Origin of the sequence: Chondromyces apiculatus DSM 436, assembly GCF_000601485.1 — a bacterium.
In the GTDB taxonomy this organism is placed as follows: Bacteria; Myxococcota_A; Polyangia; order Polyangiales; family Polyangiaceae; genus Chondromyces; species Chondromyces apiculatus.
In genome coordinates this window covers 1-115,343 of the sequence record NZ_ASRX01000026.1, presented here as the reverse complement: position 1 = coordinate 115,343, position 115,343 = coordinate 1, and the positions used below count along the sequence as shown (strand labels likewise).

Below are 115,343 nucleotides of genomic sequence, written 5' to 3'. Positions count from 1 at the left end.
TCGGGGACGGGGGGATCGGTCCACGCGAAGATCTGCTTGGCGTCGATGGGGGACATGTTCACGCAGCCGCCGCTCTTCGGCTCGCCCCAGCCGTCGTGCCAGTAGGCGCCGTGGAGTGCGTGGGGGCCGCTGAAGTTCAGCACGTACTGCACCTCGGAGTGCACGATGAGATCGTTGGTGCTCGACACCATGGTGGCCGTGCGGAACTTGCCGTCGACGCGGAAGGTGCCGGTGGGGGTCGCGGCGGTCTCGATGGCGGGCACGCCCTCGGTGGGGATGCCGCCGCGCCCGGGGGAGATCATCGTCGCGAACACGGGCGTCGTCTCCTCGTAGGCGATCATCCAGCCACCGAGCACGCTCACCTCCAGCCATTTGCGCGGAGGGGATCCTGGCTCGGCGGGCTTGGTGAAGGGGATCTTCTGCGCTGCCTCGGGCACTGCCGCGTCGCTCTCCAGGAGCCACACGCCGGCTTCCTTCGTCTCCAGGTAGCGCTCCTTGCCTTCGCCTTCGGCGCGGCCGGTGAGGCCCACCCAGGACAGGCGCGCGAGATCCTTGCCGGTCGGCTCGAACGTGCCTGCGTCGGTGCGGCGGTAGGTCGGGCGGTCCTTCTTGCGGATGAAGGCGAGGGGCAAGGACACCCCGTCGCGCAGCCACACGCCCTGGAACGCCGAGCGCGGGTAGGGCTTCATCCGGTCGAGGGGGACGATGGCCTGGTCCGAGGTGAGCGCCCAGGAGCGGCCGTCGGCGTCGAAGGTCCGCGTGTAGGCGATGGTCGAGCCCTGCACCACGCGCGGGCGGGACTCGCGGACCAGGCCTCCGAAGGAGAACAGCTCGGGCTGGGGCAGGCCCGTGGGCTGCAGCGCGACGCCGACGAGGTGCTTGTCGATGGCGCGGATCTCCTCGTCGCTCTTCGCGGCGCGTGCCTGCGCGACCTTCTCCAGGTGCGCGGCGTGATCCCACTCCTTGCGGCGCTGCTCCTCCCGGGTGGGCAGCGTCGGGTAGCGCTGCGCGTCGATCGACTCCGCGTACTGGTAGGGCCAGGGCGAGTCGATCTTCGGCGCGTCGCGGCGGAGCGCGGCCACGGCAGGATCGTCGGGGTCGACGCTGGCCCCGGCGCCGGCGCACACGTAGCCGACCGGCTCCACGGCGTACCAGGCATCGCAGCCGGAGCCCTGGACGCGCGCGGCTTCCAGGCTGCCGCCGCGTACCCGCACCGAACCGCCGAGGCCGAGGTACCCGAGCCAGCCCTTGCTCGGGCGGGGCGCCGCGTTGATCCAGGCGAAGCGGGCCTTGGAGTAGATGCGGGGGCCGCCTGCCGTGTCCGGGGGAGCAGCCTCTCCGGAGCCTCCCGCGTGGATGGCGTGGGCGGCGTGGGCGCCCGGCGTGCCGGCGGTGTCGGGGAGGGTGGCGCTCGCGGGGAGCACCCCGCCGGGGGCGGGGACTGCGGCGGTGGCCGGTGCGGACGTGGTCTGCGCGGTGGGTGTGGTGGGCGCGGTGGGCGTGGTGGGCGCGGCGGCCGCGGTGCGGGGCTCGGTGGCTACCGGCGTCGTCGGGGCGGCGGCTGCGCGCGGGGGGGGCTCCAGGGAGACCGCTGGCTCCGAGCAGCCCGTGATGAGAGCGCCGGAGGTGGCGAAAGCGGCCAGGACGAGAACGCCCGTGGGGCGCAGCGACACGAGCAAAGGGGATGGCGTGGACATGATCGTCGAGGGCTGCGACGACTCTAGTGGTGTCGCCGCGCAGCGGACAAGCATCCGCGCGCATCCCGGCGCATCCCTCTTCCCGCCGTCGGCGCCGGTGCTGGCGAGCCTGGAGAGAGAGGCCGTATTTGACGGCTGGCACACTTGCGCCCTATGCTCCGCGAGGTTTTCCGCGTGGGCCCCACGCGGTTGTTGCGCCGGTAGCTCCGGCCGCGCTCGGACTTCCTGGTCTCCGCATGGAGGTGCGCCGCCCATGAACGCCCATCGTCGTACCTTGCTGCGGCTCGCCCTCCTCTCGACGCTGCCCCTGGCGCTGTTTGCGGCCACGTTCTCCTCGTGTGCAGAGGGGACCACCATCCCGGAGAGCCCCAGCGGTGGGACGGGCGCCGGGCCCGACGCGGGCGGCATTCCACCCGGGCAGGTGGGCGGCACCTGCGACGACGACACCGACTGCAGCGAGGGCACCTGCACTCAGATCGGCAACTCCAAGTACTGCTCGGTGCCGTGTCCGCCGGCGTGCCCCACGGGGACGTACTGCGCGATCATCGAGGGAGACTCGCTCTGCGTGCCCGACCTCGGGCAGCAGTGCCTGCAGTGCAACGCGCTGATCGACTGCAAGAGCCCCTCGGATGCGTGTCTCGCCTCGCCGCTCGGCGACAAGTTCTGCGCCCAGGACTGCACGACCCTCGGGACGTGCCCCTCCGGCTTCTCGTGCGTGGAGTCGAGCCTCTACAACTCGGGGCAGTGGCCCGCGACGAGCAGCACGGGCGGTGCGGGCGGTGCGGGTGGTGCGGGTGGTGCGGGCGGCGCTGGAGGGAGCGGCGGCACTGCCGGCGCGGGCGGTGCGCCCCAGCCGCCGCCGCCCTCGGGCGTGCCCTACAAGTTCTGCGTACCCGACGAGGGCCTGTCGTGCGCTTGTAGCGAGGGGCGCGATGGCGTGACCCACACCTGCTACGTGGAGAACGCCTTCGGGAAGTGCGCCGGCACCGAGACGTGCAGCGGCGCGGACGGCGCCTGGGCGGGCTGCGATGCGAAGACGCCCGCGGCCGACATCTGCAACGGCCTCGACGACGACTGCGACGAGGAGGTCGACAACGCCGACATCCTGCAGCTCTGCGGGAACCCGCCCCCGAACGGCGGTTACCGCTGCGAGGCGGGGACCTGCGTGCTCGACGCGTGCGCGCCTGGCTACACCCAGTATCCCGCAGGGCAAGCGTCGGACGGGTGCACCTGCCCCGTGGAGGCCCAGGAGCCCAACAACTCCTGCGCGGACGCCAAGCACGCGGGCTCGGTCTCCGACACCGCGCCCGGCTCGTTGCTCATCACCGGCTCTCTCTCCAGCGACACCGACGTGGACTTCTGGCAGGTGGACACGGTCGACACCGCCCAGGTGAACACCAACACCTACCACGTGAGCATCGACTTCGTGGCGCCCACGCCGAACAACGAGTTCGTGGTCGACGTGATCCGCGGCGCGGCTTGCGTGGACACGCCGACCGGGCCCTCGACGGCGATCACCTCCTACGACTGGTGCGTGGACGGCAACTACGGCAACCAGGGCGAGATCGCCTGCGGTCCCACGGCAGCGGTCCACTGCGGGAGCCACTCGTCCACGTACTTCCTGCGTGTCTACCGGAGGCCCGGGGCGACGGGTTCCTGCGCTGCCTACCGGATCTCGGTCTCCGCGGCCGGCGGCGACCCCTGCGACTTTACGCAGAAGTGCCAGTGACCTAGAGGGGGAGCGCCTCCCCATGCAGATCGAGCCTACCGAGACGCAGCTCCTCGTCGCCCGCACCGCCCGTGACTACGCCGAGCGGGTGATCCGCCCCGCCGCCGCCGACCTGGATCGCGAGGGGCGCTTCCCGTCGGAGATCCTCCGTGGCCTCGCCGATCTCGGGTTGATGGGGGTGAACGTGCCCGGGGCGCTCGGCGGCGCCGAGGCGGGGGCCGTGGCGTACGCGCTGGCGATGATGGAGGTCGCCCGGGCGTGCGCGTCGACGGCCGTCACCATGTCGGTCACCAACATGGTCGCCGAGGTCATCACCAGCTTCGGGACCGAGGCCCAGCGGGAGCGGTACGTGCCGCGCATCTGCTCCGGCGCGTACGAGGCAGGGTCGTTCGCGCTGAGCGAGCCCGAGGCGGGCAGCGATCCCGGGGGGATGCGCACGACGGCCGAGAAGGTGCCAGGCGGCTGGGTCCTCCGCGGCGAGAAGCAGTGGATCACCAGCGGCGACCACGCCGGGGTGCTCATCGTCTGGGCGCGCACGGGCGGCCCGGGGACGCGCGGGATCTCCGCGTTCCTGGTGGAGGGCGGCACGCCGGGCCTCCGCTGTGGCCGCCACGAGGACAAGCTCGGCCTGCGCGCGTCGACCACCGTGCCGCTGACCTTCGAGGACTGCCGCATCCCCGAGGACGCGCTGCTCGGCGAGCGCGAAGGCGGCTTCCGCATCGCGATGATGGCCCTCGACGGCGGCCGGATCGGCATCGCCTCCCAGGCCGTGGGCATCGCCACCGGCGCCCTGGAGGAGGCCACCGAGTACGCGAAGCAGCGCCGTCAGTTCGGGCGATCCATCGCCGACTTCCCCGGCATCCAGAACCAGCTCGTGGAGTCCCGGGTGGAGCTCGACGCCGCGCGGCTCCTGGCGCTGCGCGCGGCGTCCCTCAAGGAGGCAGGGCGCCCCTTCAGCGTGGAGGCGGCCATGGCCAAGCTCTTCGCCAGCGAGTCGGCGAACCGCATCTGCAACCGGTGCGTGCAGATCCACGGCGGCTACGGCTACGTGCGCGACTTCGCCGCGGAGCGCCACCTGCGCGACGTGCGGGTCACCACCATCTACGAGGGGACCAGCGAGATCCAGAGGACGGTCATCGCCCGCAGCGCCTTGCGGTGACGCGGTGACGCGGTGACGCGGTGACGCGGTGACGGGCTGGGCGGGCTAGAGGCGGCTAGAGGCGGCTAGAGGCGGCTAGAGGCGGCTAGAGGCGTGAGAGCACCACGACGGCGAGGACGATGAGGCCGATGAACACGGCGGCTCCCATCACGAGCCTCCCGAGGCGCGGCCGGAGCCACTTCCAGAGGAAGACACGGAGGACCTTCCAGAGAAGGACGATGATCTCGCGGATGATCTTGCGCACGCCCCGAGGGTAGCAAAGGTCAGGGCAGGTCACCAGGCAAGGTCCGGGACCCGCTCCCCCCAGGCGCTGCTCCGCGAGAGCCGCTCAGCAGGCGCCGCGGCAGCCGTCGACGCTGTGGAACCAGAGGTGGCCCGCGTCCTCGCAGGAGCCTGAGCTGTCGAGCTTCAGGGTGCAGCAGCGCTTCGCGCCAGGGCCGCACATCTGCTCCACCGGTCCGGTCCGGACACAGCACACGCCGCCGTCGTGTTCTTCCGGGACGTCCACCGTGGGCGTCTGCGGGGCCGACGGTGGATCCGGCGGCTTGGGCATCTCCGGGATCTCGGGGTCGGGGATGTTCGGGAGCTGCGGGATCTCGGGGAAGGTTGGCGGAGGGGGCAGGTTGACCCCGGTCGCCATGGCGATCCAGTTGCAGCCGAGCGGCCCACCCGCGACGAGCACGAGGAGGGCCAGGAACGAGAGGGCGGAGAGGTGTCTCGCCAGCTTCACGCCTTCCTGAGTCGCACGGGGGCGCGCGGGGGGCAAGAAGGCGGCGCAGATCCCGGGAGAGCTACCGCATTGCCGGGACGAGGAGTCGCTGAACCTCATCGATGAAATGACGCAGGCCAGCACCCTCGCCGTGCTCGTTCAGGACCTCCGGAGGCGCCTCCCGCCAGCACCGCTCTTCCCTGGCGCTGTCGCCTGAGGTCAGCGCCTCAAGGGCGCGCTTGGGGCTTCTCTTGGCCGTTTCCTCCCTGGCGTTCAGCGCGTGGGGCTCCCTGTTCGGGTAAACACCCAGGCTCTTTCTCTCCGCTTCGAGGCGCTGTTTTTCCTCGTCGGTGTCCGGGATGAACCCTGCGAGCGTCCAGGCCTCGATCATGAAGTGCGCGACGCCGAGGACCACGACGAAGGGCCACTGGCCATCCTCGCGCGCTTGCTCCAGCCCTTTGCGCCGCTCCTCAGCGCGCCCATCGCTGTCTCGCACGAGGACCACCGCGCGGGGTGGGTCCGGCATCGCGGTGAACAGCCGGAGGGCCAGCACGGCGCGCTGGGCGTCGTCCTCGCCGGGCTCGCCTGCGAAATGGCCATGGCGCCTCGGGACGCGACCACGCGCCGCACGCGCCACGTCCCTCCAGGCCAGGTAGCGGGTCCCTTCGATGGCGCCGCTCCACGTCCTGAAGCCGTCGAGGTACTCGGGAGTCTCACCCAGGTAGTCGAACGCCTCGCGAAGGAAGCGGTCGATGAGTCCGGGAACCGCCCGCGCGTCGGAGGGTCCTTCCAGGACAGCCCCGAGCCGGACGCCCTGGAGGGTGCTCATCCGACCTTCTCTCGGGCCGCCCGCTCGAGCAGCCAGTCCTCACCCACGAAGCTCCATAGCTCCCCCGTCTTCGCGATGTCCCGCCAGCGGGCGAGGTCTGGATGCTCGGACAGCCCGGCGCAGGCCGTCGAGCCGTCGGGCTTGATCGCGGTGAGGAGCACTTGCTCTGGATCCAGGTGGTCGAGGAGGTAGGGAGAGTGGCTGGTGGCGATGATCTGGAGGTCGGGGCGCGCCTCGAGGATGCGCCCGATCTGAAGCACCAGCGCTCCCTGTGCCCGGGGATGCAGCGCCTGATCGATGTCATCGAGGAGCAGCAATCGCGGCCTGGGCTCGGCGAGCAGCGCCGTCAGGAGCCCGATGGCGAGGAGCGTTCCTTCGCTCGCGAGGGGCGCCAGCACGTCGGGCGCACCCTTGAAGTCGAGCACGAGCTGGTGTCCGGGGAACCGCCGCTCCACCTGCCGCTCGAAGGAGGACCCCTGGTCCGCCGGGATCTGCTGCAGCTCGGAGCGGTACACCGTCGCCGAGCGCATCCTGATCCGCTCCAGGGAGGGGACGACCTGACGCGCTGCGCTCTGGATGTCCTGGAAGGTGTCCGGATCACGGAGCGCCAGGTCGGCGAGCACCGAGGCCAGCCCTTCACCCGTGAAGTCGAGGCGCGGCGCCTTTTCAGGCTGCTCGTTGTAGGAGGGCGCGGAGAGCTTCAGGGGATCGAGGCGGAGCTTGCGGGTGGAGCCCAGGGCGCGCGCCAGCTCCCTCAGGGGGCGTTGCGGAGGCGCGTTGCGTGTCGCGGGTGTGTGCTCGCCGATGCTCTTCTCTCCTGCCCACTCACGCTCAACCGTGGCCGTCCACGTGTCCTTGTCGCATTCGGTCTCGGACGTCGCCCACGCAGACGCTTCGGGTTCGTTTTCGGGGATGGACACGCGGATGGCGACCCGCATCTCGTGTCCATCGAGGCTCCCGCCGAGCTCCAGGCTCGTATCGTCGCTTGTTCCCCGGCTCCTCAGGTTTCCGGGCGACCAGTTTCCGCGGAGCACCTGACCGAGCTGCCGGTACGTGCTCTGGGCAAGGTAGTGCAGCCCGTCCAGGATGCTCGTCTTGCCCGAGCCGTTCGCGCCCACGATCACGGTGAACCGCTCGAACGTGCAGCTCACTGCGCGCAGTGATTTGAAGTTCGAGAATGCGGCACGCTCGATCATGGTCGTGGTCAGCCGTGGTGCGACGCCTGGGCCGCGCGGGTGCGCTTCCGGGCCTGCACCTCGGGGGACTCGGCGATGGCCATGCCCACCAGGCGGGCGCCTTCCAGGAAGTGCTTGATGCCCGAGCGCACCAGCTCCGCGCTCGGCTCGCCCACCTCGGGGTAGCCGCGGCCCTCGGCGTCGGTCGGCATCTTGCCCCAGTTCGCGAAGAGCCGGCCCCAGTCGCTCTCCAGCACGGGCGCCATCTTCTCGCGGGCGTAGCGCGGGTACCAGAACAGGTCGTGGTAGGTCACCGAGGCCACGTAGGCCCAGGGGGCGAGCCAGGTCTTGAGCGACCACTCCACGGGCTTCTTGAGCGGGCCCCAGTAGATGCGGTGCTGGTTGCGGGAGGCGAAGGTCATCTCCTTGAAGGGGCCGTCGAAGTTCCAGTTCTCCTTCGCTGCGTCGACGTCGCCGACGATCTCGATGTCGCGCACGTCGCCGCAGCCGAGGCCGAGCTCGTGGGCGAGGCGCACGAACTTCACGTCGGCGAGCGGGTCGAAGCCCATCAGCTTCGCGGCCACGGCGTCGATGGCCACCTGGTCGGCGGAGGCCAGGATCACGTTCTTCACGTGCGGCACCATGCAGCGGGGGCCCGGGCCGTCGCCCGCGAAGGTCCCGTCCATCACCGCGAAGACACCGCGGTGGATCTTCTTCTGGATCATCAGCAGATCGACGAGGGTCTCGTGGATGACCGGGTGGGTCCAGTGGCGGTGCTCGTTCAGGAGGCCGCCGAAGGCGTTCTTCATCGCGCCCGTGGTGGTGGTGAAGATGTGGGTCTTCACCGTGGGCAGGTGGATGATGTTCTCGCCGATGAAGCGCTTCGGGATGGAGAAGCCCTTCGGGTAGACCTCGTTGAGGCAGAGGAACTTCTTGGTCAGGTCGCCCACGGCGTCCTGGATGTGGATCCACTCCTCGCCCTCGTAGAGGTGCACGTTTCGGAGGCCGTGGGCCTGCACCACGTCGAGCTGCTTGTTCTCGCGCTCGCCGAGGTGGGCGTCGATGACCACGGTGCGGTTGTGGCAGGCGTGAATGAGATCGTCCGGGTAGCCATCCTTCTTCATCGCCCGGATGACGCCCTCGAGCTGCCAGGGGGTGGTCGAGGAGCTGGGGTAGAAGAAGTGCCAGGAGATGTTCACCTTGAGGCCAGTGTCCGCGTCCTTCGCGATCACGTCCTGGTAGCCAGCCAGGTTCATGACGCGGTGGTAGTCCTCAAGGACTGTCGCAGGGGACGTGCGGACGATGGCGACCTTCGACTTCGGCATGGGGACCCCTTTAGCGCGGATCTCCGCCCGGCGCCCAGGGCAAGTCGGTGGGCTGCCGGTGGGTTGCCCGTGGAGAGCGCGTGCAGATGCGGGGGAGGCGCACGCGATGCACGACCGCAGAGGGGCGGGAGAGGCGGGCGCTGCACGACCGCAGCGGCGCGCGAACGGCTGCGCGGGTGGCGGTTGCAGCGGTGGGGAGGTGAAGAGGGGGAAGCGGGGCGAGGCGGGAGGATCCGGGCCTCGCCCGGCAGGAAGCGTCAGGGCTGGCGAACGACCATCACGGTGCCGTTGCAAGCACCCGTGCCCACGACGGACGTGGCGGTGCCGAGGAAGCCGGCCGCGAAGACGTAGGAGACGCCCTGCGTGAGGTTGTACCGCTTGACCGAGCTGAGGCTACCGGCCCCGTTGATGACCGAGGTCGCGTTGGCGTTAACCGTGATGTACCCGAACGTCCCGGCGTTCTGGGAGACCAGGATGTCGAGGAAGGCGTAGTCGACGTCTGCGTCGGGGGCGACCAGGGCGCTCATGCTGATGATCGCGACCTCGTTGGCCGTGGTCGGGGTGTACGCCGTGGTCCGGCACTGGGTCGGCACGGTGTACGCCGCATTGCCGATGCTCTGACCGCTCCAGTCGCCGTCGAAGTCACGGAGGGCGAGCACCGACGAGGGACCCACAGGGCCGGTGGGGCCTGCAGGGCCTGCAGCGCCGGTCGCGCCCGCGGGGCCCGCAGGACCCATGGCGCCGGCAGCGCCCGTGGGGCCCGCAGGACCGGCGGCACCCGTTGCGCCAGCCGCGCCCGTTGCGCCAGTCGCTCCCGCAGCGCCGGTCGCCCCCGTGGGACCTGCCGGACCCGCCGCGCCGACGGGGCCCGTCGCACCCATCGCGCCCGCAGGACCCGTTGCGCCCGCGGGGCCCGCAGGGCCCGCAGGACCTGCAGGGCCGGCAGCGCCTGTCGGACCGATGGGACCCGCAGGGCCCATCGGACCCATCGGGCCCATGGGTCCCTCGGGGCCGGTGGGGCCGGTTCCGGTGCCCGTGCCATCCGCGCCGGTGGGGCCGGTGGCACCCGTCTCGCCCGCGGGACCCTCGGGGCCCTCGGGGCCTTCGGGGCCTTCGGGGCCGGTGGGGCCCGTCTCGCCTGCGGGGCCCTGTTCGCCATCGGCACCCGGGGCGCCTGGGGCACCCTGGGCGCCTTCTTCACCGGCGCAGCCGAGGAGGGTGGTGGCCATCACCAGGGGGATGCAGCAGAGCGCTCGAAGCATGCGCGTGTCCTTTCTCAGTCGAAATGGAAGCCAGCAGCGCTGGCGCGTCGCATGGACGGCCGAGGGCCAGCCAGGACGCTGCTATCACGATGGGTCGCAGGCGAGGAGAGGGATTGATGAGGCTGCCGGTGATTGCGATCCCGCGACAGCGGAACACGGCTCTCGGTGGAATATCTCCCTGGAGAACGGGCCGATCTTGAGCCACGCGAGGCCCTTGGGGGCAATAGCGAGGTCAATGGCGGCACCTGGGTGATTGCTGCCGACTGCCGTCGGTGGTGGGCTGCCCCACCGCAATGGCTCAGAGTGCCGCACCAAACGGGACCGAGCTGGCCGGAGGGGCGTGAGCCCCTGCCGTATGAATCAGTCGATGGCCACGCTCACCTTGGCGTCGTAGCTCCCGGGTGAGGGGAAGGTCACCCCGCGCAGCGCGTCGACCACGCAGGTGGCCGCGGATTCGGCGCGATCGTCCGAGCCCGAGACGCCGGCGCTCACCACCTTGCCCTCAGGGTCGACGTAGAGCGTCGCCTTGAGCGCGCCGGTGCCCGCGTCCTTGCGGCAGGTGGTGAGCTGGGGGAGCGCCTCCTGGAAGGGAGCGCCGAGCGCGTCGGACGACCAGCCCACGGGCTGACGCTCGTCGGGGCTCGGCTCGAAGGTGTAGGAGTTCTCCGCGAGCCCCTCGCCGCCCACCGGCTTCGGCCAGGTGGCGCCGCGCAGCGCCTCCACCATGCACGCCTCGGCCTGGCGATCGCCGAGCGTCGAGTCCTTCACGTACACCCAGCGCGCGCTCCCGGACGCGGTGACCCGCGCCGCGAGGCGGACCTCGCCGCCCAGGTAGGGCACGCGCCGGAGGCCTTGCTCGAAGCAGCGGGAGAGCTTCGGCGCCGCCTTCTCGAACACCGCTTGCGTCTCGGCCTCGTCGAGCGCGCCGATCTCGGCGCTCACGCCCATCCCCGATCCGCTTTGCCTCCCGGAGGACGATCCGCTGTCCTGCGTGGGCGCCTCCGGAGGGGGCGTGCTTCCACCGCACGCGGAGAGCGCCGCGAGCGCCGCGAGCGCCGTGAGTGCTGCGAGCGCCGAGAGCAGTCCTCCACGCGCCGTGTGGTTAAGCGACAGACCCATCGAACCTCGCACCTTGGTGATCACAGCATCCCTCCAGCGACGATCCGCCGCTGCTCCTCGGCCGTTCCCTCGTCGATCTCGGTGATCCGCGCGTCCCGCGCGTGCCGGTCCGGCCCGCTGCCTGCGGTCCACCCGGCGGCGCCGAGGATCTGCATCGCCCGCTGCGCCACGCGGCTCGCCATGTCCGCCGCGTAGAGCTTCGCCGCGGCGGCCTCGGCGGCGCACGGTGCGCCTCGATCCCGCAGCGCCGCGGCCCTCAGGGTGAGGAGCCGCGCCGCGTCGATCTCCGTGGTCATGTCGGCGACCAGGAACTGCACGCCCTGGTGCTCGGCGGGCGTCCCCGCGCCGACGCGGCCGCCCAGGGGCGCCTTCGCGAACGCCAGGGCTTCCTCGCAGGCGGCGCGCGCGATGCCGAGCGCTTGCGCGGCGACGCCGATGCGGGAGAGGTCGCGGGCGACCGCGGCAACCCTGGCTCCTCCGCCCTCCTCCCCGAGCACCCTGGACGCCGGCACCGCGACGCCCTCGAACCGGAGCGTGCCCACAGGTACGGCGCGCATCCCGAGCCGCGTCGCGCCAGGCTCCACGGTGACTCCCGGTCCCTCCTGCACCACGAGCGCCGTGGTGTGCCCCGCATCTCCGCCGCTGGCCGCGAGCACGATGGCCTGTGACGCCCCGGGGACCAGCAGCACCTGGTGGGCGATCCCGTCGAGCCGGTAACCGCCGTCTGTGCTCCGCGTCGCCGTCACCTCCGGGGCCCCGCCCGCGCCCAGCCCGTCAGGTGCCCCGCCCGACGCGAACGCTGCGAACGCCCCCAAAGCCCTGCCCGCGGCGGCCTCCGCGAGCAGCTCACCCCGCAGCGCGGGCGCCCCGAAGCGCAGGAGCGGCTCCACGAACAGCGCCCCGTGCGCGCGCACGATGGCCCCGGCGCTCGCGCAGGCGCGGCTCAGCTCCTCCACCACCAGGGCGAAGCCCACCGCATCGAGCTCGGCTCCCCCTTCGGTCCGCGGCGCGGTGGGGGCGAGGAGTCCCTCTCCGGCCAGGAGCCCGATGATCTCCGCGGGATAGCGGTCCGTACGGTCCAGCTCCGCGGCGAGGGGGGCGAGCGCGCGCTCGGCGAGGCCACGCGCAGCGTCCCGTGCGCGCTGCTGGTCCGCGGTGAGGGCAAAGTCCATGCGGTGAGCTGTATACGGCCCCACGCCGTCCAGGAAAAGAGGGCTGGAGGGGGCCACGGTCACGGGGTGAGCCCGTCCCGCTCCAGGGGGCGGTGCGGGTGCGGGTGGGTCCTGAGCCGCACGCATCACTCGCAGGCGCAGACGCCGCCGTGGTGGGAGCAGCAGCCGCGCTTCACGGTGGTGCAGGTGGGCGAGACGGTCCCGTCGCAGCAGCAGACGGTGCCGCTCGGAGGAGGCGCGGGCCGCTGGGGGGACCCGGGGAGGGGCTGGCGGGGGCTCCCCGTGGGCTCCGGGGCGGCGGGAGAAGGGGCCCCGGTGTTGCGCGCTGCGCGGGCGATCCTCTCGCGGCCTGCTTGCAGGCTCCGGGCAGCTTCCTCGACATCCGGGCTCTGCGGATGGGTGGTGATGAAGCGCTCGATCTGCGCGCAGGCCTCCGCGGCCCCGCGCTCGGCGCAGCCGCGCAGATCGAGGACGAGCCACGCCGCGCGCTCCTGCGCAGCCCGCGCCTCGTCCTCCCGATCGCGTTCCCGCTGATGCTCGGCCTGACGCTCGGCGCGCGCCTCGCGCTCCTCCCGGGCCGCGGCGTCGGCGCGCGCCTGATCGCGCCGCTGCGCCTCGGCGTGCCGCGCGGCGTCCAGCGCCCGGTCGCGCATGGTCAATGCCAGGGCCAAATCCGCCTCCGCGTCGCGGCACTGACGCGCGTCGCCGTCGTCCGCGGCGCAGCGCGCGCGGCGCGCCTCCGCCACCTGGACGAGCGGATCGCACGTGGCGAGGTCGCCACACCCGCGGGTCAGGCGCTGGCGGAAGCCGTCACCCCCGTACGGGCCGTACGGAGGCGCTGGCGCGCATCCCGCGCATCCCCAGAGCAGACAGGCGGTGAGGGTGAGCCGCCCGAAGAGGGAAGGACCAGAAAGACCAGGAGGCATCGCGCGCCCCATCGTACGCAGGCCGAGCGCCCCGTCCATGCGCCCCCCTCGCAGGCGCGCCGCCTCCTGCGTGGCCAGCGCGGCCAGCGCGGCCAGCGCGGCCTGCGTGGCCTGCACCGGCCGCCCGGCCCAGCCCCAGCCCGGGAAGCGAGGCTCCCCCCGCAGGACGGCCTGCGTTACCCTCGGCCGATGTCGTCCGGTGGACCTGCGCAGGCGGTGGTGCGCGTGGCAACCAACGAGACCTGCAACCAGAACTGCGGGTTTTGCGTGGCCCGCCGCTCTGCGGAGCGGCCCGGGTTCGCCGCGGCAGCCGCGGTGCTCTCCAGGATCGAGGCGGCAGCGCAGAGCGGCGCCCGGCAGATCGCGCTCACCGGGGGGGAGCCCGTCCTGCGCCGCGATCTGCCCGCCCTCGTCGCCCGGGCGCGGCGCGCGCTCGACGAGGCAGGGGGGCGCCGCACGGACTTCCCGCCGGGCGATCCGCGGGCGCAGCGGACGGAGGTCTTGCTCGAGACGAACGGGGCGCTGATCACCTCCGCGCGCGCTGAAACCCTCAGGCGCGCCGGGCTCGACGTGGCCCGGGTGAACCTGCCCCGGTGGGGGGAGGCGCTCGACGGGATCACCCGCGACGAGGGCGGGTTCGCGCGGGCGCGCGCCGGGCTCGTCGCGCTTGCGGAGGCGGGCATCGCCCTGGAGATCGCGGTGCCCCTGGTGCGCGCCAGCCTGGAGGCAGCGCCGGAACTCCCCGCGGCGCTCGTGGGCGCGTCTCTCTCCGTCCGCGCGCTGGTGCTCTCCGTGCCCGTCGAGGCGCCGGACACCGCGACGCTCGCGTCGCTCGCCGAGGCAGCGGCCGCCGCCGAGGCCGTGGACGCCGCCGGGCGGCGTGTGGGGCTCACCGTCCGCTTCGACCCGGGAAGCATGATCCCCCCCTGCCTCTTTCCGCACCCGGCGCGCGTGGCGCACCTCTATACGCTCACGCCCCGGGGCGCCGACCGCCCGGATTTCGCGCACCTCGCAGCGTGCGACGGCTGCCAGGCGCGCCCCGTCTGCCCTGGTGTTCCCCGCGGGGCGCTCGCCCGGGAGCCCGACCTCGCGCTCCGCCCCATCCGCGACGAGCGCACCCGGCGGCGGCTCACCCTCATCTCCGGGGTGGAGGCGCAGATCCGCCGCGAGCTGTGCACCCGCGACGTGCGCCGCCTCTCCGACGGCACCACCGTCCGCGAGAGCATCGTGCGCATCAACTTCCACTGCAACCAGGTGTGCCGCTTCTGCTTCGTCTCGACGCACCTGCCCGCTGCGCCCGAGGCGCTCGTCGAGGCCGAGATCACCGAGGTCTCCGTGGCGGGCGGGGTGCTCACCCTCTCCGGCGGCGAGCCCACCCTGAACCCGCGCGTCGTCGACTACGTGGCCATGGGCAAGCGGCTCGGCGCCCGCGAGGTGGAGTTGCAGACGAACGCCACGCGCCTCGCCGATCCGGCCCTGACCCAGGCCCTCGTCGGGGCCGGCCTCGACGTGGCGTTCGTGTCCCTGCACGCGGCGCGGGCCGAGGTCTCGGACCGCATCACGGGCGCCCCGGGGACGTTCGTGAAGACCGTGCGCGGCCTCGACGAGCTGGCGAAGACCGAGGTGCTGGTGCGCATCAACTTCGTCTTCTGCGAGCAGAACCAGGAGGAGTTCCCGGCCCTCGTGGCCATGACCGCGGCGCGCTGGCCCAGGGCCGAGATCACCGTCTCGTTCGTGGCGGCGTCGACCGATCTCGTGCCGCTCACGCCGGATCTCCTGCCCCGCTACACCGACGTCATGCCGTACCTCGCGGAGGGCGTGCGCCTCGCGAAGGCGCTCGGCGTCACGCTCACCGGCTTCGAGTCCATGTGCGGCATCCCGCTCTGCCTGGTCCCGGCGGATCTGGCGCCCTACCTGGCGCTGGCCGAGGCGTCCGCAGCGCTCGCCGCCGGGGAGTTCCACAAGCCCGAGACCTCGTGCGGGGTGTGCTCCCTGTCGCCCCGGTGCTTCGGCATCCGGCGCGGGTACGCGCAGCTCTACGGCACGGACGAGCTGCGCCCCCTCCGCGCTCAGCCGGCGTGAGGCTGCTGGTGCGTGGGCCGGTGCGTGGGCCCGTGCGTGGGCCGGTGCGTCGCATAAACCGCGTCGCGCCACGCGAGCACCTCGGGGTGACGCGCGACGAGCTCCGGGCGCGTCCACGCCTCCCGCCCCCCCGGCCCCACGGGCATGTACCGCTCGTCCACCGGGCTCACCCCCTGCAGTGACGCCGCCATGGTGATGTCCGCGTAGGTGAACGCCCCGCCGACCAGGTAGCGCCGGCCATCGGCGAGCACCTTCGCGAAGGCCGCCATGGTCTGGTCGAGCACCGGCCGGTGTGACGCCGCGGCGTCGCGCATGCGGTACTTGTCCACGAAGGCGGAGAGGGCCCGGCGCGCGAGGGGGGCGAGCACCGGCTTCAGGGCCTCCGGCACCCCGGGGGGAAGCGCGTCGAGCGCCGTCTGTGCGTCCTCGATCTGGCCGAGCAACATCACGCCGCGGCCCGTGACGAGGAGCTGCTCGCTCAGCAGGTTCCACGCCGCGATCTCGGCCTCGTGCCCCGCCGGGAACAGCGGCCGCCCCGCGCCGATCGCCTCGGCGTGCCGCGCGATCTGGAACGAGTCGCCGTAGATGTCGCCGCCGTCCTCCAGGACCGGCACGCTCACGCGCCCGGTGGGCTTGCGCAGGAGCCAGCGCAGCCGCAGATCGCCGACGAGCGGCACGTGCTCCACGGCCTCGTAGGCGACGCGGTGATGGTCGAGCGCCCAGCGGGCCTTCTCCGACCAGGGAGAGATGGGCAAGTGATAGAGCCGGGTCAGCATGGGATCGCCAGGGGGTCGTCCAGGGAGTCGGTCACGCGGCCGTGGGGCCAGCCCCGGGTGCCGTCGTGGGGCCAGCCGCAGGGGGGACGGGCACGAACTCGTCCCAGCCATTGCGCTTGAGGTAGTTCTTCCACACGCCCTCGCAGACGCCGTCATAGCGGCAGCGCGCGCACTCGGACCGCTTCGACCGCTCTGCATCGTCGAGATCCTGCCGCGTCAGCAGCACGAGCCCGCGCCCACCTCCCCGCTGCTGGCGTGTCGCCACCTGCTCCTCCGGCATCACCGTGCCGCGATCCGCGAGGTTGTAATGGGCGTGCTTCTCCACGTAGCCGCGATTGAAGTCCTCAATCGCTTCGGTGGTGCAGAGCGGGATGTCGACGAGGAATGCCTGGGGCTGCGCCTCGCCCACCGCGTCGAGGAAGCGCCGGAAGGCCGCTGCGGTCTCGGTGTAGGTCGGGAAGATCTGCTCGAAGTAGGTGTCGGCGCGGCCGTTGGCCTGCATCACGTTGAAGACCACCTGATCGACGCCGTGCTCGCGGAGGAAGCGGTAGATGTCGAGCATGTGCGGCAAATTCCGGTCGGTGAGCACCGTCGAGGTGTGCAGCTCCAGGCCGAAGCGCTTCAGCTTGGCGATGGTGTCGAGGCCGCCCACGGTCTGCTCGTAGCTCTCCGGGGTGCGGGTCAGGCCCTCGTGGAGCTTCTTCGTGTGGCCGTGGATGGAGATGTAGAAGCGGTTCATCCCCGCCTTGGCGAGGAGCGCGGCGTAGGGCAGGTGCGAGAGCCGCCGCCCGTTGGTCATCACGCTGATGCGGCGGTAGCCGAGCTTCTTCGCCATGCCCACCAGATCGGGCAGCTCGGGGCGCGTCGTGGGCTCGCCCGAGGTGAAGCACACCTCCTCGGCGCCGCGGTTCTGTTCGAGGATCCACCGCACCCGCTCGGTGGTCATGGCGGAGTTGTTCTCGTACCGGTCCTCCCGGTCCTCCTCCATGCAGAAGACGCAGTTGTTGTTGCACACCGCGCCGATGGAGACGTGGATCCGCTCCTTCTGGCTGGCGATGCGCTCGATGACGCTCGTCGCAACAGAGGACTCGGCGGGGGCGAGGGCGTCTTGGGTCACGGCGTTCTCCAGGGGCGATGGTGCGGGAGGAGCCTGTCCCAGGTCAACGGCCCGCATCAGGGCTCTCATGGACGGAGCCTCGCGATCTGGTACACCTTGCCAGCATGACGACCTGCAAGGAAGAAGCTCGCCGCTGGGTCCACCGCTACGCCATCGGCGGCGCGGCCTTCGCCGCCCTCCCGATCCGGGGGACCACGACGGGCCTCGCCACGCTCCAGACCCACATGTTGAGCGTCATCGGGAGCATCTACGGTGAGCCCGTGGGGGCCGTGAGCGCGACGGCGCTGGGCGGGAGCTTCTCCGTCCTGGGCCAGGGCCTCAGGTTCGTGACGCAGCGCGCCTCGAAGCTCGTGCCCGGTCCGGCCGGTTTCCTGGTCCGCATCGCGGTGGCCGGTGTCACCGTGGAGGCGCTGGGGCACGCCATCATCGAGCACTACGAGCGAAAATCCCCCGGCAAGACCTTCGTGAAGGTCGACTAGGACCGCGGAAGGACCCGGCCACACCCAGGACCGGGTGACCCGACAGGGCAGCAATCTGTTGTCTTTCCTCAAGAGGTGGTAGTGCGGTCCGCACGCATCACGTGCGCGCCGAGGGTCGACCCGCTGCCGGATGGTTTTCCGCAGACCGAGTCCCACCCCGGGCGCGGGGCACTGAGTTGCCCCGACTGTATCGAAGAGAGGAGAGCGCCGCATGGCCACGGGTAAAGTGAAGTGGTTCAATCAGGAAAAGGGCTTCGGGTTCATCTCGCAGGAGGGTGGGAAGGAAGACGTCTTCTGCCACCACACCGCGATCCAGATGGACGGCTATCGCGTGCTCCAGGAAGGCCAGCCGGTGGAGTTCGAGGTGACCAAGGGGCCCAAGGGCCTGCAGGCCTCGAACGTCCGGCCCCTTTCCACGTGACCAGGGGGCCCAAGGGCCTGAGGGCTTCGAACGTCCGGCCCCTCTAGAACCACGAGCCCTGCACATGCCTGAGCCAGGCGCCTCTGGCGCTTGACCCGCGGCCTGCAGTAGTCGAGAGCCCGGTCCTCGTACGCGAGGAGCGGGCTCTGCGCTTTTCAGCATGACCCTCTTGGCTATGGAGAACGCGTTCGCCGGAGTAGCATCGGGGTCCCGTGAAGGCGCTCATCAAGGTCGGCTATGCGTGCAACGAGAACTGCACGTTCTGCCACACCGCCGACATGCGCCAGATGAACGACTCCACCGAGCGGGTCGACTGGAAGATCGAGCGCGCGCGGCGGCTCGGCTACAGCATGGTGGTGCTCTCGGGCGGTGAGCCCACGATCCGCCCCGAGCTGCTCCGCTGGGCGCGGCGCGTGGCGGCCCTCGGCCTCGACTTCGGTCTGGTCACCAACGGCCTCCTGCTCTCGTACCCCCACGTCGTCGACGAGCTGATCGCCGAGTGCCGGCTGCGCTACGTGTACATGTCGATCCACGGCGGCGCGGCCAAGGTGCACAACTCCGTGGTCCGCGCCGACACCTTCCAGAAGGCCGTCGCCGCCCTGCAGAACCTCGCGGGCCGGGTGCCGGACCTCACCGCCAACTGCGTGGTGACCACGGCCAACGTCAAGCACCTGCGTGGCCTCGTCGACCGGCTCCTGCCCCTCCGGGACCTGTGCCTCAAGTTCTCGATGACCCAGCCCAAGGGGGCCGCAGACCGCGCCTACGACGTGATCTGCCCGGAGGTCGCCGCGTGCGCCGCCGCCGTGAAGGACGCCATCGCGTACGGCATGGAGCGGGCCGAGCCCGGCACCTTGCGCTTCGCGCACGACGGCATCCCCTTCTGCCTCCTGCCGGGGCTCGAGCACCTCTACGACGACCTCAAGACCCACCGCTTCGCCTCGATGATCGAGACCGACGAGGACGACTTCGTGCCGGTGGACGACGTGGCCAAGATCCACACGGAGAAGTGCGAGGACTGCTCGCTCCGCGGGGCCTGCCCGGGCCTCTACCGCGGCTACCACGAGGCGCGCGGCGACGGCGCCCTCCGGCCGGTGCACGATCTCCCTCGCGCGAACTCCTTCCACTTCGTCCCCGAGCGCGACCTCGTCCGCCCCCCCGGCGCCCCTTGCCCGGTCCGCCGCGATGGCGTCAGGCCTTACGACCGCGGGCGCACCCTGTTCCTGCGGCTCAAGGACCGCATGCGCCTCTTCCGCACCGGGACGCGCGACTTTGCGGACGCCGAGCTGCTCGCCACCAAGGAGGGCGCCGGTCAGCTCTACGTGGACATCTCCTCGAAGCTCGCGCCCGACGACTTCGCGAAGGACCTGCGCAAGCTCCGGATCTCGGCCGAGTGCGGCGCCTGCCCGCGCCGCGACGAGTGCACCGGCTGCTGGGAGCCCGTGCGCGAGGACGTCTTCACGCGCGACGACGCCCTGGTCCTCGACCGCCTCCGCGCGCTCCGCGGCCGGGTGCTGGACCTCGGCTGCGGCGAGGGGCCCTACCTCGACGTCCTCGCCGAGCAGGCCCGCGCCGGCGCCATCGACTACGTGGGCCTGGATCCGGACGAGGGGCGGCTCGCGGTGCTCTCGTCCCGCTACCCCTTCGGGCGCTTCATCGCGGCGCCGGCCGAGGCCCTCCCCGACGACGTGGGCGAGGTCGACCACGTCCTCGTCCTCCGGAGCTGGAACCACCTCGTGGACCCGGGCAAGGTCCTCGACCGGGCCCTCGCGCGGCTCCGCCCCGGGGGCTCGCTCCTCGTGGTCGACAACGTGGCCTTCGGCCTGGTCCGCGGCCGCGCCCACGCCGCCCGCGCCGAGGCCGCCCCCGCGAACCGCTTCGAGCACTACCGGAACGATGGCGCCGCCGAAGCCGAGCGACGCCTCGCCGGCCGCCCCCTGCGCCTCGTTTCCCGCCGGGCCGTCGGTCCGGAGACGTCCAACCAGTGGATGCTCTGCTACCAGCGCATCTCTGCCGAGGAAGGCCACCCGTGACCCAAGCCGTCATCGACGCGAGCTTCGCCGACTTCCAGAACGACGCCCTCATCTCCCGCGGCGACGAGGGAGCCCGCAAGGTCGCCCAGCACGAGGAGGCCGCCCACGAGAAGCGCAACTGGGTGCGCCTGTCGTTCGACTGCAACAACCGCTGCACCTTCTGCCTCGACTCCCACGCGCACGACGGGACGATGCGCAAGAACATGGACATCAAGGTCCAGATCATCGAGGGCCGGAAGCGCGGCGCCGACCGGCTCATCCTCTCCGGCGGCGAGCCGACGATGCACCCGAACTTCCTCGACTTCGTGAAGCTCGGCAAGCGCGCCGGCTACCCGAAGGTGCAGACCGTGACCAACGGCCGCATGTTCCGCTACCCGGAGTTCCTCGACACCGCCGCGAAGAACGGCCTCGACGAGATCACCTTCTCCCTGCACGGCCACACCGCGAAGCTCCACGACGCCCTCGTGGGGACACCAGGCGCCTTCGTCGAGGAGGTGGCGGGCCTCAAGGCGGCGCTCGCCTCGGGCCGGTTCATCATCAACGTCGACATCGTCATCAACAAGCAGAACGTCCGCCACCTGCCCGACATGCTGGAGACCTTCATCTCCTGGGGCGTGAAGGAGTTCGACCTGCTCCACGTCATCCCCTTCGGCAACGCCTGGAGCAACGCGCGGCACCACCTGTTCTACGATCTCGACGGCAACCTGGAGTACCTGCAGCGCGCCTTCGCCTACGCGCGCCGCCCCGACCTCCACATCTGGCTGAACCGCTTCCCCCCGCCCTACACCGAGGGCTTCGAGGAGCTGATCCAGGACCCCTACAAGCTCAACGACGAGGTGCGCGGCCGCCGCGAGGAGTACGACCGCTACCTCTCCCTCGGCCAGAAGCTCGACTGCCGCGAGCCCGAGCGCTGCCAGCAGTGCTACCTGCGGAGCCTCTGCGACTCGCTCGACGACGTCATCGCCACGCGGCAGGCGGAGCAGGTCGACGTGCTCCGCCTCGCGGGCGAGCCTCCCCGGGCCGGCAAGCTGCCCGAGGCGCCCCTCGCCCGCCTCGTGGGCCAGGACCTCGACGAGGCGCAGCGCCTCGCGGGCGCGACGGCGGCACCCTCCATCGTCCTGGAGCTCGACGAGTACCGGGGCATCGAGGAGGCGCTCACCCCCGAGGGAACACTGTTCGGCAAGAGGCTCACCCGCTGCGACACCGCGCGCCCGGAGGCCCTCCCGCACCTGCTCTCCCTGCCGGCCGCGATCGAGATCGGCGTGTTCCTGACCCAGGAGACGGCGCCCGCGATCAAGGCCCTCGCCCCCGAGGCGCTCCGGCGGGTGGTGGTGGTGCAGCCGAACTACGACCGGGTGACCGACGCCCTGGAGCGCGATGTCGACCTGCCCGCCTTCTGCGCCGACCTACCGGCCGAGGTGCCCGTGGAGAACATCCCCCGCTGCCTCGCCGGGCGGAAGCCGCGCCGCTCGCTGCGCGTGCTCGACACGGCGATGCTCGGCCAGGACGCGCGCATCGACATGCACCGCTACACCCAGCGCTACGTGGCCGACGGCTACATGACGAAGGCGCTGCGCTGCCGGACCTGCGTGGAGGACGCGCGCTGCCCCGGGGTGCACATCAACTGGGTGCGCGCGCACTCGTACGCGCCGCTCACGCCGATCGTGGCGGAAGAAGCAGTGGAGATGGCAGCGGCAGCGACGCCGTGACGGGAGGCATGCGCGCCTTGCGCAGAGCCGCTGCGCCCTGAGACGCGGGGACCGAATGCGCTGGCGTTCACCGAACGTCAGCGATTATCTCGATCCATCCAACGATGCGCATCCAAGAGATCTCCCTGATCAACTTCCGCGCGTTCAAGGAGTTCAAGCTCAAGCTCGACCCGCAGCTCACCGTGCTCATTGGCCGTAACGGGGCTGGCAAGTCGACCGTCCTCGAAGGGCTGGCGGTGGCGCTGGGGGCCTGGTTGAGCGGGTTCAGCGCCATCGCGGAGGATCAGCCCATCCCTCGCACTGCAGCGCGGTTGACCTCCGCGCGGGCCTCGTCGGACATCCCAGCCGAGGAGGCGTCCTATCCCGTGGTTGTTGCGGCCGAGGGCGAGGTACTGAGCACTCCCGTGGCATGGTCGCGGGAGCTTCGCAGCGTTGACGGACGCACCACGACGGCCGGCTCCTCGCGCCTCCGGCAACTCGCAGCGCAGGCCGAAGAGAGCCTTTCTTCGGCGCCGCAGACGCTGCTCCCGGTGCTCGCCTACTACGGGACCGGCCGGCTCTGGCTCCACAAGCGCGAGAAGAGTGCCACGAAGGGCAAGCTCAAGTCGCGCCTTGAGGGTTATCGTGCCAGCCTCGAAGCCGCGTCGGACCACAAGGGATTCGAGGCGTGGATGGCCTGGCGCGAGAACGACCGCCTCCAGCGCCTCGCCCGTGCCGATGAAGAAGGCAGGCCCCTTACCGAGGTGAGCAGCCCGGAGCTGGAGGCCGTGAGCGCGGCGGCCTGCGGGTGCCTCGAAGGTGCGAAGCGCATCTACTACAGCGCGAACCATCGGGAGCTGCGGGTCGAGTTCGAGCAGGGCGCGTCCATCCCCTTCGAAGCCCTCTCCGATGGCCAGAGGAACCTCATCGCGGTGGCAGCGGACATCGCCTGGCGCGCGCTGCAGCTCAACCCGCATCTCGGCGCCAGGGCGCCCTCCCAGGCCCCCGGTGTGGTGCTCATCGACGAGGTGGATCTCCACCTGCATCCGGCGTGGCAGTGGCGCGTGCTGGATGACCTGCGGCGCACCTTCCCGAAGATCCAGTTCGTGGTCACCACCCACTCCCCGCAGGTGATGTCGTCGGCGCCTGGCGCTTCGGTGTGCCTCATCGGTCCCGACCATCGCGTCCATCGGGTGAGAGAGATGGCCGGGAAGGACGTCAACACCATCCTCGAAGACATCTTCGGCGTGACCGCTCGCCCTCAGGCCATCCGTGACAAGCTCGACAAGCTGGCGAGGCTGATCGAAGACGGCGAGGTGGCCAGCGCGAGGGCCCTCCTCGACGAGCTGTCGCGCGCTCTCGGCGAGGAAGACACGGAGGTGGTCTCCGCGCGCTGGGAGATCTCCCTGGCGGAGGTGGGGGATGCGGCGGATTAAAAAGGGCCCTGAACCCGCCTGTCTGAAGGACCTGCGCGAAACGCCGGGAGCCGACTGGAGTTCCGTGAGCGGAGCGCAAAGGCGCGAGATGCGCAAGCAAGCGAACGACGAGCAGGGGGGGCTCTGCGCCTACTGCATGTCCCTCATTCCGCAGAGCAACAAACCACTGGAGCCTCCCGACAACACCTCGATGAAGATCGAGCACTTCGAGGCGCGCAACGCGAGCCGTGCGAAGATGTTCGACTGGAGCAACCTCCTCGGCGTCTGCATCGGCGATGTGGGCATCGAGGGGGGCGGCGAGAGCGACCAGCAGGCCCGGTATCACTGCGACACCTACCGCGGGCACCTCAAGGTGACCGAGCAGGGCCTCGACCTGAACCCTGCCGCCTTCCCGCCCGACATCGGCGAGCGCTTCTCCTACACCGTTTCCGGAGAAGCTCGGACGTCACAGCGCTTTGAGCCTGCTGAGAGGGACAAGGTCGAGCGGATGATCGCGCGCCTGAACCTCAATCTACCGCGGCTCAGGCGAAACCGCGCAGCCGTGATCGGCTTGCTGCGCCGGGAGTTGCAGAAGAAGCCGACGCTGGCGCGTGTGAAGGAGCTCCTCCAGGACGCCTCGGCGCCCGGTGCCAAGGGCCTCCTCCGGCCGTACTGCCAGGTAGCCATCCACTACCTGCAGAAGAAGCTTCGTCAGCTATAGCGGTAGCCGGGCGCGCTTGACGTCTCTTGCGGCTCCGCGAGTCGTACAGCGGGTCTCGCCGCACGATCTCACTGTCGAGCCCATGAGGCGCTGTCGGATACATCTTCCGGAGCGTGCCCTCGGGCCTCCGCGAGGGCTGCGGGAGCGGGGGCCGCCGCGACATTGTCCGCACGGGTAGAGGACCCGTCACGCCGATGTCTCGACGGGCGATCCACCTGCGGTGACAATGTCGGCGCGGGTGGAGCGCCCGTGGAGAGAATGTCGGCGCGGGTAGATCGTCCGTGGCGACAATGTCGGCGCGGACGACCACCCGTGGAGCGAATGTTCCAACGGCTGCCCCGCCCGCCAGGACAATGTCGGCGCGGGTACCTCGCTCGTCAGGGCAATGTTGGCGCGGGTGGAACGCCCGCCAGGACAATGTCAGCGCGGGTAGATCGGCCGCGGCGACAATGTCGGCGCGGGTGGAACGCCCGCCAGGACAATGTCGGCGCGGACGATCCAACCCCGGCGACATTGTTTCAACGGCTTCGTGGGCGTTCTCCAGCGCGTCGCTGCGGGTCCTTCATCCGTCGACCGCAGGCCCTGGGCGGAGCGCGCGTCGTTCTCCGGAGGACTTTCACCGGTGCGCGTCCGGGTACCCCGAGCCTTCGTGGGGGGGCCTACTTGGCCGCGGTCGCGCTGGCTGCGTTGTTCATGACCCAGCGGTCGGCGACGAACTCGTACGTGGCCTTCTTGTCGCATCCGCTGACGCCGACCGAGGAGCAGTCGGAGCCCGGTCCAACGCACAAGAACTGCAGTTGCTCGCGCGCGCAGGACAGGTCGAAGCTCGCCCGTTCGGCGAGCGCCTTCTTCCCGTAATCATGCTGGTCGAACCAGGGCTGGCTGCCGATCATCATCGAGGCACAGCCGCCGACGACCACGGTCGACATGGCGACGAGCAGAGCACGGACGTACGATTTCATCTCTTGCCTTTCACCAGGTGGGAGCCATTTTCGACGCTCCAGGGCACCCGACGGACTGAATCCCCCCCTAGTGGCTTCGCGCATCTGCGTCCACGGAGAAGGTCACCTCGGGCGCAGTCCTCACCGCCTTGCCCGCTGCTCTCCGCGATCCTCCGTGAGGCGCCCTCGCCCTCCTGCCGCTGACACGGAGCACCTTCTCCCCGAGACCCCCTGGGGCGATGCGCGGCGTTGCACGACCCATGCTCGGTCCGCAGCGAACAGCAGCCTGTCCGCAGACCCGCAGGTATAGAATTTGGCCAGCGTGCGCCCCCTCTTCTAACCCTGGGAGGGTCACCCCGATGCTCGCAGTCTGCGAGAGGCGGGGTCCGGGGGTGAGCTGGGCGCGTCTGGAGGCGCGCTCCGGGAGCACGCATGTCCACAGTCTCGCTCGTTGAAGGCTCGGTGTTCGCCGAGCGCTACCGCGTCCTCGGCTGCATCGCTTCGGGAGGCATGGGCGCCGTCTACGAGGTGACGCACCTGGAGACGAACCGACGTCGGGCGCTCAAGGTGATGCACCCGCAGTTCCTGCAGAGCGACGAGCTGCGGGAGCGGTTCCGGCAGGAGGCGCGCGTCGCGGCCGACATCGAGAGCGAGTTCATCGTCGATGTCTTCGACGCCGGCATCGACGCGGCGACGCAGATGCCCTTCCTGGTCATGGAGCTTCTGCGCGGAGAAGAGCTGGGCCGGTTATTGCGGCAGCGCGGGCACTTCACGTCCGCAGAGGTGGTGACGTACCTGTACCAGGCGGCCCTCGCGCTGGACAAAACCCACCGGGCGATGATCGTTCACCGCGATCTCAAGCCCGAGAACCTGTTCCTCACGCACCGCGAAGACGGCGCGCCCCGCGTCAAGGTGCTCGACTTCGGCATCGCCAAGGTGATCGCCGAGAGCGGCACGCACGTCAACGCGACCCGCAGCATCGGCACGCCCCTCTACATGGCGCCGGAGCAGTTCCGGCCCGGCAACGCCGTCTCTCCCGCGACCGACCTCTACGCGCTGGCGATGGTCGCCTACACGCTGCTCGTCGGCCGCGCCTACTGGTCCGACGAGGCCAAGGAGAGCGGCGGCAACGTGTTCGCGTTCGCGAGCGCGGTCCTCAACGGTCCCCAGGAGCAGGCCACGGAGCGCGCGCGCCGCGCCGGGGTGCCGCTGCCCCCCGCCTTCAGCGCGTGGTTCGCGAGGGCGGCGGCCTTCGCCCCCGCGGATCGATTCCCCTCCGCGTCGGCCCTGGTGGCAGATCTCGCGGATGCGCTGGGCGTCCCGCGACCGGGTCTGGAGAGCTCCGGACCTCAGTCGCTCTCCCGGATGCCTTCCCAGGCCGAGCTGAGCGCGCAGCCGGCCATCTCCACGGTGGCCCTGAGCGGCACGAAGACGCCGGAGCGACATCGAGGGCGGCGCGAGGTGCTGGGCATCGGCGTGGGCGCCGCGCTGGTGGTCGCCGCGCTGGGGGGGACGGGGGCTGTCCTCTTCACGCGCGGCCGATCCGCACCAGAACCCGACGGCCTCGCTGCTGCGGCGCTCGTCCCTGCATCCGAGCCGGCCGGCAACGGTCCCGAGGCGCCACCGGAGAACGCCGCTCCCACGGCGCCCGAAGTGCGGCCGTCCGAGCCGGCGAAGGAGGCCGAAGGGACTGCGCGAACCAGCCCTGACAAGACCTCTCAAGACAGTCCCGGGACGCCGCCCGCAGAGACCTCGGTGGTTCCTCCGACGCCGCTGCCTGCGCATGCGGCGAGCGGGGCCCCCGCCCCGGAAGCGGTGAAGAAGACAGTCCCGCCCTCTCAAAGCCCGCGGCCTGCTGCGGCTCCCAGCAAGGGGAAAGGGAGACTCTACATCCGCGACTGAAGATCTCTTTGCCTGCGCCTCGCGCGCAGGCCTCGGCTCGTGCTCACTCTAACCCTTCCATCCACGAACGGCATGATCATGAACACCAGGTCCCGCGCCTTAACGATGTCCCTCTCCCTGCTGGCGCTGCTGGCAGGACGACCTGCCGCGGCCCAGGAGCCGCCTGCACCTGCCGCGACCCAGGATCTGGCCGCAGCCGAGGCCCTCTTCGACAAGGGCGTCACCGAGCTGGAGGCGGGCCACTACGAGACTGCCTGCCCCGCGCTCGCCGAGAGCCAGCGCCTCGATCCCCGCCCCGGAACCCTCTTCGCGCTCGCAGACTGTCAGGACAAGGCGGGCAAGGTCGCCACGGCGGCAGCGCTCTACGCGGACTACCTGCGCGCCGTGGAGCAGCTCAAGATCACCCAGAGGCTTCGCCACGACAAGCGGGCCAAGATGGCGCAGGCCCGCCAGGAACAGCTCGCGGCCTTGATCCCGGAGCTGACGCTGGTCCTGCCCGAGTCGGCGCCGAACGATGTCCTCGTCACCCGCGACGGCGTCACGTTCAGCGGCACGTCGCTGGGGATGGCGCTGCCACTCGACCCCGGTGAGCACGTGGTGACGACCCGGGTAGGAGAGGGGCCGGTGGTGGAGCAGCGGGTCACACTGGCCGCCGGCGAGAAACGGGTCCTGGAGATCCAGGTGAAGCGCGCCGAGAAGGCATCGCCTCCGGCACCCGCCGCGGTGCCGAAGCCGCGCGTGACCATGGAGACGCCGGTGGAGCTCGGGTCCGGGGCGATGAGCGGCAGGCGCATCGGTGCCCTCGTGGCCGGAGGTGTTGGCGTGGCCGGGTTGGCGCTCGGCGGGGTGACCGGGCTGATGGCCCTGTCGAAGAAGTCGGTGGTCCAGGAGCACTGCACTGGCGCGGTGTGCGACCCGGAGGGCAAGGAGGCTGCGGATGCGGCCAAGGTGCCCGGGGTGCTCAGCACCGTCGGGTTCGGCGTCGGTGCGGTGGGCATCGCGACGGGACTGGTGCTGTGGTTGACCGAGCCTTCGTCGACGAAGGTGGGCGGAACGAAGCGGGGCATGCAGGCGATGGTGGACGCGGGGCCGGAAGGCGCTGCGCTCGGCGTGAAGGGGGTGTGGTGATGGAGGGGCAGCGATCATTCGGTGTGGGCGCACTGATCTTGGCGGTGCTGAGCGGGGGGTGCCTCACTGTCCTCGGGATTGATGAGGACTACCGCATCGGAGTGGCGACAGGTATCGGCAGTAATGGAGGCGCTAGCGGCGTCGGTGGTGGGGGAGCTGGCGGCATCGGTGGGACTGATGCAGAAGTTAGCAGCAGCGCCACGTCAGGAGGCGAGACGGTTGAATGCGCCGCTGGAGCGGTTGAGGACTGTTACTCCGGTCCAGAGGGCACCGACGGAGTCGGCATATGCCATCACGGTATACGAACGTGTGCCTCCGATGGTTCTGCATGGGGACCTTGTGAGGGTGAAACCTCCCCCCTTCCCGAGATGTGCAACGGGCTAGACGACGACTGCGACAGCTCAATCGATGAAGATCTTGTACAGATCTGTTACAGCGGCCCGCAGGGGTCGCAAGGCACTGGGGCTTGCCAAGAAGGCGAGCAGACTTGCGTCAACGGGATTTGGGGCGCCTGTCAGGGTGAAGTGGTCCCTGCCGTTGAGACATGCAACGCTGTTGATGATGATTGTGACGGGAGCACCGATCAATACCAGGAAGCTTGTTACACTGGCTCGGTAGGGACCTCGGGCATCGGCGCTTGCCATGCAGGCATGCGCACTTGCACGAACGGGGTATGGGAGGCATGCATGGGCCAGCAGACTCCCACTTCCGAGAACTGCAACGAAATCGACGATGACTGCGATGGCCAGATCGATGAGGGCCTATCCGGCGGTTTCTGCGACACAGGTTCGGAAGGCATCTGTGCATTTGGAAGCTATGTCTGTGCTGAAGGGTATTATTCGTGCTCGCCTCTCAATGAGCCATCCTCGGAAGTTCAGTGCAACGGCCAAGATGACGATTGTGATGGCGCTACTGACGAGTGTTTCGTAGCAGGAACACCGATAGCTATGGCTGATGGTACGCGACGCGCAATCGAGCAAATTCGTGTCGGCGATTGGGTACTTGCCTATGATATCGAAGCCGAAGTGGTCACTCCAGCGCCGGTCATTCGAACTTTCGTTCACGCGCAAAATACGGGTGACCGAGCGATCCTTCTTGTGAACGACACGCTTCGGGTCACTTCCAATCACCCATTTTACGTTAACGGCAACTGGGTGCCAGCAGGCGATCTAGGTGTTTCTGATGGGCTGTTGATGCTAGATGCGACTGTGAAAGACGGACTGCTGAAGGTGCAAGCTGGCGTGGTGAATTCGCTCTACAGCGAAGTCGTGAGAGAAGCCACGTTCAATCTGACGGTTGGCACTCACCACAACTACTTCGCTGGAGGTATTCTGGTCCATAACAAGGAGATGTGTCCTTAAAACGAGAACCCATCCACCAGCTCCAGTCCAAGCATCGCTCGCTCGCCACTTATCTCCCCGTCCGCTGCTCTCCCCGCCCCCGCACCAGCGTCGCTGCCACCCCCACCGACGCGATCGCCGCGCACACCATGAACGTGGTCTTGAAGGCGCCCTCGAACGTCGCCTCCAGGGGCGCCATCTGCGCGGCGCTCGCGCCCGCATCGCGCAGCTTCTCCAGCTCGTGACCCGCTGCTGCGCCGCCGAGGCTGGGGAAGACGGCCCCCGCCAGCGCGACGCTCAGGCTCTGGCCCACCACCCGGCCCGTCGCCAGCAGGCCCGAGGCCACGCCCTGCTTGTCCTTTGGCGCGGCGCCGAGCAGGGCGCTGTTGTTGGGGGGCTGGAAGAGAGCCTGGCCGGCGGCGGTGACCATCAGGGTGGCCACGACGAGGGGGACCGGCGTCTGCGCGTTCAGGTGGCCGGTGAGCACCAGGCCGAGGCACGCCGTGGACAGGCCAACGACGGTGAGCCAGCGGGAGCCGAAGCGGTCGGCGAGGGAGCCGCTCAGCGGGGCGACCAGGGCCAGGGTGATGGGGAGCGGGGTGATGAGCAGGCCCGAGGTCTGCACGGAGAAGCCGCGGAGCTGCTCCAGGTAGAAGGGCATGAGGATCTGGCCCGCGAACATGGCGAAGAAGCTGAGCACGAGGCTCAGGGCGGCCGAGGTGAAGACGCGGTTCTGGAAGAGGGAGAGGTCGATGAGGGGGGCAGGGTGGCGGCGTTCGTGCAGGACGAGGAGGACGAGGAGGAGCACCGCGCCGCCGATGAGGGAGAGGAGGAGAGGGGAGCGCCACCCGAGCTCCTGACCGAAGGTGAGGCCGCCGGTGAGGGCGGCGAGGCCGCCGCCGAGGAGGAGCGCGTCGGGGAGGTCGAAGCGGCTCCGGCCGCGGCGCATGCGCTCGGTGAGCACCAGGAGCGAGGCGACGATGCCGAGGATGCCGACCGGGAGGTTGACGTAGAAGATGTAGCGCCAGCTCAGGTGCGCGGTGATCAGGCCGCCGAGGGTGGGGCCGGCGCTGACGCCGAGGGCCACGAAGAGGGCGTTCAGGCCGAGGGCGCGGCCACGCTCCTGGGGCGGGAAGGCCTGGGTGAGCATGGCGGGGCTCACGGCCATGAGCATGGCGCCGCCGATGCCCTGCAGGGCGCGGAAGGCGACGAGCATGCCGAGGGAGGACGCCGCGCCGCAGAGGGCGGAGCTGACCGTGAAGATGGCGAGGCCGGCGATCCAGATGGGCTTGCGGCCGATCATGTCGGCGAGGCGGCCCGCGGTGAGCATCAGGGAGGCGAGGACGACGAGGTAGGCGATGACGATCCACGCGACGGCGCCGCTGAGGGGGACGTGGAAGTGGGCGGCGATGGCCGGGAGGCTGATGTTGACGATGGACGAGTCGAGCGTGGCCATGACCACGCCGATGGCCACGATCGCGAGGACCGCCCACTTGCCGGCGCGCTCGTCACCGCTGTGGGCCGGGCCACCGTGAGCCGCGTGGTTCAGGGGGTCGAGCCGATCAGCTTGCAGGAGGTGACGTGGCCGGCCATCCAGTCGTTGGTCTGATCGAGCCACGCACCCTCGGAGGACCAGCGCACGCTGGGGCGCTTGACGTTGCCCTCGACGTTGAGGGTGCACTTCACCGAGAAGCGGCCGAGGGGGAGGTTGCCGGCGAGGGCTGGATCGCTCCACACGCCAGCGGCGAGGAACTGGACGCCGTCGACGGTGGTGTAGGGCCGGAGCGTCGTCTTGTCGTCGTTGGGGTCGCCGTTCGGCCAGGGCTGTGCCGGCGCCTGGAAGCCGCAGTGCTTGCCGCTCACCTCCTGGGGGGACCAGCAGGCGAGATCGCGCCTGTCGCTCGCCACGAGGGTGATCTCCACGAGCGGCTTCGAGCCTGGCTTCCAGTTGACGGCGCCGCGGCCGCCGGTCTCCTGGCCGAAGACGGCGAAGGCTGCCGCCAGGCCGCCGACGATGAGCACGAAGAGGAGGAGGCTCTTGCCGAGGGCGCCGCCCTGGGCCGGCAGGGGCGGCGGAGGGACTGGCTTGGGACCAACGCGGCGGGTGGCCTTGGCGCGGGGGCGCCCTTCACGGGAAGCCGCGGTGGAGGCGGTCCCGGCCTGGGCCTTCGCCTTTCCGCCGGCCTCGCCCGCGTTCTCGTCCTCCGCGTCGTTGCGCGCCTCGTCGGCGTCGCTCTCCGCGTCGTTGCGCGCCTCGTCCTCCGCGTCGGACGCGTCGTCACGCGGATCCTCCGCGTCGTCGCGCGCCTTCGCGGAGCGCTTGCTCTCACCGTTGCCGTCGGGGCGCTTGCTGCGGCTGTCGCTCTTCGCCATTGCAGGGGCTTTATGCACCCGACGGCGGTCCAGACTCAAGCGCTCCGGTGTCCCCTTTGATCCCCGGCCCGCTTCTCGCGCCGGAGGGGGCCGCCCTGTACTAGCCTGCGCGCCATGGCACGACAGATGAGCATCCCGCGGACCCGCATCCTGGGCACCGGCCGTTACCTGCCCGAGGAGGTCGTGGGCAACGAGGTCCTGGCCCAGCGCCTCGACACCACCGACGTCTGGATCCAGGAGCACACGGGGATCGAGCGGCGGCACGTGGCCGCCAAGGGCCAGGTGACCAGCGACATGGCCGCGGCGGCGAGCAGGGCGGCGCTGGAGGCGGCGGGGCTCACGCCTGCGGATCTCGACATGATCATCGTCGCCACCACGAGCGGCGACTCGCCCATGCCCGCCACGGCGGTGAACGTCCAGCAGAAGATCGGCGCAGATCTGATCCCCTCCTTCGATCTCGCCGCGTCGTTCGCGGGGTTCCTCTACGCCCTGACGGTGGCGGATCAGTTCATCTCCGCAGGCACCTACGGCACCATCCTGGTGGTCGGGGCCGACATGATGACGCGGCTCGTGAACCCCGACGACCGGGCCACGGCGCCCCTCTTCGGGGACGGCGCGGGGGCGGTGGTGCTCGGGCCTGCGCAGAGCGATGGGCGGGGCATCCTCTCGGCGCGTATCCACGCCGACGGCGCGCTCGGGGACCTGCTCAAGGTCCCGGCCGGGGGCTCCGCGGAGCCGCTCAGCGCGGAGGCGCTCGCCGCGAACCGCCACCGCCTGCAGATGAAGGGGCGCGAGCTGTTCCAGGTGAGCGTCAAGCACCTCACCTCGTACTCCATGCAGGCGCTCAAGGCGGCGGGGCTGACCAGCGCGGAGCTCGACTGGGTGATCCCGCACCAGGCCAACCGGAACATCGTGAACCTGATCTCGCAGCGCCTCGGCTACCCGCGGCACAAGTTCGTCGAGGATCTCGCGGAGACGGGGAACACCGGCGCGGCGTCGATCCCCATCGCCCTCGATGGCGCCGTGCGCGACGGGCGCGTGCAGCGGGGCCAGACGGTGCTCATGTGCGCCCTCGGCGCAGGGGTCACCTGGGGAGCGGCGATGGTGCGGATGTGAACCGGCGCGCTGCCGCGGGGGGCGGTGGCCAGCGGAGGTGAGCGCGCACTGCCGCGGGAGGCGGCGGCCTGCACGGAGGAGGGATCACTCCTGGTCGGAGAGAGGCGCAGGGGCGGTGGCCACCTTCGAGGAGAGGTGATCGAGGCGGATGCGGACGTCGAGGTTCGGCACCGTCGCGCGCCACACGTGCGCCTCTCCGGCGGCGCTGCTCAGCGAGATCTGGGCGCGGGCGCCGGTCCGGTCTCCGGTGTCGTCGTACACCACCAGGTAAGCCTTGCCGCTGGCGCCGGACTCTTCGCGCACGCCGCTCCGGTTCATGGAGATGCCGTTCAGCTCATCGGTGGAGCGGTACACGGAGACCCCGCCGCACTGCACGCCGAGCGTGTCCACCGAGTGCTCCGTCTCGCCGTGGTTGCGGACCAGCGTGGCCTCGACCGCACAGGCGGCGCCCGGGCGCACCCCGAGCCCGCTCTGGCTCACCAGGGCTCCCTTCCAGGTGGCGGTGATGCGCTCCGGGGCAGGGGCGGGGGTCGTGCCGTGAGGAACCACGCCCGTCGAGGGCTGCTGGTGCGTGGGCTGCTCGTGGTACGTCGGCGGTGGGGCGGTGTGGACCACCGGGGGTGGGGGAGGGGAGGCGCGGCGGGCCACGAAGATCATCGAGGACGCGGCGCCGACCAGGACCAGGCCCACCACGGCGGCGGCGATGGCAGGCCCGCTCGAGCGAGGCGGGGGCCGGGCGGTGGACGCCATCTGCCCCTTCAGGTCGTGCAGGGCGCGCTGCGCGGTGGCGAGGTCGCGTTCGAGCTGTTCGAGGCGCTCCCAGGGGGTCGACTGCTGGGTCTGACGCAGCGTCTCCTGGGTCTGTGCAAGCTCGCTGCGGACGTGGCCGAGCTCTTGCTCGAGCCCCTCCGCACGCGCGCGCAAGGCCTCGCGTTCCTCCCGATAGCCGCTCATGCGCACCTCTTCCACGCCCCAGGATAGCAGGGATGCTGCAGCACTCAGAGCAGGGGAAACCCTTACTTCCTGGAGCTCCGACGGGCGCGCAGGTAGACCTCGGACCCGGGACCGAGCTCTGGCGCAGGGGACGAGGGGACCCTCCCGGCACCGGATCCCTGAGGCGTACACGCGCATCCGGCGATAGCATCGGGCTTGACCCTAACGCCCCATTCCGAGGAGAGGACCATGCAGTTCACCGCCGACTACCCCCGGGATGTCACGGTCCACGCGCTGTTCGAGAGGCAGGCTGCGCAGACGCCGGACGCCATCGCCGCGGTGCTCGGAGACCAGGCGATCTCGTACGGGGAACTCGACCGCCGCGCCGAGCGGCTCGCGCGCAGCCTCTGGCGGCTCGGCGTGGGCCCAGGCACGCCCGTCGCCCTCCTCGTGGAGCGCTCGCTGGCCGCGCTGGTGGGGTTCCTCGGCATCCTGAAGGCGGGCGGCGCTTACGTGCCCCTCGATCCCAGCTACCCGGAGGAGCGGATCACCCTGATGCTGTGCGAGATCGTCGCGCCGGTCCTCCTCTTGCCGCGGGGGATCCCGTGCCCGGAGATGTTCCCGGGACAGGTCGTGGTCCTCGACGAGATCGTCGATCTCGACGAGGCGCCGCGGACCGAGCGTGTCGGCCGCGAGGCGCCCGTCGTGGTGCGCCCCCGCGCGGCGGTCGCCGACGACATCGCCTACGTCATGTTCACCTCGGGCTCGACCGGGCAACCCAAGGCGGTCGCCATCCCGCACCGCGCCATCGTCAGGCTCGTCATCGGCACGAACTACATCACCCTCGGGCCGACCGACCGGGTGATGCACGCCTCGAACCTCTCCTTCGACGCCTCCACCTTCGAGATCTGGGGCGCGCTCCTGAACGGCGCCCGCGTCGTGGTGTTCCCGAAGCAAGCGCTGCTCTCGGCGAGCACCTTCCAGGCAGCGGTGCAGGACGCGCGCATCACCGCGATGTTCGTGACCACGGCGCTCTTCCACCACCTCGCCGACGCGGCGCCGGATGCGTTCAGGGGGGTGACGACGCTCCTCGTGGGCGGGGAGGTGCTTGATCCGAAGTGGGCGCGCGCGCTGTTCGCCGCGGGCAGCGCGGGCGGCGCGGGCGGCGCGGGCGGCGGGGGCGGCGGGGGCGGTCCGGGGCGGCTGCTCAACGTGTACGGACCCACCGAGGGCACCACGTTCTCCACGGCGCACCTCCTCCGGGAGCCCCCTCCCGACGGCGTGCGCATCCCCATCGGCGTCGCCATCTCCGGGACCACCACGCACGTGCTCGACGCGAGCCTCGTGGAGGCGCCCGTGGGCGAGCCGGGAGAGCTGTACGTGGGGGGAGACGGCCTCGCCCTGGGCTACCTGAACCAGCCAGGGTTCACGGCCGAGCGCTTCATCCCCGACCCCTTTCGCGCCGAGCCCGGAACCCGCCTCTACCGGACTGGCGACCGCGCGTGCCTCCTGCCGGACGGCTCCATCGACTTCCTGGGGAGGCACGACCGGCAGGTGAAGATCCGCGGCTTCCGCATCGAGCCGGGCGAGGTCGAGGCCGCGCTGCTCACCTTCCCCACCGTGCGGGAGGCGGTGGTGCTGGTGCGGGAAGACGCGCCCGGGGACCGGCGCCTCGTGGCCTACGTCGTCACCGACACCGACGTCACCGGCCTGCGCGCCCACCTCGACGCGCAGCTCCCGGGGCACATGGTCCCCTCCCACCTGATGGTGCTGCGCGCCCTCCCGCTCACCCCGAACGGCAAGGTCGATCACGCCGCCTTGCCGCCTCCAGGCCTCGCGGGCGAGCGCCCCTCCTCGCCGAACAGCATCGGGTTCGCGACCCGCACCGAGGCGCAGCTCGCGGCGCTCTGGACCGAGCTGCTCCGCGTGGAGGTCACCCGGCGCGACGACTCGTTCCGCGATCTCGGCGGGGACTCGCTCCTCGCGGCGCGGCTCATCCTCCGCATCCACAAGGACTTCGCCGTCGACCTGCCGGTGCAGCACCTCTTCGCGGCCTCCCCCACGCTCGCGCGCATCGCCCGGCTCGTGGACGCCCTCCGCTCCGGCTACCACAACCCCACGGAGCCCCCCCAGTCCCACGCCCTCGGCGCCGACGCCGCGCTCGCGCCCGACATCCGCCCGGTCGCTCCGCCGTCGTCGCGCGGGCGCGCCCCGGAGCACCTCCTCCTGACCGGCGCCACCGGCTTCCTCGGGGCCTTCTTGCTCCGCGACCTGCTTCTCCGCACCGAGGCCAAGGTGCACTGCCTGGTGCGCGCCCTGAGCGTCTCCGACGCCGCGCGCAGGATCCAGGCCACGCTCTCCAAGTACGAGCTGTGGAGCCCGCGCTTCCGGGAGCGGATCGTCGCCGTGCCGGGAGATCTGGAGCGCCCGCGCCTCGGCCTCTCCGAGGACGCCTACGACGCCCTCGCGGCGCAGATCGAGGCCATCTACCACAGCGCCGCCGCGGTGAGCTACGTGAAGCCCTACCTGGAGCACCGCGACGCCAACGTCGTCGGCCTGCAGGAGATGCTCCGGCTGGCGTGCGCCACGCGGACCAAGCCCTTCCACCACGTCTCGTCGATCTCGGTGTTCGGCCACATGGGCTACAGCGCGGGCTCCGCGATCGTGGGCGAGGACGACGCGCCCGACCCGCGCGCGGACCAGGTCGGCACGGACATGGGCTACGCGCAGAGCAAGTGGGTCTCCGAGAAGCTCGTCTCCGCGGCCGCCGAGCGGGGCCTCCCGACCACCATCTTCAGGCCAGGCTTCATCCTCGGAGACAGCGCGACGGGCGCCGGCAACCAGGACGATTTCATGGCCCGCCTGCTCAAGGGGTGCCTCCAGATCGGCTGCTTCCCCGATCTGCCGCACCACCACATGAGCTTCGTCCCCGTTGACTACGTGAGCGCCGCCATCACCCGCATCTCGCTCGACCCCGACGCGTGGGGCAAGGCCTACCACCTGGTGCCGCCCGCGTCGCAGAGCAGCGATCTGCGCAGCTTCTTCGACGTCCTCGGCAGCGCCGGCCACCCGCTCCGGAGGCTCTCCTACACGGAGTGGCTCGTCCAGCTCCTCACGGCCCTCGAACACTCGCCCGACAACCCGCTGCTCCCGCTGGTGCCCATGCTGACCGAGCAGATCCACGAGGGGTTCACCCGCCTGGAGCTGGGCGGGAGGACGGCGCACTACGGCGACGCGAACACGCGCCGGATGCTCACGGGTACGGGCATCGCGTGCCCGCCACTCGACGTGGCATTGCTGCGGACCTACCTCGACTACCACCGGCGGATGGGCTTCCTGCCCTCCGATCGCCCCTCCGAGCGGCGCTCCACCCCGGGCAGCGAGCGAACGCCAGCCCTCCTCAGCTCCTCACCCCGGTGACACCTGCCGCGCGCCTCGCTCGGGTCAGACCCCCGCGAAGCAGGCCGCCACGTCCTCGTCGGTGATCTCGGCCAGGGTCGCCGGGTTCCAGCGCGGCGCCTGGTCCTTGTCGACGAGCACCGCGCGGATGCCTTCGCGGAAGTCGTGGCGCGCGACCACCGCGTCGCTGAGCCGCGTCTCGACGGCGCGCACCTCATCGTAGGAGAGGCCGCGGCAGGTGCGGAGCTGGCGCAGCGTGACCTTCAAGCTCGAAGGTGACATGCGCAGCAGGGTCGCCCGGGTGGCCTCGGCCCACGGCGTGTCTTCAGCGGCGAGCGCGGCGAGGATGTCCTCCACCCGCTCTCCGGCGAAGCAGCGGTCGATCTCCCCGGCGAGCGCCTGGAGCGGCGCAGGGCCGGCGTCCGTGGCGAAGGAGGCGCAGACGCGGGTCACCAGCGCGCTTGCCGCGCCGGTGTCCCCGCTGCCGCCGCTGCCGCCGCTGCCCTCCTCGACCGCGTCATGCGTCTTCTGCAGCGCCTCCCGCAGCGCGTCGAGCAGCGCATCGAGCCGGTCATGGGGCACGTGGTGCGTCCCGTAGCCGACCCACATCGCATCGGCCGCAGTGGCGCGGGCGCCCGTGAGGCCCAGGTAGGTCCCCGTTTCGCCGGGGAAGCGCGGGAGGAACCACCCCCCGCCCACATCCGGGAAGAGGCCGATGCCCGTCTCCGGCATGGCGAACAGCAGCCGCTCCGTGACCACGCGGTGCGAGCCATGGATCGAGAGGCCGAGGCCACCGCCCATGCTGATGCCGTCCACGAAGGCGATGAAGGGCTTGGCGTAGTGGTGGATGCGGTGGTTGAGGGCGTACTCCGCGCGGAAATAGGCGGCGTAAAGAGGCATCTCCCCCGCAGCCGTCGGCTGATCCACCGAGGCGGCGACGGCGCGCACGTCACCCCCGGCGCAGAACGCCTTGCTGGAGCTGCTGCGGATCACCACCGCCTTCACCTCGGGCGCACGCTCCCAGGCATCGAGCTGCGGCTGAACGATCCGGATCATCCCCAGATCGAGCGCATTGAGCGCGCGCGGGCGGTCGAGGGTGATCAGGCCGAGAGGGCCGCGGGTCTCCAGCAGCACAGGGTCGCTCATGGAGCGCGTGTGTAATCGATCCGGCGCGCCTGGAGAACGTGGCGCGACCGCGCGGCGCTCATCCAGGGCTCGACCTCGCCCGATCCACCTTCAGCGTGCCTTCGTCCGCCGCTGGGTTCGAGGCATCTTCCCCGGGATCTGCGGCAGATGCCTTGGGCTTAACGCCATCGCCCCTGGGCTTCAAGCCGTCGCCCTTGCGCCTCACGCTGTCACCCTTGGGCCTCATGCTGTCACCGTTTGCCTTCACGCCGTCCCCCTTGGACTTCTCGCCGCCCTTGGACGTCACGCCATTCCCCTTGGGCTTCACGCCGCCGCCCTTGGGCTTCACGCCGTCCCCCTTGGGCTTCACGCCATCCCCGCTGGCCTTCGCGCCGTCCTCGGCAGGTTTCACGCCGTAGCGCGGGAGCCCGGTGCGCCTCGCGAAGTCGACAAAACCCGTCACCGCTGGCGCTACATCGTTGCTGCGCCACACCATGAGCAAGCTCGTCCGAGGGCCCCCCACGAGCGGCCTGAGGACGATGCCGCGACGACCCATCTCCCGGATCGACTCGGGCAGGATGGAGATCCCGAACCCCGCCGCCACGAGGCTCGGGATGTCGATCTGGGGCGCCTCCTGCACGATGCGCGGGGAGAAGCCGGCGGCGTGGCAGAGCGCGATGATCTGGTCGAAGAAGCCGGGGCCACGGTGGCGGGGGAAGGTGACGAACGGCTCCCGGGAGAGCATCGCCACGGGGATGCGCTTCCACGCGGCGAGCGGGTGATCGATGGGCAGGGCGACCACCAGCTCCTCGCTGCGCATGCAGGCGTGGGTGATCGCCGCCTCGTCGAGCGGTGCCCGCACGAAGCCCACGTCGATGCGCCCCTCCTTGAGGGCGTCGATCTGCTCCTGCGGGGACATCTCGCGCAGGGCGATGTCCACGGTGGGGAACCGGTCGCGGTAGGCACGGACCAGGTCGACGATGCCGGTGTAGGTGAGCGAGGAGAGGTAGCCGACGACCACCCGGCCGGTCTCGCCCGCGCTGGCGCGCCGGGCGTCGTGCACCGCGAGATCGAGCGCGCCAAACACCCGCCGGACATGGCCGAGGAACACCGTGCCCGCGTGGGTCAGCTCCACGCCCCGAGGGGAGCGGTCGAAGAGGGTGATACCGAGCTCAGCCTCAAGATCCTGGATCTGTCGGCTCAGCGGTGGCTGCGCGATGTGCAGGCGCTGGGCTGCGCGACCGAAGTGCAGCTCCTCGGCGACGGCCATGAAATACCGCAGGTGACGCAGCTCCATACCCAGGAGGTATAGCGCAATGCCCGACAATATATTGGACGACTGGCCGTTCCGGGAGAATTGTCCAGCGCACCCCCCGACCGCGACCGTCCTGATCCGCGGGGCTCGTGGGAGCCAGGAAGTGGCCGATGTGGCTCGTCATTACCGCGCTGAAGCGCCCCTACACCTTCATCGTGATGTCGATGCTCATCGTCATCATGGGGGTGTTCACCATCTTCCGGATGCCGACGGACATCTTTCCGAACATCGACATCCCGGTCATCTCCGTCATCTTCAACTACGGCGGCCTTCCCCCTGAGGAGATGGAGAAGCGCGTCGTCAACAACTACGAGCGCTTCCTCACCACGGTCGTCAACGACATCGAGCACGTCGAGAGCCAGTCGCTGACGGGCATCTCCATCGTCAAGGTCTTCCTCCAGCCGGGCGCCAGCGTCGACGCCGCCATCGCGCAGATCACCGCCGCCTCGCAGAGCTCGATCCGCCAGATGCCGACCGGCATGACCCCGCCGCTCGTCATCCGCTACAGCGCCTCGAACGTGCCCATCATGCAGGCCGCGCTGGAGAGCGAGTCGATGAGCGAGCAGCAGCTCTTCGACTACGGCGTCAACTTCATCCGCGCCGACATCGCCACCATCAAGGGCACCCAGATCCCCTGGCCCTACGGCGGCAAGCAGCGCCAGATCATGGTCGACATCGACCCCCAGCGCCTCTACGCCTGGGGCCTCTCGGCGCGGGACGTGAACACCGCCCTCGGCCTGCAGAACGTCATCCTGCCCGCGGGCTCCGCGAAGATGGGGACCAACGAGTACCCCGTGATCATGAACAGCAGCCCCGCCGCCCTCGAGGAGCTCGGCTCGCTGCCCATCAAGAGCGTCGACGGCAAGACCGTCTACGTGCGCGACGTGGCCAACATCCGCGACGGCAACTCGCCGCAGCAGAGCATGGTGCACGTCAACGGCAAGCGCAGCGTGCTGATGACCATCCTCAAGGCGGGCAGCGCCAGCACCCTGGAGGTCGCCGCCCGCATCCGGGAGATGCTCCCCGGCACCATGGCCAAGCTCCCCAAGGAGCTCAAGGCCACGCTCCTCTTCGACCAGTCGCTCTTCGTCCGCGCCTCGGTCAACGGCGTCGTCCACGAGGCCCTCATCGCCGCCGGCCTCACCGCGCTGATGATCCTGCTCTTCCTCGGGAGCTGGCGCAGCACCCTCATCGTCGTCATCAGCATCCCCCTGTCGATCCTGGTCTCGATCATCGTCCTCGACGCCATGGGCCACACCCTGAACACCATGACCCTCGGCGGCATGTCGCTCGCCGTGGGCATCCTGGTCGACGACGCCACGGTGGCCATCGAGAACATCCACCGGAACCTCGGCCAGCGGAAGCCCTTCATCCGCGCCATCGTCGACGGGGCCCAGGAGATCGCCGTCCCGGCGCTCGTCGCCACCCTCTGCATCTGCATCGTCTTCGTGCCGGTCGCCTTCATCACCGGCGCGGCGAGGTCGCTCTTCATCCCCCTCGCCCTCGCGGTCGTCTTCGCGATGCTGATGTCCTACGTCCTGTCGCGGACCCTGGTCCCGACCATGGTGCGGCTGCTCCTCGAGCGCGAGGCCGAGGAGCACGCCCACGGTGATCACGGCAAGCCCGCTGGCTTCTTCGGCCGCATCCACGCCGCCTTCAACCGCGGCTTCGACCGCCTGCGCACCTCCTACGGCCGGATCCTCGCCTGGGCGCTCGCCCACCGCGTGGGCTTCGTCATCGGCTTCGGCATCTTCGTCGCCGCCTCCGTGTCGCTGCTCCCCCTGCTCGGCCAGGACTTCTTCCCGAGCGTCGACGCGGGCCTCATCAAGCTCCACGTCCGCGGCACGCCGGGCACCCGCCTGGAAGAGACCGAGCGGAACATCGCGCACATCGAGGAGACCATCCGCGAGGTGATCCCCCCGGCCGAGATCGACACCTTGATCGACAACCTCGGCATCCCGGCCAGCGGCATCAACCTCTCGCTCAGCGAGGGGGCGCTCATCTCCTCGGCCGACGGCCAGATCTCCATCTCCCTCAAGCACGGCCACGCCCCCACGGCTGGCTACGTGAAGCAGCTCCGGGACAAGCTCAACGCCACCTACCCCGAGACCACCTTCTTCTTCCTGCCGCCGGACATCACCACCCAGGTCCTCAACTTCGGCCTCCCGGCCCCCATCAACGTCCAGGTGGTGGGGCCCATCGGCAAGGAGGCGGAGACCTACGGCGTGGCCGTGCAGATCGCCGAGCGCATGAAGAACATCCCCGGCGCCGTCGACGTCCACCTCGCCCAGGTGAACGAGCGCCCCCAGCTCCGCATCGACGTCGACCGGACCATGGCCGATCAGCTCGGCCTGAGCCAGCGCGACGTCGCGAGCGACATCCTCGTCTCGCTCTCGTCGAGCGGCCAGGTCTCCCCGAGCTACTGGCTCGACAAGCGCGGCGTGCAGTACCTCGTCGCCGTGCAGACCCCCCAGTACGCCGTGGGCTCCTTCGACGAGGTGAACGTCACGCCCCTCTCCACGGGCAACGGCCAGCCCCAGTTCCTCTCCAACGTGGCCCAGGTCTCGCGCGGCACCGGGCCCGTCAACGTCACCCACTACAACGTCGCCCGCACCTTCGACGTCCAGGCGAACGTGGAGGGCACCGACCTCGGCTCCGTCGCCAGCGCCGTCAACAGCCTCATCGACGGGATGAAGGACCAGATGCCCCGCGGCACCAAGGCCACGCTCAAGGGCCAGGTGGAGAGCATGACCTCCTCCTTCCGGGGCCTCGGCTACGGCCTCATCTTCGCCGTCGTCCTCGTCTACCTCCTGATGGTCGTGAACTTCCAGTCGTGGATGGACCCACTGATCATCCTGATGGCGCTCCCCGGCGCCCTCTCCGGCATCGCCTGGATGCTCTTCCTCTCGGGCACCACCCTGAGCGTCCCCGCCCTGATGGGCTCCATCATGTGCGTCGGCGTCGCCACGGCGAACAGCATCCTCGTGGTCACCTTCGCCAACGACCAGCGCCAGCTCGGCCGCGACGCCACCACCGCCGCGCTCGCGTCCGGCATGACCCGTCTCCGCCCGGTCATCATGACCGCCTTCGCCATGATCATCGGCATGTTGCCGATGTCCACCGGCCTCGGCGAGGGCGGTGAGCAGAACGCTCCTCTCGGCCGCGCCGTCATCGGCGGCCTCCTCGTCGCCACCGTGACCACCCTGTTCTTCGTGCCGGTGATGTACAGCATCCTCCGCAAGAAGGCGCCCGCCACCGACCCCCTGGCAGAGAACCTATGAGCCCCAGACCCGACCAGACCGAAGCCCAGACGCACCCCCCCGCGACGCCCGCCGACGATCTCGGCTTCGACCTGCCTCCGCCTGCGAAGTTCAGCAAGACCCGCATCGTCGCCACGGTCCTCGTCGCCGCCGGCGTGCTCGGCGCCGCCTTCGTCGCGGCCTACCTCCCTCGCCGCAGCGCGCGCACCGACCTCGAAGAGGAGGTGAAGACGACCCAGGGAAGCGCCCTGCGGGTCGACGTCATCGCGCCCAAGATCCTGTCGAGCGACCGCGCCCTCCTCCTCCCGGGCAGCATCCGGCCCCTGCAGGAGACGGTCATGTACCCCCGCGTCAGCGGCTACGCCCGCAAGTGGCTCGTCGACATCGGCGACAAGGTGAAGCAGGATCAGGTCCTCGCCGAGATCGAGACCCCCGAACTCGACATGGAGCTCGCCCAGGCCCAGGCCCAGCTCGCCCAGGCCCAGGCCGGCCTCCAGCAGGCCCAGGCCACCCGCGACCTCTCGAAGTCGCTCCTCGATCGCTCGAAGCAGCTCGTCCCCGAGGGCGTCGCCACGCAGCAGGAACTCGACCAGCGCCAGGGCCAGGCCAACATCGACGCCGCGAGCGTCACCGTCGCCCAGGCCACCATCCGCGCCCAGCAGGCCAACATCCAGCGCTTGCGCAACCTCAAGGCCTTCGCCAAGCTCACCGCCCCGTTCGCCGGCACCATCACCTCCCGCACCATCGAGATCGGCGCGCTCGTCAGCGCGGGCAACGGGACCCCGCTCTTCAGCATCGCCGCCACCGACCCGGTGCGCGTCTTCGTCGCCGTCCCCCAGGACGTCGCCCCCAGCGTGAAGCTCAACGCCCCCGCCAGGGTCACCCTGCGCGAGTTCGCCGGCCAGCCCTTCGAGGGCACCATCGTCCGCACCTCCGGCGCCCTCGACCCTGTGACCCGGACCATGAACACCCAGGTCAACGTCCCCAACCCCGACGGCAAGCTCCTCATCGGCATGTACGCCGAGGTCTCGCTGACCCTGCCCACCCCGCACAAGATCTTCGAGGTCCCCGCCACGGCCCTCTACAGCGACTCCCAGGGCCTCCGCATCGCCGTCGTCACCCCCGAGAACAAGATCCACTTCGTGCCCATCACCATCGAGCGCGACACAGGCGCGACGCTGCACATCTCTACGGGGATCGACGAGAACGTCCGCGTGGTGAAGCTCGCCAGCGCCGAGCTCACCGAGGGCACCGCCGTCGAGGTGCTCGTGCCTCCTCCTCCTCCCTCCTGAGTCTCCACGAGGGGACGCGGGTCCCCTCTGACGCCCGCGCCACGCGTCACGCGCGCCACGCGTCACGCGCGTCACGCGAGCCCGGTCAGCTTCAGGCTCGCATCCCACAGCTTCTTCGCCGTCGCGTCGTCCAGGGCCGCGTTCGAGGGGCGGCGCACCTTGCGCTTGACGAAGTACTCCCCGGTTACCCCCTCCACCTCCGGCGAGCTTGCCAGGTACACCGCGGTGTCCGCGCCCTTCTCGGGCGTCAGGAAGAACGGCCGCAGCAGCTTGAGCACCCGCTTCGCCCAGGGCCCGTTGTTCCCCCCGAGCCCCGTCGCCACTGCCCCCGGGTGCAGGCTGTTCACCGTCACCCCGCTCCCCGCGAGCCGACGCGACAGCTCCCGCGTGAAGAGGATGTTGCAGAGCTTCGATATCCCGTAGACGCGCGCCACCCCGTAGCGCCGCTCGCTTTGCAGGTCGTCAAGGTCGAGCGCCCCGAAGGTGTGCGCGTCCGACGAGACGTTGACGATTCTGGCCGGCGCGCTCTCCTGCAGCCGTTCGAGGAGCAGGTTCGTGAGCAGGAACGGCCCCAGGTGGTTCACCGCGAAGGTCGCCTCCAGCCCGTCGATCGTGACCTCGCGCTTCAGGTTCACCACACCCGCGTTGTTCAGGAGCACGTGGATCTTCGGGAACCGCTCCAGCAGCTCCGACGCGAGCCGCCGCACCTCCGCCTGCACCCCGAGATCCGCGAGCAGAAGCTCGGCTTCCTTCCCCGTCGCCTCGCGCACCGCGGCCCGGACCTCCTCGCCGCGCCCCATGTCGCGCGCCACCAGCACCACCGACGCCCCCTGCTGCGCCAGCGCGATCGCCGCCGCCTTGCCGATACCCCCCGTCGCCCCGGTGATCACCACGACCCGACCATCCATTGCCGCGCTCGCCATTCTGTCCCTGTCCCTTCGTGGCTGACGGTAGCGTAGTCACCCGTCGCGGTCTCCGGCGACCGGGTCGACCGCGCGTCCGGCGCACGCCCTTGACCGGCCTGACGCTTGCAACCCTGGCCATGCCCTCGTCGCTGCGCGCAGCCCGAACCACGTGGGGAGGTCCATGAAGCATCACCCGTTCGTCTTGCCTGGCGTCCGCCTCGCTCCGCTCCTCGCCTTCCTCTGCACCGGTTGCCTCGACGGCGCCCCCGAAGCCTTCGCCGTGGCCCCGGACAACCTGCGCGCCGCCGCCCTCGCCGCGGACGACACCGGCAGCACTGGCAGCGCCGCGCCAATCCCCGACGCAGGCCTCACCCCTCCTGCCTCCCAGCAGCGCTACGGCTGCGAACCCGGCGGCGCCCTCGCCGGCAAGACCTACCTCTTCGTCAACGCCGCGGCCCCTGCTGGCGGCACCGGCACCCGCGCCGCTCCGTACCGCTCTCTCCAGTCGGCCTACCTCACCATCCAGAACGGCCAGAACGCCGTCCTCTGCGTCGCTGAGGGCACCCACACGGAGCACGTCGGCAGCACCGCCGACCGCTTCACCTCCGGCACCGAGATCACCCTCGTCGGCGGCTTCCTCGCCGGATCGAGCTTCACCCAGCGCGACAGCACGGCCCACCCCACCCTCCTCCGCGCCCCCGACCGCACCGTCGCCACCCTCGTCTTCGGCAACCTCCGCGCCATCACCGTCGACGGCTTCCGCATCACCGGCGGCCTCCACGGCATCGCCATCCTCAGCGGCTACTCCGCCGGCCGCACCGTCGTCATCCGCAACAACCACGTCTTCGACAACGGCATCGAGGGCCAGCGCGACCACCGCGGCGGCGGCCTCCGCCTCTCCGGCAGCACCGTCCTCGTCGAGCACAACCTCGTCGAGGACAACAAGACGGGCGCTGGCGGCGCCGGCATCTACATCGGCTCCGCCGCCTCCTCCGAGAGCAACACCCGCTCCGGCGGCACCCTCACCGTCTCCTCCGCCCTCGCCACCGTTGCCCACAACATCGTCCGCAACAACGTCGCCCGCTACGACACCCCCCACGGCGCTGGCATCTCCGTGAGCATGAACGCCCGCATCCACCACAACCTCATCGAGGGCAACCGCGGCCACGGCCCCCTCTCGGGCCCCGGCGGCCAGGGCGTGGGTGGCGGCATCATCGCCCAGTTCCCCCTCATCACCGTCACCGTCGACGCCAACTGGATCTCCGGCAACATCGCCACCAAGGCTGGCGGCGGCATCTTCATCGACGAGGCCTCCATCGGCACCGTCATCAACAACGTCGTCGTCGGAAACCAGGGCGTCGGCGCCATCTGCATCGACGGCCGCGGCTCCGGCAACGCCGTGGACGACCGCGGCTACGCGACCCTCGCCAACAACACCGTCGTCGGCAACACCGACGGCGCCATCTACCTGCTCGACTCCACCGTGCGCGCCTACAACAACGTCTTCTGGAGCAACGGCGCCCGCGACATCATCTCCTCGACGAGCGGCGCCATCCCCGAGGACATCACCCTCGACCACAACGTCCTCGCCTCCGGCTGCACGGGCCCCGCCACCTGCACCCTCGGCAGCCACAACCTCGTCGGCAGCGACCCCTTGCTCCTCGACCCAGCCGCCGGCGACTACCAGCTCGGCGCCGGCAGCCCCGCCCTCTCCGCCGGCACCCGCCCGATCACGCCAGCCTTCTCCTGCGCGGGCGCCCTCACGGCCGCCCCCCCCGCCGACTTCACGGACTTCGCGCGCCCCACCGGGACCGCCGTCGACCTCGGCGCCTTCGCCCGCAAGCCGTGAGCGGCCTTCACCTCACTTCTTGATCTCCGCCTCGAGCTGGTCGAGTTCGCTCTTGTAGTTGTCGGTGGTGATCTTGCCCTTCACCTGGTCCTCGTAGTCCGCAGGCACGGCGATCTGGGGTTCCACCGCGCTCGTCCCCTGCGCTGCTGCGGTGACCACGGCCTCCTGGGAGGCCTTGCCGTCGTTGCAGCCGACGAGCGCCGAGGCGAGCAGCACGGGAGCCATCCACGCAAAAAGCTTCATCGGTCGTCCCTCTACTTTCGTCCGTCGAGATAGGACTGGTAGCGCGCGTTCTCCTGGTCGAGCAGCGTCTTCGCCCGCGCGGCCGCCGCCGTGTCGCCGCTCTCCACCGCGAGCGCCTGGATCCGTTCGAGCTTCGCCACCCGCTCCGCGTGACGCTGCGACTCCTGCTTCAGCGCCTCGTCCATGGGCTTGTTCTTCAGCGACTTGTCGAGCGCCTGCCGCTGCTGATCGAGCTGCACCTTGCGCCGCTTCGATCGCTCCGTGTCCTCCTGCGGACGCTGACCCGTCGCGTTCCCCGGCTTCGCCCCCTCGCCCCGCTCCGGACGCCCCGTCTCCCCCTGCTGCGGGGGCGGCGCGTCTGGCCTCTGCCCGTTCGCGCTGGTCCCGTTGCTCCCGTTCTGCGCGCCGCTCCCGGGCGGGAACCCGGGCCGTTGCTCGTCGCCCTTTCCGCCCCGCGGTGCCTCGCCGGGCTTCTGCCCCGGGTCGCCCTGAGGCTTCCCCTCCGAACCCCCGCCTGGCCTCTGCCCCTGCTGTTGCGGCCCTTGCTGCTGCCCTTGCTGCGGCTGCCCTTGCTGCGGGCGTCCATGCGGCTACCGCTCCTGCCCCGAGGATGGCTGCGCCGAAGCGAGCCCCACCCCGAGCACCATCGCCGCGACCCAGGGCGCGATCCATCGTGTCTTCCTCATGACTGGTCCTCTCCGGTGGCCCGTGGCCACACGCCGCAGGGAAGGCCAGGCCGGAAGGCCCTCTCCGCGCGCGTGGCCAGCATCCACCGACGAGTGTGGACCCCTGTCGTGAGCCCTCGATGAAGCCTGTATTGACGATTGTGTCGACTGCGGCCGCTCAGACGCCCGTCATGGGTGGCTGGTACGATCAGGCGTGGATGACGGCACAGACTGCGCCCTGCGACAGGTGACGCGAGCGCCTCTTCAGCGCTGCATCACCTCAGCACCACCACGAACCCGTCATCGTCGATGGCCACCCGCTGCTCCTTCAGCAGCCGCCCCACCGCGCGCTTGAACGCCTTCTTGCTCATCCCGAACAGCGCCCGGATCTGCTCCGACGGCGACCGGTCACCCACCCGCGGCGTGCTCTTCTTCGCGAGCACCTCCAGGATGTCCTCCGCGTCGTCTTCCACCTCTTCGTGGGCGAACCCGCGCAGGGACAGCTCCACCTTCCCGTCGTCCAGGATGTTCGCCACCCGGAACTCCTCGGCCTCGCCGCGCGCCAGATCGTTCGGCTCGTCTGCGGGCACCAGGCCCACGTAGCGGCGCTCCACGATCACGAACACCCCGATGTCCGGGTCCTTCCGCCATGCCTCGCCCTGGACCCACTCGTCGAGCATGAACGAGCGTGTCCCCCGCAGCATCTCGCTCACCCGCATCGTCCCCGTGGGGCGGCCCTCGCGGTCGATGAAGAGGCCGATGGGGTGCCGCTCCCCGGGCCGCATGGCGCGCGTCTGCTCGGCGCGGGGCACCAGCAGGTCCTTCGGCTGACCCCAGGCCACGAACGCCCCGAAGGACGTCACGCCCGTCACCTTCAGGAAGGCCACTTCGCCCTCGGCCAGCGTGGGGGCTCCGGCCTGCGGCTCCCGTCCCCCCTGCGGTCCCCGTCCCCCCTGCGGCCCCCGCCCCCCTTGCGGCCCCCGTTCTCCTTGCGACCCCTGCACCACGTGCCCTCCCTGCGGCTCTTGCCCCCCTTGCGGCCCCCGCTCCGGCCGCACCGGTCAGCCCTTCAGGTGCTCGTCGCCGAACTTCTCCAGGAACTCCTCGTAGGAGCCGTTGAACAGGCGCGGCTCCTTCTTCGACAGCTCCAGGACGCGGGTGCTCAGCTTGCCGATGAAGTGACGGTCGTGGCTGGTCACCACCACCGTCCCCTTGAAGTCCACGAGCGCCTGGAGGAGGGCGTCGATGCTCTCCACGTCGAGGTGGTTGGTGGGCTCGTCGAGCACCACCACGTTGTTCTTGAGCAGGATGAGCTTCGCGAGCAGGAGGCGCGCCGCCTCGCCGCCGGAGAGGTTCTCGGTCTTCTTCAGGCCCGCCTCGCCGCTGAAGAGGAGCTTCCCGAGCACCGACCGCACGTGCTCCATCGCCGCGCTGGGGTCGAACCGGTAGAGCCACTCGTAGGCCGAGAAGCCGGCGTCGAGCGCCTCGTGGTGGTCCTGCGCGAAGTAGCCCACGTTGGTGTCGTGGCCCCAGACGATGGTCCCCGCGTCGGGCTGGTACTCGTTCACCAGGAGCTTGAGCAGCGTCGACTTGCCGATCCCGCTCGGCCCGATCACCGCCAGCTTGTCGCCGCGGGTCAGGTTCAGATCGAGCCCGCGGATCACGTGGTTGTCGCCGAAGCTCTTCTTCAGCCCGTTCACGCGGAGCACGTCGCGGCCCGACGGCTTCTCGATCTCGAACTTGATGTACGGCCGCACCACGCTGGAGCGCTTCGTCTGGATGCTGCCCTCCAGCTTCTCGATCTCCTTCACGCGCGACTGCGCCTGGCTCGACCGGCTCGCGCTCGCCCCGAAGCGGGCCACGAAGTCCTTCAGCTCGGCGATCTTCTTCTTCTTCTGCGCCGCGTCGGCGTCGGACTGCCGCCTGCCGGTGGTCTTCTGCTCCACGAAGTCGTCGTAGTCGCCCGTGTACACCGTCACCGTCTGGTAATCGACGTCGGCCACGTGCGTCGCCACCGCGTTCATGAAGTGACGGTCGTGGCTGACGATGAGCAGCGTCCCCCGGAAGTCGCGGGTCAGGTACTGCTCCAGCCACCGGATCGACTCCAGATCGAGGTGGTTCGTCGGCTCGTCGAGCAGGAGCACGTCGGCCCCCGCGAACAGGGTCTGCGCGATGAGCACGCGCAGCTTGTAGCCGCCGGCCAGGGTGCTCACCGTATCGTAGTGCCGGCTGGTCGGGATCCCGAGGCCCTCCAAGAGCTCCGCGCACCGCGCCTCGGCCGTGTAGCCGTCCTCCTCGCCCACGACCCCTTCCAGCTCCGCGAGCCGCATGCCGATCTCGTCGGTCATCTCCCCGGCGTAGAGCCTGTCCTTCTCCTGCATCGCGTCCCACAGCACGCGGTTGCCCATCAGCACCGCGTCGAGGATGCGCACGCCCTCGTAGGCGAAGTGGTCCTGCTTGAGGACGCCCACCTTGAGGGCCTTCGGGATCTCCACCGACCCCTGGTCCGACTCCTGCTCGCCCGAGATCACCTTGAGCAGCGTCGATTTGCCGGCCCCGTTCGCGCCGACCAGCGCGTAGCGCTTGGCGGGGTCGAACCGCATGGAGACGTTCTCGAACAGGATCTTGGGTCCGAACCGCTTGGTGAGCTTCTCGAGCGTGATCATGAAGGGGCCCTGCCCTAGCACGTTTCCGCGGCGTCTTCGGCCCCGAAATGGATCGACGCCTCCTCCCCGATGGCTCAGCGCGGGCGACCGTCCGGCGGCGACGCGTCCAGAACGCGTCGGGCACGCGTCCGGACGCGAACACCCCCGCCGCAGCGTCCTGGCGCACGGCCGGGCAGGAACGAGGCCTGTCTACCCGATCGGCCCGGGCGGCAGCGCCCGCCGGAGCAGATCGCTCCGCAGCACCTGCCGCGGATCCAGCGCCGCCTTCAGCGCCAGGAACCCTTCCAGCCGCTCCCGCCCGTACGCGCGCGTCACGTCCTCCGGCCGGAGCACCGCGTCCTTCGCGAAGTAGAACCGCCCGCCGGCCGCGAGCACCCGCTCCGTGAGCTGCTCCGTCAGCGCCCACAGCCGCGCCCGCGTCTGCGCCGTCACCCGGAAATCCAGCGCCAGCGACCACCCATCGACCGCGTGCGAGAGCAGGAACGCATCCGGCCGGTGCCGCTTCAGCACCCCCAGGTACGATGGCAACCCCGCCTCCTGGCACATCGCCAGCACGTCGTGCAGGCACGCCCGCGCGCCTTCGTGCGGCACGAACACCTGGACCTGAATGAACCCCCCGGCCCCGTACGCGAGCCGCCAGTCCGGCACGTAGTCGAGCAGGAACGCGAACCCCACGTGCGACTGCAGGTAGCTCTTCCCGTGCTCCCACGTCGACGCCCGGAACTTCAGCCCGTTCACCACCGACACCCAGAAGTCGTTCGTGAACGGCTTCATCAGCCGCCACAGCTTGCTCTTAGGCACCCCGAGGATGTGCCCCGGCAGCCCCTGCGCCTCCACGTGCAGCGAGTCTCTCCCCTCTGGATCCTCTCCCGCCTCCAGGTAGCTCGCCGCGTGGATCTGCCCTCGCCCCAGCGCCTCCCCGCGCGCGAAGCAGTCCACCCACCCCACCACGTAGTCCGACCCCGGCAGGCACCCCTCGAACTGGTCGAACATCTCGTCGAGGCTCCACGCCGACAGCGACCGCACCCGCAGCCGCCCGCTCTCCACCCGCTTGAGCTGGAGCTTCACCCGCGTCACTGCCCCGAGCAGCCCGAGCCCTCCCACCACCGCGTGAAAGATCTCCGGGTTCTCCTCCCGGCTGCACCGCAGCTTCCCCCGCCCTGGCGTGAGCAGGTCCAGCTCCAGCACGTGCTCCCCGAACGTCCCCGCCCGGAAGTTGTTCTTCCCGTGGATGTTCATCGACACGCACCCCCCGAGCGTCGGCTTCATCGTCCCCGGCACCACCGCCGGCCAGAACCCATCCTCGATGGTCCGCCGCCACAGCCCCTCGATGGTCACCCCCGGCTCCGCCTCGAAGACCCCCGTCTCCGGCTCCCAGCGCACCACCCGATCGAGCCCCGTCGCATCGACGACGATCCCCTCCGTGTTGAGCGCCGCGTCCCCGTAGCTCCGCCCGCTCCCGCGGAACGCCACGCTGAGCCCCTCGTCCCACGCCTGCCCCAGCACCTCCTCCAGCTCCTCCACCGAGCGCGGCGCCGCGTAGCGGCAGGCGGCGTGCACCGCCCGCCCGAACCCGTCGAGCACCCGCCAGGGAGCCTTCGTGCGCAGCGGCGCCACGCCATCGCCCGCCAAGGAGCCCATCAGAAGTTCAACCTCCGGAACACGAACGACGGCAGCATCCGCACCACCAGCGCCACGAGCCCCCACCGCGCCGGCACGAACCCGCTCGCCCCCGACCCCCGCCGCGCCAGGGAGAGCGCCTGCTTCGCCGCCTCGTCCGCCGAGATCAGCCAGAACAGCCCCTTCATCCCCCGGGTCATCGCCGTGTCCACGAACCCCGGCTTCACCGTCACCACGTTCACCCCGTACCGCGCGCACCGGTTCCGCAGCGACTCCAGGTACGTCGAGAGCGCCGCCTTCGACGTGCAGTACCCCGGGTTCCCCCGCCTCCCGCGCTCCCCCGCGATGCTGGAGATCCCCACCACCGTCCCGCTCCGCGCCGCCTCGAACCGCGCCACCGCCGGGTTCATCCACGCCATCGCCCCGAGCAGGTTCACCGCGACCATGGTCCGGTCCTTCTCGAAGCTGTACTCCCCCTCCGCGACCGCCGGCATCGCCCCCGCCGCATACACCAGCGTGTCGAGCCCCCCGAGGTCCGCCACGATCTTCGCGAACAGCTCCGGCACCGCGTCCACGTCCGCCGCGTCGTGCACGTACGCCTTGATCTTCCCGGGCGCCGACGCCGCCGACGCCGCCGACGCCGCCGCCGCCACCACCCGCGCGAGCTCCGCCTCCCGCCGCGCCACCACCGCGACCTGCGCGCCTTCGGCCGCGAGCTGCCGCGCGATGGCCTCCCCGATCCCGGAGGAGCCTCCCACCACGATCGCCCTCGTGAACGCCGCGCTCACTGCCCACCTCCCGCGCACACCTCCGCGAACCGCCGCGCCCCGCGCCCCTTCCACCCGCCCGCGTGGAACGCATGCGAGACGATGAGCGGCATCGTCGTCGTCGCCTCCCCGTAGACCATCTGCTCGAACGCCGTGTCCACCTTCCCCCAGGAGCAAGCCTCCCGCAGCGTCGACCCGGAGAGCGCCCCATCCCGCTCATCCGCCACCGTGAGCTGCACCGCGAACTTGTGCATGCTCACCGGCTTCCCCAGCAGATCCGCCGCCACCACCGTGTCCTGCGCGAAGTTCTTGGGCACCCCGCCCCCGACCATGAACAGCCCCGTCTCCTTCGCCGCGAGCTTCACCCAGGTCAGCTCCAGGAAGTCCCGCGCGCTGTCGATGCTCAGGTGCGGCTTCCCCTGCCGCGCCCACTGGTGATGCACCAGGCCGAACCCCGCGCTGCAATCGCTGAACGCCGGGCAGAAGATGGGCACGCCGCATTCGTGGGCCGCGAGGACGATGCCGTCGACGAGGGGGGACTGTGCCTGCGCGTTCCCTGTGGCGTTCGTGCTCGCAGTGGTGTGCGCGCTCCCTGACGTCTGAACGCCGCTCTTCCGCTGCGCGAGCAGGTACTTCGCCATCTCCCCGAGGAACTCGCGCGAGGAGTAGGGCCGCGGCTCCAGCTCCGCCGCGATCTTCGCCACCGTCATGTCGCAGATGCGCAGCTCGTCCTCGTCGATGAAGGTGTCGTAGATCCGATCGATCCCCAGCTCTCGCAGCGCTTGATCGTCCGCGTGTGGGGTGCCGACGTAGTGCTTGAAGCCCAGGCTCTCGAAGAAGTCCTGGTCCACGATGTTCGCTCCGGTGGAGACGATGGCGTCCACCATGTCGTGCCGGATCATGTCGACGATGACCTGCTTGAGCCCCGCCGAGACCAGCGATCCCGCAAGGCAGAGGATCACCCCGCCGTCGGGCTCGCGCACCATTGCGTCGAGAATGGCGGCCGCCCGGTGGAGATTGCGCGCCTGGAATGCCATGCGCCCCATCGCGTCGACGATGGGCCGCGCGTCGAAAGCCTTGATGTCGATGTGCGCAATGGGCTGCCGGAGGAGATCGGATTTCGTGTGAGCCATGGCCAGTGAATCCTTGAGAGACCCGGAATTCACCCTCGATGGCCCGCAGGTCGGGCGCAGCCACCGTGGGACGGCCTACGGCGGGCACACAGCCCAGCCGCCATCGGTCCCGTCAGGTGGCGTGAGGGTTTCGTAGCACGAACTGATAGGAGCGTGCCACAGGGAGATGCCGTTGTGGGGGGAGAGTCGGGGGAAGGGAGAAGCGAGGATTTGCGGGGGAGGACCGGGGAGAGAGGGTGGAGGACGGAGGAGAGAGGGTGGAGGACCGGGGAGACAGGGTGGAGGGGGGGAGGGGAGGCGAGAGGGTGGCGGGTTCTCCCCGGAGTTGCTCGTAAGACGTCGCGCATGCGCTACATCGAGGCATGAGCTTCGGTCGAAACCCTCATGTGGCCAAGGCGCAGGCCGCCGAGCAGAAGGCGCAGGATGCACCCGACGATGCGGCGCGTGCGCGCGCGCTCCGGGAAGCCGCCCACCAGTGGGATCGCGCTGCGGCGCGGGAGGCCCCCGGCAAGCGGCGCACGGAGTACGAAGGGAACGCGGCACGGAACCGCGGGCTCGCGGATGGAGCGGCGCCGCCGGAGTCCGAGGAAGGGGACGACGAGCCGGTGGATCCGAGGCTGCTGAACTAGGGTCGCGGTCGTCGAGCGAGAGCACGCCCAACGCCCCAAGGAGGGCCAGCGGGGCGGAGAGGGGGCCCAGCACGAGGTCGCCCACGAGGGGGAAGTGCAGGCGGTGCACGTCGGTGGGCGTGGCGGACGCCGACCGTTGGGGTAGTGGACGCCGACCGTTGGGGTCGTGGACCCCGACGGGATACGTCGCGGACCCCGACCGTTGGCCACGCCGACACCAACCATATACGTCACGGACCCCGACCCTTGGGGTGACGGACCCCAACGGTCGGGGTCGCGAACTCCACGCTTGTTCACCTCGGGTACTGAACGTTGGGGTCCGCGACCCCAACCCTTGGCGTCATGGACCCCAAGGGTTGGGGTCGCGAACTCCAAATCCGTTCAGTGGAGACCCCGATCCTTGGCATCGTGGACCCCATCCATTGGGGTGACGGACCCCAAGGGTTGGCATCGCGGACCCCAAGGGTTGGCATCGCGTACTCCAAGCGGTAGTGTCCTACCGAGTGCGGCTCCCAGATGTAAGGAAGGCGCGATGAATGTCCTCGCGTCGTTCGTAGCGAGTCGCGAGTCGCCGAAAACGGTGCAGCCAAGAGAGTGTCCTCTCAACGACCCAGCGATGTCTCCCAAGGCGGGAACGACTCTCGATGCCGCGTCGTGCAATTCGGGCCTTGATGTGGCGCCTCCGGCATTCTTGCCGGCAGAAGCGATGGTCGTAGGCCTTGTCGGCGTGCAGTTTGGCGGGTCGTTTCCGGCGCGCTCGATGGCCACAACGGATAGGAACGATGGCGTCCACAACCACAGCCCATCTCTTGCGGAAGCTCCTCCCACTGGATCCCGGTCTTCAAGACGAAGAGGATGCCCGCGAGGACGGCACGGTCCTCCAGGGATGGTCGGCCCCCGCGAGGCTTCGGCTTGGGTTTCGGGAGTAGCGGCTGAATGCGTTCCCACAGGCTGTCAGGGACGAGAGGCTTGGCCATCGCTCGCCCCGCCTACTCCCCCCGCGACGACTGGGCCAAGTTTTGTTAGGCACTCTAAGCCTCACCCGCGACCGAACAGCTCGTGTTCAGATTGCTCACGTGATCCACGACATGCCAATGCTCGTCGGTCTTGCTGCACTGCGCGAGGCAATAATGCTGATTGCCACCGCACCTTACGACAGCCGCCGGCTCACTCTGGATCGCGCTCGGCGCTTCGGCGGTCACGTCCTCGGACGCGGCGCCCTCGCTCTCCACGCCCGCGCCCTCCTCGGACGCGGCGCCCTCGCTCTCCGCGCCAGCGCCCTCGTCGAGGGTCGGGTCGCCCTCACCCTCGTCGGACACCGCCACGGTGCACCCGGCCAGAGCATATGACAGAGACGCAGCCCAGAGCACGCCCAGGTTCTTCATCGCATTCCTGGAAGCCTCCGCAGATGGTCCTGCCTGGCACATCGACACCCGATGCCACAGGGGAGCGCCATCAGTGTCATCGCAACCGCCGATGCGGCAAGTGACTCACGCGCATTTTCCGAGCGCGTCACGTGGACGCAATGCGCTCACCACCGTCCCCGGACGCTCTCGCGGGGGCTCGGTTGCCGGAGACGGAGGGGGCGCTCCCGTCGCCGCGCGAGGGCCGGCCGCACCACCCACCGACGCGGCAGACGTCAGGCTCCAGGCAGGGGCACGCACGCGAAAGCTGGCGATGGGATGGGGGGAAGGATGCGTTTCGCCACGTCGCGCCAGCGGGGCGCTGCGCCAGCGGGGTGCTGCGAGGGCCGGGGTGCTGCGCCAGCGGGGTGCTGCGAGGGCCGGGGTGCTGCGCCAGCGGGGTGCTGCGCCAGCGGGGTGCTGCGGGAGGGGGCGACAACGCGTGCTTGCCGCGTGTGGGTCAGAAGCAGTCTGAGAACCTCTGGGGATTGGTGTGTCCGCCTCCGGGGCAGTGAGAGGGGAAATCCCTGTCGCACTGGTTCAGGCACGCCGAGAGCGGGCTGCACTCGGCAGGGTTCTGGATGCAAGGATGGTCCAGGCGGCAGAGGCAGTAACACGACGTTTTCCCGGTGCACTCGGGCGGCGGTATCGTCGGCCCGTTGCCGCCGTTGCATTGAGGCCAGTCCGGATCGGTCGAGTTGCAGGAGCCGCCGCCGGTGATGGCCTGCTCTGTCTCCGCGACTTGCTCTTGTTCCTCGGTGTCGATCACCTCCACGGTGCAGCCGCTCGCGAAGGCCGCGCACAGGGTGGTGATCAGGAGGTGAATCTTGGACCAGGATCCGTTCATGGGAATGCCTCTCTGCTGGATGGACCAGCTGTCTGCTTCGCAGCCGGCAGGGGGCCTCGATGCGGCTGCGCAGGGTGAGACGAAGGCATGCGTGACCCGTTCCGCCGGGCCACCTGCTCGGGGCCATGTCCCCGAGCCCTTCCCTCCCCCACGCGTCCGCCTCGGCGGCGTTGCCGGGCGTGCGAAGGGGGGCTCCGCAATGGGCGTGCCGAGCGGCGAACGACGCGTCGCGCCGGGTGACGTGGGCTGCCGCGCGCGGACCGCCACGCCAGCCTGCGCAGGAGTTGCGCCAGTCGCGCCAAGCCTGCCCGAATGGATCGCGGTTCAGAGCCTGTCTCAGCAGGGCGGACCGAGCTGGTCGGTCGAGCTGCAAGCAGCGCTAGGCGCGACGAGGAGGCCTACTGAAGTAGGCTGACGAGGCGCAACGACGCGATGCGCCGCAGATCGGCCGGGCAGCGACGGGAGCCCTGCTGAGACAGGCTCTTGGCCCTTCATCGCCCGCGCGAGCGCCGGCCGCGCCATGCAGCGGGCCGACCAGGCTTTCACCTGCGCGAATGGCTAGAGGTGGGTCGCGAGCAGCGCGGCGCGCGCGCGGGGATGCGAGCGGTTCGCGAGGACCTGAAACGAAGTGTGCGTCGTGGTGGGTTCAGTGACACCGGTGGCGTTGCGCCGGCCCAGGAGGCGGTGGGGGAAGCTGTGCTGGAGGTTCGTCTACGCCCGGTGCACCGGCTCCTCGACCCATCCGATCGCCGCTCACAGGTGGCCCTTGCAGGAGCGTGTCCGGTAGCTCAATGGGTGCGACGTGCAGTAAGAGTGCCTAACAAAACTTGGCCCAGTCTTCGTTGGCCGAGTAGGGGGGCGGGCGATGGCCAAACCTCTCGTGCCGGACAGCCTGTGGGAGCGCATTCAACCGCTGCTGCCGAAGCCCAAGCCGAAGCCCCGCGGGGGCAGACCAGCCCGTGAGGATCGGGCCGTCCTCGCCGGCATCCTCTTCGTCCTGAAGACCGGGATCCAGTGGGAGCACCTTCCGCAGGAGATGGGCTGTGGTTGCGGGATGACGTGCTGGAGACGGTTGCGAGACTGGCAGGAGCAGGGGGTTTGGGCTCGGCTTCATCAGGCCCTGCTCGACGAACTCGGCCAGGCCAACGCCATCGACTGGGACCGAGCGTCGCTCGACTCCGCCAGTGTACACGCCAAAGGGGGGGCCAGCAGACGGGCCCGAACCCCACGGACAGAGGCAAGCTCGGCTCGAAGCATCACGTCGTTGTCGACCGCAACGGCATCCCCCTCGGCACCGAGCTGACGGCGGCGAACCGGAACGACTCGAAGTGCCTGGCGCCGACCCTGGACGCCATCGTTCCTATCCGCTGTGGCCAGTGAGCGCGGCGGAAACGGCCTGCGAAACTGCACGCTGACAAGGCGTACGACCATCGCTTCTGCCGGCAAGAATGCCGGAGGCGCCATATCAAGGCCCGCATCGCGCGGCGGGGCATCGAGAGTCGTTCCCGCCTCGGGAGACATCGGTGGGTTGTAGAGAGGACACTCTCTTGGCTGCACCGCCTCCGTCGGCTCAGCACCCGCTACGAACGACGCGAAGACATCCATCGTGGCTTCCTGCATCTGGGAGCCGCACTGGTGTGCTTCAGATTCGTGGAGCGGTTGCTGGGTACGACCGCGCGGACACCAAGAGCTCGTAGCCGCTCGTCTGGGCCGTAGACTCGTGGCGCGGTTTTGTCAGGTGCTCTAACTTCGGGCCGAAACCTAGCCCACGCCGCGACGCCCGTGTCCTAACTGGGACAAGAACGGGTCAACTAGGACACTACCCTCCAAGCTTGTTCAGGGGAGACCCCGATCATCGGGGTACCAACACTGAACTGTTGGGGGACCGGACCCCAAGGGTTGGCGTCGCGGACCCCGAGGGTCGGGGTCGCGAACTCCAAATCCGTTCAGTGGCGATGGCCAGCGCTGGCATCGCCACGCCGACCTCAAAACCCTTGCAGGTCGCCGGCCTCGATGGACTGGCGCAGGTTTCCGCGGATCGTGTTGTTGACGAACGCTGCATCCCTGAGCGCTTGCCGGGCGTCTGCGGGCGTCACGCCCGTGCGGGAGAGCACCTCGATCGCTGCGCAGACGTAGGCGCCGCACTCGTAGCCGCCGGGCTGGCGCGGACCCGCGAGGTGCCGGATCTGGGCGAGCAAGGGCAGGTTGAAGCAGCGGCGCACCTGGGTCTTGATGGGGTCGGACACGACGCCCGGCTGGAGCGGGTCGTAGACGTGGACGGTGTTCTGGTCCTCCTGCGGGAAGCGCACGGCGACGATCCAGTGGTTGCCGCCCTGGTTGATCACCTGGACCTCGACGCGCGCGGCGCCCGCGGCCCGCACCCCCTGGAGACCGACGGGGGGGTCCCACCGGGCGGTTGCGACGAGGAGGCCGACCGGCACATCGAAGCGGCGGTACACGCCGGCGCGGCGCTGCTCCACGATCGCGAGGAAGGCGTCGATGACCCGGTCGTCGAGGTACTCGTTCAGGTGGGTCTGAAGCATGTCCTGATGGGTCTTGGTGAGCTGGAAATCGCCGACCTTTTTCCATGGGACGACCTGGGCGGCGACCGGCCGATCGATCTTCTTCGAGAGGGTGAGGCCAGCGAGGAGATCGCAGATGGAGCTCACCACGTAGTCGTACATGTCGACGTCGCCGACCTCCGAGAGGTTCGCGTCAGGTGGCAGGGAGCGGGCCGCGCGGTAGCAGTCGGCGAGCGTGTCGGCCTTCTCGATCTGATCGAGGACGCTCACCGCCAGGACGAGCTTGAGGGTCTCGGCGTCGGCTCCCTTGGTCTTCTCCTTCTCCTTGCCCTGGAGCGCGGAGTCGATCTTCTTCTTCTCCTCTGCGACGTCGGCCTTGAGCGTCTTCCAGGCGCTCTGCACGTCGATCGTTTCCTTCGAGGAGGTCGAGGGCTGCTTCCCGGTGCCCGACACGAGGCCAGAGGTCAGCTTGCTGCCGGACCCCTTCCTGTTGATCTCGTAGGCGCGGTTCAGGAACCGCTTCACGGCGGCTGCGAGCACGGAGTCACCCGGCGCTCTCTTGAGCTGCTCGCAGGCGTGCTTCGGCGCGTAGCTACCGAAGTCCGCGATCTGCTGCGCGAGGTCGGCTCCAGGCTTGCCCTTGTCCTTCGGCTCGGCGATGGCGTCGCTCGGTGTCAGCTTGTAGTCCCCGAGAAATGGGGTCAGCTCCTTGCTCTTGTCGGTGTCCCGGAGCTCGATGAGGCCCTCCAGCCAGTATGCGCTGAGCTGGGATCGCCCTTCGGGCGTCAGGGTGTCGAGGAGCCCGGCGGCGAAGGCCCCGCGGTAGATGCGGAGGAGTGAGAGCCGATCTCCGGCGACCGGGTTCGTGATGAGGCTCTTGCGGTAGGTGTCCGCTGCCCGGATGGCCAGGAAGCCCAGGGCCAGGTAGGACGCCAGCACGTGATCGAGGTCGGTGTCGCCCGCGACCTTGGCGCCGAGCGCCTTGGCGACCCTGCGCACGCCTTTGGCGCCTCTGTAGAGCCTGACGATGTCGTCGGCGGTGGGGGTCGGGGCGACGGGCGCCTTCGAGCCGAACACGACGAGAGGCGGGTCCTTCGGCGCGAACGGGAGGCCCTCTGGGGGGGCCTTCCCGGCCTGGTACCGCTCGTGCACCTCCTGCAAGATGCTGTGCACGTGGAAGAGGATCTGCTTGAAGCTCGGAGGCTTCGGCTTTTTGAAGTCGGCCGGCATCAGGTGGCCTGCCGCGAAGAACTTCTCGATGAGGCGCTCGCGCGACTCCTGGCCGATGGTCACGCGCGTGCCGAGGCCGACCACGCCGAGGAAGGTGCTCGTCACCAGGCCGAAGCTGTCGAGCTGGAGGACGTCGAGGTTCTTCATCCACGACTCGATCTGGTCCTCCTTCATCAGGAAGGGGAGCCCGCCGATGTACGGGACGCTGCCGCCGTTCGGGAAAAGCTCGGTCGCGACGAACTGGGCATTCTCGGTGGAGACGCCGATCATTCCGAGCTCCTCGTCGCCGGCGTGCTTCAGCACGTGGGTGAAGAACTGCCACTCGTCGCGCGACACGTTGCCCCCGGTCCGGATGCTGCCGAGAAAGTCATGGCTCGCCGAGGGACCCCGGACCGATCGGAGGAGGGTGACGGCGCCGCCCATCACCTTGGCGCTGCCGAGCCCCTGGTACTTCTGGTAGCTCCTGGCGAAGAAGAGCTGGAGCTTGCCGGCGTCGACCAGGTAGGCGAGCTGCCCGACCACCTCGTCGACGTGGCTGTGGCTCCCCTTCTTCGGCGCCTGCTGGATGGTGGTGTCGAGGACCAGGGAGAGCACGGAGACGCCATGGGGAAGCTCTTCATCGAAGAGCGCGATCCGGGAGCGGACCGTATCGACGACCTCCTTCGGGGTCGTCGGGGCAGCGAGCGGTGAGCTCGGGTCGAGGGTGGCGTAGATGATCCCGGCGGCGTCCACGCCCTTGCCCTCGGCCACGCGCCCCTGCGCGGCGAGAACGGCAGGGATCTCGAAGTAGTTCGCCTGGCCTTTGTCGGTGTGCATCAGGTGCACGCTCAGGCCACTCACCACGCGTGCCGCTTCGAGCGCCGTCACCAGCGCGTCCATCCCGCTCCAGGCCGGGTGGATCACGCGTTTGATGCCCTCGGCCGCCACGAGCCGCTTCATCAGTGGGTTGCGCCGGTCCTGGATGGATGCCTCGGCGTCGAGGAGATCCTCCTTCCGGTAGTGACCCACGGCGGACAGGATCAGGAAGACCTCGTCGAGCAGGAGATCGTAGTAGCGCGCGCACCGCGCGGCATTGCCGCTCGACGCCGCGAGGATCTCGACGATTCCAGCGAGACTCTTCAGCGCGTCCTGCACGAGGAGCCCACGCTTGAACTTGTCCTTCGAGCGGAGGAAGACCTCCTTGTCGAGCCCCTTCAGGAGGTGGACGCTCGTGGCGTAGACGTGCCGGATCGAGGCGTTCGACGCGGCGATCTTCTCGAGCTTCCTGAAGTCCTCGCTCCGCAGGAGGGCGCTGAGGAGCATGTCGTTCTTGACCTTGTCGCCACCGCCGAGGGCTGGCTCCTTCCCATCGTGGTGCACGTACTTGTAGGCCTGGTAGGTCGAGGGCGTCGCTCCGATCTCCTTCAGGTACTGGCGCACCAGGCCCTCGCCCTCACTCGGCTTGGCGCCCACCTTGGCGGCGACCGTGACCTCGAGGACGTGGAGCCCGGGGACCCCGCAGAGGATGGTGCACGCCGAGAGCGTCCCGTTGTCGGTCTGGTACCGGAGCCGCGACACGACGTCCGGCGAATTGACGGGGAAGTAGAAGCTCCCACCCTTCTTCGCCTTCTTCTTCGCCTTCAGGAGTTTGTCGACGGCGGCATTGAAGGTGCCCTCCGCCCCCTTCTTTTTCGGATCGTCGTACGCGTCGCGGAGGTAGGAGGTGCTGAGCCGGTGCTGGATGGTGATGTCGAGCTGTGCATCCGGCGGTGTCCAGGCAGAGATCACGCGGAGGCCGTAGAGGTCCGCCAGGTAGTGCTTGTCGGTCTTGTTGAGTTCCTCCTGGCGCCTGGTCGTGACTGGCGTGGGCTTCACGGGATCGCGCTCGGCGAGCACGTTCCCCTCCACCTTCGTCTTCAGCTTCCAGTTCTTCTTGATGCGCGAGACGACCTGGAGCTTGCGGAGCGTTTCGTCGGAGAGCTCCACGAAGGGAAATCGCCAGGCCACCCTGGCGCACTCCGGGTCCGAGCCGATGTACTCCAGCATCTTCGCGTCACAGCGCGGGCAGGGGCAGAGGCCATACTCCTGGGTGTTGATCTTGATCCGACAGGTCGTGCAGTACAGGATCATCGGGAGGGCTCCGACGCAGGAGACGCAGGACAGGCCCGAGGCTGAAGCGTCTCGCGCGCTCCCGGGATCATACCGGATGAAACCGAGCCCGCGCCTTCAACGCTGTCGACGCGGTCCAAGCGATTCGGGAGCGAGGCCTTCGACACGACGTGTCGGGCTGGCATCGGCATTACGGAGCGTTCGGGGCTTCCGAGAGGCAAGCTTGTCGGGGTGGTACATGTTTACTCCAACCGGTGGGGTATGCGACGCTGATCCATGCTGGCGGCGTGAGCACGAAAGCAACCGCGACAGCACCGAGGTCCACGCATGACGACGAACCGAGAGATAGGGTACCTGTGGCTATTCAAGGACAAGGCCAACTTCGGCGAACGTCCGACGGACGAAGCCTTCGAAGGCTACATGAAGGCGCTCCTCATCTGTGCCAATGGAGACGGCACGCTGGCGCCTGAAGAGAGAGATTGGGCGGTCGGCCACGCTGCTGCTCTCGGTGCCTCGGACGCGCTGGTGGACGAGCTCAAAACCTACAAGGCTGTCGACGATATCGAGCAGATCATCACTGCAACGCACGAGTCGAGTGATTCACGCCGTTACATCATCTACGACGCGGTCCGGGTGTGCAGCGCAGATGGCGCCTACAGTGACCGAGAGAGGGCCATGGTGATCAGAATGGGAGCGAAGCTCGGGATTTCTGAAGAACTGGTCCGACAGATTGAAGACATCTGCCTCGAAGAGGCCCGGCTGCGGGAGAAGCGGCTGAAGCTGCTGTATCCGGAGGGGCCGCCACTGTAGGTCGAATCGACGGCGGCGTTTGCAAGACGCGCTGCCTACACCCGAGGGCCCTGCGCATACCGGGGCCACGCCGATGGGTCCTCCGGTCGCCCCTCCACGAACACGGCGACGAGGGCGATCACGGCCGCTGGAACCGTCACGAAGCCGGCGATCTGGAAGATGCTCTCTGCCGGGGAGGATGGGCCGACGGCGTCGAGGAGGTGGCGCAGGAACGTGGTGTAGACAGACCACGCCCAGAACCCGAGCGAGGTCACGAGCAGCGCGGCCACAAACCTGCGCTTGTGTTGCTCCACGGCGGCCACGGCGATGCCGAGCACGATGATCACGGGCAACACGAAGGCTGGCAGAGCGCTGTCGTGGTGATGCTCGTATCCGGTGCACGAGGACCATGCGGGAGGGCCCGGGGCCGACGGGCGGCAGTCCGGCGCCCAGCAGAAGGCGCTGCCCCAGTCGGTATGGCCAACGTTGTGCCAGTGTGCGTGGTAGGTCGAGAGCGCTGTCAGAGCGCCGAGGACCACGGCGACGCAGGCGGTCACGCGGAGCACGTGGGCGACTCTGGGGACCTTGTCTCTCACTGGAGGGACCTCTGAACGGCCTTCGCGCCAACAGGAACCGTTGCGCGCTCGTTCCTGGGCGTGCCCTCGTCGGCGTTCGCGGGCTGCGCGCGTCCTGCAGGGAACAAACCAGTAGTGTACATGCGAGGCTGGCACGGTGGTCAGTGCGTGAGCGGGCCGAATCGGCAACCCCGCGATGCGTACGGGGCGCGGCACGCAGGGCGCAGCACGCAGGGCGCATGGCGCATGGCGCGGCACGCAGGGTGCGGGGTGCAGACCTCAGGGCTCGATGGTGCCGCCGGACCCCTGTACGCTTGGGGTTCGATGATCCCCCTCGACATCCGGGTCCCCTTCGTCCGTGCGGTCTGCGCCATCCTGGAGGGGCGCGGGGGTCACGACGAGGCCATCGACATCCTGGTCGCGGCGGAGCGCAAGCACGGGGTGCGGATCATCCGGGATGACGGGTGCGGATCGCTCGCGACGGTGATGGCGCCGCACGATCCGAGCCGTCCGCCGACGATGCGTGCGTTCCTGGAGCTGATGGCGACGTTCCCGCAGGGCGGGGACAACGGCGCGCTCGATGCGTTCCATGCGCGCGCAGGGCGGATGTACCGCGCTGCCGTCGATGACGAGGCGCCCGAGGAGCGGCTGTTTCCCTTCCTGACCGAGGTGGCGTTCCTGGTGGGGGGGACCGACTTCGCGAATGACCACTGGATTGCGTATCCGGGAGGCGTGGTCGCGTCGTGGACGCAGCGCGCGTGGGGACACACGCTGGCGGAATGGGCGCATGCCACAGGATGGGAGCGCGCGCACCGGCGCACGTGGGACAGCGGTGACATGACGTACGTGACCTTCAGCTTCTCTCTCCACGGCGTGATCGAGCGTTACGACGCGTGGGTCGCCGCCGTGCTGGAGGTGATCCGGCGCAAGTGCGTGCGGCAGATGGATGAGGCGGCGTCGGGCGGGGTGGGGTGACGTTGGGGCAGGCCATGACGCGCGGCCGAGCCAGGGATGCCGGTATCCTGGAATGCATCCCGTCTTGGCCTCACGGCAGAACTGTGCGCCGCGTGGGTGAGGGAGCGGTCCTAGCTGCGGTGCTGGATGCTGGCGTGGCGCCCGGAGGTGGGCTCCGGGTAGCATGGCGCGGAGCATGGGGAATCTCGCCAGAACGGTGATGCTCGTCGGAGCGATGGGGCTCGCTGGAGCGGCGGCGCTCGTCCCGGGGTGCGGGAAGGACGCCGGGCCCGGCGACAGCAGTGGACCGGCAGCCAGCACGACGGTCGCAGCCTCGGGCAGCGCCGCCCCGGGCACCGCCCCGGCGCCGACGGCCAGCTTGAAGGCGGCGACGCACGAGGGAGGCGCGATCGCGCGGACGGCGCGGGGGGATGCGCTGATCCTGGCGGACGAGGATCACCGGGCGGTGCGGGTGCTGGATCTGCCGCTCGGGCAAGGGAGGGCGCCCTTCGAGGTGGCGATGCCAGGCGCGCCTGCGCAGGTGCTCGCGCTCCCGGACCGGGTGCTGGTGACGGTGCGGGAGCCGGGGTCGCTCCTGGTGATGAAGGAGGCCGCGCGCACTGCGGGGGAGGCTCCAGCGGGGCCGGAGGGCAGGCGCCTCGTCGAGGTGGCGCGGGTGCCGGTCGCGGCGGATGCGTGGGGGGTCGCGGTCACGCCGGACGAGAAGACGGCGATCGTCACCAGCGCGTGGACGCACACGGTGACGGCGGTGGATCTCGATGCTGGGAAGGTCCGCTGGACGGCGTCCGTGGCGCGGGAGCCGCGGGGGGTCGTGGTGACCCCGGATGGGGCGACGGCGTACGTGTCCCATCTGGTGGGGTCGGCGCTCACGCGCATCGCGGTGGGGGGTGGGGCGGTGAGCCGGGTGGAGCTGCCGGCAGCGCCGCTGCGCACGCCGCCGGGGAAGCCGCTCGATGCGTCGTTCGGGTTCGCGGTCGCGGTCTCGGAGGACCGGGTCTTCGCGGCGCGTCATGCGCTCGGGGCGCTGGGGACGCAGGCGTGGTTCGGGGCGTCGACGGTGGACGTGATGCTGCTCGCCGGGGAGGCGCCGCTCGCGCCGAAGCACTCGGGGCGGGCGCCGTTCGTGCGCGCGGACAAGGAGACGCGCCCCGACGAGCTGACGCTGCCCGGGGGGGCGCTCGGGGCCTTCACGCAGCCGCGGGCGATGGTGAGGCGCGGGAAGACGCAGTCGCTGCTCGTCGCGGCCGAGGGGATCGATGCGATCGTGGAGCTGGACGCGGTGTCGATCGATCCGACCAACGCGGTGATGCGGACCTACACGGTGGGGAGCGGGATCGATCCCTACCTGGGGGTGGCGACGACCTGCGGGGCGCCGCAGGGGATCGCGCTCTCCGCCGACGAGGCGACGGCCTATGTGCTCTGCCGGGCGACGTACGACGTGGCGGAGGTGAAGCTCGATCCGCACGATGGGACGGCGTTCGCGCCGGCCGTGTCCGTGGTGGTGCGGTTCGCGGACGACCCGCTGGGCGGGGACGCGGCGACGGGGCGGAGGCTCTTCTACAGCGCGACCGATCGGGTCACCAGCGGGGGGCTGGCGTGCAGCGGGTGTCATCCCGAGGGGCGGGACGATGGGCACGTGTGGCACGAGGCGCGGTTCAACACCTCGGATGGAACGCACGTGAACTTCGTGGGGATGGTGGAGAACCTGCCCGAGGAGGAGCGGGTGAAGGGGGTTCCGCGCCGGACACCGATGCTCGCGGGGCGCATCGCGGAGGGGCCGTACGGGTGGCATGCGGAGAGCCCCGATCTGCCGTCGCGGCTGGTGAACGGGTTCGGGCTCCACCGCTGGGGAGGGCTGCCGCCGCACCAGCAGGCGAACCTGGAGGCGCGGGCGGCGTTCCTCGCGGCGTTCCTGCGCCGGGGGCTGGTGACGCCGCCGCAGGAGGCGCGGGCGCTCACGCCGGAGGAGGAGAAGGGGAAGGCCATCTTCCTCAGTGACGCGGCGCGCTGCGCGAAGTGCCACGTGCCGGAGAGCGACTACACGGACCGGATGGCGTACCCCATGGCGAAGCTGCCGGTGCGGCCCGGGTTCGACGACGAGCCGCAGGCGGAGTTCAAGACGCCCTCCCTCAAGTACGTGGCGGGGCACGCGCCGTACTTCCACGACGGCAGCGCGGCGTCGCTGGAGGACCTGATCGCGCGCAACGGGAACCGGATGGGGCAGACCGAGCACCTCTCGCTGGAAGAACGGGCCGCCCTCGTGGCGTTCTTGAGGACACTATGAACCGACGTCTCGCGGTGGGGGTCTTCGTGCTGGCGGCGGTGGCGTCGCCGGGGGTGGCGCCGGCCGGGCCCGGGGAGCCAGCGGTGCGGGCCGGGGAGGGGGCTGCCGCGTCGCCAGCGGGGGCGCCGGTGGGGGTAGGCAGTCCAGCCGCGCGGGGGCCCGAAGGGGGCGCCGTGTCTGCAGGGGGCGCCGAGGAGCTTCTGCTCGATGGGGAGGCCATCCCGGCGGAGGCGTCGAAGCCGCCCACGGTGGCCGAGTGGCTCGCCGCGCCGCGGGTGAAGTTCACCCGGAAGGGGCCCGCCGCCGCGGGGTGCCGGGCGCAGATGGTCCGGGCGTGGCTGCGGGTGCGCTGCGAGGGGCAGGTCTTCGCGGTGTCGCTGGTGGGAGGGGGACCGGAAGGTGTGGCGTTCTGGATCGGGGGCCCGGTGGACGCGCCCTTCGGTGAGCTGCTGACGCCGGTGCGCCGCGGGGATCGCCGGGTGTTCCAGCTCTGGGCGCCGGGCAAGGACGAGGCAGGAATGTTCGCTCCGAAGCCGATGCTCGTCGTGCAGGAGCAATGGATCGAAGGGCAGCGGTCTCCCGTGCTGACTGCATGGTGAGCGTCTGGTGAGCACGTGGTGAGGAGGACAGGTTGAACATGCGAGTTCGTGGAGCGATGTCCGGGTTGGCACTGGCGGTCGTCGGGGTGGTGATCGGAGCGTGCTCCGGCGCCCCCGAGCAGGCTGCCGTGCCGTCTGCGGCGCCAGCGACAGCGGCAACAACGGAGGCGACGCCAGAAGTGAGCGCGACGCCCGGAGCAAGCGCAGCGCCCCAGGCGAGCGCCGCGTCCGAGGCCAGCGCCACGCCGAGCGCCGCGGCGCCTCCGCCGCCCCCTCCGTCCCGCTGTCCGGCGAACATGATCGAGGTCCCCGGCGGGGAGCTTGCGGTGGGGAAGGGGAAGGCGAAGCAGAAGGTCACGGTCGCGCCGTTCTGCATCGACCTGAACGAGACGACCGCCGACGAGTACGCCGCGTGCGTGAAGGGCGGCGGGTGCAACGAGGACCGGGTGAAGGTCTGCGATGGGGCGACGTACGGGAAGCCGGAGCTCGCCAAGAATCCGATGGTGTGCGTCGACTTCACCCAGGCCGAGGCCTACTGCAAGGCGCAGCAGAAGCGCCTGGTGACCACCGAGGAGTGGGAGTGGGCGGCGCGCGGGGGGGCGGAGGACCGGTACTTCCCGTGGGGCAACGACGAGCCCGGGGACCAGGCCTGCTGGGGCGGCAAGGCAGGGACGCGCGCGGTTTCCTGCCCGATTGGCAGCTTTCCCAAGGGGGACAGCCCGCTCGGCATCCACGACCTCGGGGGCAACGTCTACGAGTGGACGACGTCGGCGTCCGACAAGACGAGCACCGTGCGCCAGGGGCGCGGGGGGAGCTGGAAGGACAGCGCGAAGGATCTCTTCCGCAACGATCGGCCCTTCATCTTCAAGACCACGTACCGCTGCGGCTTCCTCGGCATCCGCTGCGCGACGACGCCGCAATGAGGGCCAGGCCACCGGCCGATGACGCGCTCCCGGCGTAGGGGGGGATCCCTCGCCGGGCGGGTGTGTCGGCCGGTCGATTTCTTTGCGGACCTCGGACCCGGTTTCCGCTCCTCCAGATAAGAGCGCTCGAACCCGCTGCTGGTGCGTGGGGCCGGGCGCAAGGAGGAGCCGATGTCCTGGTGGAATCCCGTGGACTGGGTCGATGCAGTGGAAGACGTCGCCGAGGATCTCGAAGAGGCGACCGTCGCCGTGGCGACAGGTGTCGCCGATGAGCTGGTGGACGTGGGCAACACGCTCGTCAAGACGGGCCACACCATCTACACCGACGTCGCCGATGGGGCGGTCGCCGCGTTCAACACGGCCTCGGGAGGCGTGATCTACGCCGTCGACTGGACGGAGACCGAGACCTCGAAGGTCGCGACGTGCGCGCTGAGCACGTGCGGGGACATCGCCCACTTCAGCGTGGACCTCTACGGGAAGACGGTGAGCTTCGCGGAGGATGCGTACAAGTACCTCTCCAGTTACCTGATGAGTTCACCGCCATCGCTCGGGCCCTACAACGATCTGGCGCGCGATTTCATGAAGGCGCTGTTCACCGTGTACCTGGCGAGCGAGAGCTCTGCCGAGTCGGTGGTGAGTAGCTGGGAGCGCGACGCCCGCAAGAAGGGCTACACGATGGCCATCGATTTCGACGGCGGCATCCAGCTCGTGAGCATCACGGCCGACATCGTGGCCGGCGTCTACGTGGACAGCAAGGGAGAGTGGGGCTTCCTGGTGAACGTCGGCGTGTCCGTGAGCATCGTGCCCTCGGTCGAGGCCAGCATCACCATGGACCTCTACATGCTCTTCGGCGGCGTCAGCATGTACAACGACAAGAGCTACTACTTCATCGGGGGGACGTTCGACATCGAGGGGTTCATCATCGGCGGCGATGTCCTCCTCAGCTCCGGGTTCGCGTTCAAGGGGTTCAGGGCCGCGCTCGGGGTCGGGGTGAGCTACGACCTGTTCGCCTCGGGGGGCAGCGAGAGCGCGAAGAGCACGAGCGCCGAGAGCACGAGCGTCGAGGCGAGCCCCTCGCTCCCGAGCCTCGACATCTACAGCGTCAACCTCCTCGGGGAGCAAGGGGCGACGCACGACGTGGCGTGTCAGGTGGCCACGGACTCCTCGCAGGAGACGAGCATCGTCGCCAATGCGTCGGGGGCGATGACCATGAAGTCGGCGTCGATCCTGGCGAGCGATCAGGTGGGCGGCAGCGGCGGGAGCGCCTTCGCGGACGACATCACCAACGTGGCGCGCATCAAGAGCATCACGCTCCGGGGCGGCACGTACGTGAGCGCCATCTCGATCACCTACGTGCTGCACGACGGGTCGACGGTGGTGAAGAGCCACGGAGGGACCAGCGGCACGGCGGTGACGCTGAACCTCATCGAGGACGAGTACATCACCAAGGTGACGGGGCGGAGCGGCTCCCTCCTCGATCAGGTCTGCTTCACCACCAGCCACGGGCGGACCCTCTCCACGGGCGGCGGGGGCGGCGGTCCGTTCACCATCGACCCGAAGCTCAACCGCCCGATCATCGGCATCTTCGGGAGCAGCGGCAGCGACATCGACGCCTTCGGGGTCTACTACCGCTCCGGCGTGCCCTTCACGTTGCAGTCGAGGAACAGCAACCTCTACCTCGACGTGGTGGGGCAGATGGACGCCTCCGACGGCGCGTCCGCCGTCCAGCAGTCGTCGACCGGCGGTCCCCACCAGCACTGGTTGCTCTCACCCGGGGGGGACGAGGGGGAGTACTGCATCGTCAACGAGCACTCGGGCCTTTCCCTGGAGGCCTCCGGGAGCAGCGTGGGCGCGTCGGTGGTGCAGAACGCGGCGAGCGGGAGCGACACCCAGGTGTGGTCGTTCACCGAGAGCGGGGGCTACTGCCTGATCAAGAACAAGGGCACCGGGATGTACCTGGACGTGCAGGGGATCTCGTTCACCGCGGGCGCCCAGGTCTACCAGTGGAGCCTGACCAGTGGCCTGAACCAGCAGTGGCGCCTCGCCCCGGTCGCCGCCAAGGTCTACGCCTTCTCGGGCGGCGGCTTCACGGGGAGCTTCCAGGCCTTCGGGCCGGGGAGCTACGACCTGAGCCAGATCACCCTCGGGAATGACACCATCCGGTCGCTCCAGGTGCCCGAGGGGTGGCGGGTGACGCTGCACCAGCACGCGGGCTTTGCAGGGACGACGCAGGAGGTCACGCGCGACGCCTCGGAGCTGGGCAGCATGAGCGCTCAGGCGTCGAGCCTCGTCGTGGAGATGCCGCCCTGGGGCGTGACCCTCTACAAGGACGCCTCGTACAAGGGCAGCTCGCGCACGCTCTCGCCGGGGAGGTACGCCTCGCTGTCGGGCCTCGGCTTCTCGAAGAATACGCTCTCCTCCGTGACCATCCCCTCGGGGTGGCGCGTGACCCTGTTCGATCACGAGAACTTCGAGGGCGAGGCGTCTGTACTGACGTCGGACACCGCGAGCCTGGGGAGCTTCAACGACGAGACGTCGAGCCTCGTGGTCGAGGCGGCGCCCCTCGGTCAGGTGGTCCTCTACAAGGACTACCGGTACGCGGGGACGTCGCAGGTGCTCACCCCGGGCAGGCAAGACATGTCAGCCCTGACAGCCTCGGGCGCCATCGGCGACAACAGGTTGAGCTCCGTCAAGGTGCCCACGAACTGGACGGTGATCCTCTACAAGGACTCGGGGTACTCGGGCACGTCGAAGACACTCACCGCCGATTGCAGCCGCCTCGACGACTTCAACGACACGACGTCGAGCCTCATCGTCATCCCTGGCTGAGCGCGCCCTGCGCTCCCTGTTCCGGGCTGAGCGCGCTCTGTGCCCCCTCCTCCCCTCCCGCCTTCGCCCTCCACCACGCCGCGGCGCTCCTGCCGTCCCACGCGCTCGCGGCGTCGCTGGTGTCGAGCGCATCGAGCGCCGCGACAAGCTCGCTCACGTGCTGGAACCGCGCGCCGCGGTCCTTGGCCAGGCAGCGCGCGATCACCGCGGAGAGGTCGGCGGGGAGGTGGGGATCGCGGTCACGGAGCTGCGGCGGAGGGGCGTCGAGGTGCGCCTTGCACAGCGCCTCCAGGGTGTCGCGCTCGTAGGGGGGCTTGCCGGTGAGGAGGAAGCAGGCGACGCCGCCGAGGCTGTAGATGTCGCTGCGGGCGTCGGGCTGGTGCCCGCGCACCTGCTCGGGTGCCATGTACGCAGGCGTGCCGAGGAGCTGCCCGGCGCGGGTGTGGTACGACGCCGAGGAGGTGGCGCCCTCGGCGTCGACCGCGGGCGTCGACCGCGGGTCGGCAGGGGAGCTGGCGAGGCGACTGGCGAGGGGCTGCTCCCCGCGCGCCTCGACGTGCACGAGCCCGAAGTCGAGGAGCTTGGCCACGTCGTGCACGCCGCCCCGCTCGCAGATGAAGATGTTGCCGGGCTTGATGTCGCGGTGGACGAGGCCCTTGTCGTGCGCCTCGGCGAGCGCCCCGCACACCTGGCGCAGGAGGTGGACCACCCGGCCCGGGGGGAGCGGGCCGTGGGCATGGACGAGGGCGTCCAGGGTCACGCCAGGGAGGTACTCCATGGCGTAGAAGAACGCGCCGTCGTCGGTGCGGCCGAAGTCGTAGACCTCGACGGTGTTCGGGTGGGTGAGCTGGGCCATGGCCTGGACCTCGCGCTCGAAGCGTGAGAGCCACTCGGGGTGCTGCACCCGGTCGGCGCGGATCAGCTTCACCGCGCAGGGGCGGCGCAGGAGCCGGTGCCGTGCCTGGTAGACCTCGCCCATGGCGCCTTTGCCGAGGAGCTGGGTGAGCTGGTACTGGCCGACCTGCCTGGCGTCGAAGACCGCCCTGCGGAGGGCCTGGAACCGGAGGCCGATGTACAGCCCGACGCCCCCGAAGAAGCCCACCAGGATCAGGCAGGTGAGGGCGTTGTCGCGCGCGTACGGGCGCAGGCCCGGGTTGCCGAGGGCCGCGACGACGACGACCGCCGCGGACAGGAGGGCGAGGCCGGCGAGCATCACGGCGCCGCGCCGCCGGGCGTTGGGGATGATGATGCCGTAGAGGCCCGCCAGCGCTGCCCACTGGGTGCCGACCGGCGTGCTGATGTGGGTGGTGCCCGTCTGGACGTGGGTTGTGCCGTCCGGCGAGAGGACCCAGTAGGCGGAGCGCAGGAGGTCGTGGAGCAGCGGTGAGGGCGGGCTGGCGAGGGTGATGCCCTTGCTGAGCCACGCATGGTGCCAGCTCCAGAGCACCACGAACGCGGCGGTGAGACCTGCGATCTCGCAGCGCCGCAGGGTGGTCCGCGAGGGGGAGCGCAGGGTCAGCACGAGGAGGCCCAGGCCGACGAGGGCGGTGACGCCGGAGGCGATCCCGGCAGCCGGCAGGGTCGCGATCTTGGACCAGGCTCCGGAGAGGGTCGCGCGGAGCAGGATGCCGAAGAGGAAGAGGTGGAGGATGAGGACCAGCACGCGGATGCGCTGGTGCAGGAAGCGGCGCTGCTCTTCGTCCCACTCCGCGCGCGCACCATGGGCAAGGGGGGCGAGCGCGGCGAGGGCCCGCTGGGGCGGGGCATCCTGGGGTCGCAGGGCGGCCTCGGCGTCCGGGCCCTGTGGCGTGGCCCGCGCGGTGAAGAGCGAGGCTTCCTGGTGGTGGGCGAGCAGGGAGGTGACTTCTTCCCGGAGCGCGGTATCTCCCGCGCACGCCTGTTCGAGCGCCACCGCCCGCTCTCCGGGAGGCAGGGTGTGGACGGCGAGGAAGACCTCCGTGACGCGCGCGTAGCGGGCGGCGTCCATCGTCTACGCTTCGGTCAGCGCACGCCGCAGCCAGGCTTTGATGAGGCTCCACTCCGCTTCGAGGGTGCGCTTCGGGACGCCGAGGACCGCCGCGACCTCCTCGACGGAGAGGCCGCCGAAGAAGCGCATGGAGACGATCTCGGCATGCCGGGGGTTGAGCGCGGCGAGCTCCTGGAGGGCGTCGTCGAGGGCCAGCACGTCAGGATCCCGCTCCACCGAGAGGCCGAGCGCATTGTCGAGGGGGACGCGCGTCACGCCGGCGCCGCGCTTGTCGGCGAGGCGGGTGCGGGCATGGTCGACGAGGATGCGGCGCATCATCTGCGAGGCGACGGCGAAGAAGTGGGCGCGGCCCTGCCAGTCGATGCGCTCGATCTGCACGAGCTGCAGGAAGGCTTCGTGGACCAGCGCCGTGGGCTGTAGGGTGTGGTCCCCGCGCTCGCTGCGCATCAGGGACGCGGCGCGTCGGCGCAGCTCGTCGTAGACGACGGAGAGCAGCGCATCCACGGCCTTGCGGTCACCGGCACTCACCGCGGTGAGGAGGAGAGTGACGTCCTCGCGCCCCGTCATGCCACGAAGATAGCGCTGCTTCGAGCGGGGGCGCAGGTGAGTTCACGGGCGGCGCACACCGCGCACGCAGTCCGGGTGGCATGGGGCGCGATCCGGGGGGGAGAGACGCGGAGAGGTGGGTTCTCTGGTGTCAGGGCTGACGAGCCGCCGCGGGGCTCGTGTAGAGTACGGCCATCATGGGCATCCTGCGCTCCGGGCTCGCGTTCCTCGGCATGCTCCTCGTGACGGCATGCGGCTCCAACCCTGCGCCAGACCATGCCGTCGCGGGGCCACGGCCTGGGCGCGCCGTCGCGGCTGCGCCCACGGCGCAGCCAGGAGCCACCGAGGCTCCGAGGGTGGCGGCGAAAGCGGCGCCAGCAGAGGGTGTGCAGACCGCGGAGGGGGGACGCGTCCATGTCATCGGCGGGCTGAAACCGGTGGCAAAGGTGTGGAACGTCCACTGGGTGGATGAGCGGACACTCGCGGTGTTCACGGAGAGCGATCTGCAGCTCTGGGACCTCACCACGGGCACGCTGCGCGCCTCCCTGAGGCCGAGCTATGGCAGCCCCAGAAAAGACCTGGCCCTCGATCCGCATGGGCGCTGGATGTACTTCAACGACAACCTCTATCCCCTCGACGCTCGTGCCCAGGATGAACGCCTGATCGTCAACGAAGGAGGGGCGTGGGCCAGCGCGGATGGCGAAAGGCTGATCACGAGGTCCGGGCGGGACAGCCTCGAGGTGCATGCCCTCGCGTCGCGACAGACCATCGCGAGGTACAGGTTCGGTTACGTGAGTTCGCTCGCGATGCTCGACGACGGCAGGGTGGTGATCGGTCAGGGGAGCAACAACGGCGTCGCCATCCTGGGTCCGGCTCCGGACGCGAAGGTGGTCGCGCTCGAGGGGACCTCCATGCCCTACGTCTTCTCGCCCGACGGCAAGAGGATCTTCGCGCAGCCGTACGAGGCGGCGGAGCTGCTGGAGATCCACCCCGCGACAGGAAAGACCCTGCGCACCCTCAAGCTCCCCGGCTCCCTGGCCCAGGTCCGCCACACGCGCGGGGGGCTTGTCTCCTACGTGAGCAGCCGGGGCTGCGAGATCCTGGAGCTGCAAGGCGGCACCCAGGTGGGCGTGGTGCCGCGGGCGCCGCGGGCGCGAGAGTGCGTGCTCAGCCCCGATGGCAAGCGCGTCGCCAGCGTGACGGGGGGCGAGGACAAGCGCGCCCCGAGGGACGGGTTCGCGGTCGGCACCGTCGGGGACAAGCCCGACTGGCGCATGTTCACGCTGTTCCCGGGGGAGGCCGTGAAGCAGGCGGTCCTCGCGCCCGACGGCAGCGCCGCGGTGCTCGGGTACGAGGGGCCGAAGGCGGGGACGCAGGGCGAGAAGACCCTGTGGTCGTTGCGGCCGCCGCGCATCACGCTGGACAAGGTGGTGGGGGAGCTGGCCGTGGGGGTCGGCGGCATCGCCGCCCGCGCCACGCCCGACGGCGCGCTGTCCCTGCACGACGCGGGGACGGGGGCGGTGGCGGCGGAGCTTCCGAAGCTGCCCGAGGCGCCCACGTGCCTCGCGGTGTTCGAGGGCGGGCTGGTGGTCGCGGGGCTGCCCGACGGGAGGATCGCTCTGGCAGACCGGGGGAGTGCGAAGCTGCGGTTCGCCAGCCGCGCGCTGCGGTTCGCCAGCGAGGTGCCGAGGATCACCCAGATCGTGCCCACGCCGGACGGCAAGCGCGCGCTCATCGTGAGCAAGACGGGCGAGGCGGGGGGGGTCGACGGCCAGGGCGTGCTCGCGCTGCTCGACGTGGCGAAAGGCACGCTGAGCAACCAGGTGGTGCTGCCCGAGCCGGCGAGGCAGGTGGTGTTCGACACCCGCGGCGCGCGCCTGGCAGTCCTCACCTACGAGTACCTTCTGGTCTACGACGTCGGCGCCTCGCTCAAGCCGAAGGTGCACCGCTTGAGCAACGCAAACGACGGCCCGATCCGCTTCTCGGACGACGGGGGGTCGCTCCTGATCAGCCAGGGGCAGTCCGGGGAGATCACCTCCCTGCTCCCCATCGCGGGGGGTGAGGTCACGCGGCTCCCCGCCTCGTCCGAGAAGGCGACCTCGCCGAGCTTCGGCGATCACCTCCTCCTTCTCCTCCACAATGAGGTGCTCCTGTTCCGGAAGGGCGACTACAGGCCGCTCGTGCTGCGGAGCATGCGCGAGGCGTCAGGCAGGATCGGGTTCGCCTACCTGGGTGACGGCCGGTTCGAGGGCAGCGAGGAGGCCGTGCGTCGGGTGCCGGTGTGCGTGGGGAAGTCGCGGACCCAGAGCCGCTGTGGCTTCGCGCCGGACCTCGGCGCCGCGGCGACGCCGGGCCTCACCGAGGGGTGGTTCGCCGGAAAGTAGGGCACTCAGCGAAAGATCTCTCCGTCTGTCACCTCCAGGAGGACCTTGGCCAGGGGGCGCGGCGCCTCGGGGGTCCCGAAGGCGGACACGGGCGCGGTGCAGTCCACCGGGCGGTGCAGGGCGCAGAGGCGGTCGGCGATGTGGTTCCAGTGCCCGAGGGGCGAGCTGTCCTTGGCGTGGCCGCGGATGTGCACGTACCGGAGCGAGGCAGGGCGGCAGGCGTCGAGCAGGGCGTGCGCCTTCGCGACCTGCTCCTGCAGGGTCGGGTGGTTCACCTTGTACCAGCCGAGCAGGTAGTAAACGTTCCAGAGGAAGTCGGCCACGACGACCACGCGCTCGCCGGGGCGGATGGCCTCCAGCGCGAGGAGCAGGGCGTTCATCTCGGCGCCGACGTTCTTCATGGGGATGCGGGCATCCCGCGCCACGAGGCGAGAATCCTCGCCCTGGCGGAGGACGACGAGCCCATGCCACCCGCTGCCGCTGCCGTCGGTGAACATCCAGGTCTCGTCGGAGTCGATGGTGCGGTCCGGCTTGAAGCCCACCGCGCGCTTCCTCTCGCCCGCCTCGCGGTCGTAGGTCTTCCGCTCGGTGGTCTCCACGCGCACGACCGACGACCAGGGAGGCAAGAGGGGCATGCAGCCGGGGTAACGAGGGATGCGCCGGAGCGCAAGGTTTCAGGGCCGTCTCAGTGGGCCCAGCGGCCGTGGGCTGGGCGAGGCTCCCGGGTCGGCAATGGCGGGGAACGGGGCGTTGCGCCCGCTCAGAGGCCCTTGATGATGCCGTTGCTCTTGCCGCAAGGGCAGCCGATGAAGAGCTGGGCGTGCTGGAGATCGAGGGAGGCGTGCTCGATGCGCAGCGGCTGGCGACAGAACCTGCAGACCTCGTGGTGAGGCTTGCCGTGCCTGACGAACGAGACGGCGCGCTGAACGACTGCCCACGCGGCTGCGGCTTGCTCCGCGGTCACGCGCCGCGGGTCGTCGTGGCCAGCGGGAGCGGCAGACGCCGGGGCGGCAGGTGCGGGTCGTCGGGGTGGAGCCAGGGGAGCCTGCCGTACTTCTGCTCCAGGGCTCTGCCCTCCTCGGTCGGGACGCGGTGCTGGTTGGTCTCGTCGTAGAACTCGAGCTGGTCGACCGGGTCGTGGACCCGGTTGAGCTGGAGGCCCACGGTCACGAGCGAGGGCAGCGCCCTGGAGGCGGCGAGCGCGTCGAGGCCCTGGCTGGTGATCTCGTTCTGGGTCAGGTCGAGGAAGCGGAGCCCCGCGACGTGGGGTGAAGCCGCGAGCGCCGAGAGGTCCGCGTCGGTGACGCCCTGGTTCGTGAGGTCGAGCGTCCGGAGCCTGGCGAGCGCCAGGAGGGCGGCGAGATCGGCGTAGCGATGGCGGAGGGCGTCGTCGTCGGGGTACAGCACAATCTGGGCGACCAGGCGCAGCTCCACGTCGCCAGGCCCCTCCGTGGACGGAGCATCGATGAGGCCAGCGTGGTGGGCCTCCCGATGTTCCTGAGCGCTGCGATCAGCTTCGGCCAGGCCGCGTCGACCTCGGTCACGCGCTGGGTCGCTTCGTGGACCAGCACCGGGTGGTCCGGGGCGGAGGCGCGGAGGTAGGCGATGCGCTCGGCGCGGCCCCACGCCAGGCTGAACTCTCCTGCGGCAAGACCCGCGGCGTGGGCCGCCTCGCCGGCAGCATCGAGGTGTGGCGCAAGGGCAGTGTGGAGGGTTTCAGGCCACGCCGACCAGTCGCTGCTCTCCGCGGGGAGGGTGGGCAGCGCGATCCCGGCCTGCTGCACCTGGGTGGTCACCTCGTCGAGCGTCTGAGCCACGATCTTGTGCTCGATGCGGATGGCCGCCGTCGCGAACCGGACCGCGTGCGCGAGCTTGGCATCGGCCGCGGTGTCGGGGGCCGCCGCGAGGCGCGCGAGCGGCTCCTCGGTGGCGTGACGCGCGGCGAGCTTGCTGGGCTCGAAGCCCAGGTTGAACGCAAGGCGCGCCGAGAGCAGGGGTAGGTCCGTGGCACCGTTGCCTGTCATCGAGGACATGGTTGATCGCGTTTCTCGGCTCCTCCAGCAGGAAGTCGACGGGTCGGACCTCATTGCCGACGGCCCGGTGCAGGCGTAGAAGCTCCTCGTGCTCCCTGTCTCCTGGACGCGGTGGTTGCAGGCAGGCGCCGAGGGCGCGTGAGCGTTCCTCGGGAAGCAGGCCCCACGCCCGCGCAGATGGCGTGGGTGAGCCGCGCCACGGAGATCGCGCTGCCCGAGCTGCATCTCACCCGGATGCGGGGCGCGACCTCGTCTTCCGTCTTCGAGGTCCGCGCGCGGTCCGCCGGGGATCCGCGGCGCTTCGTGCTCCGCGTGCTCGACAATGCCGAGTGGCTCCGGGAAGAGCCTGATCTCGCAGCGCACGAGGTCGCGGCGCTCCGCGAGGCCCGGAGCGCTGGGCTCGTTGCACCCAGCCCGGTCGCGCACACGGATGACGCGGGCTCGGGCGCGCCAGCGCTCCTCATGTCCTTCGTCGAGGGGCAGGTGGAGGTGCGTCCGCGGAACGCCCAGCGCTGGCTGGAGGGGCTCGCGACGATGCTCGCCCGCATTCACCGTCACCGCGCCGAGGCATTCCCCTGGGTCTTCCGGAGCTGGACGGTGGGCAAGGCGCTGGCGCCGCCCTCGTGGACCAGGGTACCCGCAGCGTGGGCGCGGGCGATCGACAGGTGGCACGCCGGGGCGCCGGACGATCCTCCGGTGCTCCTCCACCGCGACTACCACGCGGTGAACGTGCTGTGGCGCGACGGGACGGTGAGCGGCGTCGTGGACTGGGTGAATGCGTGCCGTGGGCCCGCCGGGGTCGATGTGGCGCACTGCAGGACCGATCTCGTGCTGATGCGGGGTCCCGCGGCGGCCGCGGCGTTTCTGGAGGCGTACGGCGCAGCGGCGGCGGGATACGTGCACGACCCGTACTGGGACCTCGATGCAGTGCTCGACATGTGCTTGCCGGAGCCGGTGTTCTACGAGCCCTGGGAAACGTTCGGGTTGCCCCGGATCCCGGCGGAGACGCTGAGGGAGCGGCTCGACGCCCACCTCGAGGCCGTGCTGGAGCGCGGGTGAGGGGAGGGGAGCGAGCGCGCCCGGAGGGGAGGCGGGGATTGCCGGGAGGGCGCGGTGGGGGCTGAGCTGCACCCTGCGAACTTCAGGGATGTGGGCGAGATCCTCGGCCTCTGGCTCGAACCGTCCCCCATCGCTTCCGCGCGGCTCTTCCGGGGCGGGCGCTTCGACACCCTGGCGGCGGTGAACGATCTGGGATCTCCGGGAACGATCCTGAACCTGCGGCGTGGTCCAGATCCCGATCACCTCACGGGCATCAGGCACGTGCACGTGCCCGCGGAGGACGACGTGGAGAACTACGACACCCGGCTGCCCCGGGTCAGGCGGTGGCTCGGGAAGGCGCTGTCCGTGCTCGCGGATCCCGAGGTCACCTGGCCGGTGTACGTGCACTGCACCTCGGGGAGGGACCGGACCGGGGTGGTCATCGCGGCGGCGCTGCTGCTGGTCGACGTGCCGCGCGAGGTGGTCGCGGAGGAGTACATGCTCAGCGAGGGTGCAGACCGCAGCGCCATCGAGACCGCGATCGAGGGGATCCTGGGAGAGCGGACGGCGCTCCCGATCGACCGCAAGAAGCTGCAGACGGCGCTCCTGGGCGGCAGGCGCAGCGGCTGACCCTGATGTCAGGGCTCGTGGTGCGTCGCGAGCGCGGCTGGAGGCGCCCGTGAGGCTCAGCGGGGCGCGTCGAGCGGGTGGATGACGGCGGCGTGCTTGCGGGCGAGGTCGTCGAACAGCTCCGGATGCACGCAGGCGGCGAGGATCTCCAGGGACTCGACGATGCGGGGGCCGGGGCGGTTGAAGTAGGCGTTGCCGTCGGTCACGTAGACGCGGGCGCGGGGGCTGACGGAGGCCTGGATGGCTCGGGCGATGAGGCCGCGCTCTTCCAGGGTGCGCTCCAGGGTGAAGCCGCAGGGCTTGATCAGGACCACCTCGGGGTCGAGGCGCGCGAGGTCCTCGGGCGTGACGGTGGGGGCTGGTTGGGCGGCTCTGGCCCCAGCGGCAACGCCGCCCGCGTGCGCGATGAGCTCGGGCATCCACAGGCCACCCAGCATGATGGGCTCCAGCCACTCGACGGACACCACGCGGGGCCGGGTGGGGGCCGTTGCGGCGCGCTGGGCGATGGCGTCGAGGCGGGCTGCGAGGGCGCGGCGGAGGGCGTGTCCCTGCGCGTGGAGGTGGAGGGCGGCGGCCACGGTCTCGACATCGGCGAGGATGTCGTCGAGGCAGGTCGGCGTCAGGCTCACGATGCGCACGGCGTCGCGGTGGGCGAGCCGGGCGACCGCGCTGCGGACGTCGTCGAGCGAGACCGCGCACACCTCGCACAGGTCCTGGGTGACGATCACCTCGGGCGAGAGGGCGGCGAGCTGGGCCTCGTCGACGGTGTAGATGCTGAGGGCGTCGCGCACCACCGCGCGGACCGCGGTGTCGATGGCGAGGCTCGTTCCGGAGGCGCTGACGCGGGAGCGGGTGAGCACCGGCAGGCCGCGGATGGTTTCCGGGTGATCGCACTCGTGGGAGATGCCGACGAGGGTGCGCTCGGCGCCGAGGGCGCAGACGATCTCGGTAGCGGAGGGCAGGAGAGAGACGACGCGGACCGGCGCATCCTCGGGGCCTCGGGGCTCAACTTCGTCCATCGGTGGCTCGACGGCATGCCGCGCAGAGAGCGGTACGCCGTGGGCCCAGCCTAGCGCGCCCATCCGCGGGGCAGCCAGCGGGACGCGCGGGTCCAGCAAGACGATAGGGCGCCCCTGCCGCGCGCACTCCAGCTTCCGGCACGCGAGCTGCAACACGCTCCAGCATGGCGCGACACGGCCGTTCACGGCCTTGGGCGCGACCTGACGGAACCCGTCACCCGAACAGGAGGGCTCGATCATGACCCGGAAGCTGAAGAAGTCGGCGGCGCAGACCCCAACCGTGCAGCCCAGCGGCGGGAACACGCAGCCAGGAGACAACATGCCTCACGTCGAGGAGGAGCATCATCACCACCATGGTGGCGTGATCAAGCCAGCCTCGACGGGCAGCTCGTACCTGAACCCCGGATCCATCAACATCCGGCACTGAGCCGCTGAGCGGAAGCGCGCGCACGACGAGCGAACGGGGGGGTATACAGGGTCCTTCACAGCCGGAGGACCCTGAGCATGAGCGGTGCGCAGCATGCAGACGCGCTCTCGCTGGTGGGCGAGCGCTGGAAGACGATGTTCCCTGTCAAAGGGGAAGGCGTCGACCTGATCTCGCCGGACAATCCGGTGTTCGTCCGCGGTCTGGGGATCAAGACGAGCGTCTACATCTACTTTGCCGGTAACTCCGACGCGTCCGACCTCCTGATCGTGCCCCTGTCGCGGATGCACGAGGCAGAGGCGATGCTCGACGAGATCGCGACGAGGCGCACACCCCGCTCGGCGTGGTGAAGAAGCACGTCGAGGAGATCATCGACAACCCCTATGCGGCGGATCCGGAGCCGGTGCCGCTGTCGGTGCGGGCGGCGGAGGCGGCGCTTTCATGGTTCGAGCAGGCAGACAAGCAGGCGCTCGCCAAGGATCCTCCGTCGCCGCGATGGCTGAAGGCCACGCGCATCCCCACCATCGGCATCATGGGCCCGGGGCTCCCCGAAGGCGCCGGATCCATCCGGGTGACGGACACCGCGCAGCGGCAGGAGGCGTGGCGCAACCAGCCAGGCCGGGTGCAGAAGTGGATCGCCTCGGCGAAGCGTGACTTTGCGGCGGGGCAGCCGGCGGCAGCGTTCACCTTCGGGCTCGACCTGCACTGGATCGACGACGATGCGCTCCGCGACGAGGGGCTGGAGCTGCTGGTGATGGCCTACGAGAAGCTCGGGCGGCACGCCCACGCGGAGACGCTGAAGGTGCACTGCGCCCACCGGGATCTCGGGAGCGTCGGCGTGTTCCTGAGCGCCGGAGAGGAGCCGTCGGAGGAGGCCGGGGGCGCGTGACGGTGAGGCCATGGAGGCAGGCTGAGCGCCGCTGAGCGGCCACCACGCGCCTCAGGTGCCCTTCGGATCGGTACGCGGGGCTTCGAGAGGGGCGATCAGGGCATCCATGAGGGCGGCGATCTCCAGCGGTCGGTGCTTGCTCCCGAAGAGGGCATGCTGGTGGAGCAGCGCCAGGAACATGGGGGAGACGAGCTGCAGGGCGATGATGCGCACGTCGCGGCCGGTGAGCTCCCCGCGGGCCTGGTGGCGCTCCAGGCGCACCTCCACGGCGCGGAGCAAGGGTTCGAGCATCTCCTGCAGGTAGGCGGGGCCGAGATCGGGGGACTCCAGGGCCACCCGAAGGGCGGTGGTGTGGGCGTGGCGCACCTGGGGGATCTCCAGGCCGAAGCGGATGTTCTGAAGCACCCAGCGCATGGAGGTAGCCACGTCTTCCTGGAGGGGCTCGCTGGCGACGCGGAGCAGGTGCTCGGCGCCGAGCTGACGGGCCATCGCGAACACCGACGCGAACAGCTCCTTCCGATCCTTGAAGTAGTGCCGCAGCGTCGTCGTGCTCACGCCCGCGAAGGCGGCCAGCTCGCGGAAGCTCGCGCTCGTCCCGTCTTCCTCGGCGAGGCGCCGCGAGAGGACTTGCAGGAGCCGCAGGCGTGTCTCCAGGTAGTCGGCGTTCCTGCTGCCCTGGCGGCGCGTCACAGGCCTCCCTTAGCGCTGCGCGCCGGCTGGAGGAAGTCGGGTGCAAGCAGGGAAGGAGGGCGCGCCCGGGGGCGGGACGACCGCGGCTCCTGCCGAGGATCCTGGCTTGCCGTTCAGGGGGCTCCGGGGTGCCACGGGGGAAGGGGGTGTGGCATCGATCCCTGTCGCACCATGAAAGAGCCCTCTGTCGACCGAAGAATCGGGCCCCCGGTAGGCCTCGGCGCGCTCCTGCTCGGCACCGCGGTGCTGGTGGCGTGCTCGCCCAAGCGCACGGAGCAGTCTGCCGAGACCAACCCTCAGACAGGCGAGCCCAGGCCGCCGGGGGGCGACGCGCAGCCGCAGCCGGTGCGCACCGATGTCGTCCTCACCGGGGCGCAGGCGATGGGGGACTGGACCACGGATGCGCCGGGGGTGAAGCGCAAGATCACCGTCGCAGACCTGCCGGCGCCCAACGAGGACTCCTCGGTGACGAACCGCCCCAGCAAGGCGGATCGGCCGGCAGGGGCGCTCCCGAAGGTGCCCGCCGGGTTCACGGTGAACGAGTTCGCGGCGGGCTTCGAGAACGCGCGGGTCGTGCAGGTGGCGCCGAACGGCGACGTGTTCGTGGCGGACAGCAGCGCCGACAAGGTGGTGGTCCTGCGCGACGTCGACAAGGACGGGAAGGCCGAGAGCCGCACCACGTTCAGCGAGGACCTCAAGAAGCCGTTCGGCATCGCGTTCTACCCCTCGGGCTCCGACGCGCCCACGCACGTCTACATCGCGAACACGGACAGCGTGGTGCGCTTCCCTTACAAGGCGGGGGACGCGACGGCCACCAGCAAGCCCGAGAAGATCGTCGACAACATCCCCTCGGGTGGGGAGATGCTCGGGGGTGGCGGTCACTGGACGCGGGACATCGCGTTCAGCAAGGACAACCAGCGGATGTTCGTCTCGGTGGGCTCGCAGTCGAACGTGGACGACGACGACGACGAGAAGCGCCGCGCGAACATCCTGGCGTACACGCCCGACGGGAAGAACGAGGTGATCTACGCCTCGGGGATCCGGAACCCGGTGGGGATCGCCATCGAGCCCTCCACGGGGGCGCTGTGGACCAGCGTGAACGAGCGCGACCGGCTCGGCGACAACCTGGTGCCCGACTACATCACCCGGGTGCAGGAGGGCGGCTTCTATGGGTGGCCGTGGTTCTACCTCGGCAAGAACCAGGACCCGCGGCACAAGGACAAGCACCCCGAGCTGCGGGACAAGGTGATCGTGCCCGACGTGCTGCTCCAGGCGCACACGGCGTCGCTGGCGATGTGCTTCTACACGGGGCAGCAGTTCCCGCCGGACTACCGGGGGCACGTCTTCGCCGCGCAGCACGGCTCGTGGAACCGCTCGAAGCGCCTCGGGTACAAGGTGATCCGCGTGCCCCTGAAGGACGGCAAGGCGGAGGGGCACTTCGAGGACTTCATGACCGGCTTCGTCAACAAGGACGGCGACGTGTGGGGCCGGCCGGTGGGCGTGGCGGTCGCGCGGGACGGAGCGCTCCTGGTCACCGACGACCAGAGCAACACCGTGTGGCGCGTGGCGTACACCGGCAAGTAGCGGGGCCGAGGCCCCGTGGCGTCGTGGTAGGGTGCTCGGCGAGAGGTGGGTCATGGGGATCTCGAGGCGCGACTTCTTCCGGGTATCCACGGGAACGGCGCTGGGAGGCCTGGTCGGCCTGGGGGTGAACCTCGCGCCCGCCACGGCGCGCGCCGAGGCGCTCCGGATCAAGGACACCAAGGCCCACCCGAGCGTCTGCCCTTACTGCGCGGTCGGCTGCGGGACGGTGGTGCACGCGGCGAACAACCAGGTGGTGCACGTGGAGGGCGACGTCCGCAGCCCCGTGAACCAGGGCAACCTCTGCCCCAAGGGCGCGGCCATCTACCAGCTCCACGTCAACCCGAACCGCCTCACCAAGGTGCTGCGCCGGGCGCCCGGCGCGACGCAGTGGGAAGAGTGGGACCTCGAGCGGGCCATGGATCGGGTCGCCGAGCTGACCCGGAAGACGCGCGACGAGACCTTCGTGGAGCGCGACCCGAAGGGCAAGACGCTGAACCACTCCCTCGGGATCTTCTCGCTCGGCGGAGCGACGATGGACAACGAGTGGAACCACGTGCAGCAGAAGCTGATGCGTGGGCTCGGCGTGGTGGCGATCGAGAACCAGGCGCGCATATGACATAGCTCCAGTGTCCCCGGTCTGGGGATCAGGCTAGGTCGCGGCGCTGCCACCACGTATGCGGGGAGCCTGGTGCACTCCGACTGCATCGTCATCGAGGGCTCGAACATGGCCGAGTGCCATCCCGTCGCCTTCCGGTGGGTGATGCAGGCGAAGCTCGCGGGGGCGACGGTGATCCACGTGGACCCGCGCTTCACCCGCACCAGCGCCATGGCGGACATCCACGCGCCGCTGCGGGCGGGGACGGACATCGCCTTCCTCGGCGGCCTCATTCACCACGTCATCGAGCACGAGAAGTACTTCAAGGAGTACGTCGTCCATTACACCAACGCCGCGACGCTGGTGCGGGACGACTTCAAGGACACCGAGGAGCTGGAGGGCGTGTTCTCGGGGCTGCACGGCTACGACGGTGACCCCCTCAATGGCTTCGTCGGCCAGTACGACACGGCGAGCTGGCAGTACGTCAGCGGAGACACGGGGACGCAGCGGGCGGGAGACGGCGCGATGACGGGGCAGGTGAGCCAGAACCCGGCGAAGCGCGGCGACATGGCCGGCAAGGGACCGGAGGTGGGCGCGAACCCGCCGCCGCAGGGGCCGCCCTTCGACGGCATGGTGCGCGCCATGAAGAAGCCGCCGCCCCCGCGGGACGAGACGCTGCAGGATCCGCGCTGCGTCTTCCAGATCGTCAAGCGCCACTTCAGCCGGTACACGCCGGAGATGGTGGAGCGGGTGACGGGCTGCCCGAAGGACGTGTTCCTGAAGGTGGCGGAGGCGATCACCAGGAACTCGAACCCCGAGCGCACCACGGCCTTCTGCTACGCGGTGGGCTGGACCCAGCACACCTACGGGCCGCAGCTCATCGGCACCTGCGCCATGCTCCAGCTCCTGCTCGGCAACATCGGGCGGCCCGGGGGCGGCATCCTCGCGCTGCGGGGGCACGCGACCATTCAAGGGTCGACCGACATCCCCACCCTCTACCATTCCATCCACGGCTACATGCCGGCGCTCTCGACGCTGAAGCAGCACGAGACGCTCGCCGACTACCTGAAGACGGAGACGCTCCCGGCGAGCTACTGGTCGAACACCCCGAAGTTCTTCGTGAGCTACCTCAAGTCCATGTACGGGGCCGCGGCCACGGTGGAGAACGACTTCGGCTATGGCTGGCACCCGCGCATCGCCGGAGACCATTCGCACCTGCCCATGACCATCGCGATGATGGAGGGGCGGGTGAAGGGCATGTTCGCGATGGGCCAGAACCCCGCCGTGGGCGCCCAGAACGCGCGCCTCCAGCGCAAGGCGCTGGCGAAGCTCGAATGGCTGGTGGTGAAGGACAACTTCGAGACGGAGACGGCGGCCTTCTGGCGCACCTCGCCCGAGGTGCAGAACGGCGAGCTGAAGACCGAGGAGATCCAGACCGAGGTCTTCCTGTTCCCGTCGGCCCAGGTGGGGGAGATGGACGGCAGCTTCACCAACACCCAGCGGCTCGTGCAGTGGCACGCCAAGGCCGCGGATCCGCCCGGCGATTGCCGCTCCGACCTGTGGTTCACGGTGCACCTCGGCAAGCGGCTCAAGGCGCACTACGCGGCGAGCACGCTCCCGCGGGACCAGGGCATCAAGCACCTGGTCTGGGACTTCGACGCCGACCACCCCGAGCCTGGCTCGCGCATCCCCGACGAGCCCGACGCGCGCAAGGTGCTGCGGGAGGTGAACGGCTACCGCTCCGCGGACGGGCGCCACCTGACCTCGGCGGCGGAGCTGAAGGACGACGGGTCCACCACGTGCGCGTCGTGGATCTACTGCGGCATCTACCCGGAGCCCGGCAAGAATCTCGCGGAGAGCCGCGTCCCCGACGCGCCCGAGGGGCCGCAGACCCACCTCGGCTGGGCCTTCGCGTGGCCGTCGAACCGCCGCACCCTCTACAACCGCGCCTCCGCGCGCCCCGACGGCAAGCCCTGGAGCGAGCGGAAGAAGTACGTGTGGTGGGACGGCAAGCGCTGGACCGGCCACGACGTCCCCGACTTCCCGCTCACCAAGGCCCCCGACGCGCCGGCAAAGCCCGATGCGATCGGGCTCGATGCCCACGCGGGGACCGACCCGTTCATCCTCAAGGTGGACGGCAAGGGCTGGCTGTTCGCGCCGACGGGGCTCGTGGACGGGCCGCTCCCCACCCATTACGAGCCGGTCGAGTCGCCGGTCCAGAACCCGCTCTACAAGCAACAGACGAGCCCCGTGCTCAAGATGTGGCGGCGCGACGACAACGTGATCGCCTCGCAGGACCCCCGCTACCCGCACGTGCTCACCACCTACCGCCTGACGGAGCACCACCTCTCCGGGGTGATGAGCCGCTGGCTGCCCTGGCTCGCCGAGCTGCAGCCCGAGCTGTTCGTGGAGCTGAGCCCGGAGCTCGCTGGCGCGCACGGGATCGACAACCTGGACCTGGTGCGCATCGCCACCCCGCGCGGCGCGATCACCGCGAAGGCGCTGGTGACCCGGCGGATGCGGCCGCTCCAGATCGACGGCAAGACCGTCCACCAGGTGGGGCTGCCCTGGCACTGGGGCTACCAGGGCCTGGTCACGGGCGAGGTGGTGAACAACCTGTCGGCCCTGGTCGGGGATCCGAACGTGTCGATCCACGAGGGGAAGGCGTTCGTCTGCAACGTGGAGAAGGCGTGATGGCAGAGCCGATGGGGTTCTTCACCGACACGACGGTCTGCATCGGCTGCAAGGCCTGCGAGGTGGCCTGCAAGTCGTGGAACCAGATCTCCTCCACGAACGGCGGCCAGAACGTCCTCTCGGGCGACAGCTACGACAACACCCGCAAGCTCGACGGCGAGCACTGGCGGCACGTGAAATTCATCGAGCAGTTCAGCGAGGACCGCGTGAGCGAGTCGCGCTGGCTGATGATGAGCGACGTCTGCAAGCACTGCGTGCAGGCCGGGTGCCTGGAGGTGTGCCCCACGGGCGCCATCATCCGCACCGAGTTTGACACCGTGGTGATCCAGCAGGACGCCTGCATCGGGTGCAGGGCGTGTCTGCCGGCGTGTCCCTTCGGCGTCATCGACATCAACCCGGTGACCCACACCGCCCAGAAGTGCACGCTCTGCTACGATCGGATGCAGGTGGGGATGACCCCCGCCTGTGCGCAGGCGTGCCCCACGGCCTCCATCCAGTTCGGCCCCCTCGTCCAGCTCCGCAAGAAGGCCGAAGACCGCGTGGCGCAGCTCCACAGCCAGGGCAAGGAGGAGGCCTACATCTACGGGGACGAGGCCATCCTCGGGGGTCTGAACTCGTTCTACCTGCTCGTGGACAACCCCGAGGTGTACGGGCTGCCCGTCGCGCCGAAGCTGCCCTCGCGCAACCTCTGGAGAAGCTCGTTCGCCGCGGCCTTCGGCGCGGCCGTGCTGGGGCTGTGGGGCCTCGTCTCGCTGCGCACGCGCAAGCGTGGCGCGAAGGCCGAGGGGCCTTCCAGCGGTGACGGCGGCGGCGACGGGGGAAAGAAAGGGGCGGCGCCGTGAGGGACGTCCTGTTCACGGCGCCGGCGCACTGGCACTGGCTCATCGTCGTCTACTTCTTCTTCGGCGGGCTCTCGGCCGGGAGCTACGTGCTCGGGGCGCTGCTGCACCTCTTCGGGGGTGCGCAGGAGCGGCCTGCCTCGCGGCTCGGCTACCTGGTGTCGCTCCCGGCGCTCCTCGCGTGCCCGCCGCTGCTCATTGTCGATCTCGACCGGCCCGAGCGCTTCTGGCACCTGTTCCTGTGGTCGCAGCGGCCCGGGGTGATGTTCAAGTGGTGGTCGCCCATGTCCATCGGCTCCTGGGCGCTGCTCCTGTTCGGCGCGTTCTCGTTCGTGTCCTTCGTGGGGGCGCTCTCTGCGGACCCGTGGCGGCCGAGCTGGTTGCCGGAGCGGCTCGCGGTGCTCGGGCGCGGGATCTGGGGGAAGGTGCTCGCGGCCGGTGGGGCAGGGTTCGCGTTCTTCATCGCGGGCTACACCGGCGTGCTGCTCTCGGTGACGAACCGCCCCCTCTGGGCCGAGACGCCCCTCCTCGGGCTCCTGTTCACCGCCTCGGCGATGGCCGCCTCGGCGGCGCTGGTGGGCTTCGTGGCGTCGCGGCGGGGGGGAGCCTTCGTCCCGGCGCTGCCCTGGCTGTCCCGGATGGAGCACGCGGCGGCCTTGCTGGAGCTGCTGGTCCTGCTGCTGTTCCTGGCGTGGCTGGGGCCCGCCGTGGCGGCCTGGCGGGGGCCGTACGGGGTGCTCCTCGGGATGGCGGTGCTGCTCGGGCTGGTGGCGCCCCTGGCGCTCACGCTGGTGCGGGCGCGGGGGCACGCGGCGCGAGGGCGAGCGGCGCGCGGGGAGGCGTCGGGCGCGGCGCGCGGGGAGATGTCTGGAGAGGCACCCGGGGGCGGGCACGAGGTGACGGCGCTGGGGGTGGGGCTGGTGCTCGCGGGGAGCCTGGCGCTGCGGGCGGCCATCGTGCTGGCGTCGGAGGCGCTGGGCCATGCGTGAGGGCGCTGGCTGCATGCGTGAGGGCGCTGGCTGGAGGATGCGCGGGGAGAGGTGGGGGCGCCTCTGGCTCGTGGCGCTGGGCGGCGCGTGGGCGCTCAGTGGGTGCGCGTGCGCGAGCCCGGAGGCGCGGCGGTCGCGCGGGGGTGGACCCGGCGCCGATCCAGGCAACCACGGGGCGGAGGTGGCGGTGCACGGTCGGGTGGACCCGTTCCACGGCACCCCGCGGAAGGTGCCGACGCGGTGAGCGTGTCAGCGGCGGCCAGGTCGCGGGTCACTGCCCTCTCCGCGAAGAGCCCGGAGCTCGGGCCGTGGCTCGCGCTCTACGAGGTGGTGCTCGCGGAGCTTGCGGAGCCCACCTGGTCCGCCATCACGCCAGAGCTGCTCGCGGAGCGCCAGGCCTCCGGTGCGCAAGGCGGCGCGCTGCCTGGGGGCGACGCCGTTCCGGCCGAGGTGGCGCCAGGGCTCACGAACCTCCGCATCCCCCTGGCGAAGGGGCCGTTGAAGCGCTTCTGGGGGCGGCTCTGCGAGGTGGCCGCACGGAGCGCACCGGAAGGGCAGGGGGCGGAGCGCGCGCTGCGCGAGGCAGCAAAGCTCGACGGGTCCGAACTCCTCGCGCTGCTCGAAGCAGCCATCGATCATGACGGGAGCCGGGTTGCGGCGCTCGCGGGTCGTATCGCGCTGCCGGCCGCCATGCTCGGGTCGCTGGCACAGCTCGCGGTGGTGCCACTCCTGCAGGCCTGTCGCGGTGCTCTCGGATCCTCTGCGGGAGCAGCAGGAGCAGCAGGAGCAGCAGGAGCAACGGCCCGGAGGGCGTGGTCGCAGCCGTACTGCCCGGTGTGCGGGGGATGGCCCACGCTCGCCGAGGCCCGGGGGCTCGCGCGCACCCGTCACCTGCGGTGCGGCCGTTGCGGGGCCGACTGGGGAGCGCCGGTGCTGGCGTGCTCGCTGTGCGGTGAAGGGGACCACGAGAAGCTCGTCGCGCTGATGCCCGAGCAGGGAGGCGAAGCGCGCAAGGTGGACGCGTGCGGGGCGTGCAAGGGCTACCTCAAGTCGCTGACCACACTGGGCGCGTGGGCGGGGGAGGTGGTGCTGCTGGAGGATCTCACGACCGTCGACCTGGACCTCGTGGCCCTCGACCGCGGCTACGCGCGCCCCGACGACCCTGGGCGGGCGCCCGGCGTGACGCTCGTGGAGGCCCCGGAGCCTCGCTGGAGCCTGCGGCGGTGGTGGCCATGAGCACTGTCCTGAGCGAGCACGCGCCCCTGTCTCCCGCAGACTTCTGCCGGCTCCTGCTGCGCACCCTGGAGGCCTCTGACGGGCGGCGCAGGCGGCGCAAGCGGAACACCACGCCCGACGCCATCGGGCTCGGCATGAAGCGAAGCCTGCTGGAGCGGGCCGTCGAGGAGGCTCCGACGGTAGAGGCGTTCGAGGGGTGGCTGCTCGCGGCGACCATGGCCGAGGAAGGCGGCGCGCGGGCGATGGCGCGGGACATCCACGACGAGTGGCAGATGGCCCAGCAGGCGCCGGCATTCAGGGCCTGGCTGGAGCGCGGCGCGCCCTCTGACGACGCTGGCGGTGAGGGTGGGAGCTGAGCCGTCTCCCTCGCGGAGCAAGCTGTTCAGCGTGCGGTAGATCGGACCGAATGTGCGCCTGTGGGCGCGTGAAGATCGACCGCGACCCACTGCCGCTCCTCGCGAAGGCGACCCATGATTCTCGCACGACGGACACCTCGGTCATGGGGATCGGGGCCCACCCGCCAGGGAACTGGAGCGTCAGCATGAGGCCTCATCAGCAGCATCCGAACGACCAGAGGGCCAACGTCAAGAACCCGAACAACCAGTCCTTCCAGGCCGACCAGGCCAACCGCGGCAAGCAAGCGCAGGGGAACGCGCCAGGCCAGATGAACGCACCTGGGTACGAGGGGGCCGGGACGCAAGGCGAACAGCAGCAGACCCGGCAGCAGACCCCGCAGCAGAACCCGCAACAGAACCAGGAGAACCCGCGACAGCAGCAACAACGAACTCCCGGGCGCTGAAGTATCGGCCTTCGAGGTTGATCCCGCAGCGCACAGCTCCGATGTCTCGCCTTCCCACCCCGGGAACGGCCGGGGCTCCGGAGCTTCTCTTTTGTGCGCGGCGCGTGCGGCCCGTGGACGAACCCGATCATTTCGCGCATAACGCCCGGGCTTGGCGCGCTCATGGATGACCTCCTCGCCGCGCGCCGCCGCGGACTCCCGCGAGCCTTCCTCCCCGCAGCGATCCTCACCCACCGTGGCAAAACCGAGAGCCCAGGCCCCCGCCCCGTCCGTGTCTCCCTCGTCCCTCGCCATCGAAGGGCGCGCGGCGGCCATCCCCATCGGCCCCCGCCTCCTCGCGGTGCTCGAGGTTGCTTACCGCGCCCGTCGCCCCGTGCTGCTCGAAGGTCCCACGGGCATCGGCAAGAGCGAGCTGGTGCGCGGGCTCGCCGAGCAGCTCGGCATCGGCTCCGTCGTGCTCGACCTCAGCCTGCTGGAGCCGCCGGACCTCGTGGGCCTGCCCGTCATCCACGAGGGCCGCACCGTGTACGCCCCGCCCGACGCGCTCCCCCAGGGAGGTGCCGGGATCCTCATGCTGGAGGAGCTGAACCGCGCGGAGCGGTACATCCAGCAGCCCGCGCTCCAGCTCCTCAGCGCGCGCAGGCTGCACCAGTACGAGCTCCCGCCGGGCTGGGTCTGCTTCGCCGCGGTGAACCCCGAGTCGGCCGACTACCAGGTCACCCCGCTCGATCGCGCCCTGCGCGCCCGCTTCCTCGGCCTGCATGTCCGCGCCGACCGCGCCACCTGGCTGGCCTGGGCCGAGGTGAACGGCGTGCACCCCGGGGTGGTCTCCCTGGTGCGGGCCCACGAGCGCGCCTTCGACGACGTGCCTCCCCGCACCTGGACCTATGCCGCTCAGGTCCTCTCGGTGCTGAAGCCCGAGGAGATCGCCTCCGCGACGGTGATGCGCGACGCGCTCTCCGGCTACCTGCCCCCGAGCTGGGTGGAGGTGCTCATCGCCGCGAAGGACGGCTGGTCATCCCGGCTCAGCTTCGACGTGCGGGGCCTGCTCGCGGAGTACGGCCCTGGGTCTCCCGCCGCCCGGGAGCTGGTCAGGGCGCGCGAGCGCGGGGAGACCGACCGCTTCGACGAGGTGGTCGCGCGCCTCTGCCCCCTCCTCGCCGGCCCCGAGGTGCCGATCCTCGCCTCGCAGGGCAAGCTCTCCCTCTCAGCCTTCGAGGCGCTCTGCGCCGACCTCCCCGGCGACCACCGCGAGCGCCTGGAGGAGGCGCTCGGCGGGAACGCCACGGCCACGGCGCTCATCGACCTGAAGCCCGACGATCTCCTGCAGAACTACCCGGGCAGCGCCGCGGAGCGCCGCATCCTCCAGTGGCGCGCCGACCCCGTGCGCCGCTACCGGGTGGGCCTGGCGGTCACCGCCTTGCGGGCCCACCTGGAGCTGCAGGCGCGCCTCACGGACGTGCGCCGGAGCAACGCGGCGCGCATCGCCCTCGGCCAGCTCCTCTCGCAGCTCCCCGAGGTGTGGGCGCTGCGCCTGGTGGAGACGCTGAAGAAGGTCGGCATCACGCCGATCCGGCCCCAGTGAGCAGCGCCGGCTTCACAGGGAGGTCCGGCCTGGCGACGGGCGCGACGCACGCGGCAGGCACCCCGGGCACCCCGGGCACCCCGGGCACCCCGGGCACCCCGGGCACCCCGGGCACCCCGGGCGAGATGGCCCTGTGGCTGCAGTCCTTCGTGCAGGACCCGGGCTTCCTGGAGCGGTACCCGTTCTACGCCGCCATCCTCGCCCGGCTCACCCCGGTCGCGGACCCCTCGGTGAAGCGCATGGCCGTCTCGCTGCACAACGGCCGCTTCTTCCTGCACGTCAACGTCGACTCGTTCGCGCGCGAGCCCGTCTACCTGCGCGGCGTGCTCCTCCACGAGGTGCACCACGTCGCGCTCGGCCACCTCAGCCACCCCAAGTTCGCCGACCCCGACGACCGGGAGCTGATGGAGCTGGCACTGGAGATGTCGGCCAACGAGTACATCGAGGAGCCGCTCCCCGACCCCATCCTCTGGCGTGCCTTCGCCCAGGTCGGCATCCGCGCCGGCCAGAGCACCCTGGAGCGCTACCACCTCCTCGTCGATGCGGCGAACTGCAGCCGCCTGGAGAAGCGCGACGGCGAGACCGTCGACGAGCACCGTATAATGCGCGCACCCTCGCGGGATCCCGGCGCCGTGGAGCACACCCGCAAGCTGCTCGTGGAGGCCGCGCAGGAAGCTGCCTCCCGGGGCGGTGAGGACGCGGCGAGCCTGCTCGTGGCGGGGCGCGCCCCCGGACGCCTCCTCGAAGACCTCACCGGCGCCCTCGGCCCGCGCGAGCACTTCCTCGACTGGCGCACCGCCCTGCGCATGTTCGTCGCCCGGGCCCGCGCCCCGGTGCACACGTACGCGCGCCCGAACCGCCGCTTCCCCGGCCGCATCGGCGAGGTCCCTGGCCGCACCTACGCCCCGCGGGCCATCGTGAAGCCCCTGCTCCTCGTGGCCATCGACACCTCCATGAGCATGCGCCTCGGCGAGCTCGACGAGATCGCGCGCCAGCTCGAAGCCATGCGGGACCACGCCCGGATCATCGTCGCCGAGTGCGACACCGAGGTGACCCGCGTCTATCCCTTCCAGGGCGCGCTCACCGACGTCGCTGGCCGGGGCGGCACCGATCTGCGGCCGGTGTTCGAGCCGGGCTTCCTGGCCTCCCACAAGGTCGACGGAGTCGTCTACTTCACCGACGGGCTCGGGCCGACGCCGGAGCAGCCCCCGCGCCTCCCGGTGCTGTGGATCCTCACCAAGCCGTTCGACTTCGGGTGTCCCTGGGGCGAGCGCGCCTGGCTCGGCCAGTGAATCGCATCCCGGGAGCATAACGATCACTGCGATCGAAGCGATCACCCCGATCGAAACGATCATCGTGATCGGTCTGATCGTTTCCGCGAGCGTGGCGCGCAAATGTGTATTGCGATTGCATTCGTATTCAGATCCCTTTGCATCGTTTGTGATCAGGGAATCGCATGCTATGAATCACCGGCCCTGACGTGGCGCCGACGGCACATGGCAGCGCCATGATGACGGTGCCAGGAAGCGCGCTTTCGCGAGGATCCGCGCGCATTTCAAGGATCTGCCGCGGCAGGGCTCAGGTGGGTGCTGGTCGTACGAGCTATGACCAAAGCGCCTTTACACGATCATTGTTCTGGAGGAAAGAATGAACGAGCGCTCGCTTCTCGGCAGGTTGACGGCGTCGATATGGCAGATCGGGCTCGGGCTCGCTGCGCTGCAGGCCCTCGTGTGCGGATGCGTGGCCTCGTCGGAGGAGCAGGTCGATCCTGCCGAGGAAGTCTCGCTTGCGGTGAATCCCACCCCGGTGTCGCAGCATGGCGCGCTGCACGTCGACGGAAACCGGATCAAGGACGCCCACGGCGACGTGGTGCAGCTCCGGGGAATGAGCCTCTTCTGGAGCCAGTGGGGTCAGACCGGCGGCCCGGGCAACGAATATTACAAGGCCTCCGTGGTCAATTCCCTCGTCGATAGCTGGAACGTGTCGCTCGTGCGCGCCGCCCTGGGGGTGGAGCCCGACGGCTACCTGGCCAATCCCACGGCCGAGGAGAACCGGGTGAGGACGGTGGTCAACGCCGCGGTCGCCAAGGGCGTGTACGTGATCATCGACTGGCACGACCACAACGCACACCAGCACACCCAGCAGGCCCGGGACTTCTTCACCAGGATGGCCCGCGATTACAAGAACACCCCCAACGTGATCTTCGAGATCTTCAATGAGCCGCTCGATTATCACTCCTGGAGCCAGGTGAAGACCTACGCGGAGGACGTGATCGGCGCGATCCGCGGGCAGGGCGCCAACAACCTGGTCGTGGTCGGTACGCCCACCTGGTCGCAGGACGTGGACGTCGCGGCGAACAATCCCATCACCCAGTACGGCAACATCGCCTACACGCTCCACTTCTATGCCGGGTCCCACAAGCAGGCCCTGCGCAACAAGGCGACCACGGCGCTCAACCGGGGCATCGCCCTCTTCGTGACCGAGTGGGGGACCACCCACGCCTCCGGCAACACCGGCCTCGACCTCGCCGAGTCCCAGGCCTGGATCAACTTCATGGACGCCAACAAGCTGAGCTGGGCGAACTGGTCGCTGAACCGGAAGAACGAGACCGCCGCGGCGCTCCTGCCCCACGCCAACACCACCGGCCCCTGGGTGAGCTCGGAGCTGTCGCCCTCCGGGACCTTCGTGAAGCAGAAGCTCCTCGACGCGACCCAGGACCCCGGCGACGACGACGACGATCCGCCGCCCTCGCCCTCGTTCCAGTTCTCGGTCTCGTCGAGCATCAACCCCTGGTGGATCCAGGTCAACGTGGCCAACTCGGGGCAGACCATCACCGGCGTCACGGCCAAGGTCGGCAGCGCGACCTACCCGCTCACGCTCCAGTCCTGGGGCGACTGGACCATCAGCCCGCCGAGCGCCGTCCCGGCCGGGACCCAGGTGATCTTCACCGCGACCTCCAGCAACGGCGCCGTGGGGACGTTCACCTCCGCGCCCTGGCCTGGCTGAAGCGTCGGCCGGAAAGCGTCGGCCGGAAAAGCGTCGGTCGGAAAAGCGTCGCGTGCGCCTCGCGGCCAGGTTGTTTTCGCCGCCGTTTGGGTCGAGGCTCGGCCGCACCCGAGGAGCGCGCGCGAGTCCCCATGGCCGACCTTTCCCACTACGAGCCCCGCCCCCACCTCACCCAGAGCTGGCACCTCGCCAAGCCCGCCGCGCGCGGGCGACGCGGGGTGTGCGCCTCCCAGTCCCGCGCCGCGGCGGAGGCTGGTGCCGCCGTGCTGGAGGCGGGAGGGAACGCCGCCGACGCCGCCGTGGCCGCGGCGTTCGCGCTCGCGGCGGTGGAGCCCTGGAGCAGCGGCATCGGCGGCATCGGCTTCGCTGTCGTCCACCGCGCGGGCGCGAGGGAGGCGCAGGTGGTGGACTTCGGCCCCGTGGCGCCCGCGGGCGTGGACCCGGCGGCATACCCCCTCACGGGCCGCATGAAGCGCGACCTGTTCACCTGGCCCGAGGTGGTGGGCGACCGCAACGTGCACGGCCCCCTCTCGTTCGTGATCCCCTCCGCCGTGGCCGGCTACGACCTCCTCCGGGAGCGCTTCGGGACGGGCATGCCCCTCGCCGACCTCCTCGGCCCGGCCATCGCCCTGGCGCGGCGCGGCTTGCCCCAGGACTGGCTCACCACCCTCAAGATCGCGGCGCAGGCCAACCTGCTGCGCCTCTACCCCGAGAGCGCGCGCATCTACCTCCCCGACGGCCTGCCCCCCGTGGCGCCCTACCAGGGGGGCCTCTGCTTCTTCCAGCTCGGCCAGATCGCGGAGACCCTGGAGCGCCTGCGCGACGGCGGCCTGCGCGACTTCTACGAGGGCGGCGTGGCCTCCGACATGGTGGTCGACATCCAGGCCATGGGCGGCCTCCTCGGCGCGGGCGACCTCGCGGGCTACCGGGCCACGGTGCACGCCGCCGAACCCCTCGACTGGCGCGGCCGCTACACCGTGCACGCCGCGGGCGGCCTCACCGCGGCCCCCACGCTCGCGCGGGTCATGGACACCATGCGCGACGCTCCCATCGGCCCCGCCCCTGATGCTGCCTGGTTCCGCGCCCTCTCCCGCGCGATGCGGGGCTCGTACGCCGCCCGTCTCTCCGGCCTGGGCGCAGGCGCGGGCGTTCAAGGTGCGTCGGCGACCCCGAGCTTCGGAGGCCCCTCCGCCTCCACCGAGCCCCCCGGCACGTGCACCACCCACCTCACTGTCGCCGATGGCGAAGGCACGATGATCGCCCTCACCTCCACCCTCCTCTCCTCCATGGGGAGCCGCGTCGTGCTGCCACGCACCGGGGTGCTGATGAACAACGGCGTGATGTGGTTCGACCCCACCCCTGGCAGCCCCAACGCCATCCGCCCCGGCGCGCGGCCGCTCTGCAACATGTGCCCCATCGTGGTCTCCGAGCGCGACGGCGAGGGTCCCCTCCTCGCCGCGGGCTCCTCGGGAGGCCGGCGCATCCTGGCCAGCGTGTACCAGACCCTGGCCTTCTCGCTGGACTTCGGCATGACCCCCGAGGACGCCGCGCACGCCCCGCGCATCGACGTGCTGGGCCCCGACCTGACGAGCGCCGATCACCGCCTGCCGGCCGACGTCCTGGAGGCCCTCGCCGCCGACGGCGCGCTCGAGGTGGTGGAGCACGTCACCGCCCCCGAGCGCTTCGCGTGCCCCAACCTGATCCGCCGCGACGGCGAGGTGCTCATGGGCATCACCGACGTGATGTCCCCCTGGTCGGCGGCCGTGGCCGCGGCCGAGGCCACCGGCTGACAGCAACGCTCAGCGCACCACGCCGCGCACCTTCTCGGCGACCACCTCCACCCCGTGCACCAGCCCGTGCAGCATGAACGCCAGCGGGTTGTCCTTGGCGGGCTCCGCGGCGCGCTCCGGGTTCGCGGCGAACCACGCAAGCTCGCGCGCACACGCCTCCACGAGCGGCCGACGCTCGGAGAGCCAGCGCGTGCACCACACCGCGAGCGTCTTGTCCCCGTGGTGCGCCGCCACGTGCTGTACCAGCTCCACGAGGTCCACCCCGTGGCGCATGCCGAGCACCGTCCCGCGGTAGGACTTCTCCGCGGTCAGCAGCAGATCGCCCATGCTGTCGCGCAGCGCCGAGAAGGCAGCCCCGACGGCCGTGCCCCCGTCGCTGTCGGGCAGGTCGTGGATCTGGGCGAGCGTGGGCAGGTCCGCGAAGGCCCGCTCCGCGTGCGCCGCCACCGCGCGCAGCGCCTGCGCCGGTGGCACGTCGCCGAGCCTGTCGGCCTCCACGATCGGGTGCGTCTTCGCCGACTTCTCCGTCTGGAAGAGCTCACGGACCAGACCGGAGAGCCACTCCTGCTCGGGGCTCTCCTCTTTGCCCTCGGTCTTGCCCTCCTCGGCCTTGCCCTCGGCCTTCTTCCCCTCGCCAGCTCCGGAGGTCGCGCTCGCCTTGGCCTGCTTCCCGTCCTTCTCGTCTCCCATCGTCCACCTCGTGGGTGTCCGATGCCGGAGGCGGGTCCGAGCGCTCTCCGGACGCCTCAAGGCTTTCCGGGGATGTTGAGCCGGACCTTGTAGAGGGCCGTCCGGGCGCTGATGTAGAGCGTGTGACGGTCCGCGTCGCCGAAGGCGCAGTTCGACGGCTGCTGCGGCACGGTGATGGTGCCCCACGACGTCCCGTCAGCGCGCAGCACCTGTACGCCGGTGGCGGTGGTCAGGTACAGGTTGCCCGTGTCGTCCACGGCCATCCCGTCGGGGCCGTCGATGTTCTCGGCGAGCACCGAGCCCGACTCCGTCGAGCCGTCGGCGTTCACCGGGAAGGCGTGCAGTCGGTCGCCCTCGGTGTCCGTCGCGTAGAGCGTCTGCTCGTCGGGCGAGAGCGCGATCCCGTTCGGCTGGGTCAGGTCCGCGCTCACCACGCTCACCGTGCCGTCAGGGGCGACGCGGAAGACGCCTCGGAAGGGGATCTCCTGCGGGTTGTTGCCGAGGCCATAGGTCGGATCGGTGAAGTAGATGTTCCCGTCGCTGCGCACGATGGCGTCGTTCGGCGAGTTGAAGCGGTCTCCCTGGTAGTCCTCGGCGACCACCTCGGGGTTGTCCCCGCTCGGCCCGGAGCGGGTGACGCGTCGGTTCTGGTGCTCGCAGGTGACCGCATCGCCCTCCGGGGTCACGGCGATGCCGTTGGTCTGGCCGCTCGGCTCGCGCCACACCGTGACGTTCCCCTGCGCGTCCACCTCGTGGATGCGGCTGTTCGGGATGTCGGTGAACCGGAGCACGCCCTCGTCCGCGAACCAGCAGGTCCCCTCGGTGAAGCCGTAGCCACCCGACACCTCGGCGACCGCCTCGGTGTTGGCGATGGGATCGACCCCTTCCCAGCTCACGCTGCCGCCTTCACCCCCCGCGCCGCCGTCACCGCCGGCGCCGCCGGCGCCAGAGCCGTCACCTCCGGTACCGCCGCTCCCGCCGCTGCCTGGAGCCGTGGACGAGGTGGTGGTGGTCGTGTTCGTGGTCGAGCCGTCGTCATCCCCACCGCAGGCAGCGGCGATGACGACGAGCGGCAAACCGAGAGCAAAAGCAGTCAGGGTACGCATGCGCGCAGTCTAGGCGCGGCACGCCGCTCCGACACCTGGGCAGATGCAGCGGGAGAGAGATTGCCTGTCTTCCCTGACGCCAGAATCAGGGCCCCGCGACAGCGTCCTGGAAAACGATCACGAGGTCGTGGCTGTCCCCGCGGGTGACGAGCAGATCGCGGCGCCCATCCTGGTCGAGATCGGCCACGGCGAGGGAGGTCAAGGCGCCCCCCACCTCGACGACGGGCCCCGGCGAGAGCTGACCCGAGCGGTTCAGCAGGATCATCACCCTACTCCCGCGGAGCACGAGCAGGTCGTCCGTGCAGTCGCCGTCCATGTCGGCGACCGCGAGCCCCGATACTTCCTCTCCACCAAGCTGGATCTCGGTGGAGAGGAAGGTCGCGCCGTCCCCGGAGCCCAGCAGGAGCATGGTGTCGGTCCCCGTCGTGGCCGCGAGATCCTGGTCGCCGTCGCCGTCGAGATCTCCGGCCACGAAGTGCTCGAACCGAGCGTTCACCGCGGCGACCGCGCCACCCTCGCTGAAGGTGCCGCTCCCGCCGTTGAGGTGCACCTCGATGGCGTAGTCATCGGCGCCCGCGGTGCTCCCGGCCACGTCCAGATCGCCATCGCCGTCGAAGTCCGTGAGCGTGAGCGCGTCGAAGGCCCGCACCTCCTCGGCGGTGAGCGTGCCGTCGTCGCCCTGCTGGACGATCCAGGCGTACAGCTCGGACTGCGAGGTGGCGTAGATCTCGCCGAGGCCGTCGCCGTCGAGGTCGCCCTGCGCCGCGTCGAGGAGAGCCCCGTCGATCACGTCGGCGAGCACGCGCTGCGGCGGCTGGAACGTCCCGTCGCCCTCTCCCGAGAAGACCTCTACGCCGTGACAGGGGAAGACGATGCAGTGGTTGGCCGTCGCCAGATCGAGGCCGGGCTGCGCGTCCATCGGGGCCAGGAAGAGCCCCATCGACTCGGCCTCGAGCTGCACGGACCCCGCCTGCGCGAGGCTCCCGTCACCGAGGTTGCGCATCACCATCGCGGTGGCGCTGGGACCCGACCCGAAGACCACGTCGGGCGTGCCATCGCCGTCGACGTCGCCGACAGCGATCTCGCGCGCCCCCATGTTCCCGGTGCCTGCCGGATAGGTGACCGTCGTGGTGAACGAGAGCGCCCCTGCGGGGGTTCCCAGGCACTCGCCAGTACCGCCGCCACCCTGGCCGCCGGCGCCCTGACCTCCCCCGCCTCCGGCGCCGCCAGCGCCCCCCTGAGCGCCAGCGCCTCCCTGAGCGCCAGCCCCCCCCTCGCCTTCTGGCACCTCTTCGGAGCCGCACCCGAGCAGGGCGATGGCCAGCGCGAGGGTCGCGACGTTGAACGCGCCCCTCATGCTCAGGCGATGAGATCGTCGAGCAGGCCGCGCTCCAGGCTGGGATCGCCGAAGTCGTCGAGGAGCTGCCCGTCTGCGTTGCGGCAGCCGACGGCGGCGCCGATGGTGTTGAGGAGCTTGTTGTTGGCGGAGTTGCCCCCGTTCACGTACTGGCCGGTCTTGAGGAAGCCCGCCGCGCCGCCCGCCAGGATGTAGGGGACGTTGTTGTACGAGTGGTACTTGTCCGCGAGATCGTTCAGCCACACCGCAACGCCGTAGTCGAGGAGCTTGCCCTCACCGAACTCGTAGGCCGAGAGCCGATCGAGCAGGTACTTGAAGAGCTGCCCGTGGATGCGGTCGATCTTGTGGTGCAGGGTCGCGGCGCCCTCGATAGGCGGGCCGTCGCTGCCGTCGCTGTCGATGCGGTGCGAGATCTTGTGGAAGCTCTTCTGGCGCACGCCGTCGATCAGGTACGACGTGCTGTCGTTGCCGTCGCCGATCTGCAGCGTGGCGGCGCGGGTCACCCCGCAGGCCATCGCGAGCGCGATGATGTCCATCTGCATGCGGGCCACGATCTCCACGTTGTCGTTCGCGCCGGCGCTGCCCGAGATGGCCTCCATCGCCGCCACGCCCTCGTCCGGGAGCTGGCAGCTCATGGTCACCTCGAGATCACGGATCGAGGTGAAGTGCAGGTCGAGCTTCTGCTTGTCGGCCTCGCTCAGGTTCCCGCGGCTCTGGAGCGCCTTCATCTGCTCGCGCACCAGATCGTTGACGCTGGTGCGCTGCGCCGCGAGGCGCTTCAGCACCTCGGGCTCCAGGTCGGAGAGCCCGAAGAGGGCCATGTAGGCGTTGTAAGGGTTGCGCTCCGCGGCGCGGATGTCCTTCGGGCCGCGGTACGACATCACCTCGTCGATGTACCCGGCCATCTTGCCGGCATAGAGCGTGAGGGGCTCGACGCCTGCCGCGTTCAGCTCGCGCGCGATGCGGTTGTCGATCGACTCACCCATCGAGAGCGAGGCGTTGCCCGAGGGCGTATCGGAGACGCGCGCCGCGGTGAGGCACTGGTTGCCGCCGCCCGAGTGGCCGCAGCCGTTGCCGGGGAACGCGAACTTCACGCCCCGGACCACGAGCAGCTTGTCGGCGTAGTCGCGCAGCTCGCTGATCGCCCGATCGCTGTCGGTGTTCATCGTCTCGGCCGTGATGGCGCCGAGGTTGCGCGGCCAGAACATCTCCGGCTCGTCGTTGGTCTGCTGCGCGACGCCGTTGGCCTGGCGCATGAAGATGGCGAAGGGCGGCACGTCCCCGGGGCCTGCCGCCGCGTTGCGCGGCGCGAGGCTCTCCAGGAAGGGGAGCGCGACGGTCACCCCGAACAGACCCCGAAGGAAACGACGACGGTTGATCATGGTGCCTCCAAGGGCGAGCGGGTGAGGAAGGCGTCGGACTCGACGATGCTGAGGAGGAGCTGCTTCACGGGGGTCCCGGTCCGGGACTCCTCGGAGAGCTTGGCGATCATCGGACGGTCGGCGTCCGTCGCGGCGCGGCCGAGGCCGTACTCCATCCAGTGCTTCGCGTAGCACTGGTGCGCCTCCCTGCTCTCCGCGATGACCTGGCTCAGCGCGACCCCGTTCTCGAACTTCTGGGTACCGCTCGCGAAGCGGTACTCGTCGGCGGCGTTGACCGGCAGGCCGTTGTCCTCGGTGCGCCACTGACCGAGCGCGTCGTAGTTCTCGAAGGCGAAGCCCACGGGGTTGATGAGCGTCGCGTGGCAGGCGCCGCCGCAGGTCCCGGCCCCGGTGTGCGCGTTCACCCGGTCCCGGTTGGTCCCCTCGGCGTTCGCGGGCAGGCCCATCACGTTGTTCGGCGGCGAGGGAAGATCTGCGCAGAGGATGCGCAGGTTGACGAACACCCCGCGGTGGATGGTGTCGGGCTGCCGCGGCGTCGCGTTCGAGGCGAGGAAGCCGATGCGCGTGAGCAGGCCCGAGCGCGTCGTCGGATCCAGCTCGACCTCCTGCATCTCCTCCGTGAACTCGCCCTCCACGCCATAGATGGGCGCGGTGCGCTCGTTCAGGAAGGCCGTCCGCGAGGTGAGCAGCTCGGTCAGGCCGCCCCCGCGCTTGAACACCACGTCGTCCACGAACATCTCCGCCTCGCGCACCATGTCGCTGGCCACCTCGGGCGTGAACTGCGGGAACAGCGCCGGATCCTTGGAGAGGTCCAGGTAGTGCTCGTACTTGTAGAGCTGGGCGTGGAACGAGCCCACCACCTCGCGCGCCCGTGGATCCTCCAGCATGCGCTCCGCGTAGGCGCGGACGCCGGCGGCGGTGTCGAGCTCTCCGGCCTTCGCCGCGGCGAGCAGATCGTCGTCCGGCATGGTGTTCCAGAGGAAGTACGAGAGGTTCGTGGCGATCTCGTAGCCGTTCAGCGGGATGAGCCCGTCCTGCCTGGGCGCCTCGCTCTCGCCGACGCGGTAGACGAAGAAGGGCGACTGCAGAAAGGCCTGGAGCACGAGCTGCATGCCGGACACGTACGGATCGGTGCCGGGGAGGACTTCGGACGCGCTCTCGTAGAGCGCGACGTAGAGGCCGATCTCGGCCTCCGTGAGCGGGCGCCGGAAGGCGCGCGTCCCGAAGCTCTCGATGAACTGGCGCGCGCGCTCCAGCGGCTCGGCCGAGGCGCCCTCGGGCATGATTCGCCCGAGCCTCTCCTGGTCCGCGGTGACGTACGCCGACAGCTCCTCGGCCGCGATCTGGTAATCGCTCCACAGGCCGGGCGTCACCTTCAGCACCGTCTCGTTGTTGTCGAACATGCCCCCGAGCGGGTCGCGGGTGAACGACTCCGAGAGCCCCGACCTTGCGTCGAGGTGGAGCAGGTCGCGCGTGGTGTTCTCCCACTGCAGGTGGCTGAGCCGCGGGAAGCGGCTGCGCTCCGCCAGGGCGTTCTCGCCCTCCTCGGTCTTCGTGCCGTTGCCACCTTCCTCGGAGGGATCCCCCGAGCCCAGGAAGCACCCGGGTGTGGCGAGCGCCAGCAAGATTGCGCCGGTGTGGAGGCGCGCCAGCCAGCGTGGCGAAGCAAGCTCGAGCTGATTCCGAAGACCCATCGCGTGTCTCCTTCCAGACGCGGCCGAGAATGCGCCGGGTGATCGCGATGCACAACCGCGATCACCACCGCAAAGCCTCGTTTTTACGAGGTTATTGCTGTGTCGAAGGAAATTCCCATGGAAGCCTGGTGCGCGTACGCAGGCGTTCGCTCTCGATGCACTTTTCGAAAGCGTCGAGCGCTGACTTTTGCGCTGATGGCGGCTCAGCTTCGGAGGCTCAGCTCCGGATGAACGAGACCAGATCGGCGTTGAGCTGGTCCCGGTGGGTGATGAACAGGCCGTGGGGCGCGCCCTCGTAGATCTTCAGCGCGGCCCCGGCGACGAGCTTCGCCGCCTCCTGCCCGCTCACCTCGGCGGGGCAAGCGGCGTCGGCGTCGCCGTGGATCACCAGCGTCGGCACCCGGATGGTCCGCAGGTCCTGGCGGAAGTCCGTGGTGGACCAGGCGCTCATCGCCATCTGCGTCGCGTGGAGCGAGGCCTGGAACGCCAGGAAGCGGCTCCACTCCAGCACCTCCGACGACACCGGGTGCTTGAGCAGGCTCGACCCGTAGAAGATCTTGTTGAAGCCCGCGAGGAACGCCGGCCGATCTTTGGTGAGCTGGTCCTGCATCTCCATGAAGACCTTGGGCTCGATGCCGTTCAGGTGCTCCTCCGTCTTCAGCAGGAAGGGCGTCACGGCGGCCAGGAGCACCGCCTTGCGCACCCGCGCGTCTCCGTGCCGCGCCAGGTAGCGCGCCACCTCCCCGCCGCCCATCGAGAACCCGACGAGCGTCGCGTCCCGGAGATCGAGGTGCTCCATCAGCGCGGCCAGATCGTCGGCGAACGTGTCGTAGTCGTAGCCCGACCACGGCTGGCTCGACCGCCCGAAGCCGCGCCGGTCGTAGGCGACGACGCGGAGTCCCTGCCGGGCCAGGTAGGAGGCCTGGTGCTCCCACATGTCCGAGTTGAGCGGCCAGCCATGGATCAGCACCACCGGTGCCCCGGTGCCCCAGTCGTTGAAGAACAGCGTCGTGCGGTCTCGCGTCTCCAGAAACGGCATGTCGATCCTCCAGGGGGTGGAACAGGGTCTTTGCTGGACAGACCGCCGGAGCCCCCTGCGGCGGTCGTCGTTTCGCGTTTCAGCCCTCCCTGCATACCTTGAGTCAGGGAGCTTCGGGTGCGCGGGTGCGCGGGACGTTACGATGCCGCAGCGGACGTTCCGGTGCTGCCGGAGCGCTTCACGCCCTCACGCGTCCATCACGCGTCCATCACGCGTCCATCACCGGCAACTCCAGCCGCGAGCCCCGCCCGGGTCCGCGCAGCACCTGAAAGCTCCCGCCCTCGGGCGGCGCCGCGAAGTGATCCCGGTCCTCTCCCGCGAGGGAGAGCCGGAGCCGGCTCCCGCGCTGGAACCGGTGCGAGATCGGCAGCAGATCGAAGCGCAGCTCCGCCGCTTCTCCCGGCAAGAGCGGCGCCGCCTCCGTCTGCGCGAAGGCGCGGTAGGGCACGACGCTCGTGTAGGGCGCCTCCGCGGAGAGGGCGCGGTAGCGGGCCCGGAGCTGCCCCTCGGTCACGTAGTGCACGCTCCCCTCGGCGGTCACCTCCTCCAGGTAGGCGAACACCGTCGCGTCGGGCGCGCGGGAGGTGATCTGGAGCGTCAGCATCGGGTGCCCCGTCACCTCCAGATCGGCGGGGAGCGGCGCCGAGGTGTACGAGAGCCGCTGCGCCTTGCGCGCGTCCCAGTCGGCGTAGTCGGACTGGACCAGCGGGCTCACCAGCCCCCTCCACCGCGAGCGCTCCCCCGTCCCGGTGGTCCCATCCACGGTGACCTCGTCACCCCCCTGCGCGCGCTCGTTGCCTTCTTCCTCCCACGCGAGCGCGCGCTCGGCGTCGAGGTGCAGCACCCGCGTCCGCGTCCCTGGCGGAGGCCAGGAGGGCGCCGACTTCCACGCCTCCTCCCCGGTCGTGTAGTAGCGGACCGCGGGCTCCGCGCCGATGCCGTCGTCGCGATCCCGCAGGTGCAGATCGAAGAAGCGCAAGAGCTCCCCGTCGAGATCGAGCACCGTGGGGCGCGTCGGGCGTCCCGGGGACACGTAGAGCTTTCCCCCGTGGCAGAGCGGCCCGAGGAGCAGGCGGCTGCCCGGGTTGCCCACCGTGAGGTGACGGTGGATGGCCGAGCGCTGGTAGGCCCCGTCGCGCCACCCGCTGATGCCGTACACCGCCGCCCCCGACGCGCGCAGCTCCGCCGCGTGCCGGTGCGGGCTGCACACGTCGATGGTCTCGTCGGGCAGCTCCGTCGACAGCCCCCGATCGTCGCGCGCCCGCACCCGCCCCATCGCCTCGTGCACGTCGAAGTTCGTGGCGTGCTCCGCGATCGCCGCCGCCAGCAGCGAGCCGCTCGCGTCCTCGTCCACGGGCCGCACCCCGGCCAGCATCGCCCCCAGCGTGCCGCGCACCACCCGCTGCAGCGTGGGCTCCGGGAGCCGGTCGAGCACCGTGCCGAGGATACGCTCCTGGGCAGGCCTCCCCACCGCGCCGCCCGGGTGCGCGCTGCGCAGCGTGAGCCACAGGGCCATGGTCATCGCCGCGGGGTTGTCGTTGCGATCGAGCGCCGCGTTGAACGACCCCCACGACTCGGTGAAGCGCGCGAGGTGGATGCCGCCCGGGAAGGCCACGTCCGCGTAGGCATCGAAGAGCGAGAACATCGGTGCCACCGCGCGCACCGCGGGGTGCCGCTGGGTGAGGAGCAGCTCCGACGCCGTCCCGTCGTACGAGACGCCGAGCGCCCCCAGGAGCCCGTTCGACCAGGGCTGCGCGACCACCCAGTCCACCACCTCGCCCTCGTCGCGCACCTCGTCGGCCGCCCAGGGGTAGGCCTGCCGGCCGAAGGACGCCCCCGAGCCGCGCACGTCCATGTCCACCCAGGCGTACCCCGCCGCGAGGAACCTCCGCCGCGCCTCGGCGTAGAGATCGGGCAGCTCGGCCACCGGCAGGAGGTGGAAGGGCCGGCGCACGGCCGTGGCGCGGAAGTAGCGGGTGGGCCGGAGGATGGTGGGCAGCTTCGTGCCCGGCTCACGGTCCGCGGGCAGGTAGAGGTCGATGGCGATGCGGACCCCGTCGCGCATGGCGACGTAGCGGCTCTCGCGCCGCGCCGGACGGCGGACGCTGGCGCTCGGGCGCGCGCTCAGGGCAGGGGACCAGTGGGCGTCGGGAAGGGGGGCGTGAGGGGGCATCGGGCTCCAGGGTCGGGGGGGGCGCCGCCTCGCGCAGCGCCGTCGCCCGTCCCCTACGCCAGACGGCGTCCGCCGTCGCTCCAGATCTCCACCTCGGCCGAGCTGCGCCCTGGATCAGTACCGGACCTTCACCGAGATCGACGACGGGCTGTTCCCCTGCGTGACCCCTCCCACGTCTGCGCTCCACGCCCCGGAGACGGTCATGCCCGTGAAGGACCCGGCCACCGTCTGACCGGCGTTGAGGGTCGTGATCTGCACGTTGCCATTCTTGTCGGTGTGCCTGAGCTGCAGGTTGTAGCCGCTCGTGTTCTCGACCGACGCGATCGTCGCCTCGACGGCGCTGAGGACCGGGTTCGGCACGTTGTTGTTGAAGAACCGGAAGAAATTCGCCGGATCTCGCTGCATCCCCACGTACGTGGTGTTGCCCGACGAGTAGGGGTACTGCTCGCACCGGTTCTCGGGGCTGCAGAACAGGGTGCTGGAGTTGCAGCCGCCATTGCAGCACTGCTGCTGGTACCAGCCGCAGGGCGGCGGCTCCGGCGCCGCGTGGCACTTCCCGTCGTACACGTAGGGGAAGCCGGTGTCGCACCTGCCGCTGCACGGGGACTGATTGCCTCCGCCGCAGTTCTCCAGCAGATCCGCCTCGCGCACGTCGCGCCAGTCCACCATGCCTGGCTTGAAGCCGACGATCCGGTGCTTCAGGTCGTAGCCGGTGCCCACGGTGACGAAGGTGGGGTAGGCCGCCGAGAAGCCATTGCGCACGCCGTAATCGTTCGCGGCGCGGAACATCTGGTTGTAGTCGTTCCAGCTCGGATACCCGAGGTAGCAGGGGTGGACATCCCGGACCTCCACCGCGCTCTGGGGATAGAAGACGACCCCGTAGACATGGGTGCCGTTCTTCATCGCCTGCTCGAAGGTGGGCATGCCGGCCGCATGTCCGCGCGAGGTCGCGTGGTTCTGCGCGGCGCGCATCATCTGCGGGATCTGCTCGATGCCCGGGCTGCCCAGCGTGGCGCTCGGGACATCTTCCCAGCCGGCATAGCCCAAGTTCTTGACCAGGAAGGTTCCGAGCACCACCCCGGACCCGTAGTCCGCCCCGTGGTAGTTGGGGAAGCCCATGGGGTAGTTCTGCCGCGAGGCATAGTGAGCTGCATTGCGGTGCTCCCCCGAGGGCGTGGTGTCCCAGGGGAAGGCGCTGGAGGCTGTGAAATACGATTGCGTACACGGCGCGGGCGGCGGGGGCGGCGGCTCGGGCGGATCCGGCGGCTCGGGGGGATCCGGGGGATCGCCGCCGCAGGTGGTGCAGATGGCCTGCTGGTGAATCTCCCCGGCGAAATCGACCTCATCCCCGTCGAGGTCGTCGCCAGGGGCGCAAGCCACCGCCACCAAGGTGCTGGCGAGGGCCGGGAACAGCAAAGAAAGGGCACGCTTCGACATGAGAATCTCCTCGGTCGCCGCGAGCGCGGCGCGCGGGCCGGCGCATTGCAGCCGGTATGCCGCGCGCTCGCAGCGCGAAAGCGCGTGAAACGCCACGAAGGAGCGGGAGTGTCCTCGGACCGACCGCGCGCATCGGGTCACGCCTGCGCAAGTCGAGCAAGCATGGCGCGACTCGCCTCGACGGCCCTCACCTTGCGCTGTCACCGACGTTGACGGGACGCAGCGTCTCGCGTTGTCTCGCCCCGAAAGGAGTGTCCTCATGACGCATGCTCGTACCGCCCGCACCTGGTTCATCACGGGGGCCGGGCGGGGACTCGGCCGGGCCTTCGCGCTCGCCGCGCTCGATGCCGAGGACCAGGTGGTCGCCACGGCGCGCAAGCCCGACGCCCTCGGAGACCTCGCGGCCGCTCACCCCGATCGGGTGCGGGTCCTCGACCTCGACGTCACCCAGCGCGACCTGGTCTTCACCCGAGTGGAGCAGGCCATCGCCTGCTTCGGGAAGCTCGATGTGGTCGTCAACAACGCCGGCCACGGCCTGGTCGCCGCCGTGGAGGAAGCGGGTGAGGCCGAGGTGCGCGCGCAGATGGAGACCAACTTCTTCGGCGCCCTGTGGGTGACCCAGGCCGTGCTCCCCCACCTGCGCGCCCGTCGCTCGGGTCACATCGTGCAGATCTCCTCGGTGGGCGGCGTCGGGACGATGCCCACCATGGGGCTCTACAACGCGAGCAAGTGGGCCCTGGAAGGGTTCAGCGAGGCCCTGGCGGCGGAGGTCGCGCCGTTCGGGATCCGGGTCACCCTCGCGGAGCTGGGCGGGTTCGCCACGGACTGGGCGTGGGGGAGCATGCACTTCGCGTCCCCACTGCCGGCCTACGACGGGCTGCGCGAGTCCGTGTTCGGGAGCGCCAAGGTCCCCTGGGACATGGCCGCGCAGGGGAGCGACACGAGCGCCGATCCGGCCGTCGCGGCGCGGGCGCTCCTCGCCCACCTCGATCGCGAGGACGGGCACGAAGACAAGCCCTTGCGCTTGCTCATCGGCGACGACGCCCCGGAGCACATGCGCATCATCTTCGAGCGCCGCCGTGACGACTACCGGAAGGACCCGCGCTTCCAGTGGCCCACCTGAAGAGCAGGCCGGCAAAGCTGCTGCGCGCCCCGCGTCGTCGGTCGGCCTCCCTCGAAATCCGAGAGGATTCCTCGGTCGGCCTTCCTGGCCGCGGGGCGCTCGCGACGCTTTGCCGGTCTGCTCTTGCGCCGCCTCGGGGAGGAGAGAGTTCCGGGAGGAGAAATGCTCTCGGCCGCGGGCGAGGAGAAGAATCCTCAGGGACTGAAGGTGTCGGCCGCGGGGTGAGAGGAAAAAGCAGTGTCCACTACATGAGCCCCTGTCTGGCTACGTGTCAGCTCAGCGCGTGCGCTTGCTGCGGGACGGTGATGCCCGCCGGGGCGCAGGGACTGGGATGGCACGAAGGGCATTGCGGGTCATGGCTGCGTACTGGGCGCTGTCGGCGGTCTGTTCATCGAGCCAGGTTCTCGCCTTGTCCCGGATCCCTTCAGGGACGCCTGGGTTGCTCGCGACGTCCTGCATGCGCTGAACCACCGTGAGGTGGTCACGTCTCCGCTCGAGGAGGGGAGGACGATCGTTCAGCAGGAGCACCTCCTCGATGGTCGTGCGAGCACGCACGTCGCCTCCGCGCGCATAGGCGTACTCTTCGCGGAAGCCGATCAGCCCTTCGGGATCCTCCCAGGCAGGATTGAGGAGCAGTGGTTGCTCTGCCCTGAGCCTGGCGCTCCGGGAGCGGGCTCGCTTGCCGGGATCTAGCAGCGGGAACAGGTTCCGTTTGTGCGTGCCGTTGCAGACCACGCAAGCGAAGAGGAGGTTGCTCCACGTATAGGCGAGCCAGTGATACCCGGGCTGTTCCAGAGGCGCTCTGCGCAACTGCTGAACGGCGGCTTTGGGTCTGTAGTGCTCCACGTCGCCGGGCGCGACGTGGTCGACCTTGGATTCGCAGTAGCAGCACTTCCCGTGATGCGCTGCGTGGAGGGCTTCCTTGACGGTCCTGTGTCTGTAGAGCGCGGCGTCGAAGTCGAGCTTGATCTGCCCCCCAGAGCTGACGGCAGCGGCGCGTCGGTAGGCAGCGCAGAGGGTCTCGCGGGCCGCAGCGCCGCGGCGCTGCAGGACCGCGGGCATCGTGGTCGGCTTGCGGATGCGGATCACGTCACCGGGCCCCGCCGCCGGTTCTCCTCAGCGCGCTCGCGGCGCGCTGGATGATGTCCATGGCCTCCATCTGCTCGGGGGTTTCGCCGGTCGGGAGCTGTCCGATGTCGCGCTCGATGCGGGCGAGAGCGCGCTCGTCGGCGGCACTCAGGCGCGGCTTGGTGAGGAGCCTGCGGCGCTCGGCGAGGAGCGGGTCCAGCGCGGGAGAGCGGGCGCTCGGGAGGCCGAAGAGGTCACTCGTGAGGATCTGGTCGACGCGCCAGTTGCGGACGGCGGAGGCGCCGTTGTCGATGACCACGTGGTCGCCCTCGCGGCGAAGCACGACGATGTTGGCGTCGGTGGCGGCCTGGACGACGAGCGGGCTGTGGGCCGTGACGATGAACTGGACGTTGGGGAAGCGCTGCGAGAGGTAGTCGAGCAGGGTGCGCTGCCAGGCAGGGTGGAGGTGCAGGTCGATCTCGTCGACGAGGACCACGGCGGGCCCGGAGAGCGGGTTGTCGCGGTCGGGATAGCGTTCATAGAGGCGGCTGGCGAGATCGACCATCCAGGCGAGGAGGGTCTTGTAGCCCATGCTCAATGCCTGCAGAGGGACCCAGCCATAAGGGGTCTTCAGGCGGATGCCTGGCTGGGGCCGGGCCGGGTTGCTGCCGATGTCGGCGAGGAGCTGGAGGTCCTCGACGTCCGGGAGGAGCGCGATGAGCATCGATTTGACGGCATCGCGACGATCGCGGGCGCGGGCCTGCTCCTTCGAGGGTTTGCTCGCCGCGTAGTCGGCCTGGAGCAGCCATTCCTCGGCGTTGCGCAACACCGCGCCCTCGTTGAAGAGCGTGGCCACGTGGTCGTCCGTGTCACGCCCGAGCAGCGAACCGGAGCCCATGCTTCGGTTCGCGCCATAACCGATGCAATGCAGCCCTCGGAGCGCGACATCGCGGGATGTGAACCCGACGAGGCCATCTGCCTCGATGCTGATCTCTGTGCTGTCTTCCTCGAACGTCGACGCCGCGGCCGCGAGCGGCCCGCCAAGTGCCAGCGCGATGCGCAGGGACGTCATCTCCTCGGAGGCGCGCATGAACTGAGGCGCTCTCTGATGCAGATCGACGCAGAGGGCGGGAGAGAAGACGGCGTCGCCTTCCTTCGGGGAGAAAGCCTTGTCCTCCTTCGGCAGGCTCGCCGCGAGCGCTTGCAGCAGGGTCGTCTTCCCGACACCGTTGTTTCCGAGGATGACCGTCCACTGCTTCGGCTTGCCGTGACCGTCGGATAGATCGAGGGTCTGCGCTGGTCCGAAGCAGCGCACGTTCTCCACGGTGAGCTTGAGGACGTAGATGGCTGTGACATCCTCCGAGGGCTTCGACCTTTCGCGCGTGCGATCGTTGCGCGCGACCCGGCGTGTCGACTTCGTGGCCGGCAGCGCCCGCCCGACTCGCCGCCGCTCGCCGCTCTCGTCAGCCTTCTTGGTGGCCATCTGGACCCTTCGTATCTCCTGGCGTGGGGGGCACGCAAGCGGCTCTGGGGAGCGCGGGGGGGCAGGAGAGGCTTCAACCGATTACCGCGGCGAGAGCTTGAGGGCGAAGGTGATTCCCTCCTGCAGGGTGGCGCGGGTGGTGATCTGACCGAGATCGGCGCCGGTCTCGACGAGGAGGCGCGCGGTGACGGGCTGGATGCCGGTCAGCACCACCTGGGCGCCGAGGAGGGAGGCGGCGCGGGTGACCCGGAGGAGAATGGCAGCGACGCGCGCGTCGACGTCCTTGGCGCCGGTGACGTCGAGGAGGGCGAGGCGGGCGCCGCGGTGGGTGATGCCGTTGAGGAGCACGTCGAGGATGCGGTCGGCGCGCTCCTCGTCGATGGCGCCGACGAGGGGCATGGCGACGACGCCGTCGGCGATGGGGATGAGCGGGGTGCCGATCTCGCGCAGGGTGGCGCTCTGCGCGGCGATGACCTGCTCGCGGAGGACGGCCCGCTCGGCCTCCGCGCGCCGCTCCTCGGTGAGGTCGTGCGCGATGCCGAGGATGGTCGCGACCGCGCCGTCGCCGGTGCGGGAGAAGACCTGCTCCTGACCGCGGATCCAGTGGTACGTGCCGCCCGGACGCCGGAGGCGGTAGTCCGTGCAGAGCAACTGACCGTCCGCGAGGGTCGGGTACTGGCTGGCGTGTCCTTCGAAGAGGGTCAGATCGTCCGGGTGCATCAGCGTGGTCAGCAGCCCCGAGCCCATCTGCCGGATCTCGTCGGGCGAGTAGCCGAGCAAGAGGCCGAGGTCGCCGTTCGCGTAGATGTTGCTGCGCTGGTGGACGTCGAAGACGTAGATGCTCTGCGGCAAGAGGCGCAAGAGGCGGTGGACGGCCTCGAGATCGTGCCGCAGTTTCTCCTCGTTGGCTTCGAGCTGCGCCACGCGGCGGCGCAGCTCCGAAAGCTCTCCTTCGGCGAGCGCGCCTGAGGCGTGCGGCAGGTCTAAGGCGGTCTTCGAGGAAGGGCGCGCAGTGATGTCCGTTGGAGGTTTGTTCATGAGATCGCTCCGGGGTGCGGGGTGCGCATGAAACCGTTCCGAGATCGAGCTGGGAAGGTAGCGGATTCGGGCGGTCTTCAGGTGGCGTATGCTCGGGTTGACCCAGGGGTGGCATCGAGGGGCGCAGGTGGGCGGCAGGCGGCGCGCCATGCTCCGCCTTGCCAGGCGGCGGACGATGTACGGCCGCAGGTGAGTGATCTAGCCTGCCTGGAGCGAGCCTCGTCCATGCTCATCCCTTCGGAGCACACCCCGGTTTCCCGCTCCTTCGCGCCGTTCTTCGCGGCGTCGGGCGCGAGCGCCGACAGCGAGGCGCGGAGGCTCGTCGACGCGGCCAGGACGATGCTCGACGGAGACGACCCGGACGGGGCGATCGAGCACGCCTGGTATGCCGTCGACGGTTCGGCGCGCGCCGCGCTGGATCTCGTGGCAGCCGGGAGCCTGCCGCTCGCGACCATCGAGGTGGCGGCGGGCCTCACGGGCGTGGCGCGCCCCAAGGATTACGGGGTGAAGGGGATGTGGCTCCTCGGGCGCGAGCTGATGGGGCTCTCCCGGCGGCGAGAAGAGCTCGGGCTCCTCGGCGAGGATGCGCTGGAGATGATCGCCTCGATGGAAGCCGCGTGCGGGCCAGCAGCCGCGCGCGAGCTGCGCGAAAGGTTCGTCAAGGCGGGGCGGGAGGAGCGGGCGCTCACGCAAGGGAGCGAGGCGAGCGAGGCTCGCGGCGAGCGGGAGGTGAGCGCTGCTGTGCCCGATGAGCGGGTGGTGGTGGCCCACCGGATCGCGGCGCTCGGGGCGGGGGGATCGTCGAGGGCCGATCTCGCAGAGGCGCGTCCGCTGCTCTGGGACGGAGGCGAGCTCGGGGCTGCCGGAGGGAGCGGCGAGGGCGGGCGTGAGGGCGGGCTCGGGGCAGGGCTCAGGGCCGGTGGCGGTGGCGGTGGCGGTGGCGTGCGCGTGGGGAGCGTCGGGAGCGCGGGCGAGGTGTGGGAGGCGCTGGGGATGGCGTTTGATGTGGTCGGTGCGGGGAGCATGGCGAGCCTCGACAGGCTGGGGGCGCTCGTGGAGGGGTGTCCCGGGTCGCCGTCACTCCTCTGGCTCGACGAGATCGCGAGCCGGCTGGTGCGGGAGCCGGAGCGGGCCGCGCGGCGGGCGGAGGCGCTCGATGCGTTGCTCGCGTCGGGGGCCTTCGGGAAGAACGCGCCCTCGCTGGCGATCTCGGTGGGGGTGGGGCGGAAGCGGCTCCGCGAGCACGAGGCGCGCGCGCACGAGGCGTGGGTGCAGCTCTCGGCGATGCAGTGCCCGGAGCTGCCCGGGGGCCCGGCCGTCGAGGGGGTGCCGCGCGAGATGGACAAGACGCTCGACGAGATCGCTCACGCGCTGGTGCTCGGGTTCCGCGAGCTGTACGGGCTCGAGCTGCTGCGCGACGCGCTGCCCCGGCTCGAAAGCGTCCTCGCAGCCGGCCCCGAGGACGCGGGCTAGAGACTTGATCAGCTAAGAGCCAGGCAA

At 70.3% G+C, this 115,343-nt stretch carries 93 protein-coding genes and 3 pseudogenes (1 of these 96 running past the window's edge); 47 read left to right on the top strand and 49 right to left on the bottom strand.

The genetic code is table 11. The features are described 5' to 3' along the window. Nucleotides 1-1,697: the 5' portion of a L,D-transpeptidase gene (locus tag CAP_RS18505; RefSeq protein ID WP_044242811.1), read on the bottom strand. Its footprint begins 67 nt before the window's first position; 1,697 of the gene's 1,764 nt are visible here — the first part of the coding sequence; it begins with the start codon at nt 1,695-1,697; its stop codon lies beyond the left edge, outside the window. Between the two features lie 253 nt (nt 1,698-1,950). Between CAP_RS18505 and CAP_RS52385 the strand changes: the two genes are divergently transcribed. Both CAP_RS52385 and CAP_RS18495 read left to right on the top strand, forming a co-directional pair. Then, nucleotides 1,951-3,426, top strand: a complete 1,476-nt coding sequence (locus CAP_RS52385; protein ID WP_197041240.1) for a hypothetical protein — start codon at nt 1,951-1,953, stop codon at nt 3,424-3,426. Nucleotides 3,427-3,448: 22 nt separating this feature from the next. Next, nucleotides 3,449-4,585, top strand: a complete 1,137-nt coding sequence (locus CAP_RS18495) for an acyl-CoA dehydrogenase family protein (RefSeq protein WP_044242806.1) — start codon at nt 3,449-3,451, stop codon at nt 4,583-4,585. Nucleotides 4,586-4,670: 85 nt separating this feature from the next. Here CAP_RS18495 and CAP_RS50560 read toward each other — a convergent pair whose 3' ends face one another. The 9 genes from CAP_RS50560 to CAP_RS44900 all read right to left on the bottom strand — a co-directional run bounded on the left by CAP_RS50560 (nt 4,671) and on the right by CAP_RS44900 (nt 13,219). After that, nucleotides 4,671-4,829 carry a hypothetical protein gene (locus CAP_RS50560; protein WP_156040921.1) on the bottom strand — a complete coding sequence of 53 codons (159 nt, stop codon included), beginning with the start codon at nt 4,827-4,829 and terminating at the stop codon, nt 4,671-4,673. 84 nt (nt 4,830-4,913) lie between these two features. Beyond that, on the bottom strand, nt 4,914-5,315 hold the full coding sequence (locus CAP_RS18490) for a hypothetical protein (protein ID WP_044242804.1): 402 nt from the start codon (nt 5,313-5,315) through the stop codon (nt 4,914-4,916). Between the two features lie 61 nt (nt 5,316-5,376). Further along, complete coding sequence (locus CAP_RS18485) at nt 5,377-6,123, bottom strand: hypothetical protein (RefSeq protein ID WP_052375470.1); 747 nt, start codon at nt 6,121-6,123, stop codon at nt 5,377-5,379. Next, the gene (locus tag CAP_RS48235) at nt 6,120-7,319 is read right to left on the bottom strand and encodes an AAA family ATPase (RefSeq protein ID WP_052375469.1); all 1,200 of its coding nucleotides are present in this window, start codon (nt 7,317-7,319) and stop codon (nt 6,120-6,122) included. The genes CAP_RS18485 and CAP_RS48235 overlap by 4 nt, the downstream gene beginning before the upstream one ends. 8 nt (nt 7,320-7,327) lie before the next feature. Then, complete coding sequence (locus CAP_RS18475; protein ID WP_044242803.1) at nt 7,328-8,623, bottom strand: DUF362 domain-containing protein; 1,296 nt, start codon at nt 8,621-8,623, stop codon at nt 7,328-7,330. Between the two features lie 257 nt (nt 8,624-8,880). Beyond that, on the bottom strand, nt 8,881-9,885 hold the full coding sequence (locus tag CAP_RS48230) for a hypothetical protein (RefSeq protein ID WP_081865015.1): 1,005 nt from the start codon (nt 9,883-9,885) through the stop codon (nt 8,881-8,883). Between the two features lie 360 nt (nt 9,886-10,245). After that, complete coding sequence (locus CAP_RS18465) at nt 10,246-11,004, bottom strand: AgmX/PglI C-terminal domain-containing protein (protein ID WP_044242857.1); 759 nt, start codon at nt 11,002-11,004, stop codon at nt 10,246-10,248. A 20-nt stretch (nt 11,005-11,024) separates the two neighbouring features. Further along, nucleotides 11,025-12,176 (bottom strand): acyl-CoA dehydrogenase family protein, encoded by a 1,152-nt coding sequence (locus CAP_RS18460; protein ID WP_044242855.1) that lies wholly within the window; start codon nt 12,174-12,176, stop codon nt 11,025-11,027. A 125-nt stretch (nt 12,177-12,301) separates the two neighbouring features. After that, on the bottom strand, nt 12,302-13,219 hold the full coding sequence (locus CAP_RS44900) for a hypothetical protein (protein WP_052375468.1): 918 nt from the start codon (nt 13,217-13,219) through the stop codon (nt 12,302-12,304). Nucleotides 13,220-13,291: 72 nt separating this feature from the next. Here CAP_RS44900 and CAP_RS18455 point away from each other — a divergent pair, with 72 nt between their 5' ends. Continuing rightward, nucleotides 13,292-15,184, top strand: a complete 1,893-nt coding sequence (locus tag CAP_RS18455) for a radical SAM protein (RefSeq protein ID WP_044242800.1) — start codon at nt 13,292-13,294, stop codon at nt 15,182-15,184. On the opposite strand, the gene CAP_RS18450 is transcribed toward CAP_RS18455, so the two are convergent. Together CAP_RS18450 and hxsC4 are read right to left on the bottom strand one after the other, a co-directional pair. After that, a complete protein-coding gene (locus tag CAP_RS18450) occupies nt 15,172-15,960 on the bottom strand; it encodes a glutathione S-transferase family protein (protein ID WP_044242797.1) in 789 nt (262 codons plus the stop codon). The genes CAP_RS18455 and CAP_RS18450 overlap by 13 nt on opposite strands. A gap of 31 nt (nt 15,961-15,991) precedes the next feature. Continuing rightward, the gene (gene hxsC4 / locus CAP_RS18445; RefSeq protein WP_044242795.1) at nt 15,992-17,077 is read right to left on the bottom strand and encodes a radical SAM protein HxsC4; all 1,086 of its coding nucleotides are present in this window, start codon (nt 17,075-17,077) and stop codon (nt 15,992-15,994) included. A gap of 104 nt (nt 17,078-17,181) precedes the next feature. Between hxsC4 and CAP_RS18440 the strand changes: the two genes are divergently transcribed. From CAP_RS18440 to CAP_RS18415, 6 genes are all read left to right on the top strand, one after another. After that, nucleotides 17,182-17,556, top strand: coding sequence for a hypothetical protein (locus tag CAP_RS18440; RefSeq protein WP_044242793.1), 375 nt, complete (start codon nt 17,182-17,184; stop codon nt 17,554-17,556). 211 nt (nt 17,557-17,767) lie between these two features. Next, nucleotides 17,768-17,977, top strand: a complete 210-nt coding sequence (locus tag CAP_RS18435; protein ID WP_044242791.1) for a cold-shock protein — start codon at nt 17,768-17,770, stop codon at nt 17,975-17,977. 212 nt (nt 17,978-18,189) lie between these two features. After that, nucleotides 18,190-20,007, top strand: a complete 1,818-nt coding sequence (locus tag CAP_RS18430) for a radical SAM protein (protein WP_044242788.1) — start codon at nt 18,190-18,192, stop codon at nt 20,005-20,007. Continuing rightward, complete coding sequence (locus CAP_RS18425) at nt 20,004-21,716, top strand: radical SAM protein (protein WP_044242786.1); 1,713 nt, start codon at nt 20,004-20,006, stop codon at nt 21,714-21,716. The genes CAP_RS18430 and CAP_RS18425 overlap by 4 nt, the downstream gene beginning before the upstream one ends. Before the next feature lie 104 nt (nt 21,717-21,820). Further along, complete coding sequence (locus CAP_RS18420) at nt 21,821-23,131, top strand: AAA family ATPase (protein ID WP_044242784.1); 1,311 nt, start codon at nt 21,821-21,823, stop codon at nt 23,129-23,131. Further along, a complete protein-coding gene (locus CAP_RS18415) occupies nt 23,118-23,831 on the top strand; it encodes a retron system putative HNH endonuclease (RefSeq protein ID WP_081865011.1) in 714 nt (237 codons plus the stop codon). Before CAP_RS18420 ends, CAP_RS18415 begins: the two co-directional genes overlap by 14 nt. Nucleotides 23,832-24,490: 659 nt before the next feature. On the opposite strand, the gene CAP_RS18410 is transcribed toward CAP_RS18415, so the two are convergent. Further along, nucleotides 24,491-24,793, bottom strand: a complete 303-nt coding sequence (locus CAP_RS18410; protein ID WP_044242778.1) for a hypothetical protein — start codon at nt 24,791-24,793, stop codon at nt 24,491-24,493. A gap of 411 nt (nt 24,794-25,204) precedes the next feature. Here CAP_RS18410 and CAP_RS18405 point away from each other — a divergent pair, with 411 nt between their 5' ends. From CAP_RS18405 to CAP_RS48225, 4 genes and pseudogenes are all read left to right on the top strand, one after another. Beyond that, complete coding sequence (locus CAP_RS18405) at nt 25,205-26,674, top strand: serine/threonine protein kinase (protein WP_044242776.1); 1,470 nt, start codon at nt 25,205-25,207, stop codon at nt 26,672-26,674. A 78-nt stretch (nt 26,675-26,752) separates the two neighbouring features. Beyond that, the gene (locus tag CAP_RS18400) at nt 26,753-27,802 is read left to right on the top strand and encodes an outer membrane protein assembly factor BamD (RefSeq protein ID WP_156040920.1); all 1,050 of its coding nucleotides are present in this window, start codon (nt 26,753-26,755) and stop codon (nt 27,800-27,802) included. Next, nucleotides 27,802-28,386: pseudogene (locus CAP_RS55790) on the top strand (MopE-related protein); the annotation flags it as partial. The gene CAP_RS18400 and the pseudogene CAP_RS55790, both read left to right, overlap by 1 nt. A gap of 102 nt (nt 28,387-28,488) precedes the next feature. Further along, the gene (locus CAP_RS48225; RefSeq protein WP_231511555.1) at nt 28,489-29,163 is read left to right on the top strand and encodes a Hint domain-containing protein; all 675 of its coding nucleotides are present in this window, start codon (nt 28,489-28,491) and stop codon (nt 29,161-29,163) included. A gap of 49 nt (nt 29,164-29,212) precedes the next feature. Here the strand turns inward: CAP_RS48225 and CAP_RS18395 are convergent, their stop codons facing one another. Together CAP_RS18395 and CAP_RS18390 are read right to left on the bottom strand one after the other, a co-directional pair. Next, nucleotides 29,213-30,760: an MFS transporter gene (locus CAP_RS18395; protein ID WP_197041238.1), complete on the bottom strand. Its 1,548-nt coding sequence runs from the start codon at nt 30,758-30,760 to the stop codon at nt 29,213-29,215. Further along, complete coding sequence (locus tag CAP_RS18390) at nt 30,688-31,515, bottom strand: hypothetical protein (RefSeq protein WP_156040918.1); 828 nt, start codon at nt 31,513-31,515, stop codon at nt 30,688-30,690. The genes CAP_RS18395 and CAP_RS18390 overlap by 73 nt, the downstream gene beginning before the upstream one ends. Before the next feature lie 114 nt (nt 31,516-31,629). Between CAP_RS18390 and CAP_RS18385 the strand changes: the two genes are divergently transcribed. After that, nucleotides 31,630-32,631, top strand: coding sequence for a beta-ketoacyl-ACP synthase III (locus CAP_RS18385; protein WP_231511554.1), 1,002 nt, complete (start codon nt 31,630-31,632; stop codon nt 32,629-32,631). A gap of 84 nt (nt 32,632-32,715) precedes the next feature. Here CAP_RS18385 and CAP_RS18380 read toward each other — a convergent pair whose 3' ends face one another. Beyond that, entirely contained in the window at nt 32,716-33,585 is an 870-nt protein-coding gene (locus CAP_RS18380; RefSeq protein ID WP_156040917.1) for a hypothetical protein, read from the bottom strand. Between the two features lie 228 nt (nt 33,586-33,813). Here CAP_RS18380 and CAP_RS18375 point away from each other — a divergent pair, with 228 nt between their 5' ends. Beyond that, nucleotides 33,814-36,984, top strand: coding sequence for an amino acid adenylation domain-containing protein (locus tag CAP_RS18375; protein ID WP_044242767.1), 3,171 nt, complete (start codon nt 33,814-33,816; stop codon nt 36,982-36,984). Between the two features lie 24 nt (nt 36,985-37,008). Here the strand turns inward: CAP_RS18375 and CAP_RS18370 are convergent, their stop codons facing one another. Both CAP_RS18370 and CAP_RS18365 read right to left on the bottom strand, forming a co-directional pair. Next, entirely contained in the window at nt 37,009-38,109 is a 1,101-nt protein-coding gene (locus tag CAP_RS18370; protein ID WP_044242766.1) for an enoyl-CoA hydratase/isomerase family protein, read from the bottom strand. Nucleotides 38,110-38,167: 58 nt separating this feature from the next. Further along, on the bottom strand, nt 38,168-39,385 hold the full coding sequence (locus tag CAP_RS18365) for a LysR substrate-binding domain-containing protein (protein WP_081865009.1): 1,218 nt from the start codon (nt 39,383-39,385) through the stop codon (nt 38,168-38,170). Nucleotides 39,386-39,513: 128 nt separating this feature from the next. Here CAP_RS18365 and CAP_RS18360 point away from each other — a divergent pair, with 128 nt between their 5' ends. Next, a complete protein-coding gene (locus tag CAP_RS18360; RefSeq protein ID WP_044242763.1) occupies nt 39,514-42,684 on the top strand; it encodes an efflux RND transporter permease subunit in 3,171 nt (1,056 codons plus the stop codon). Further along, the gene (locus tag CAP_RS18355) at nt 42,681-43,955 is read left to right on the top strand and encodes an efflux RND transporter periplasmic adaptor subunit (RefSeq protein ID WP_044242762.1); all 1,275 of its coding nucleotides are present in this window, start codon (nt 42,681-42,683) and stop codon (nt 43,953-43,955) included. Before CAP_RS18360 ends, CAP_RS18355 begins: the two co-directional genes overlap by 4 nt. Before the next feature lie 71 nt (nt 43,956-44,026). On the opposite strand, the gene CAP_RS18350 is transcribed toward CAP_RS18355, so the two are convergent. Continuing rightward, entirely contained in the window at nt 44,027-44,878 is an 852-nt protein-coding gene (locus CAP_RS18350; protein ID WP_231511553.1) for an SDR family oxidoreductase, read from the bottom strand. Between the two features lie 163 nt (nt 44,879-45,041). On the opposite strand from CAP_RS18350, the gene CAP_RS18345 reads away from it, so the two are divergent. Then, on the top strand, nt 45,042-46,709 hold the full coding sequence (locus CAP_RS18345) for a right-handed parallel beta-helix repeat-containing protein (RefSeq protein ID WP_044242758.1): 1,668 nt from the start codon (nt 45,042-45,044) through the stop codon (nt 46,707-46,709). A gap of 12 nt (nt 46,710-46,721) precedes the next feature. On the opposite strand, the gene CAP_RS18340 is transcribed toward CAP_RS18345, so the two are convergent. The 7 genes from CAP_RS18340 to CAP_RS18310 all read right to left on the bottom strand — a co-directional run bounded on the left by CAP_RS18340 (nt 46,722) and on the right by CAP_RS18310 (nt 53,803). Next, entirely contained in the window at nt 46,722-46,952 is a 231-nt protein-coding gene (locus CAP_RS18340) for a hypothetical protein (protein WP_044242756.1), read from the bottom strand. 11 nt (nt 46,953-46,963) lie between these two features. After that, a complete protein-coding gene (locus CAP_RS18335) occupies nt 46,964-47,191 on the bottom strand; it encodes a hypothetical protein (protein WP_044242754.1) in 228 nt (75 codons plus the stop codon). A 701-nt stretch (nt 47,192-47,892) separates the two neighbouring features. After that, entirely contained in the window at nt 47,893-48,504 is a 612-nt protein-coding gene (locus CAP_RS18330) for a S1 RNA-binding domain-containing protein (RefSeq protein ID WP_052375467.1), read from the bottom strand. Nucleotides 48,505-48,678: 174 nt separating this feature from the next. Then, nucleotides 48,679-50,283: an ABC-F family ATP-binding cassette domain-containing protein gene (locus CAP_RS18325; RefSeq protein ID WP_044242752.1), complete on the bottom strand. Its 1,605-nt coding sequence runs from the start codon at nt 50,281-50,283 to the stop codon at nt 48,679-48,681. 189 nt (nt 50,284-50,472) lie between these two features. Continuing rightward, complete coding sequence (locus CAP_RS18320) at nt 50,473-51,924, bottom strand: FAD-binding oxidoreductase (RefSeq protein ID WP_052375466.1); 1,452 nt, start codon at nt 51,922-51,924, stop codon at nt 50,473-50,475. Then, nucleotides 51,924-52,691: an SDR family NAD(P)-dependent oxidoreductase gene (locus CAP_RS18315; protein WP_044242750.1), complete on the bottom strand. Its 768-nt coding sequence runs from the start codon at nt 52,689-52,691 to the stop codon at nt 51,924-51,926. The genes CAP_RS18320 and CAP_RS18315 overlap by 1 nt, the downstream gene beginning before the upstream one ends. Next, a complete protein-coding gene (locus tag CAP_RS18310) occupies nt 52,688-53,803 on the bottom strand; it encodes a 1,9-bis(guanidino)-5-aza-nonane synthase (RefSeq protein WP_044242748.1) in 1,116 nt (371 codons plus the stop codon). The genes CAP_RS18315 and CAP_RS18310 overlap by 4 nt, the downstream gene beginning before the upstream one ends. Before the next feature lie 362 nt (nt 53,804-54,165). On the opposite strand from CAP_RS18310, the gene CAP_RS18305 reads away from it, so the two are divergent. Further along, nucleotides 54,166-54,432: a hypothetical protein gene (locus CAP_RS18305; RefSeq protein WP_156040916.1), complete on the top strand. Its 267-nt coding sequence runs from the start codon at nt 54,166-54,168 to the stop codon at nt 54,430-54,432. A 496-nt stretch (nt 54,433-54,928) separates the two neighbouring features. Here CAP_RS18305 and CAP_RS48220 read toward each other — a convergent pair. From CAP_RS48220 to CAP_RS18295, 3 genes and pseudogenes are all read right to left on the bottom strand, one after another. Then, nucleotides 54,929-55,409, bottom strand: a pseudogene (locus tag CAP_RS48220) (transposase). A gap of 54 nt (nt 55,410-55,463) precedes the next feature. Beyond that, on the bottom strand, nt 55,464-55,817 hold the full coding sequence (locus CAP_RS18300) for a hypothetical protein (RefSeq protein WP_044242744.1): 354 nt from the start codon (nt 55,815-55,817) through the stop codon (nt 55,464-55,466). 478 nt (nt 55,818-56,295) lie between these two features. Next, entirely contained in the window at nt 56,296-56,682 is a 387-nt protein-coding gene (locus tag CAP_RS18295; protein WP_044242741.1) for a hypothetical protein, read from the bottom strand. A gap of 865 nt (nt 56,683-57,547) precedes the next feature. Here CAP_RS18295 and CAP_RS48215 point away from each other — a divergent pair. After that, a pseudogene (locus CAP_RS48215) lies at nt 57,548-58,398 on the top strand (IS5 family transposase). Between the two features lie 269 nt (nt 58,399-58,667). Here the strand turns inward: CAP_RS48215 and CAP_RS18290 are convergent. After that, the gene (locus CAP_RS18290; protein ID WP_044242739.1) at nt 58,668-62,543 is read right to left on the bottom strand and encodes a Ulp1 family isopeptidase; all 3,876 of its coding nucleotides are present in this window, start codon (nt 62,541-62,543) and stop codon (nt 58,668-58,670) included. Nucleotides 62,544-62,849: 306 nt separating this feature from the next. Between CAP_RS18290 and CAP_RS18285 the strand changes: the two genes are divergently transcribed. Continuing rightward, entirely contained in the window at nt 62,850-63,332 is a 483-nt protein-coding gene (locus CAP_RS18285; RefSeq protein ID WP_044242737.1) for a tellurite resistance TerB family protein, read from the top strand. Nucleotides 63,333-63,367: 35 nt separating this feature from the next. On the opposite strand, the gene CAP_RS18280 is transcribed toward CAP_RS18285, so the two are convergent. Then, the gene (locus CAP_RS18280) at nt 63,368-63,907 is read right to left on the bottom strand and encodes a hypothetical protein (protein ID WP_197041236.1); all 540 of its coding nucleotides are present in this window, start codon (nt 63,905-63,907) and stop codon (nt 63,368-63,370) included. Nucleotides 63,908-64,210: 303 nt separating this feature from the next. Here CAP_RS18280 and CAP_RS18275 point away from each other — a divergent pair, with 303 nt between their 5' ends. From CAP_RS18275 to CAP_RS44895, 5 genes are all read left to right on the top strand, one after another. Then, nucleotides 64,211-64,861 (top strand): hypothetical protein, encoded by a 651-nt coding sequence (locus CAP_RS18275; RefSeq protein ID WP_044242729.1) that lies wholly within the window; start codon nt 64,211-64,213, stop codon nt 64,859-64,861. Nucleotides 64,862-65,036: 175 nt separating this feature from the next. After that, on the top strand, nt 65,037-67,145 hold the full coding sequence (locus tag CAP_RS18270) for a hypothetical protein (RefSeq protein WP_044242843.1): 2,109 nt from the start codon (nt 65,037-65,039) through the stop codon (nt 67,143-67,145). Further along, complete coding sequence (locus CAP_RS18265; RefSeq protein WP_052375465.1) at nt 67,142-67,744, top strand: hypothetical protein; 603 nt, start codon at nt 67,142-67,144, stop codon at nt 67,742-67,744. Before CAP_RS18270 ends, CAP_RS18265 begins: the two co-directional genes overlap by 4 nt. Before the next feature lie 56 nt (nt 67,745-67,800). Continuing rightward, nucleotides 67,801-68,667, top strand: coding sequence for a formylglycine-generating enzyme family protein (locus CAP_RS18260; protein WP_231511552.1), 867 nt, complete (start codon nt 67,801-67,803; stop codon nt 68,665-68,667). Between the two features lie 171 nt (nt 68,668-68,838). Beyond that, the gene (locus tag CAP_RS44895) at nt 68,839-71,496 is read left to right on the top strand and encodes an RICIN domain-containing protein (RefSeq protein ID WP_052375463.1); all 2,658 of its coding nucleotides are present in this window, start codon (nt 68,839-68,841) and stop codon (nt 71,494-71,496) included. On the opposite strand, the gene CAP_RS44890 is transcribed toward CAP_RS44895, so the two are convergent. Next, on the bottom strand, nt 71,483-73,483 hold the full coding sequence (locus tag CAP_RS44890) for a serine/threonine-protein kinase (protein ID WP_052375462.1): 2,001 nt from the start codon (nt 73,481-73,483) through the stop codon (nt 71,483-71,485). The genes CAP_RS44895 and CAP_RS44890 overlap by 14 nt on opposite strands. Nucleotides 73,484-73,486: 3 nt before the next feature. Beyond that, on the bottom strand, nt 73,487-74,050 hold the full coding sequence (locus CAP_RS18240; RefSeq protein WP_044242723.1) for an ECF-type sigma factor: 564 nt from the start codon (nt 74,048-74,050) through the stop codon (nt 73,487-73,489). A 176-nt stretch (nt 74,051-74,226) separates the two neighbouring features. Here CAP_RS18240 and CAP_RS18235 point away from each other — a divergent pair, with 176 nt between their 5' ends. Continuing rightward, entirely contained in the window at nt 74,227-76,413 is a 2,187-nt protein-coding gene (locus CAP_RS18235) for a WD40 repeat domain-containing protein (protein ID WP_044242720.1), read from the top strand. 5 nt (nt 76,414-76,418) lie between these two features. Here CAP_RS18235 and CAP_RS18230 read toward each other — a convergent pair whose 3' ends face one another. The 3 genes from CAP_RS18230 to CAP_RS18220 form a co-directional block, all read right to left on the bottom strand. After that, a complete protein-coding gene (locus CAP_RS18230; protein ID WP_044242717.1) occupies nt 76,419-77,048 on the bottom strand; it encodes a ribonuclease HI in 630 nt (209 codons plus the stop codon). 125 nt (nt 77,049-77,173) lie between these two features. After that, nucleotides 77,174-77,377, bottom strand: a complete 204-nt coding sequence (locus CAP_RS18225; protein ID WP_044242713.1) for a hypothetical protein — start codon at nt 77,375-77,377, stop codon at nt 77,174-77,176. Then, nucleotides 77,374-77,847 (bottom strand): leucine-rich repeat domain-containing protein, encoded by a 474-nt coding sequence (locus CAP_RS18220; protein WP_044242710.1) that lies wholly within the window; start codon nt 77,845-77,847, stop codon nt 77,374-77,376. Before CAP_RS18220 ends, CAP_RS18225 begins: the two co-directional genes overlap by 4 nt. A 125-nt stretch (nt 77,848-77,972) precedes the next feature. Between CAP_RS18220 and CAP_RS18215 the strand changes: the two genes are divergently transcribed. The 3 genes from CAP_RS18215 to CAP_RS18205 all read left to right on the top strand — a co-directional run bounded on the left by CAP_RS18215 (nt 77,973) and on the right by CAP_RS18205 (nt 80,114). Beyond that, nucleotides 77,973-78,413 carry a hypothetical protein gene (locus CAP_RS18215; RefSeq protein ID WP_197041235.1) on the top strand — a complete coding sequence of 147 codons (441 nt, stop codon included), beginning with the start codon at nt 77,973-77,975 and terminating at the stop codon, nt 78,411-78,413. A gap of 171 nt (nt 78,414-78,584) precedes the next feature. After that, a complete protein-coding gene (locus CAP_RS18210; RefSeq protein ID WP_156040913.1) occupies nt 78,585-79,505 on the top strand; it encodes an aminoglycoside phosphotransferase family protein in 921 nt (306 codons plus the stop codon). Between the two features lie 54 nt (nt 79,506-79,559). Continuing rightward, a complete protein-coding gene (locus CAP_RS18205; protein ID WP_081865008.1) occupies nt 79,560-80,114 on the top strand; it encodes a tyrosine-protein phosphatase in 555 nt (184 codons plus the stop codon). Between the two features lie 56 nt (nt 80,115-80,170). Here CAP_RS18205 and CAP_RS18200 read toward each other — a convergent pair whose 3' ends face one another. After that, nucleotides 80,171-81,133, bottom strand: a complete 963-nt coding sequence (locus CAP_RS18200; RefSeq protein WP_044242705.1) for an ABC transporter substrate-binding protein — start codon at nt 81,131-81,133, stop codon at nt 80,171-80,173. A gap of 238 nt (nt 81,134-81,371) precedes the next feature. Here CAP_RS18200 and CAP_RS52380 point away from each other — a divergent pair, with 238 nt between their 5' ends. The 3 genes from CAP_RS52380 (at nt 81,372) to CAP_RS18185 (ending at nt 82,446) form a co-directional block, all read left to right on the top strand. Then, nucleotides 81,372-81,560, top strand: coding sequence for a hypothetical protein (locus CAP_RS52380; protein ID WP_044242703.1), 189 nt, complete (start codon nt 81,372-81,374; stop codon nt 81,558-81,560). Nucleotides 81,561-81,637: 77 nt separating this feature from the next. Beyond that, the gene (locus tag CAP_RS18190; protein ID WP_044242701.1) at nt 81,638-81,907 is read left to right on the top strand and encodes a hypothetical protein; all 270 of its coding nucleotides are present in this window, start codon (nt 81,638-81,640) and stop codon (nt 81,905-81,907) included. After that, on the top strand, nt 81,904-82,446 hold the full coding sequence (locus tag CAP_RS18185) for a hypothetical protein (RefSeq protein WP_156040912.1): 543 nt from the start codon (nt 81,904-81,906) through the stop codon (nt 82,444-82,446). Before CAP_RS18190 ends, CAP_RS18185 begins: the two co-directional genes overlap by 4 nt. A gap of 51 nt (nt 82,447-82,497) precedes the next feature. On the opposite strand, the gene CAP_RS18180 is transcribed toward CAP_RS18185, so the two are convergent. Beyond that, nucleotides 82,498-83,136, bottom strand: coding sequence for a TetR/AcrR family transcriptional regulator (locus tag CAP_RS18180; protein WP_044242697.1), 639 nt, complete (start codon nt 83,134-83,136; stop codon nt 82,498-82,500). 171 nt (nt 83,137-83,307) lie between these two features. Between CAP_RS18180 and CAP_RS18175 the strand changes: the two genes are divergently transcribed. The 12 genes from CAP_RS18175 to CAP_RS18115 all read left to right on the top strand — a co-directional run bounded on the left by CAP_RS18175 (nt 83,308) and on the right by CAP_RS18115 (nt 98,253). Next, nucleotides 83,308-84,720, top strand: coding sequence for a PQQ-dependent sugar dehydrogenase (locus CAP_RS18175; protein WP_044242695.1), 1,413 nt, complete (start codon nt 83,308-83,310; stop codon nt 84,718-84,720). A 52-nt stretch (nt 84,721-84,772) separates the two neighbouring features. After that, the gene (gene fdh, locus CAP_RS18165; protein WP_081865006.1) at nt 84,773-88,009 is read left to right on the top strand and encodes a formate dehydrogenase; all 3,237 of its coding nucleotides are present in this window, start codon (nt 84,773-84,775) and stop codon (nt 88,007-88,009) included. Continuing rightward, nucleotides 88,009-88,851, top strand: a complete 843-nt coding sequence (locus tag CAP_RS18160; protein WP_044242690.1) for a 4Fe-4S dicluster domain-containing protein — start codon at nt 88,009-88,011, stop codon at nt 88,849-88,851. The genes fdh and CAP_RS18160 overlap by 1 nt, the downstream gene beginning before the upstream one ends. After that, entirely contained in the window at nt 88,848-89,837 is a 990-nt protein-coding gene (nrfD, locus tag CAP_RS18155; RefSeq protein ID WP_044242688.1) for an NrfD/PsrC family molybdoenzyme membrane anchor subunit, read from the top strand. Before CAP_RS18160 ends, nrfD begins: the two co-directional genes overlap by 4 nt. Continuing rightward, nucleotides 89,830-90,081, top strand: coding sequence for a hypothetical protein (locus tag CAP_RS18150; protein WP_156040911.1), 252 nt, complete (start codon nt 89,830-89,832; stop codon nt 90,079-90,081). The genes nrfD and CAP_RS18150 overlap by 8 nt, the downstream gene beginning before the upstream one ends. Continuing rightward, nucleotides 90,078-91,073 (top strand): formate dehydrogenase accessory protein FdhE, encoded by a 996-nt coding sequence (locus CAP_RS50555; RefSeq protein ID WP_044242683.1) that lies wholly within the window; start codon nt 90,078-90,080, stop codon nt 91,071-91,073. Before CAP_RS18150 ends, CAP_RS50555 begins: the two co-directional genes overlap by 4 nt. Continuing rightward, nucleotides 91,070-91,429 (top strand): hypothetical protein, encoded by a 360-nt coding sequence (locus CAP_RS18140; RefSeq protein WP_044242833.1) that lies wholly within the window; start codon nt 91,070-91,072, stop codon nt 91,427-91,429. Before CAP_RS50555 ends, CAP_RS18140 begins: the two co-directional genes overlap by 4 nt. A gap of 185 nt (nt 91,430-91,614) precedes the next feature. Then, the gene (locus CAP_RS18135) at nt 91,615-91,872 is read left to right on the top strand and encodes a hypothetical protein (RefSeq protein ID WP_156040910.1); all 258 of its coding nucleotides are present in this window, start codon (nt 91,615-91,617) and stop codon (nt 91,870-91,872) included. A gap of 271 nt (nt 91,873-92,143) precedes the next feature. Continuing rightward, the gene (locus tag CAP_RS18130; protein ID WP_231511551.1) at nt 92,144-93,457 is read left to right on the top strand and encodes an AAA family ATPase; all 1,314 of its coding nucleotides are present in this window, start codon (nt 92,144-92,146) and stop codon (nt 93,455-93,457) included. Continuing rightward, nucleotides 93,454-94,749: a vWA domain-containing protein gene (locus CAP_RS18125; protein ID WP_231511550.1), complete on the top strand. Its 1,296-nt coding sequence runs from the start codon at nt 93,454-93,456 to the stop codon at nt 94,747-94,749. The genes CAP_RS18130 and CAP_RS18125 overlap by 4 nt, the downstream gene beginning before the upstream one ends. 355 nt (nt 94,750-95,104) lie before the next feature. Next, nucleotides 95,105-96,463, top strand: coding sequence for a glycoside hydrolase family 5 protein (locus CAP_RS18120; RefSeq protein ID WP_063748716.1), 1,359 nt, complete (start codon nt 95,105-95,107; stop codon nt 96,461-96,463). Between the two features lie 131 nt (nt 96,464-96,594). Beyond that, complete coding sequence (locus tag CAP_RS18115; protein WP_044242678.1) at nt 96,595-98,253, top strand: gamma-glutamyltransferase; 1,659 nt, start codon at nt 96,595-96,597, stop codon at nt 98,251-98,253. 9 nt (nt 98,254-98,262) lie between these two features. On the opposite strand, the gene CAP_RS18110 is transcribed toward CAP_RS18115, so the two are convergent. The 8 genes from CAP_RS18110 to CAP_RS44885 form a co-directional block, all read right to left on the bottom strand. After that, nucleotides 98,263-98,943 carry a hypothetical protein gene (locus tag CAP_RS18110; RefSeq protein WP_231511549.1) on the bottom strand — a complete coding sequence of 227 codons (681 nt, stop codon included), beginning with the start codon at nt 98,941-98,943 and terminating at the stop codon, nt 98,263-98,265. Nucleotides 98,944-98,999: 56 nt separating this feature from the next. After that, the gene (locus CAP_RS18105) at nt 99,000-100,049 is read right to left on the bottom strand and encodes an SMP-30/gluconolactonase/LRE family protein (RefSeq protein ID WP_156040909.1); all 1,050 of its coding nucleotides are present in this window, start codon (nt 100,047-100,049) and stop codon (nt 99,000-99,002) included. A gap of 85 nt (nt 100,050-100,134) precedes the next feature. Further along, entirely contained in the window at nt 100,135-101,406 is a 1,272-nt protein-coding gene (locus CAP_RS18100; RefSeq protein ID WP_044242677.1) for an FG-GAP repeat domain-containing protein, read from the bottom strand. 2 nt (nt 101,407-101,408) lie between these two features. Further along, nucleotides 101,409-102,788, bottom strand: a complete 1,380-nt coding sequence (locus tag CAP_RS18095) for a DUF1552 domain-containing protein (RefSeq protein ID WP_044242676.1) — start codon at nt 102,786-102,788, stop codon at nt 101,409-101,411. Beyond that, nucleotides 102,785-104,482: a DUF1592 domain-containing protein gene (locus tag CAP_RS18090; RefSeq protein ID WP_081865001.1), complete on the bottom strand. Its 1,698-nt coding sequence runs from the start codon at nt 104,480-104,482 to the stop codon at nt 102,785-102,787. Before CAP_RS18090 ends, CAP_RS18095 begins: the two co-directional genes overlap by 4 nt. A gap of 217 nt (nt 104,483-104,699) precedes the next feature. Further along, nucleotides 104,700-105,521: an alpha/beta fold hydrolase gene (locus CAP_RS18085; RefSeq protein ID WP_044242674.1), complete on the bottom strand. Its 822-nt coding sequence runs from the start codon at nt 105,519-105,521 to the stop codon at nt 104,700-104,702. A gap of 208 nt (nt 105,522-105,729) precedes the next feature. Further along, nucleotides 105,730-107,694, bottom strand: a complete 1,965-nt coding sequence (locus tag CAP_RS18080) for a CocE/NonD family hydrolase (RefSeq protein WP_052375461.1) — start codon at nt 107,692-107,694, stop codon at nt 105,730-105,732. Between the two features lie 114 nt (nt 107,695-107,808). Beyond that, a complete protein-coding gene (locus CAP_RS44885) occupies nt 107,809-109,131 on the bottom strand; it encodes a hypothetical protein (protein WP_156040908.1) in 1,323 nt (440 codons plus the stop codon). Between the two features lie 259 nt (nt 109,132-109,390). Between CAP_RS44885 and CAP_RS18070 the strand changes: the two genes are divergently transcribed. Next, entirely contained in the window at nt 109,391-110,254 is an 864-nt protein-coding gene (locus tag CAP_RS18070; protein ID WP_044242672.1) for an SDR family NAD(P)-dependent oxidoreductase, read from the top strand. Nucleotides 110,255-110,530: 276 nt separating this feature from the next. On the opposite strand, the gene CAP_RS44880 is transcribed toward CAP_RS18070, so the two are convergent. From CAP_RS44880 to CAP_RS18055, 3 genes are all read right to left on the bottom strand, one after another. Further along, a complete protein-coding gene (locus CAP_RS44880) occupies nt 110,531-111,343 on the bottom strand; it encodes an HNH endonuclease family protein (RefSeq protein WP_052375459.1) in 813 nt (270 codons plus the stop codon). 1 nt (nt 111,344) lies between these two features. Continuing rightward, a complete protein-coding gene (locus CAP_RS18060) occupies nt 111,345-112,805 on the bottom strand; it encodes an AAA family ATPase (protein ID WP_044242670.1) in 1,461 nt (486 codons plus the stop codon). Nucleotides 112,806-112,886: 81 nt separating this feature from the next. Then, nucleotides 112,887-113,843 (bottom strand): PAS domain-containing protein, encoded by a 957-nt coding sequence (locus CAP_RS18055; RefSeq protein ID WP_052375458.1) that lies wholly within the window; start codon nt 113,841-113,843, stop codon nt 112,887-112,889. Nucleotides 113,844-114,068: 225 nt separating this feature from the next. On the opposite strand from CAP_RS18055, the gene CAP_RS18050 reads away from it, so the two are divergent. Continuing rightward, nucleotides 114,069-115,316 carry a hypothetical protein gene (locus CAP_RS18050; protein ID WP_044242669.1) on the top strand — a complete coding sequence of 416 codons (1,248 nt, stop codon included), beginning with the start codon at nt 114,069-114,071 and terminating at the stop codon, nt 115,314-115,316. Nucleotides 115,317-115,343 lie beyond the last annotated feature (27 nt).

Excerpts from the sequence above, each read along its gene's own strand:
- CAP_RS52385 (WP_197041240.1), top strand. The coding sequence starts at position 1,951 with ATGAACGCCCATCGTCGTACCTTGCTGCGGCTCGCCCTCCTCTCGACG.
- CAP_RS18495 (WP_044242806.1), top strand. The coding sequence starts at position 3,449 with ATGCAGATCGAGCCTACCGAGACGCAGCTCCTCGTCGCCCGCACCGCC.
- CAP_RS18485 (WP_052375470.1), bottom strand. The coding sequence starts at position 6,123 with ATGAGCACCCTCCAGGGCGTCCGGCTCGGGGCTGTCCTGGAAGGACCC.
- CAP_RS48235 (WP_052375469.1), bottom strand. The coding sequence starts at position 7,319 with ATGATCGAGCGTGCCGCATTCTCGAACTTCAAATCACTGCGCGCAGTG.
- CAP_RS18475 (WP_044242803.1), bottom strand. The coding sequence starts at position 8,623 with ATGCCGAAGTCGAAGGTCGCCATCGTCCGCACGTCCCCTGCGACAGTC.
- CAP_RS48230 (WP_081865015.1), bottom strand. The coding sequence starts at position 9,885 with ATGCTTCGAGCGCTCTGCTGCATCCCCCTGGTGATGGCCACCACCCTC.
- CAP_RS18465 (WP_044242857.1), bottom strand. The coding sequence starts at position 11,004 with ATGGGTCTGTCGCTTAACCACACGGCGCGTGGAGGACTGCTCTCGGCG.
- CAP_RS18460 (WP_044242855.1), bottom strand. The coding sequence starts at position 12,176 with ATGGACTTTGCCCTCACCGCGGACCAGCAGCGCGCACGGGACGCTGCG.
- CAP_RS18455 (WP_044242800.1), top strand. The coding sequence starts at position 13,292 with ATGTCGTCCGGTGGACCTGCGCAGGCGGTGGTGCGCGTGGCAACCAAC.
- CAP_RS18450 (WP_044242797.1), bottom strand. The coding sequence starts at position 15,960 with ATGCTGACCCGGCTCTATCACTTGCCCATCTCTCCCTGGTCGGAGAAG.
- CAP_RS18440 (WP_044242793.1), top strand. The coding sequence starts at position 17,182 with ATGACGACCTGCAAGGAAGAAGCTCGCCGCTGGGTCCACCGCTACGCC.
- CAP_RS18435 (WP_044242791.1), top strand. The coding sequence starts at position 17,768 with ATGGCCACGGGTAAAGTGAAGTGGTTCAATCAGGAAAAGGGCTTCGGG.
- CAP_RS18420 (WP_044242784.1), top strand. The coding sequence starts at position 21,821 with ATGCGCATCCAAGAGATCTCCCTGATCAACTTCCGCGCGTTCAAGGAG.
- CAP_RS18415 (WP_081865011.1), top strand. The coding sequence starts at position 23,118 with ATGCGGCGGATTAAAAAGGGCCCTGAACCCGCCTGTCTGAAGGACCTG.
- CAP_RS18410 (WP_044242778.1), bottom strand. The coding sequence starts at position 24,793 with ATGAAATCGTACGTCCGTGCTCTGCTCGTCGCCATGTCGACCGTGGTC.
- CAP_RS18405 (WP_044242776.1), top strand. The coding sequence starts at position 25,205 with ATGTCCACAGTCTCGCTCGTTGAAGGCTCGGTGTTCGCCGAGCGCTAC.
- CAP_RS18400 (WP_156040920.1), top strand. The coding sequence starts at position 26,753 with ATGAACACCAGGTCCCGCGCCTTAACGATGTCCCTCTCCCTGCTGGCG.
- CAP_RS48225 (WP_231511555.1), top strand. The coding sequence starts at position 28,489 with ATGGGCCAGCAGACTCCCACTTCCGAGAACTGCAACGAAATCGACGAT.
- CAP_RS18390 (WP_156040918.1), bottom strand. The coding sequence starts at position 31,515 with ATGGCGAAGAGCGACAGCCGCAGCAAGCGCCCCGACGGCAACGGTGAG.
- CAP_RS18385 (WP_231511554.1), top strand. The coding sequence starts at position 31,630 with ATGGCACGACAGATGAGCATCCCGCGGACCCGCATCCTGGGCACCGGC.
- CAP_RS18380 (WP_156040917.1), bottom strand. The coding sequence starts at position 33,585 with ATGAGCGGCTATCGGGAGGAACGCGAGGCCTTGCGCGCGCGTGCGGAG.
- CAP_RS18375 (WP_044242767.1), top strand. The coding sequence starts at position 33,814 with ATGCAGTTCACCGCCGACTACCCCCGGGATGTCACGGTCCACGCGCTG.
- CAP_RS18370 (WP_044242766.1), bottom strand. The coding sequence starts at position 38,109 with ATGAGCGACCCTGTGCTGCTGGAGACCCGCGGCCCTCTCGGCCTGATC.
- CAP_RS18365 (WP_081865009.1), bottom strand. The coding sequence starts at position 39,385 with ATGGAGCTGCGTCACCTGCGGTATTTCATGGCCGTCGCCGAGGAGCTG.
- CAP_RS18360 (WP_044242763.1), top strand. The coding sequence starts at position 39,514 with ATGTGGCTCGTCATTACCGCGCTGAAGCGCCCCTACACCTTCATCGTG.
- CAP_RS18355 (WP_044242762.1), top strand. The coding sequence starts at position 42,681 with ATGAGCCCCAGACCCGACCAGACCGAAGCCCAGACGCACCCCCCCGCG.
- CAP_RS18350 (WP_231511553.1), bottom strand. The coding sequence starts at position 44,878 with ATGGCGAGCGCGGCAATGGATGGTCGGGTCGTGGTGATCACCGGGGCG.
- CAP_RS18345 (WP_044242758.1), top strand. The coding sequence starts at position 45,042 with ATGAAGCATCACCCGTTCGTCTTGCCTGGCGTCCGCCTCGCTCCGCTC.
- CAP_RS18340 (WP_044242756.1), bottom strand. The coding sequence starts at position 46,952 with ATGAAGCTTTTTGCGTGGATGGCTCCCGTGCTGCTCGCCTCGGCGCTC.
- CAP_RS18325 (WP_044242752.1), bottom strand. The coding sequence starts at position 50,283 with ATGATCACGCTCGAGAAGCTCACCAAGCGGTTCGGACCCAAGATCCTG.
- CAP_RS18320 (WP_052375466.1), bottom strand. The coding sequence starts at position 51,924 with ATGGGCTCCTTGGCGGGCGATGGCGTGGCGCCGCTGCGCACGAAGGCT.
- CAP_RS18310 (WP_044242748.1), bottom strand. The coding sequence starts at position 53,803 with ATGGCTCACACGAAATCCGATCTCCTCCGGCAGCCCATTGCGCACATC.
- CAP_RS18305 (WP_156040916.1), top strand. The coding sequence starts at position 54,166 with ATGAGCTTCGGTCGAAACCCTCATGTGGCCAAGGCGCAGGCCGCCGAG.
- CAP_RS18300 (WP_044242744.1), bottom strand. The coding sequence starts at position 55,817 with ATGAAGAACCTGGGCGTGCTCTGGGCTGCGTCTCTGTCATATGCTCTG.
- CAP_RS18295 (WP_044242741.1), bottom strand. The coding sequence starts at position 56,682 with ATGAACGGATCCTGGTCCAAGATTCACCTCCTGATCACCACCCTGTGC.
- CAP_RS18290 (WP_044242739.1), bottom strand. The coding sequence starts at position 62,543 with ATGATCCTGTACTGCACGACCTGTCGGATCAAGATCAACACCCAGGAG.
- CAP_RS18285 (WP_044242737.1), top strand. The coding sequence starts at position 62,850 with ATGACGACGAACCGAGAGATAGGGTACCTGTGGCTATTCAAGGACAAG.
- CAP_RS18275 (WP_044242729.1), top strand. The coding sequence starts at position 64,211 with ATGATCCCCCTCGACATCCGGGTCCCCTTCGTCCGTGCGGTCTGCGCC.
- CAP_RS18270 (WP_044242843.1), top strand. The coding sequence starts at position 65,037 with ATGGGGAATCTCGCCAGAACGGTGATGCTCGTCGGAGCGATGGGGCTC.
- CAP_RS18265 (WP_052375465.1), top strand. The coding sequence starts at position 67,142 with ATGAACCGACGTCTCGCGGTGGGGGTCTTCGTGCTGGCGGCGGTGGCG.
- CAP_RS18260 (WP_231511552.1), top strand. The coding sequence starts at position 67,801 with ATGTCCGGGTTGGCACTGGCGGTCGTCGGGGTGGTGATCGGAGCGTGC.
- CAP_RS44895 (WP_052375463.1), top strand. The coding sequence starts at position 68,839 with ATGTCCTGGTGGAATCCCGTGGACTGGGTCGATGCAGTGGAAGACGTC.
- CAP_RS44890 (WP_052375462.1), bottom strand. The coding sequence starts at position 73,483 with ATGGACGCCGCCCGCTACGCGCGCGTCACGGAGGTCTTCCTCGCCGTC.
- CAP_RS18240 (WP_044242723.1), bottom strand. The coding sequence starts at position 74,050 with ATGACGGGGCGCGAGGACGTCACTCTCCTCCTCACCGCGGTGAGTGCC.
- CAP_RS18235 (WP_044242720.1), top strand. The coding sequence starts at position 74,227 with ATGGGCATCCTGCGCTCCGGGCTCGCGTTCCTCGGCATGCTCCTCGTG.
- CAP_RS18230 (WP_044242717.1), bottom strand. The coding sequence starts at position 77,048 with ATGCCCCTCTTGCCTCCCTGGTCGTCGGTCGTGCGCGTGGAGACCACC.
- CAP_RS18200 (WP_044242705.1), bottom strand. The coding sequence starts at position 81,133 with ATGGACGAAGTTGAGCCCCGAGGCCCCGAGGATGCGCCGGTCCGCGTC.
- CAP_RS52380 (WP_044242703.1), top strand. The coding sequence starts at position 81,372 with ATGACCCGGAAGCTGAAGAAGTCGGCGGCGCAGACCCCAACCGTGCAG.
- CAP_RS18190 (WP_044242701.1), top strand. The coding sequence starts at position 81,638 with ATGAGCGGTGCGCAGCATGCAGACGCGCTCTCGCTGGTGGGCGAGCGC.
- CAP_RS18175 (WP_044242695.1), top strand. The coding sequence starts at position 83,308 with ATGAAAGAGCCCTCTGTCGACCGAAGAATCGGGCCCCCGGTAGGCCTC.
- CAP_RS18160 (WP_044242690.1), top strand. The coding sequence starts at position 88,009 with ATGGCAGAGCCGATGGGGTTCTTCACCGACACGACGGTCTGCATCGGC.
- CAP_RS18150 (WP_156040911.1), top strand. The coding sequence starts at position 89,830 with ATGCGTGAGGGCGCTGGCTGCATGCGTGAGGGCGCTGGCTGGAGGATG.
- CAP_RS18140 (WP_044242833.1), top strand. The coding sequence starts at position 91,070 with ATGAGCACTGTCCTGAGCGAGCACGCGCCCCTGTCTCCCGCAGACTTC.
- CAP_RS18135 (WP_156040910.1), top strand. The coding sequence starts at position 91,615 with ATGAGGCCTCATCAGCAGCATCCGAACGACCAGAGGGCCAACGTCAAG.
- CAP_RS18120 (WP_063748716.1), top strand. The coding sequence starts at position 95,105 with ATGAACGAGCGCTCGCTTCTCGGCAGGTTGACGGCGTCGATATGGCAG.
- CAP_RS18115 (WP_044242678.1), top strand. The coding sequence starts at position 96,595 with ATGGCCGACCTTTCCCACTACGAGCCCCGCCCCCACCTCACCCAGAGC.
- CAP_RS18110 (WP_231511549.1), bottom strand. The coding sequence starts at position 98,943 with ATGGGAGACGAGAAGGACGGGAAGCAGGCCAAGGCGAGCGCGACCTCC.
- CAP_RS18105 (WP_156040909.1), bottom strand. The coding sequence starts at position 100,049 with ATGCGTACCCTGACTGCTTTTGCTCTCGGTTTGCCGCTCGTCGTCATC.
- CAP_RS18100 (WP_044242677.1), bottom strand. The coding sequence starts at position 101,406 with ATGAGGGGCGCGTTCAACGTCGCGACCCTCGCGCTGGCCATCGCCCTG.
- CAP_RS18095 (WP_044242676.1), bottom strand. The coding sequence starts at position 102,788 with ATGATCAACCGTCGTCGTTTCCTTCGGGGTCTGTTCGGGGTGACCGTC.
- CAP_RS18090 (WP_081865001.1), bottom strand. The coding sequence starts at position 104,482 with ATGGGTCTTCGGAATCAGCTCGAGCTTGCTTCGCCACGCTGGCTGGCG.
- CAP_RS18085 (WP_044242674.1), bottom strand. The coding sequence starts at position 105,521 with ATGCCGTTTCTGGAGACGCGAGACCGCACGACGCTGTTCTTCAACGAC.
- CAP_RS18080 (WP_052375461.1), bottom strand. The coding sequence starts at position 107,694 with ATGCCCCCTCACGCCCCCCTTCCCGACGCCCACTGGTCCCCTGCCCTG.
- CAP_RS44885 (WP_156040908.1), bottom strand. The coding sequence starts at position 109,131 with ATGTCGAAGCGTGCCCTTTCTTTGCTGTTCCCGGCCCTCGCCAGCACC.
- CAP_RS18070 (WP_044242672.1), top strand. The coding sequence starts at position 109,391 with ATGACGCATGCTCGTACCGCCCGCACCTGGTTCATCACGGGGGCCGGG.
- CAP_RS18060 (WP_044242670.1), bottom strand. The coding sequence starts at position 112,805 with ATGGCCACCAAGAAGGCTGACGAGAGCGGCGAGCGGCGGCGAGTCGGG.
- CAP_RS18055 (WP_052375458.1), bottom strand. The coding sequence starts at position 113,843 with ATGAACAAACCTCCAACGGACATCACTGCGCGCCCTTCCTCGAAGACC.
- CAP_RS18050 (WP_044242669.1), top strand. The coding sequence starts at position 114,069 with ATGCTCATCCCTTCGGAGCACACCCCGGTTTCCCGCTCCTTCGCGCCG.